Source organism: Cypionkella sp. (assembly GCF_036782355.1).
Taxonomy (GTDB): Bacteria; Pseudomonadota; Alphaproteobacteria; order Rhodobacterales; family Rhodobacteraceae; genus Cypionkella.
This window is the reverse complement of record NZ_DAIPZF010000007.1, coordinates 1-98,360: the sequence shown is the minus strand read 5'-3', so window position 1 is coordinate 98,360 and position 98,360 is coordinate 1. Positions and strand designations below refer to the sequence as shown.

The following is a 98,360-nucleotide window of genomic DNA, read 5'->3' as shown; positions in this document are numbered from 1 at the left end:
AGGCACATCGCGAAGTCGCCCTTGCCTCGGGTGAAACCGCGGCGCTGGGCGGCTATCCGCCCTCGGTGCAGCAAGCGATCATGTCACTGGCCGAACGTGCAGGGCCAGGACCAGAGGGGGAGGGCGATATTACCGCGGTGTTTTCGGTGCTGGTCGCTGGCTCGGATATGGAGGAAACCATCGCAGATATCTTGCGTGGGGTGCTGGACGGTCATGTTGTGCTGGATCGCAAGATCGCAGAACGCGGCCGCTATCCTGCAATTGATTTGTTGCGCTCTGTCTCTCGTAGCCTGCCCGAGGCAGCAACTGCGGTGGAAAATGACCTGATCGCTGAGGCGCGGCAGATCCTGGGCGCATGGGATCGGGCCGAGATGATGATCCAAGCGGGGCTTTATGCCAAAGGTTCTGACCCAATGGTTGATCGCGCAATTAAGATCTGGCCCGCTTTGGACGCCTTTTTGGCAAAATCCGCACCCGAAACCGGCGTGGAGGGCAGCTTTGCGCAGCTGTCAGCCCTGTTATTGCAACGCTAACATCATCTGTTGCGCACCCAACCGTTGCTGACAATCTGCTGCATCAGCTGCAAGGCAGAGTTATTGCCGGTTGAGGCAGACAGATTGGCAACCTCTGCCCGTAGCAAATAGCGTTTGGTCAATTTATCCAGCGCCGCAGGATCGCTGAATTGACTGATGCTGCTACTGCCCAATTGAGTCGCCGCTTTTTCTTGAAAGGCATTAAGTTGCTGATCAAGATCCAGTGTTCCAATGCTTTTGGGCAGGCCAAGGGCAGTTTCGAAAACCGTACGAAGGGCGGTATTGCCCAAAATCGTCAACCATTTGGTGGTCTCACTGCTCGACTTTGCGGCCAAAGCTGGCAATTCCCGCTGCAAGTTAAGGCTAAGCCGCAGATCACTATCCTGATTGCCAACGGCCACTTCGAATCCGCGGGCCTTATAGGCTTCAATGATCTTATCTGGGAAAGTAGAAATCTTGGTGCTTGGAACCGAGAAATCCCCAAAACCAAAGGCTGCTGAAAGTTTTAGATACTGCTTGTCTGACAATTTGTTCGCCAGCGCGCTGCTGCTCAACGTGCCATCTTGCAACACTTTCTTGATGAAGAACTTATTGTTGATGTCATCGGAAAGCCCATAGGCGCCCAAGGCGACCTTCAGCAAACGCCGATCGGCCACCAGCTCGTCTGCGGTCGAGACTTTGCCAATATTGGCGCGAAAATAAGCCTCGTCATTCTTGATCTCGGTGGTCGCCGCAAAGGCGGCCTGCTGTGTTGGCAGCGTACGCTTCAAAAAGGCCCAGCCAGCATAGCCAGACAGCGGGATGGCTGGGGTAAAGCTCATGCAAGTTTCGCGGCAAACAACCGCTCCTCTCGGGGTAATAAGGTGCGAAGTGTTTTAAGTACCTGATAATGCTGATCTTCAAGCACATAGTCGGTGGCCTGTGAGAGCAGGTTGCGACTGTCATGATCGGTCAAAACCTGACTCAGCTGCTCGATACCGCGCAGCAGTTGCAGCTTTGCATCCCCCGCCTGCGCATCACCCGAAAGAACCAATTGCGCGATATAGCAAACCCGACGCACCGGCGTATTCACCTCTTCGGGATGGATCGCATCGCGCAGCCGCAAAATATTTGCGTTCGGCGTCATAATCGCCAGCCGAGATCGCTTATCCCCATTTTCAATGACAGCACCATTGATCAGCACCCTTTCATGCGGGCCAAGTTTCAACACCAAACCTGTCATTGGGTGCCACCTTCACCACGCAAGCCGCGCATGACCGCTGTGTTAATTTCAATAAGCACCTCGACCGAGGCTTTGTTATCGCGAACTGCACGACTGTGCAGGGCGGTAAACTCGTAAAGATAGAAAAGCTGTGCGCGCAGTTTAGCCGGCAAACCATTTTCTGACGAAGCAACATCGCTGGCCAAAGTTGACCAGATGCGCTGATTTTCATCCAAGGCCGCCGCTAGCAGATGAAAACGCTCTGTCCGCGTGGCCCAAGCTGCGGCAAGCCTTTGGGTGACGCGTGCCAAGAGATCATATTCGATTGAACGAGGGGTTTTTTGCGGAGCTTCGGGCCGTGCGTAGACGGACCGTGCCGCGGTGAAATGAGCGGTCACAGGGGTTCCTTCCTGGAATTCTGAAGAGGGTAAAGGTGGCCGAAGGGGTTAATCCCCTTCGGCCGTGACCGTTAACGGAACAGCGACAAGATGTTCTGTGGCTGCTGGTTCGCCATCGAAAGCGATTGGGTCGCAAGCTGTTGCTGCACTTGCAGCGCTTGCAGCCGCGCAGAGGTCTCTTCCATGTCAGCGTCAACCATGGCGCCGATGCCCGACTTCAGAGCATCAGACAGTTTGCCGACAAAAGACGCCTGCGTGTCGATCCGGCTTTGCGCCGAACCAAAGTTTGCAGCGGCTGTGATCGACGTCGAAAGCAAGCTTTCGATATTACCAAGGGCGGTCTGCGCGCCGCCCAAGGTCGAGACGTCAATCGCATTCAGCGCGCCCAGGCCACCAGCGCTTGCGTTGGTGAACTGGCCAGTGATGGTCAGGTCGTTCGAGGCGCTTGCGGTACCGGCGCCCGTTGTAAACGCAAGGCTCCCAGGAGCTTGAGGATCATAGCTGACCGTCAAACCGGTTACACCCAGGGCATCAATCGCATTTTTCATGCCGATTGCGACCAGATCCGCCGTGACGTTGGTGCCCGAAAGATCAGCGTCGGTAACGGTGTAGCTTGCCGTTTGCTTGCCGATCGTCATGCTGATCTTATCGCCAGCCGCCCAAGCGGTTGCGCCATCTTGGATCAAGATTTCGTCAGTGCCGCTGGCCGCATCCAAGGTCATGACAAAAGTATCACCATCGCCCGAAACAAGGCTGGCCGTGCCGGCCGCGAAAACATCATTCGCAGCATAAGCACCGGTCGACAGATTCTGCCCCGCCACGGTGATATTCGACGCCGCAACACCGGTTGCACTGCGATCCAACGACGACAGAATGTCGATGTTGCTGGCGTTGTTCACAAGGTTCAGGCCGTTGAACTGTGCTGCCCCCACAACCGAATCGATTTGGTTTTTAAGAGCAGCAACGTCGGTTTGGATTTTACCACGGTCGACGTTCGATTCTTGTGCCGCAACGATCTTGCCTTTGATTTGGGTCAGCAGATCAGTGACGGTTTCCGAGGCTTGGCGTGCGACAGAAATCGTCGAAGAACCCAAGTTAAGGCTATCTGAGATGGCTTTGAAACCCTGAACATCAGATTCCATAGACTTCGAAATGGCCCAGACCGCGGCATTGTCTTTCGCAGTTGCAACAGATTTCCCTGTCGAAATCTGCGACTGTGTGGCGTTCATGCTTTTGTTGATGGTTTTCATGGTTTGCAGCGCAACCATGGCACTGTTGTTGGTCAAAATAGACGACATCGTTTACTTCCTTCGTATTCCGCTGACGCTTTGCGCCAAGCTTTGACACCGCCACGATGGACGGCAGATAAGGCTTTCTATCCGCTGCGATCAGACCGTCTCTGAAGGCGCCACCCCGTCGTGGGATGCAGAGGCAAATTGGGGGTGAAAATCCTAACGAAGTCTTAATTCTGCCAAGCGAGATGCGCAGGATTTGAGGCAAACCTTCAGAGCCTGCGCGACAACTCGCCGCCACCAGCAGGCTGCGGCCGTTTGCCATTTTCATCGTAAGTTACTAATCCCATTGCATTTTCACGAACCTCTTCCAAACGCTGGATCGCGGCACGCACCCCCTTGCCGGCCGCCAGAGCTGCCGCTGCATTGCGCTCAGACTTTGCCTGCAAACGCGTCAAAGTTTTCCGATCTTCCTCTTGGCCAAGGCCCAAAATGGCAGCCTCCAGATCAGGGGCCAGCTGTTGCAACTGCTCAAAGTTCGCCGACAAAAGTGCGGCATGCATTGCGTCCATCAATCCTTCAATATTAGCATCAATCTGCATTATTTTGTCCTTTCGACATTGCGTGAAAAAGCTGCTCTGCCAACCCAATTCCCCCATGCGCAACCATCTGTTTGGCCTGCGCATCCCGTAAAAACGAAGCAAACTGCTCCTCGCCGATGCCGCCACTAAAGCTGCCCTCGCTGGCCCCAAGCCCGGCGTGGCCCAGCATTTCAGACAGAAAACTCGCCTCTAACTCTTTGGCTTTTTGCATCAAAGGGCTGTCAGGCTTGGGCACGGGCGGTTTGAAATTGGCGCCAATCAGCGGGGTCTGCATCTGGGTCTCCTTTTGAGTCGGATTTTCTTGAATATCTTTGATGCCGGTAAACAGGTGGTAACCAATCGCGCAAATACTGCAGACATTCGCGGCAGAAGTCGGTGTCACATGATTCAACAAACCTCTCTCCTCTTTGCTGGCCCCGCGCTGGCAGCACCGCTCGCAGGGGCGGCTCAACCGGATGGCAAGGATGCCGATACGGATTTCCGCGGCTGGATGGATTTGGCGGATGTAACCACCGATCCGCCGGTGGATGACGCGCTGTTGCTAATGGCGCAGATCGCGGGTCTGGTTGTACCCCCTCCCTCGGCTCAGCCCATGCAAGCCCTGCCAGAGGCGACAGAAGATGTCGCAATCGCCCTACCAGAGGTCGAACAAGCCTTGGCAAGGGTCGAGCAGGCATCGCAACCTCCCTTTGCAGGGGTATTGCCAGAGGCAGGAAACAGCCTTGCCGAAGTCGCCCTCACCGCCGCCGTGCAAAAGACAAAGGCCGAGTCCGCCGCGCAAACCTTATCGGTCGAGCCAAGCAACCAACTGCAAACGATTGTTTTAGAACCAAAATCTTCTTCCGCAGCACCAGAGGCGGAGGCAGCCCTTCAGCAAGATCAGGCAAAACCGCTGCCCGTGGCAGCAGATATTGATGCCCCACCCCCACTGGCAGAGGCGCTTGCAGCCTCGGATCCCCGCGCGAAGGCCAAAGCAAAGACGGAGTCTCAGCCAACGGCCACCGGTGTTGCAACCGCACAGGCTGTTTCAACTGAGGTGGTCGCGCTGGCAGCCTCCCAAGGCCTTGTCGTGCAAATTCCGCAAAGCGCAAGCGCCAGATCATCGGCGCCAACCCCACATTGGTCGCGCTTAGAGGCCGCACCAGCGGTTACAGCGTCAAAATCTGACACCCCAGCAGGTTTTTTGCCGCAAGCAGCGGTGCCAGACCCGCAGATTGCAGCCGAGCAGCCTCAAAACCCAGAGATTGGGCCGCTGTCGCAAAATCAATTCAGCACATCGCAGCCCGAAACCACCAGCCGCTTGCCCGTAGCCCCCCCCGCTGCACCGTTGCACAGCCAGCTTTTGACCCATGCGCCAAGCGCATTACAAAAACAGGTTGAGGTTTTGCTTTCCCCCGAAGAACTGGGACATGTGCGCTTTCAGATTCGGCATTCTGGCGATTCCGTCTCAATTTTTCTAAGCGCTGAACGCCCCGAAACCATGGATATGCTGCGCCGCAATGGCGACGACTTGCTGCGCGAATTTCGCCAAGCAGGATTTTCAGGCGCATCGCTGGATTTCGGCCAATGGGGCCAACAGCCCCAACCGCAACAACACCCTCCTGCGGCCTTTTCGCAGCCTGACGATTTCAGCGTGGCGCCACAAATTGCACGTCCAGCCCCGCCAGCACCGTCGTTAGGCCAAGCGCAAGGCCTTAACCTCCGGCTTTGAAAGGAAAATACATGGTCACGACTGCTGTTTCCCCTGTGTCTACATCCCCAGCGTCAACCAGCGTTTCGGCGCAAGACGCGGCCAAGATTTCTACCGATTACACCACCTTTCTCAAGATGATGACGACGCAACTGCAAAACCAAGACCCAATGAATCCCACCGATTCTTCGGCCTTTGCGGTGCAGCTGGCAACCTTTTCGGGCGTCGAACAACAGGTCAAGACCAACGAATTGCTTGCCAGTCTTGGCAGCCAGTTCGGGGTTTTGGGCATGGCGCAGCTTGCAGGTTGGGTCGGGCAAGAGGCGCGCTCGGCGGCACCCGTCTATATGAACGCCAAGCCGGTAACGATCAGCTATGCCGCAGATCCGCTCGCCGATCGAGCGGTTCTGGTTGCAACCGATGCCAATGGCAATACCGTTGGACGCGAAGATGTTCCATTAAAGGATACTTCTTATCAATGGCTTGGCGCAGGTATCGCGGGCAATCCTTTGCCAACAGGCACCTATAGGCTTCACCTTGAAAGCTACCGCGAGGGGCAGATCATCAAGGCTGACGGTCAGGTAGAATCCTACGCGCCAATTCTGGAAGCTCGCGGCGGCAGTGGCGGCAAGACCACCTTGATTCTGCAAGGCGGGGTCGAGGTTGCCTCTACGGATGTGACAGCGTTAAGGGTGCCGTGATTACAGCAGCTTGCCCAACCAAATCCCCAGCGCGAAGACCAGCACTACCGCCGCGACACCGCGCGCGCCAAACAAGCGCGGCTGGGTATCAACGGTCAAAGGTGGGGCCGCCTGCGCGATCAACAGCGATTCCATCATTCGTGGCAGTCGCGGGCCAAAACGGCCCAAGACGCGCGCCGTCTGCGCCAAATCACGGATCAGGGCCAAGGGTCCAACATTGCGGCTGACATAGGATTCGACAACCGGCTTGGCGACTTGCCAGATGTTGATATGCGGATCCAAGCCGCGCGCCACGCCTTCGACGACAACCATCGTGCGCTGCAACAAAATCAGCTCGGTGCGGGTTTCCATGCCGAATCTCTCTGTGACTTCAAACAGATAGGACAGCAGCCGCGCCATCGAGACCTGCGTTGCATCCAGCCCGAAAATCGGTTCACCCACCGCCCGCAAGGCGCGGGCAAATTCGTCAATGTCACGATCGGGGGGCACATAGCCCGCCTCGAAATGCACCTCGGCGACACGGCGGTAATCCTTGCCGATAAAGCCCATCAGAATCTCGGCATAGACCCGGCGGGTGTATTCGTCGATTCGCCCCATGATGCCGAAATCATAGGCAATCAAATCGCCATTTGCCGCGACCTTCAGGTTGCCTTGGTGCATATCGCCGTGAAAAAACCCATCGCGCAGCGCATGGCTGAGGAACAGTTGCAACACCCGCGCGGCCAAGGCCTGACGATCGACCCCCGCCGCATCCAAGGCGGCGTTATCGGCAAGGTTGATCCCCTCGGCCCAATCCAGCGTCATCACAGATCGCCCAGACAGCGTCCAAATCACCCGCGGCACCTGAAAGCCCGCGTCGGATTTGGTATTATCGGCAAATTCCGACGCCGCAGAGCTTTCAAGCCGCAGATCCAACTCGCCTTTCACCACGCCGTCGAAATGCGTGATCACATCCATTGGCCGCAGGCGGCGCGAGGCGGGCGACAGAAATTCAATCGCGCGGGCGGCGAAATAAAACGCGTCGACATCCTTGCGAAAGGCCCGCTCGATGCCCGGACGCAGCACCTTCACCGCAACATCGCGGCCATTTTCAGCCAAAGTCGCGCGATGCACCTGCGCAATCGACGCGGCGGCAACCGGTTCGGAAAAGCTGGAAAACGCCGCATCCACCGGCAGGCGCAATTCTTCGGCCACCATGGCTTTTGCCACAGCCGTCGAAAATGGCGGCAGCTGGTCTTGCAGGTATTTCAGCTGCTGCGCCAATTCCGCGCCAACGATATCTGGGCGTGTCGAAAGCACTTGGCCAAATTTGATATAGGCCGGGCCAAGGGCGGTCAGCGCGCGCGTCACCGGCGGCAAAGCAGGGTCACCGCGCAGGCCCAACCACTTAAAAGGCCAGCCCAAAAGCCGTGCGGCAAAGCGCAGGCGCGGCGGCACTTCCATCGCCTCTAGCGCAAGCGCCATCGCACCCGTGCGCTCGAATGTGGCGCCGGTGCGGATCAGCCGCCAAATATTATGGGGGCCCCTCACAGTTTCCAGCCCGAATGCAGCGCGGCGATCCCCATTGTCAGATTGCGATATTTCACCAGATCAAAGCCCGCCATGCGGATCATGCTGGCAAAGGTCTCTTGGTCTGGAAACTTGCGGATCGATTCGACCAGATACTGATAGGACTCGCGGTCCCCCGCCACGACCTGCCCCATCGCCGGAATGACGTTAAAGCTGTATTTGTCATAGACCCATTGCGCCAAGTCGTTGGGAATGCGCGAAAACTCCAGCACCATCAGCCGTCCGCCGGGGCGCAGCACGCGGTAGGCTTCGCGCAGCGCGTCTTGCACCCGTGTCACATTCCGGATGCCAAAGGAAATGGTGTAGACGTCAAAGCTGTTGTCGGCAAAGGGCAGCGCCATCGCATCGCCAACCACCCAGTCCAACCGCTCGGCCATCTGGCCCGCTTCGGCACGTTGGCGGCCCGAGATCAGCATCGATTCCGTCATATCCAGCACGACCGCTTGCGACTCGGCCGCGCGGGTCAAAAAGCGAAAGGCCACATCGCCGGTGCCCCCCGCCACATCCAGAAGACGCTGACCGGCGCGGGGTGCCAGCCAATCCATCATCGCGTCTTTCCAAAGCCTATGCATGCCGCCCGACATCAGATCGTTCATAATGTCGTATTTGCTGGCCACATTGGTAAAGACCCCATGCACCATGCCGGCCTTATCGGCCTCTGGCACGGTCTGAAATCCGAAATGGGTGGTATTTTCTTCGGTCATCGGGCTTGTCGTCCTGTCTTTGCGCCCCTCTATATAGTCTGCTATCGGTTCCGCCTCAATGCGCCGATCTGTCCAAGGGGCCATATGCCTGAATTACCCGAAGTTGAAACCGTCCGCCGTGGTCTTTTGCCTGCAATGGAAGGGCGTTTGATTGAACGCGCCGAGGTCAATCGGCCTGATCTGCGCTGGCCTTTGCCAGAGCGGATGGCCGAACGGCTGACCGGCGCGCGGGTGATCACGCTGCGGCGGCGGTCGAAATATATTCTTGCCGACCTTTCAACCGGCGAGACCTTGCTTATTCATTTAGGCATGTCGGGGCGGATGCTGGTTTCGGGCATCCGCTTGGGCGATTTCGTTTTTGAACATGCGGCGCCTGAAAAGCACGATCATGTGGTGCTGCATCTGGAAGGCGGTGCGCGGGTGACCTTTAACGATGCGCGGCGTTTTGGCGCGATGGATCTTTTGCCCACCGCGACGGCCGAGGCACATCCGCTGTTGGCGCAGATCGGGCCCGAGCCTTTGGGCAATGCTTTCAACGAAGGCTATCTGGCCGCGCGGCTGGCGGGGCGCAACACGCCGATCAAATCGGCGCTGCTTGATCAGCATCTGGTCGCGGGTCTGGGCAATATCTACGTCTGCGAGGTGCTGTTTCGCGCTGGCCTCGCACCAACCCGCCGCGCCGGTGATATCAAAGATGCCGCAGCCCTTGTGCCGATCATCCGCGAGGTTTTGACCGAGGCGATCGAGGCTGGCGGATCATCTTTGCGCGATTATCGCCAGACCGACGGCGCCTTGGGCTATTTTCAAAAGGCCTTTGCCGTCTATGGTCGCGAAGGCGCGCCCTGCGTCACCTGTGCCACCCCGATTGCCCGCATCACCCAATCGGGAAGGTCGTCGTTTTACTGCCCCCGCTGCCAAACCTAACCCTGTCCTGCAAAGGAAACCGCATGTACGCAACAATTTTGGTCGAGATCAAAGACCACGTCGCCCTTATTCGCCTGAACCGCCCCGAGGCGCTGAACGCGCTGAATGCGCAGATGATGCAGGATCTGGCCGCGGCGCTGCGGGCGGCTGATGCCGATCCTGCCGTGCGCTGCATTGTGCTGACAGGGTCGGAAAAGGCCTTTGCGGCGGGTGCCGATATTAAGGAAATGGCAACCCAAAGCTTTGCCGATATGTTCAGCCGCAACACCTTTGCCGCCGAAGTCGCGGTGATCGAAGCCATTCGCAAACCCATGGTCGCCGCCGTTGCAGGCTTTGCTTTGGGCGGGGGATGCGAGCTTGCGATGATGTGCGATTTCATCCTTGCCGCCGATACCGCGAAATTTGGCCAGCCCGAGATTAACCTTGGCATCATCGCCGGTCTGGGCGGCACGCAGCGGCTGACGCGGCTGGTGGGGGCTGCAAAGTCGATGGAGATGCATCTGACCGGCCGGATGATGGATGCCACCGAGGCCGAACGCGCGGGGCTTGTCAGTCGGGTGATCCCTGCTGCCGATCTGATCGACGAGGCGCTTAAAACCGCAGCCAAAATCGCTGCGAAATCGCAAATCGCGGTGATGGCGGCGAAAGAATCGGTCAACCGCGCCGCCGAGACCACACTGCGCGAAGGCCTGATCTTTGAGCGCCGCCTGTTCCACGCGCTGTTTGCAACCCAAGATCAGGCCGAAGGCATGGCGGCTTTTATCGAAAAGCGGCCGCCAAACTTTCAAGATTGCTAGGAAATCTGTTTCCTTCTGCGAAAACTTGCCTTAAGGGGTGCCCTTACATGCGTGTGGGCCCGCTTTGGCAAGAATCATCCCTTCATCTTTGAGGGGGCCTTGGGGCTTTTGCGCGACAAAATTAAACCGACCCTAAGGATACACAACCATGGCAAATACTGCCCAGTCCAAAAAGCGCGTTCGCCAGACCGAAGCGCGCACCGATGTGAACAAAGCCCGCCGTTCGCGCATCCGCACCTTCCTGCGTAAAGTCGAAGAAGCATTGGCTTCCGGCAACCAAGACGCTGCCGTCTTGGCTTTGAAGAACGCACAGCCAGAACTGGCACGCGGCGTCACCAAAGGCGTTATGCACAAGAACACCGTGTCGCGCAAAATCTCGCGCTTGGCATCGCGCGTCAAAGCGCTGGGCACCCCTGCTGCCTAAGCCGTTAACCGAATCATAAATCATAAGGGCGCAGCTGACCGGCTGCGCCCTTATGCATTTCCAGCCTCAGTTCGGGCCAGAATCGGTCTGGCGCTGCATCAAAGCGTTATGCTTAACAAGTCAGCATACCCTTTTGAGAGTGCGGTTTCGGCGGTATTTTTGCAGAGCAAGTGGCCGATTTACACAGGGCAAAAGATTCTCTGAAACAAACCTCTGTCAAGCAACAAGATCGGTTGCGGCGCGGTAGATCCGCTTGCTAATTTGACCAAGCGATTCAATTTGCCCGTGTGGCAGAGTCGCTGTTTTTGATCATAATGACAGCCCGAAACTGCCAAACAGGCTGAATTTATGTGAAAAATAAGGATGTTAGGCTGTTTTCACTGAAGACTGCTGTTGGGGTAAATGGTGCTGGGCTTCGATCTGCGAGGTCTGGAAAGTCTGTTGTGTGTGACAGTCGCGAAATGGTGCTTGAACATGCAAGGGTGCTGCGCCCTTGTGCTGTGGCCCAAAGTAGTTGCGAAACTTGGACGTAGAAAATTAGAGGTGCCAACAGGGTCAAACCTGAAAAGGCGCTTGGGGACGTTAAGAATGACAAACGAGGCCTGGTGCAGGGTACGCGAGACGCTTGCGACGCGGATCGGTAAAAACAATTACACCAGCTGGATCGAGCCGCTGCACCTGACAGCGCTTGAAGATGGCATTGCGCACTTTGATGTGCCGACAACTTTCTTTGGAGATTGGGTGTCGCGCAATTTCTCGGACCATATCCTTGCCCTGCTGAATGCCGAGGGGCATCCGGTTGGCCGCGCCGAGTTTAGCGTTCCGGCACAGGCCACCGTGCAGATTGCGCCAAAGCCCGTGACGTCAAAGCCCGCACGCGTGACCGCCCGCCGCAACGACGAAGATCTGCCGGGCGCCTCGCTTGATAGCCGCTTTACCTTTGACAGCTTTGTGGTCGGCAAGCCAAACGAGCTGGCCCATGCCGCTGCGCGCCGCGTTGCCGAAGGCGGGCCCGTTACCTTCAACCCGCTGTTTCTTTATGGCGGCGTTGGCTTGGGCAAGACCCACCTGATGCATGCGATTGCGCATGAAATTCAAATCCGTCAGCCGCATCTGCGTGTGCTGTATCTTTCGGCCGAGCAGTTCATGTACCGTTTTGTGCAAGCTTTGCGCGAACGTCAGATCATGGACTTCAAAGAGATTTTCCGCTCGGTTGACGTTCTGATGGTTGATGATGTGCAATTCATCGCAGGCAAGGATTCCACGCAAGAAGAATTCTTTCACACCTTCAACGCGCTGGTGGATCAGAACAAACAGATCGTTATCTCGGCCGACCGCGCTCCGGGTGAGATCAAGGATCTGGAAGATCGGATCAAATCGCGGATGCAATGCGGCTTGGTGGTTGACCTGCATCCGACCGATTATGAACTGCGCTTGGGGATTTTGCAGCAAAAGGCCGAAATCTATATGGCCCAATACAAGGGCCTGCATATTTCTGCCGGGGTGCTAGAGTTTCTGGCGCATCGCATCACCACCAACGTGCGGGTGCTGGAAGGTGCTTTGACCCGCCTGTTTGCCTTTGCGTCTCTGGTTGGTCGGGAAATCACCCTTGATCTGGCGCAAGATTGTCTGGCCGATATTCTGCGCGCTTCGGATCGCAAGCTGACCATCGAAGAGATTCAGCGCAAAGTGGCCGAGCATTACAACATCCGCCTGTCGGATATGATCGGGCCGAAACGTCTGCGCAATATCGCGCGGCCGCGTCAGGTGGCGATGTATTTGGCCAAGCAATTGACGCCGCGCTCGCTTCCCGAAATCGGGCGGCGCTTTGGTGGGCGCGACCATACCACGATCATTCACGGTGTGCGCAAAATCGAAGAGCTGATGACATCTGATTCGCAGCTTAACGACGATTTACAGCTGCTGCGGCGTCTGCTGCAATCGTAAGGTGGTATGGCGGGCTTGACGGGCCGCCTATTCGCCACCAAAGTCCCGAAAAGACTTGTGAACCGGTGGAAATCGGGTAGTTTCGACCTCCCTGTTATGGGGTCGGCAAGGGGAATGAAAATGAAGATCAGCATCGAACGCAGCACCCTTCTTAAGGCGCTGGCACAGGCCCAGTCGGTGGTCGAGCGCCGCAACACCATTCCAATTCTAGCCAATGTGCTGATCGAGGCCGAGGGCGATACCGTATCGTTCCGCGCCACCGATCTCGATATCGAAGTGGTTGATCGCGCCTCTGCCATGGTCGAGCGCGCTGGGGCCACCACGGTTTCGGCGGTGATGCTGCACGAGATCGTACGCAAGCTGCCTGATGGCGCGCTTGTGGCGCTGACCGATGATCCGGCCTCGGGGCGCTTGACCATCGCCGCGGGGCGGTCGAACTTTAACCTTGCCACCTTGCCGAAAGAAGATTTTCCGGTGATGGCAACTTCGGAATATTCCTCGAACTTTTCAGCCCCTGCGCCCGTGCTGCGCCGGTTGTTTGACAAGGCGAAATTTGCGATCTCGACCGAAGAGACCCGCTATTACCTGAACGGCGTTTATATGCATGTCTCGACCGGCGATGTCGGGGCGGTTCTGCGCTGCGTGGCGACCGATGGCCACCGCTTGGCGCGTATTGACGCGCCGCTGCCCGAGGGGGCACAGGGCATGCCAGGCGTGATCGTGCCGCGCAAAACGGTGAACGAGCTGAAAAAGCTGCTGGACGATGACAGCGCCGAGATCGCGGTTTCGGTATCGGAGACGAAAGTGCGCTTTGCCACGCCACAGATCACCCTGACCTCGAAGGTGATCGACGGCACCTTCCCCGATTACACCCGGGTTATTCCGACCGGCAACACCCGCCGCTTGGAAGTGGATGCGACCGAATTTGCCAAGGCGGTTGACCGCGTGGCGACGGTGTCTTCGGAACGCTCGCGCGCGGTGAAACTGAGCTTGGACGAAGACCGGCTGGTGCTGTCGGTCAATGCGCCAGATTCAGGGGCGGCCGAGGAAACGCTTGCGGTGGCCTATTCGGACGAACATCTGGAGATCGGCTTTAACGCGAAATATTTGCTGGAAATTGCCAGCCAGGTTGATCGCGAGAATGCGGTGTTTTTGTTTAACTCTTCGGCCGATCCGACCTTGATGCGCGAAGGCAATGACACCTCGGCGGTCTATGTTGTGATGCCGATGCGCGTCTAAGCCCACGCCGGGGGGCTCGCCCCCCGGACCCCCGAGGATATTTACGCCAAGATGAAAGGGGAAAGCGTGGGCGGCTTGGCCATCACATCGCTGAACCTATCGCATTTTCGCAGCCATCAGGCGGCGAGGATCGAATTTGACGGCCGGCCTGTGGCGATTGTCGGGGCGAATGGGGCTGGCAAGACCAATATTTTGGAAGCGGTTTCGCTGTTGTCACCGGGGCGTGGCATGCGGCGGGCGGCGACGGATGAGATTGCACGGCGGCCGGAAAACATCGGCTGGAAGATTTCTGCAGGCATCCATGGCTTTGGCGCCGCGCATAGCATCGAGACTTGGGCCGAGGCGGGGGAAAGCCGTGCCTTGCGGATTGACGATAAGGCAGCACCTCAATCTGCGTTGGGGCGGATCACAAGGGTGTTGTGGCTGGTGCCCGCGATGGATCGTTTGTGGATTGAGGCGGCCGAGGGGCGGCGGCGGTTTTTGGACCGCATGACGCTGTCTTTTGCGCCTGACCATGCAGAGGCGGTTTTGGCTTATGAAAAAGCCATGCGCGACCGTAACCGATTGTTGAAAGATCAGGTGAGCGATCCGCATTGGTATGCAGCGCTTGAGGCGCAGATGGTGCAGGCGGGGACACAGATTGAGGCCAACCGCCAGCTGGCTTTGGCGCGACTGGCGGCGGCGCAAGAGGGGGCGGAGACGTTGTTTCCGCGGGCGGATCTGGCTTTGACCGGGCCGGAGGGCGAGGCCGCCATGGAGGATCTGGCGCAGGCTCTGGCACAGAACCGGCGCCGCGATATGGCGGCGGGGCGCACCTTGGTGGGGCCGCACCGCGCTGATCTGACGGCGGTCTATGTGGCCAAGGGCGCGCGGGCGGATCAATGTTCGACCGGCGAGCAGAAGGCTTTGTTGATCAGCCTGATCTTGGCCAATGCCCGCGCGCTGGCCGCGGATCTGGGGGCGGCGCCGGTTTTGTTGTTGGATGAGGTGGCAGCCCATCTTGACCCGGCGCGGCGCGCGGCGCTTTATGACGAGCTTTGTGCCTTGGGGGCGCAGGCGCTGATGACGGGCACTGAGGCCTCGCTTTTTGAGCATCTTGGCAAGCGCGCGCAAACCCTTACAGTCGCCGAAAACCACGGCAGTTCGAGGATCACCGCATGACCATCACGCTTCATGAGATTCTGCTTTATGCGGGTGGGTCGGTTTTGTTGTGGATGGTGCCGGGGCCGGTTTGGGTGGCGCTGACGGCGCGGGCCTTGTCGGGCGGTTTTGCAAGCGCTTGGCCCTTGGCGATTGGGGTTGCCTTGGGCGATCTGCTGTGGCCGCTGACTGCGATCTTTGGGCTGACCTGGATCCTGTCGGTCTATGGCGATTTTCTGCATCTGCTGCGGCTTTTGGCGGCGGTGATTTTTGTGGTCATGGGGGTGCTGTTGATCCGCAAACCGGCGGCGGCCCCCAGTGCAGACAGCCGTATGACCAAGCCTGGGATGTGGGCGGGATTTATGGTGGGCGTGGCGGCAGTGATTGGCAACCCAAAGGCGATCTTGTTCTATATGGGTGTTTTGCCAGGGTTTTTCGATCTTAGCCGCGTGCAGGGCTGGGATATTGTTGCGATTTTATTGGTCTCTGCCATCGTGCCGATGCTGGGAAACCTGTGCCTTGCGCTGTTTCTGGATCGGGCGCGACAATTGCTGTCTTCGCCCCGCAGCATCCGCCGGCTTAATCTGGTTTCGGGCACACTGCTGATCGGGGTTGGAGCGGTGATTTCCCTGACTTAACCGCTAAATCTTGTGTCGAAGGCGTGACAATCCCCCTTTGAAACGTTATAAATTCATAGCAATTCAAGGGGTGCAGAGCACATGGCCAATGAGCCCAATAAGCCAGAATCTTATGGCGCCGATTCTATCAAAGTTCTCAGAGGCTTAGAGGCTGTTCGCAAGCGTCCTGGCATGTATATCGGCGATACCGATGATGGCTCGGGTCTGCACCATATGGTTTACGAAGTTGTCGATAACGGCATCGACGAGGCGCTGGCGGGCCATGCAACGGCAGTAAATGTGAAAATTCACGCCGACAGCTCGGTTTCGGTGCGTGACAACGGTCGCGGCATCCCTGTCGACATCCACAAGGAAGAGGGCGTCTCGGCGGCAGAAGTCATCATGACCCAGCTGCATGCCGGCGGTAAGTTCAACAACACCGATGATTCCGGCAATGCCTATAAGGTTTCGGGCGGTTTGCACGGCGTGGGTGTTTCGGTTGTGAACGCCTTGTCGGAATGGCTGGAGCTGACGGTTTGGCGCAACGACATCGAATATAACGCGCGTTTTGAGCATGGCGAATGCGTCACCCATGTGCATGAGGTTGGCCCTGCCCCGGGCCAGCGCGGTACCCAAGTGCGCTTTCTTGCCTCGGCTAAGACCAACCATGCTGAAGGCACCTTCTCGAACCTAGAGTTCAGCTTTAAGACGCTGGAAAACCGCCTGCGCGAATTGGCGTTTTTGAACTCGGGTGTGCGGATCATCGTGGAAGACGAACGCCCCGCTGAGCCCCTGCGGACCGAGCTGTTCTACGAGGGCGGCGTGCGCGAATATGTGAAATATATCGACCGCTCGAAAACCTCGATCATGGCAGAGCCGATCTATATGATCGGCGAGCGCAACGGCATCACCGTTGAAGTCGCGATGTGGTGGAACGACAGCTACAATGAAATGGTGCTGCCCTTTACCAACAATATCCCGCAGCGCGACGGCGGCACCCACCTTGCGGGCATGCGCGGTGCGCTGACCCGCACGATCAACGCCTATGCGCAGTCTTCGGGCATTGCGAAGAAAGAAAAGGTCGATTTCACCGGCGACGATGCACGCGAAGGTCTGACCTGCGTGTTGTCGGTCAAAGTGCCGGACCCGAAATTCTCGTCCCAGACCAAAGACAAGCTGGTGTCTTCCGAAGTGCGCCCGGCGGTTGAAAATCTGGTGAACGAAAAGCTGTCGGAATGGTTTGAAGAAAACCCCGCCAATGCCAAGATCATCGTCGGCAAGATCGTTGAGGCCGCCTTGGCCCGCGAAGCCGCACGTAAGGCGCGCGAATTGACGCGGCGCAAATCGGCGCTGGATGTGTCGAACCTGCCCGGAAAGCTGGCTGATTGTCAGGAAAAAGATGCCTCCAAGGCCGAGCTTTTCCTGGTCGAGGGCGATTCGGCTGGTGGATCGGCGAAACAGGGGCGCTCGCGGTCAAACCAAGCGGTGCTGCCGCTGCGGGGTAAGATCCTGAACGTCGAGCGCGCGCGCTTTGACCGGATGCTGGCCAGCCAAGAGATCGGCACGCTGATCACGGCAATGGGCACCGGCATTGGTCGCGACGAGTTCAATCTGGCCAAGCTGCGCTATCACAAGATCATCATCATGACCGATGCTGACGTTGACGGCGCGCATATTCGCACCCTGCTGTTGACCTTTTTCTTCCGGCAAATGCCGCAGCTGATCGAGGCGGGCTTTCTTTATATCGCGCAGCCGCCGCTTTATAAGGTCGCGCGTGGCAAGTCCGAGGTTTACCTGAAAGACCAAGCTGCCTTGGAAGATTACCTGATCGAGATGGGCGTAGACGGCGCCGTTCTGCGTCTGCCGACGGGTGAGGAAATCGCCGGCGCCGATCTGGCGCGGGTGGTGGAAGGCGCGCGGCAGTTCCGCCGCATTCTGGATGCTTTCCCAACGCATTATCCACGCGGCATTCTGGAACAGGCAGCCCTTGCCGGTGCCTTTGACGCCGAAAGTCTGGGTGGGGATTTGCAGGGCGTTGCCGATACCGTGGCCAAGCGTCTGAACCTGATCGCTGCCGAATACGAAAAAGGCTGGACAGGCCGCATCACCCAAGATCACGGCATCCGCCTGTCGCGGGTGCTGCGCGGTGTCGAGGAATTGCGCACGCTGGACGGTGCTGTGCTACGCTCGGGCGAGGCGCGGCGTTTGGCAGCCGTGTCCAAGGACACCCGCGGCCATTACCGCGACCCTGCCCGCCTGATCCGCAAAGACCGCGAACAGATGGTACATGGCCCGATCGAGTTGTTGAAATCGGTGCTGGCCGAGGGCGAAAAAGGCCTGTCGCTGCAACGCTATAAAGGTTTGGGCGAGATGAACCCCGAACAGCTGTGGGAAACCACGCTTGACCCCGAGGCGCGCACCCTGCTTCAGGTGAAAATCGACGATCTGGCCGAGGCCGACGACATCTTCACCAAACTGATGGGCGATGTGGTGGAACCCCGCCGCGAGTTCATTCAAGCCAATGCGCTTTCAGTGGAACATCTGGACGCCTAAGATCTGCATCGACGATTTGCACACTTTGGGCGCATCGCACAGACAGCTGCGATGCGCCCAAAGCGTTGCTTTCTTGGGCAAGACATTCGCCAAGATTCTGCTCTATACAGCAAGCCGTTGACAGGGACGCGCGGGCAGTGGAGAGCTTGCGCGTCGCAGACAGGAGCCCATATGCGCGCGTTGATGAGAACCCATGCGGCGCTGCTCTGTGTCGGCGTTTTAACCTTTATTTTGATGGGCGCGGGGCAGTCGCTCTATGGGCCTGCCTTGCCGGTCTATGCCCGCGCTTATGACATCGGTTTGGGCACGGCGGGGCTCTTGGTTTCGGCACATTGGATCGGCTGCGCCTTTGGCGTTGGCGCGATGTTTGTCTGGGGGCGTTTTGTGACGCCGCGTGTGGTCGTGGTGCTGATGGCGCTGGGGGCAGCGCTTTTGGCCACTGGCGCGGGTTGGAGCGTGGCGCTGCTGGGCGGGCTGGTGTTTGGCGCAGGTTACGGTGCTGCAACGGTGGTGTTTAATCCGCGGATGCTGCGGGCCTTTGGGCCGCGTGGGCCTGCGATGGTTAGCCTGTTGAATGCAACCTTTGGCATTGGCGCGATTGGCGCGCCCTTGGTGTTTGTGGCGCTGGGCAATGATCCGGTGCTGGCCTTTGCGGTTTGTGCCGCACTTGCCGCCGCTTTGGCCTTGGCGGCTGGGGCTGCGGGCGGGGCAGAGGCGGTCAGCGCAAGCCAAGGCGCAACCGCTTTCAAACCACATTGGCCGATGCTGGGTTTTGCGCTGATCGCGATTGGCATCGAGGCCAGCGTGATCGGGCTTGGCCCTGCTGCGCTGATCAAGGCGGGCGAGAGCGAAACCCATGCAGCGCAATGGCTTTCAGCGTTTTTTCTGGCCTTTCTGGCGGCGCGGGTCAGTTTAAGTTTTGTGGCGCATGTGTTGCCGTCTTTCACCCTGTTCACGCTGGCAATGGCGGGGGCAAGCCTGTCTTGCCTTGGCGCGGCGGCATTGGCTGCGGGGCCTTGTTTTGTGGCGCTGGGCTTTTTTGCGGGGATGTTTTTCCCAACCGGATATGTCACCGCCAGCCATAAGATGGGCGATCACCCTTGGGTGGCGCCTGCGATCATCTCGGCGGGTTTGGCGGGGGGTATTGCGCTGCCGCTTCTGGTCGCGCCCTTTCTGGTGGCCTTGGGTGCGCATGGTTTTTTTTGGCTGGGGAGCGCTGTGACAGCGGCGCTGACGCTGCTGGCGCTGGCCAATCTGCGGGCGATGAACCGCTAGGCCTGCGGAAGCAGGGGGTGGCGCTGGCCGTCTTTGAGATGAAACACCTGCCGGCCTTCCAGCACCACCACCGAAAGCGGGCCGCCGTAGGCCGCACTCGAGTCGATGTTCAGCCGATTGCCATAATGGGTGGGCGCATCGATGGCGGTGTGGCCATGCACGATCAAGGCGCCGTGATCGCGGGTATCATCCAGAAAGTCGTGACGAATCCAGGTCAGATCGTCTTCGGTCTGATCGGCAAAGGCGACGCCGGGGCGGATGCCTGCGTGGCAAAACAACACCTCGCCGCGCTGAAAGCTGGTGGGCAGAGCGTGCAGAAAATCGCGATGCGCTTGCGGTACGGCAGCGATGGCGTCGCGGTGGACCGGGGCAATCGGACGGTCAGAGGCGTTTTGCACCCCATATGAGGCCAGCGTCGCGCCGCCGCCAATGCGCGGATGCAGATAGCTGAGATCACTGCGCAGGCGCGGGTCTTGCGCCGCTGGGTCGGTGAGAAACAGGCTGAACAGCCGGTCGTGGTTGCCTTTGAGCACCACCCAATCTTGGCCCGCGGCAATGCCCTGTGACAGATAGTCGATCACGCCGCGGCTGTTGGCACCGCGATCGACCAGATCGCCGATATGCACCACGGGGGCGGGGCCGTGTTGGGCGATATCAGCCGCGATCCAAGCGTGGACCTGCTGCAAGAGATCAAGATGGCCGTGGATATCACCGATGGCATAGGTTCTCATGGCTTTGGCCTTTATGCAAAGCGCGGGGGGCTTCACGCCCCCCGCACCCCCCGTGGGATATTTACGCCAAGATGAAAGTGCAAGTGACGTTTAGGCGACGTCGAATTGCAGCGCCTTGACCGATTGGAACATGCCGGTGGATTCCAGCGTGTCGATGACTTTGGTGTCAAGCGCTTGATCAAGGTAGAGGATGGCGATGGCGTCTTGGCCGACGCCCGAGCGGCCGAGGGTAAAGTTGGCGATGTTGACGCCGTTTTTGCCCATGGTCATGCCCAAGAGGCCGATGATGCCGGGGACGTCTTCGTTGGTGGTATAGAGCATATGTTCGCCGATTTCGGCGTCGATATTGATGCCCTTGATCTGGATGAAGCGGGGTTTTTCATCCGAGAAACAGGTGCCGGCGACCGAGCGCTCGCGTTGATCGGTGACCATGGTGACTTTGATATAGGCGTCGAAGGTGCCGGTTTTATCTTGGCGGGTGGTCGAGATTTGGATGCCTTTGTCTTTGGCCACGATCGGGGCTGAGACCAGATTTACATCTGGGTTTTGGGTTTTCAGCACGCCCGCGATCACCGCAGAGTTGAGGGCTGCAAGGTTCATCTCGGCGACCGAGCCATCGTAGAGGATGTTGATGGCCTTGATCGGCTCTTCGGTCATTTGGCCGATGAAGGCGCCCAGATGGCTGGCGAGTTTGATCCAAGGCCCCATCACGGCGGCTTCTTCGGCGGTGACATTGGGCATGTTCAGCGCGTTTTGCACAGCGCCCGTCAGCAGATAATCGGACATTTGTTCGGCCACTTGCAGGGCGACGTTTTCCTGCGCTTCGGTGGTGGCAGCGCCAAGGTGTGGGGTGCAGACCACATTGGGCAGGTTGAACAGCGGGTTTTCGGTGGCGGGTTCGACTTCGAACACATCCAGAGCGGCGGCTGCGACATGGCCCGAGGTCAGGGCGGCGGCCAAGGCTTTTTCGTCGATCAGACCGCCACGGGCGCAGTTGATGATGCGCACGCCCTTTTTGGTTTTGGCGATGTTTTCGGCCGAAAGGATATTGCGGGTCTTATCGGTCAGCGGCACATGCAGGGTGATGAAATCGGCGCGCGCCAGCAGCTCGTCAAGCTCGACCTTGGTGACGCCAAGGGTTTTTGCCCGCTCTTCCGACAAGAAGGGGTCATAGGCCACGACCTTCATATGCAGACCGATGGCACGATCACAGACGATGCCGCCGATATTGCCAGCGCCGATCACGCCGAGGGTTTTGTTGTAAAGCTCAACCCCCATGAATTTCGACTTTTCCCATTTGCCGGCATGGGTGGAGGCATTGGCTTCGGGCAGTTGGCGGGCGGCGGCGAACATCATGGCGATGGCATGTTCGGCGGTGGTGATCGAGTTGCCGAACGGCGTGTTCATCACGATCACGCCTTTTTTCGAGGCCGCTGGAATGTCGACGTTATCGACGCCGATACCAGCGCGGCCGATCACTTTCAGGCGGGTCGCGGCGGCCAGCAGTTTTTCGGTGGCTTTGGTGGCCGAACGGATGGCAAGACCGTCATATTGGTCGATGATCGCGGCCAGCGCGTCTTTGTCTTTGCCAAGCTTGGGCATGTAATCGACCTCGACGCCCCGGTCGCGGAAGATTTGAACGGCGGTTTCAGAAAGTTCGTCGGAAACAAGAACGCGAGGAGCCATGAGACTATCCTTTGAAATGGGGGAGAGGTGGCGGGGATGGCCCGCCTGATGGGTTGGAAGGATCGGGGGCTGCCCCCGACCGATCATTTAAGCTTGGGCTGCGATCTCAGCCTGAAACGCATGCGCGAGCCAAGGCATCAGCGCCGCCACATCGGCGGTTTCCACCGTCGAGCCGCACCAGATCCGCAGGCCCGCAGGCGCGTCGCGATAGGCGCCGATGTCATAGGCGACCTCGGCCTTTTCCAGCCGCTTGGCGACGGCCTTGGCAAAAGCTGCGCCGTCTTTGATGCGGGGATCGTTGAACTTAAGGCAAACGCTGGTGGTCGAGGCGATTTCAGCCGTCTCGGCCAGATTTTGCAGCCATGGGTTCTGCGCGCAGAAATCCCAGACCACTTGCGCATTGGCGGTGGCGCGGTCGACCAGACCCTGAAGCCCGCCCACCGATTTCGCCCATTTCAGCGAGACCAGATAATCTTCAACCGCCAGCATCGACGGCGTGTTGATGGTTTCGCCAACAAAAATCCCCTCGATCAGCTTGCCCTTCGAGGTCATGCGGAAAATCTTTGGCAGCGGCCAAGCGGGGGTATAGGTTTCCAGCCGCTCGACAGCGCGCGGCGACAGGATGATCATGCCATGCGCCCCTTCACCGCCCAGCACTTTTTGCCAAGAGAAAGTGGTGACATCCAGCTTCGACCAATCAAGCTGCATCGCGAAGGCCGCCGAGGTGGCGTCGCAGATGGTCAGGCCTTGGCGATCGGCGGGGATCAGGTCGGCGTTCGGCAGGCGGCAGCCCGAGGTGGTGCCGTTCCAGGTGAACACAACGTCAGAATTGAAATCTACGGTCGCAAGATCGACGATCTGACCATAGGGGGCGATTTTCACTTTCGCGTCCAGCTTCAGCTGTTTGACGACATCGGTGACCCAGCCTTCGCCAAAGCTTTCCCAAGCCAGCATCTCGACCGGACGCGCGCCCAAAAGCGACCACATCGCCATTTCGACAGCGCCGGTGTCCGAACCCGGCACGATGCCGATGCGGTAATCATCGGGCAGGCCCAGAATTTCGCGGGTCAGGTCAATGGCTTCGCGCAGCTTGGCCTTGCCAACGGTTGCGCGGTGCGAGCGGCCCAAGGGCGCATCGCCAAGCATATCAAGGGTGTAATGGGGGATTTTGGCGCAGGGGCCGGACGAAAAACGTGGATTCGCCGGGCGCGTTGCCGGAGCGGATAGATCAGCCATAGTATCCTCACAGATATTTGCCCTTCGTTGGGGAAGGGTGTCCCACTGCGGGGGTTACGCTTGGATCGCGGCTGGCACAAGCCGGAAAAGCGCGGTATTGCGGCGCATCGCGTGCGATTTGCGACGCATGCCTCCACTATCGGAAACTTGCCCATGTTTATTGCCACATTACTGACCAACCCCGCCCGCCCTGTGCTTGACCGTGTCACAGTGGAAAGCCTGCGCAATGCTTGGGGCGGCGGCGATGCGCTGTGGCTCGACCCCGGCGTGGCAGCAGAATTTCCGCTGCAGGCGATGCCTGCGAATCGTTGGGATGTCTGGCAGGGTCTGCAGGGCATCGGCGTGGATCTGGCGATCCAAGCCGCAGCGGGGCGGCGCAAACAGTTGCTGATCGCCGATATGGACAGCACGATGATCCAACAGGAATGCATCGACGAGCTGGCCGATGAAGCAGGCGTTGGCGCGCGTGTAGCAGGGATCACTGCGCGGGCGATGAACGGCGAGCTGGATTTCGAGGAGGCGCTGCGCGAACGGGTCGGCCTGCTGAAAGGCCTGCCCGAGGCGGTGATAGCAACCGTCATTCGCGACCGCATCACGCTGATGCCGGGGGGCAAGACCTTGGTCGCGACGATGAAGGCCAATGGCGGCACCGCAGCGCTGGTTTCGGGCGGCTTTACCGCCTTTACCGCGGCGATTGCGGCGGTCTTGGGCTTTGACGAAAACCGCGCCAATACTTTGCAGATTGAGGCAGGCGTTCTGACCGGCACCGTGGCCACGCCGATCTTGGGGCGGGCGGCCAAGGTGCAGGCCTTGCAAGAGATCTCGGCCCGCTTGGGGATCACCCCGGATCAGGCGATTGCGGTGGGCGATGGTGCCAATGATCTGGGCATGTTGGGGCTGGCAGGTGCGGGGGTGGCGCTGCATGCCAAGCCCAGCGTGCAGGCCGAATGCGATCTGCGAATCAACCACGGCGATCTGACAGCGCTTTTATATCTGCAAGGCTATGCGCGCGAAGCCTTCGTCGCCTAATGCGCTGGTTTATCTTGGCGAAATAGGCTTTGTGATCTTGGCGTCTGCTGCGCGACAGATCAGACCGCCTGCCCCTTTCTTTGGAGAGCTGCAATGTTCGAAATTGCCACCCATCTTGTTGTGCTTTTGGTCTGTGCGGCGTTTTTGGCGGGCTTTGTCGATGCCATTGCGGGTGGTGGTGGCCTGATCACGGTTCCGGTGCTGCTGCTGGCGGGGGCCTCGCCGATCGAGGCTTTGGCGACCAATAAACTGCAAGGCAGTTTTGGCGCGGCGACAGCCGTGGTCAGCTATGCCCGCGCGGGCCATGTGAAACCCTTGCAACAATTGGGCATGGCGGCGGTGGCGGGGCTGGCGGGGGCGGGGGGCGCGATGGTGGCGCATCTGATGCCCGCCGATACCTTGCGCATCATCATGCCGGTGGTGCTGGTGGCGGTGGCGCTGTTCTTCGCCCTGAAACCCGGATTGACCGATGCCGACCGCATTCAGCGGATCAAACCGGCGGTTTTCACCTTTACCGCCGTGCCGATGGTTGCGGCCTATGACGGCTTTTTCGGCCCCGGTGCTGGCAGCTTTTATATGCTGGGCTTTGTCATGCTGGCGGGCTTTGGCGTGTTGAAAGCCACCGCCCATACCAAGATGCTGAACTTTGCCTCGAACTTTGGCAGCCTTTTGGTCTTTGCCGCAGGCGGCGGTATTTGGTGGGGCGTTGGCCTTGCGATGGCAGCCGCGCAGATCGCAGGTGCGTCCTTGGGCGCGAAACTTGCGATGCGGATCGGGGCGCGGCTGATCAAACCGCTGCTGGTGGTCACCTCGACCGCGCTGGCGCTGCGATTGCTGTGGCAGGTCTGGGGCTAGGCCTCTTCGCCCCAATCCGCGCCCTGCATCTCGCGCAGACGCGAAGCGGTGCGTTCGAATTCAAAGCTGCCGGTGCCTTCAGAGTAAAGCCGTTCCGGCTCGTCAGCGGCCGAGATGATCAGCCGGGTTTTCGCCTCGTATAAGGCGTCGATCAGCGTCACAAAGCGCTTGGCCTCGTTGTAATTGCTGGCAGAAAGCTGCGGCACATCTTCCAAGATCAGCACCCGCACCGCTGCCGCAATCGCCAGAAAATCGGCAGGGCCAAGCGGTTTGGCGCAAAGATCCCAAAAGCTGGCGCGGCCGATGCCATTGGCAAAGCGCGGCAGTTCCGTGCTGCGGTTGTTGACGGTCAGGCGCAACGGCGTGCCGGCGGCATTGCCGGTCAGGTCAGACCAGATCGCGCTGATCGCCGCGCGCGCCGTGCCTGCGGGGTGAAAATAGGTTTGCGCGCCGGTCAGACGGTGCTGGCGATAATCTTCGCGGCTCTCAATCTCGACCACATTCAGCCGATCATTCAGCACCGCAATAAACGGCAGGAACAGCGCCCGGTTCAGGCCGTTCTTGTACAAATCTTCCGGTGGCCGGTTTGAGGTGACAACAATCACAACCCCCGCCGCCAATAGCTTTTCAAACAGCCGCCCAACGATCATCGCATCGGTGATATCGGTGATCTGCATCTCGTCAAAGGCCAGCAGCCGCAGATCGCGGGTCAGGGCCGCAGCCACAGGCGCAAGCGCATCGTCCACACCGGTTTGGCGCGCCACATGCAGGGCGTGGTGCAGTTCTTGCATAAAGGCATGGAAATGCACGCGGCGTTTCTGAGTGATCTCGGTCTGCTGAAAGAACAGATCCATCAGCATCGACTTGCCCCGCCCGACCCCGCCCCAAAGGTAAAGCCCCTTTGGCGGCACAACCGGCTTGGCAAACAGGCCCGCAAACAGACCAACCTTGCGCGCCGCGTTTTGTTCAAGCCAAAGCCGCAAACCTTCCAGCGCAGGCAAAAGCGCGCGCTGGCCTGCGTCGGGGCGCAGGGCTCCGGCAGCGGTTTGGGCGTCGTAATGCTCGGTCAATGTCATTCGCATACTGTTGTATACCGCGCGGCAAGGCTTGGGGAAAGGGCTCTGACGGGTTAAACACAATAGACTTGGCCAGCAGGCAAGCGCATAATTGCGCCATGCCCGCGCTGTGCCGAGAGTGTCTGACCCAATTTGATGCCGGAACGCGCTGCCCCAAGTGCCGCTCGCCGCGGGTGATGTCGCATCCCGAGCTTTGGGATCTCAGCATCGCGCATATGGATTGCGACGCCTTCTATGCCAGCGTGGAAAAGCGCGACAATCCTGATCTGCGCGACAAGGCGGTGATCGTTGGCGGTGGCACGCGGGGCGTGGTCTCGACCTGTTGTTATTTGGCGCGCATTCATGGCGTGCGCTCGGCGATGCCGATGTTTCAGGCGCTGCGGCTTTGCCCGCAAGCGGTGGTCGTGAAACCAAGGATGAGCGTTTATGTCGAGGTCAGCCGTGCCATTCGCGCGCTGATGGAGGTGCTGACCCCCGCGATTGAACCCTTGTCGCTGGACGAGGCGTTTTTGGATCTGACCGGCACCGCCCGCCTGCACGGCGCGCCGCCTGCGGTGATGTTGGCGCGGTTGGTGCGGGATATGGAGACCGATCTGGGCGTGTCAGGTTCGGTCGGGCTGTCGCATAATAAGTTTCTGGCCAAAATCGCCTCGGACCTCGACAAGCCACGCGGGTTTTCGGTGATTGGTCGCGCCGAGACCGAGGCGTTTTTGCGCCCAAAACCGGTGCGGATCATTTGGGGCGTCGGCACGGCGGCGCAAGCAAGCCTAGAGGCTGCGGGCATTCGCACCATCGCAGACCTGCTGCGCTGGGATCGTGTTGATCTGACCGCGCGCTTTGGCAGCATGGGCGACAGGCTTTGGCATCTGGCGCGGGGCCTGGACACGCGGCGGGTGATGCGGGATGAAAAGCTGAAGTCGATCAGCAAGGAAACCACGTTTTTCGAAGACACCTCGGACGCCGAGCTTTTGGACGGCCATCTGTGGCGCTTGGCCGAACAGGTTGCCGACCGCGCCAAGGCCAAGGGGCTGGCGGGGCGAACGGTCACGCTGAAGCTTAAGCGCTCGGATTTCCAACTGATCAGCCGTCGCCATAGCCTGACCGACCCGACGCAGCTGACCGACCGCATCTATCGCGCCGCCAAGGCGATGTTCGATCAAGCCAAGGTCAAAGCGCCGTTTCGGCTGATCGGGGTCGGCATCTCGGATCTGGCGGGCGAAGATCAGGCCGATCTGGACCGCGATCTGCTGGACCCACAGGCCGGCCAACGCGCAGCGGCAGAGCGGGCAACCGATGCGATTCGCGCAAGGTTCGGCAAGGATGCGATCCTGAAAGGCCGCGCGCTGCGCTGATTATTCGGCGGCCAGTTGCAGCGCCTGCCCTGTCACCCCGGCCATCACCCCGTTGATCAGCGCGCGAAACGCCTGAAAATCGGCGCGCGGGGTCAGGCTGGCTTCGTGCATATAAAGGCTGCGATCAATCTCGACCTGAATGGCGTGACGGCCCGCACTGGGGCGGCCATAGCTTTGGGTGACAAAGGCCCCGGCAAAGGGGGTGTTGCGCGCCACCCGCAGACCGGCTGCTACAAAAGCGGCCTCGACCCTGTCCATCACCTCCCGATTGGCAGAGGCACCGAATCGGTCGCCCAAAACGACCTCGGGACAGGCTTTACCCAAACGCGCGTGGCCCTCGATCGCCTCATGTGGCATCGAATGGCAATCAATCAGCGTCGCTTCACCAAAGCGGGCATGGGTATCATCCATCAGCTGACGCAAGGCGCGGTGATAGGGATGCCAAAACCGCGCAATCCGCGCCTCTGCCTCGGCCAGCGACAGCTTGCCACGATAAATCTGCCGACCGCCCGCCACAACGCGGGGAATCACCCCCAGCCCCGAAGAAACCCGCGGATTATGCGCCATGCGCGCCACCCCCGTGATCAGCGCAGGGTCCAATTCATCTGGCGCACGGTTTAAATCCAGATAGGCGCGCGGCACATCAGCCAAAAGCAACGGCGCGCCGAACAGGGGCGCATCGGCAAAAAGCTGATCGACAAAAGCGTCTTCCGAGGTGCGGATCAGATCGGCACTTAGCACCGACTGCTCAAGAAACGCAGGCGTATAGGCCCGCCCCGAATGCGGCGAGGCGAAAACAAAGGCGCTGCTTTGCCGCATGGGCGAAAGGATACGAAATACGTCAGACACGCCACACTCCTGTTCCTTTTCAATATAACGACAAAAAATCACTTACCGAAACCCCTTGAACAGCCCAGCGACTCTGTTTATAGCCCAGCCATCCGACGCGGTTCCGCCCGCGTCCTTTTCTTTAGGGCGCGCGGAATGGCAAGGTTTGTGGGCGGTTAGCTCAGCGGTAGAGCACTACGTTGACATCGTAGTGGCCACTGGTTCGATCCCAGTACCGCCCACCATTCATCGTCTTCGCAAGAAGACACAGATTTTAACTGGCGCGAAGACGCGCCGCGACAAGGGAGACAGCCATGAAGGTTGCAAACTCGCTCCGCTCGCTGAAGTCGCGTCACCGCGATTGCCAGGTCGTGCGCCGTAAAGGCCGCGTCTATGTAATCAACAAGACGCAAAAACGCTATAAGGCCCGTCAGGGTTGATTAGCTGTCAGCACGCGAAAGAATAGGCCGCCAAGAGCAATCTTCGGCGGCTTTTTCATGTCTTAGAGGATTCAATGCACCCCAACCCAGCCTTTCGCAGCGAAGATGAGGCCGCAAACCTGAAGTTTGCCGCCGAGCGTGGCTTTGGCATGCTGACCGCAGGCGGGGCCGAGGGGCCCTTGGCTGCGCATGTGCCGTTTTTGCTGGAAACCGGCCACGCCGATCTGCATCTGGCGCGGTCCAACGCCTTGGGACGGGCGGTGATGGCGGCGGGGCGCTTGCCCGCGATCATCGCGGTGTCGGGGCCAGATTGCTATATCTCGCCCGATTGGTACGGCACCCCAGATCAGGTGCCGACCTGGAACTATGTCGCAGTGCATCTGCGCGGTGTGCTGGAACCTTTGCCCGAGACCGCATTGCAGCGGATCGTGGACGCGGTCTCGGCGCATCACGAGGCGCGGCTTTTGCCCAAGACACCTTGGGTCTCGACCAAGATGAGCGCTGGCGTAATGGAACGGATGCTGCGGATGATTCTGCCGTTTCGGCTGCATCTGACCGGGGTTGAGGGCACGTGGAAGCTTAACCAGAACAAACCCGCCGAGGTGCGTGCAGCCGCCGCAACCGTGCTGTCTGCGCGCAGCGATGCAGGCTCTCAAGCCATTGCGGCGCTGATGGCGGCACCGGCAAAGCCCTGAATAGGCGGTTGCAGTGGCGATGATTTCGGGCATTGATGCGGCAAAGTTTTGCAAAGGACACGCCATGAAGCTCTATTCGTCGCCCACCACCCCCTTTGGTCGGAAAATCTCGGTTCAAATCATCGAAGCCGGCCTGTCCGCGCAGGTGGAAACCGCAGCCGTCGCCGGATCGCCGCTGGATGTCGGCACGATGCCGGTGGACCGCAACCCTTTGGGCAAGATCCCCGCCTTGGAAACTCCCGATGGGGTGATCTATGACAGCCGCGTCATCAGCCGTTATCTGGACGATCTGTCGGGCAAGGGGTTTTATCCTGCCGCACCGCTGCTGTGGCGCAGCCTGACGCTAGAGGCCACCGCCGACGGCATTTTGGACGCCGCCGTGACCATGGCCTACGAGCTGCGCTTGCGGCCCGAGGCCATCCGCTTTGAGCAGTGGCTCGAGGGGCAATGGGCCAAAATCAGCCGTGCGCTGGATGCGATTGAGGCCGATTGGCTGGATCATCTGGCAGGCCCTGTGAGCATGGCGCAGATCGGCTTGGCGGTGGCGCTGGAATATCTGGATTTCCGCCATGACGCGCGCAACTGGCGTCAGGGTCGGCCAGAATTGGCGGCTTGGGCGGCTGAATTCTCTAAACGGCCAGCAATGATTGCGACAAAACCGCCCACAGCCTAAGGTTTTTTGCCGATTTACCGGATCTTAGTCACCCAAGTTTAGTCTAAATCCCGCCCAACTGGGCATAAATGTCGCCAGTTCAAGGCCGCAGCCGCATAATTCTAAGATTATGCGCCCCCTGCGCGCCTTTGACCGCTGGACGGGCGGGCCTTCCTTGGCTAAAACCCGCCGCATAAGGCTTTGGGCAACCGGAGTCTCATCTAATTATGGGTCGTCAGGTCTTGCGACCCCTGAAGGGAGAAGTTCTCGTGTCCCACGCAGACGATCAGACAGGAACCCGTCGGGATTTCCTGTATTATGCAACCGCCGGCGCTGGCGCTGTTGCGGCAGGCGCAGCGGTTTGGCCGCTGGTCAATCAGATGAACCCCTCGGCCGACACCCGCGCCTTGGCTTCGATCATGGTCGATGTCTCGGGCGTCGAAGTCGGCACGCAGATCACGGTGAAATGGCGCGGCAAGCCGGTTTTCGTGCGTCGTCGCAATCAGGCCGACATTGATCTGGCCCGTTCGGTGGCGCTGACCGATCTGGTCGACACCAATGCCGAAAACGCCAATATCGATGCTTCTGCTCAGGCCGAAGACAAGAACCGCACGCTGGACGAAGCCGGCGAGTGGTTGGTGATGATGGGCGTTTGCACCCACTTGGGCTGCGTGCCTTTGGGCGACGCTGGCGACTTTGGCGGCTGGTTCTGCCCCTGCCACGGCTCGCACTACGATTCGGCGGGCCGTATCCGCAAGGGCCCCGCACCGCGCAACCTTCCGGTTCCGGTCGCAAAGTTCGAAAACGAAACCACGATCAAGCTCGGATAAGGACAGAAAATTATGGCCGGAATTCCGCACGACCACTACGAGCCAAAGCCGGGTTTCCAAACCTGGCTGCACAAGCGTTTGCCGATCGTCAGCATTGCTTACGACACGCTGATGCTGCCAACACCAAAGAACCTGAACTGGATGTGGATCTGGGGCATCGTTCTTGCCTTCTGTCTGGGGCTTCAGATCATAACCGGCATCGTGCTGGTAATGCACTACACCCCGCATGTTGATCTGGCCTTCAGCTCGGTCGAACACATCATGCGCGACGTGAACGGCGGCTATATGCTGCGGTATTTGCACGCAAACGGCGCATCGCTGTTCTTCCTTGCCGTCTATCTGCACATCTTCCGCGGGCTTTACTACGGATCGTATAAAGCCCCGCGCGAAGTGACATGGATCATCGGCATGCTGATCTATCTGGCGATGATGGCGACCGGCTTTATGGGCTATGTTTTGCCTTGGGGTCAGATGTCGTTCTGGGGCGCTACCGTGATCACCGGCCTGTTTGGCGCGATCCCGGGCGTTGGTCCAAGCATTCAGGAATGGCTTTTGGGCGGCCCTGCCGTGGATAATGCCACGCTGAACCGCTTTTTCAGCTTGCACTACCTGCTGCCTTTCGTGATTGCAGCGCTGGTTGCACTGCACATCTGGGCCTTCCACACCACCGGCAACAACAACCCAACCGGTGTTGAAGTGCGCCGTGGCTCGAAAGAAGAAGCTGCGAAAGACACCCTGCCCTTCTGGCCTTACTTTGTGATCAAAGACCTGTTTGCTTTGGCTGTGGTTGTCACGATCTTCTTTGCGGTCGTGGGCTTTATGCCAAACTTCCTGGGTCACCCAGACAACTATATCGAAGCGAACGCGCTCTCGACTCCGGCGCATATCGTGCCTGAATGGTACTTCCTGCCGTTCTACGCGATTCTGCGGGCCTTCACCGCAGACGTCTGGATCGTGCAGCTGGTGCATTTCGTGACCTTTGGCATCGTTGACGCCAAGTTCTTTGGTGTGCTGGCGATGTTTGGTGCGATTGCGGTTATGGCTTTGGTGCCATGGCTGGATACATCTTCGGTGCGTTCGGGTCGCTTCCGTCCAAAATTCAAGGCTTGGTTCTATCTGCTCTGCATCGACTTTGTCGTGCTGATGTGGGTCGGTGCGATGCCAACCGACGGGATCTACCCCTATATCTCGCTGATCGCGTCGACCTATTGGTTCGCCTATTTCCTCGTGATCCTGCCGCTGCTGGGTGTGCTTGAAAAGCCCCTGCCGCAACCGGCTACGATCGAAGAAGACTTCAAATCGCACTACGCCGATCCGGCTGAGTGAGAGAAAGGAACTGACTGAGATGTTTCGCAAGATCGCAATCAGCGCAGTCTCTGCACTGAGCTTGATGACAGGCGCTGCCACCGCAGCCGAGGGTGTTGTTCATATCGAGGACATTCCCTTCAGCTTTGAAGGGCCCTTCGGCACCTATGACGAGCACCAGCTTCAGCGCGGGCTTCAGGTTTTCACTGAAGTCTGCTCGGCCTGCCATGGCCTGAAGTTCGTGCCAATCCGCTCGCTTGCGGACGAAGGCGGGCCTCACCTGCCGGCGGACCAAGTGCGCGCTTATGCCAAGCAATTCACCATTGTTGACAAAGACACCGGTGAAGACCGTGAAGGCCTGCCGACCGACAACTTCCCAATGAACAACGGCGCCGGCGCCCCCGATCTTTCGCTAATGGCGAAGGCACGGGCAGGCTTCCACGGCCCCTATGGCTTGGGGATCAACCAGTTGCTGCATGGCATTGGTGGACCAGAGTATATCGTCAACCTGCTGCACGGCTACACTGGCGAAGAAAAAGAAGAGGCTGGCAATACCTTCTACGAGAACCCTGTGTTCTCGACCGGATGGATCAAGATGCCAGCACCTTTGTCGGATGGTTTGGTTGAATACGCCGACGGCGCGCCGAATGACGTAAAGCATATGGCCGAAGACGTCTCGGCTTTCCTGATGTGGACCGCCGAGCCAAAGCTGATGGCACGCAAGGACACTGGCTTTAAGGCCGTGCTGTTCCTGATCTTGCTGTCGTCCTTGCTGTATCTGACCAACAAGCGTTTGTGGTCTGCCGTCAAAGGCCCGAAAAAGCACTAAGCTTTTTATACAAACTGAGTTGAAAAGCCCCGCCTTGTGCGGGGTTTTTTATGTGCCCAGATAGGCGGCAAGCGCCGGCGGTGGATTGGCAAAAAGCGCTGCCGTCTCGCAAGGTGGCTGGGCCACGCCCTCTGCCACCAGAACGGTTTGGCCCGCAAAGCGCTGCGCATCGGCGGGGTCATGCGTGACCATCAGCACCGCAGCCCCGGTGGCACTGGCGACCTCGTCCAGCAGATCCAGCATCTCGGATTTCAGCGCCGGGCCAAGCGCGGCAAAGGGCTCATCCAGCACCAGCAGGGGGCGCGCGCGCAGCAAGGCGCGGGCCAAGGCGGCTCTGCCCTGTTGGCCGCCCGACAGCTGTGCGGGCTTGCGCGCACCCATCCCGGCAAGGCCCACGCGCTGCAACGCAGCTTCAACCGCATCGCGTTGCGCTGGCGTAAGCCGCAGCTGGGGCGACAGCCCAAGCCCCAGATTCTGCGCAATGGTCAGATGTGGAAACAGATTTTGGTCCTGAAACAGCACGCTCATCGGCCGATCGCCCACCGCCAATGCGGCCAGATCACGCCCCTGCCACAGAATGCGCCCCCTGGCAGGCGGCAAGAACCCCGCAATCGCCATAAGCAGTGTCGATTTCCCCGCGCCCGATGGCCCAATAACCGCCACCCGAGCGCCCGCCTGCACTGACCAATCGGCGCGCAGATCAAAGCTGCCTTGGCTTAGGTGCAGCGCCTCAAGTGTCAGCATAATGATGTCCTATCCGGTCAAAGACCCAAAACAGCGCATAGCTGATGCCAACAAGCACAAGCGCCGCCGCCGCCGCTTGATCCATTCGGTAAGCCCCCATCAGCTGTTGCACAAACAGCGGCAGGGTTGCGCCGCTGTTGCCCGCAAACAGCGCGATCACCCCCAGATCACCCATCGACAGCGCCGCCGCCAGCCCCGCGCCATAGCCCAATGGCCGCGCCAGCCGTGGCAGGGTCAGATAGCGCAGCCGGGCCATGCCGCGCAGACCAAGACTGCTGGCCAGCCGATCATAGTCGCTGTGCAGCGCGCGGGCCTCGGGCAGCAGCAGACGATACAGATAAGGCAAGGTTAGGGTCGCATTGACCAGCATCGTCACCGGCAGCGCCAGCGCTTGCGGCGCCACGAATGGCCGCAGCATCAAAAACAACCCCGTGCCCAGCACAAGGCTAGAGGCCGCAAGCGGCAGCATCGCCGCCAGCTCCAGCCAGCCAGAGGCTCTGCGCGCCTGCGCCAAAGCCAAGACCAAAGCCGCCAGCACCACCAGCAAGGCCGAGGCCAGGGCCACCGAAACCGAGCGCAGCGCCGCCGGCCAAACCCCCAAGGGCAGCGCCAGCAAACCCGGCAGGCCCTTTGCTGCCACCGCAAGCAGCGGCAGCGCCAAAAACAGCACCACCATCAGGATCAGCAGCGCATCCCCGCGCCGCCGCCATCCGTGCGGTGCCGGCAGATCAAGACTGCGCCCCAGACCCGCGCCAAAGCTTGGCGGCAGAGTCAAGCGGCTGGCCAGCAGCGTGCCCACAGCACAGATCAGCAGCTGCACCAAAGCCAAAAGCGCCGCGCGGCCAAGGTCAAACTCGAACCGCAGCGCTTGATAGATCGCCAGTTCAATCGTGCTGGCGCGCGGGCCACCGCCCAGCGTCAGGGCGATGGCAAAACTGGCAAGACAGATCAGAAAAATCACCAAGGCAATCGCAGGCGCCTGCGCCCGCAGCATCGGCAGCTCTAGGTGCCGCAACTGCGCGCTTGGCGGCATCCCCAGCGAGGCGGCAAGCCGAAACCGCTCGACAGGGATAGCCTGCCAGCCGTGCAACAGCATCCGCGTCGCCAAAGGCAGGTTGAAAAACACATTCGCCAGAACCACGCCTTGCAGGCCAAATATCGACACGGCAGGCAGGTGAAACGTCTCTAACACAGCGTTAATTGGCCCTGCGCGGCCAAAAATCGTAACGATCCCCAAGACCGCCACCACCACCGGCAAAACAAAGGGCGCGGCCAGCAGCCGGATCAGCGCACCCCGCCCAACAAAGCGCCGCCGAAACAGCGCGCGCGCCAGCGGCACCGCCAAGCCCAAGGACAGCACCGCCGACAGCGCGGCTTGCAGCAGGGTAAACCGCACCGCCGCCCAATCTGCGGGCCGCAGTGCCCAACTCTCGGCGCGCAGCCCCAGCATCGCCGCCGATCCAAGGATCAACGCGGCGATGCCAAGGCCAAGCGCCTTGGGCAGCATCACTTGGAGAGCGCGGTCTGCCATTCCTCGATCGCGGCGGCGCGGATCTCTTGCGCCTCGGTTGCGGTGAACAGCAGCGATTTTGCGGGCTGAATAAGCGTCTCGAACCCCTGTGGCAGGCCCTCGGCTGGGGTCTTGGCCGGATACATCCAATTGGTGGTGATCAGCGCCGATTGGGCGGCATCAGAGCCTAAATAGGCCAGGAAAGCATCGGCCAGTTCGGGCTGTTTGCTGGTCAGAGTTTTGCCTGCAACCTCGATCTGCATGTAATGACCTTCGCTGAAGGCCGCCGCCGATTTGCTGGCATCGGATTCCGCAATCAGGTGATAGGCGGGCGAGGTGGTATAGGACAAAACCATATCCGCCTCACCGCCCAAGAACATGCCATAGGCTTCAGACCAGCCCGGCGTGACAGTGACGATGTTATCGGCCAGATCGCTCCACAGCTTGGCAGCGCCGTCGCCATAGGCGGCCTTGACCCAAAGCAGCAGGCCCAGACCGGGGGTCGATGACCGAGGGTCTTCGATGATGATTTTCAGGTTCGACGCGGCCAGATCTGCGATCGAGGTCGGCGGCGTCGTCAGCTTGGTGTTGTCATAAACAAAAGCGAAATAGCCCCAATCAAAGGGCACGAATTTGGGGTCGGCAAAGGGCACTGGCAGCGTGTTGGGCTGGGGGGCGACATCGGCAAACAGTGGTGCCGCCGCCGCTGTCAGATTGGTATCAAGCCCAACCACAACATCGGCGTCAGATTTATCGCCATCCAGTTTCAGCCGCGCCAGAACCGCCGCGCCATCGCCTGCGGTGGTGAACTGCACCTCGCAGCCGCAGGTGGCCTCGAAACCGGCCTTGAGAATCGGGCCGGGACCCCATTCGGCGGTAAAGCTGTCATAGGTCAAAACGTGCAAAACAGGCGTATCGGCCAGTGCCGTGGTGGCAAAAGTCGCAAGGCCCGCAGCAAGGAGTGTGGTTTTCATAGGTCTTCTCCATGGTGCGACGGGTGGTCGGGATGGAGTTCTCCATGCACCTTCCCTCCGCCGGTATGATCCGGTTCAGGTTCGACGGGTTCGCTTGCGCATCTCAGCCGGTGAAGGCTCCCCGAGGTAGCTCCAAGGATAAGGCAAAGTGCAGCGGACGCAAGGGGGGGCTTTCACCACGGCCCAGCTTGGCTTATGCATCCTGAAAGCAAGGAGCCCGCCATGAGCCTGAACACCTTCGGTCATCTTTTCCGTGTCACCACTTGGGGCGAAAGCCATGGGCCTGCGATTGGCTGCACCGTGGATGGCTGTCCGCCGAATGTGATCCTTAGCGAGGCCGATTTGCAACCATGGCTCGATCTGCGCAAACCCGGCACCTCGAAGTTCACCACCCAGCGCAAAGAGGCGGACGAGGTGCGGATTCTGTCGGGCGTGTTCAACGGGCGCACCACCGGCACGCCGATTCAGCTGATGATTGAAAACACCGATCAGCGCAGCAAAGATTACGGCGATATCGCGCAGGCTTTTCGGCCCGGCCATGCCGACATCACCTATCATCAGAAATATGGCAACCGAGACTATCGCGGCGGCGGGCGGTCTTCGGCGCGCGAAACCGCAGCGCGGGTGGCCGCAGGCGGCGTGGCGCGGGCGGTCTTGGCGCAGATGCTGCCAGATCTGCGGATCTCGGGCTATATGGTGCAGATGGGACCGCGCGGCATTGATCGCGCGCGCTTTGATGCCGATGTCATCGCCAGCAATCCGTTCTTTTGCCCTGACCCAAAAGCTGCCGAAGACTGGGCCGCCTATCTGGATGAATTGCGGCTGTCGCATAATTCCGTTGGCGCGGTGATCGAGGTGACGGCGCAGGGCGTGCCCGCGGGCTTGGGCGCACCGCTTTATGCCAAGTTAGACTCTGATTTGGCCGCAGCGATGATGTCGATCAATGCTGTCAAGGGCGTAGAAATCGGCGATGGCATGGCAGCGGCGGCCCTGACAGGTGTGGAAAATGCCGATGAGATCCGGATGGGCGCGCTTGGCCCCGAGTTTTTGTCCAACCATGCCGGCGGCATTCTGGGCGGTATTTCCAGCGGTCAGCCGGTTGTGGTGCGCTTTGCGGTCAAGCCGACCTCAAGCATCCTGACCCCTCGCGCCACGATCAACGCCGATGGTGCCGAGATCGACCTGATCACCAAAGGCCGCCACGACCCTTGCGTTGGCATTCGCGCGGTGCCTGTGGGCGAGGCGATGATGGCCTGCGTGCTGCTGGATCATCTGCTGCTCGATCGCGGCCAGACCGGCGGGCAGCGTGGCGCAATCGGTGGGCTTTAAGCGTTCAGCCGAAAACCGCATAAAGCAAAAGGCCCCAAGACAGCGCACCAAAGACAACGGCGGGAAGCAACCACCAACCCGAAGGCAGGCGCTTTGACCGACGAGGTCCAGCGGCAGCTTTGCCGGACGTCTCCTCTGTCTTGGCCGACATGGCGCTGCTCCCCAGCCTTAGTCCCCGCAGCCGTTCTAGACGGAAGACTGCCGGTCTGTCAGATCGCAAAGGGCTAAACACCCTATGCCTTTGAGTCGTGATAGCACAGCTAGAGCGTTCTAACCAAGCGCAGCGCGTCATAAATTGCGGCGTGAATGTTGCGCGCCTCGATGGCATCGCCGATGCGGAACAGCTGAAAACCCTCTGGTCCGCCTGCCTTGGTTTGCGGCGTCGAGGCGATCATCGCATCGTAATCCACTGCCCCCAGATTGACCGAGCGCGGTTTAAGATCGAAATACAAATCCGCCAAAGGCTGGGTGCCGTGGTTGACCACGACCTGATCGTAATGCGCGGTCTTGCCCAGCACCTTATAATCGCTGTCGATCGTAGCCTTGATCAGATTGCCATCTTTTTCCACCGAGGTGAGGCGGTACGTCACGGTAAAGGTTACATCTTTGTCCTGCAAAGCGCGCATATAGGGCACAAGGTTCATCGCCATCACCTCGGGCGCAAAGCTGCGGTCTGGCGTCATAATCTCGACCTGCGCGCCGGCCTCTGCCAGCACCTGCGCGGCCTGCAAGGCGGTGTGATCGCCTGCGTCGTCATAAAGCAGAACCGTGCTGCCCGGCTTTACATCGCCCGACAGAATATCCCAGGCCGAAACCGTCAGCTCGTTGCCAGAGGCAAGAATATCTTTCTGCGCCATACCGCCTGTGGCCACGATCACCACATCGGGGGCGCAGGCCAGCACATCTTCGGCCTCGGCCCAGGTGTTAAAGCGAAACTCCACGCCATGGGCCGCGCATTGCGCCATGCGCCAATCGGAAATGCCGATCAACTCGGCGCGGCGTTTGGTCTGGGTCAGCAAGCGGATCTGCCCGCCGGGCTGGGCTGCAGCCTCGAACACCGTCACATGGTGGCCGCGCAGGGCGGCGACGCGGGCGGCCTCCAGCCCAGCCGGACCAGCCCCCACCACGACCACACGGCGCGGCGTGGCGGCAGCGGCGATCTGATGCGGCTGCTCGCCCTCGCGCCCGGTCGAGGGGTTGTGGATGCACAAAGCCATGCCGCCTTGATAGATCCGGTCCAGACAATAGGTCGCGCCAACGCAGGGGCGAATGTCATGCTCGCGGCCTTCGATGATCTTTTGCACCACATGCGGATCGGCCATATGCGCGCGGGTCATCCCCACCATATCCAGCTGGCCGGTGGCGATGGCATGGCGCGCGGTTGCCACATCGGGAATCCGCGCGGCGTGGAAGGTCGGCATGCCCACCTCGGCCCGCATCCGCCCGGCAAAATCCAAGTGCGGCGAGGATTTCATGCCGTGAATCGGAATCATATCTGTCATCGCGGCATCGGTATGGATGCGGCCGCGGTTGATGTTCAGATAATCCACCTGCCCGGTGGCCTTTAACATATGGCCGATCTCGATGCCCATATCGGGGGTAATGCCGCCGGTCTGCGCCTCGTCTGGGGCATAGCGGACACCGACGATGAAATCATCCCCAACCCGCGCCCGCACCGCACGGATGATATCCAGCGTCAGCTGCATGCGGGTGGCAAGGTTTTGCGCGCCATAAGCACCCTCCAGATGGTTCGTCAGCGGCGAGATGAACTGATCCAGCAAATGCCCATGCGTCATGACTTCGACGCCATCCAGACCGGCAAGCTTCATCCGCTCGGCTGCATCGGCGAAATCGCCGATAATGCGGGCAATGTCCCAATCTTCCATCGGCTTTGGAAAGGCGCGATGCGACGGCTCGCGGTCCGAGGTGGAAGACACCACCGGCAGCCAATCGCCCTTGTCCCAACGGGTGCGGCGGCCAAGGTGGGTCAGCTGGATCATCACCGCCGCACCGGCCTCGTGGCAATCATCGGCCAAGCGGCGCATCCATGGCACCACCTCGTCTTTATAGGCCAGAATATTGTTGAACACCGGCGGGCTGTCTTTCGACACCGCAGCCGATCCCGCCGTCATGGTTAGCGCCACACCAGCCCGCGCACGTTCCAGATGATAAAGCCGATAGCGGTCTTTCGGCATGCCATCTTCGGGATAGGCCGGCTCGTGGCTGGTGGTCATGATCCGGTTGCGCAGGGTCAGATGTTTCAGCTGATAGGGCTGCAAAAGCGGATCGGTAGACATGGCGCACCTCGGGCTGTTGTTTTCATCAGCCTAAGCCCGACGCGCAATAAGGGCAGGAGAAAATGCGACATCTGGAGGTCTGATCGCACCATCGCTGCGGCTAAAGATTTGCCTCTAACCGCAGCTCTGCAACAAAGTCATAGATATCCGAGTGATAAAGCCCGCGCGTGAACTCGATCGGCCGCCCAGAGCCCAAAAAGCCGGTGCGATCAATCCGCAAAACTGCTGCACCTTCGGGCAAGTTCAGCAAGCCCGCCTCGGTTGCAGGCAGGCTTACCGCCTTAATCCGCTGAACCGCACGCGCGGGCGCCGTGCCATTGGCCCGCAGCAGATCGTAAAGCGAGGCACCAACGCTTGCAGGGTCAGGCAGAATATCTTGCGGCAGCGAGGACCATTCCACCGCCATCGCAATGCCATCAGCGGCGCGCAACCTCTCGATCCGCGCGACACGGTCGGCAGCCGAAAGACCCAGCGCCAGTTGCTCGTCTGGTGTCGGGTAAAAGATGCCCTGATTGATCACCGAACTGGTCGGGGTTTTCCCGCGATGCCGCATATATTCGGTAAAGGACAACAGCTTGGACAAATAAGGTTCGGTGCGGCTGCGGACGGGACGCACAAAGGTGCCAGCCCCCCGACGCTGATCCAGCACGCCATCAGCCACCAGCTGTGCCACCGCCTTGCGCACCGTCACGCGCGAGACCTGCGCAAGCTCGGCCAGATCGCGTTCGGGCGGCAATTGTGTCGCCTGCGCCAGATCACCCGCGGCAATCGCTTTGGACAGATGCCGATACAGCTGCTCATAGCGCGGCCCATGGCCTGCGATGAACCACTGATCGGGATGAAACTGCTGCGGCTGCATGGGCGTCCTGATTGGTATTATTCAGGTATCATACTGCGGCACGAAGGCCGGCTCAAGCCCCATGATGCTTTGCGCTGCGATGGCCTAGATGACATCATCCAAAAGCTTGGCCGCAGCTTTGACCAACAACCCGACATCGCCTCCGATGCCCAGAAAATGCACCCCCATCGCGGCATAGCGCTTGGCCGCCGTGGCATCAAAGGTCAGGATCCCCGCCGCCTTGCCCGAAGCAACAATCGCGCGCAAGGCCATGTCGATCGCCGCCTGCACCTCGGGTGCAGAGGCATCACCGCCAAAGCCCATATCGGCAGCAAGATCGGCGGGGCCGATAAACACACCATCAACCCCCGCCAGCTGCAAAATCGCCGGCAAAGCTGCCAGACCGGCGCGGCTTTCGACCTGCAACACCAAGCAGACCTGCGCGTTGGCCGTGGCAGCATAGTCTCTGTTCCGGCCAAAATCGCCAGACCGTGCCACCGCAGAGCCCATACCGCGGATGCCTTCGGGCGGGTAGCGCATCGCCTTGACCATCTGCTCGGCATGCGCCGCACTTTCGACCATCGGCACCAAAATCGTCTGCACGCCCAGATCAAGGATCTGCTTGATCATCCAAGCCTCGCCCACCGGAGGCCGCACCACCACCTGCGTGCGGCTGCCAATCGCTTGCGCCTGCGCCAGCATCTGTGGGATCAGGTTCGGCCCGTGTTCGCCGTCAATCAGCAGCCAGTCAAACCCCGCCCCCGCCAAAACCTCGGCCGAGGTGGCGCTGGCAAGGTTCAGCCAGATGCCATATTGCGGCTTCCCTGCGACAAGGGCGGCTTTCAGGTGGTTGATCGGCGCGGGCATGGCTTCCCCTTAGGCTTTGCGTTTCTTCCAGAACCAACGCCGCCCGTCGCGCAGCGATTGATTGCTGCGGCTGACCAACATCAACAGTGACGGCGTCACGATCAGGGTCAGAATGGTGGCAAAGGCCAATCCGTAAACGATAGCCGAGGAAAGCGAGATCCACCACTGCGTTGATGGCGCGCCATAGGTTGTCTCGTGGCTTAGAAGTTCAAGGTTCAGGCCAAAGGCAATCGGCAAAACCCCAAAGATCGCGGTCAGCGCGGTCAGCACCACCGGCCGCGCCCGCTCGCGGCAGGTTTCCAAGATCGCGTCGATCTTATCCATGCCGCTGTCGCGCAACTCGTCATAAGTGGCGATCAGCACGATGTTGTTGTTCACCACCACCCCGGCAAGCGCGATCACACCAATGCCGGTCATCACCACGCCAAAGGGCTGCCCCATGATCATCAGACCCAAAAGCACACCAATGGTCGACATGATCACCGCCGACAGCACAAGGCCAACCGAGATGAACTTGTTGAACTGCGCCAGCAGCACCACAAAGATCAGGAAGATTGCGGCACCAAAGGCCTTGCCAAGGAAAGCCCCCGCGTCGGCCTGCTCTTGGTCGGCCCCCGCCATCACCCAGCGAAAGCCCTTTTGCGTCAGGCTTTGCTCGGCAAAGACGCCGTCGACCATGGCTTGCACTTTCTTGCGCACCTCGTCCTCTTGCACGCCGGCTGTGATACCGGCCTGAATGGTGATGGTGCGCGCGCCGTTGATGCGGATCAGATTGCCAACCGTCGGCGCCGCCGTGCGAGTGACAAAGTTCGAAATCGGCACCGGACCGTTCGGCGTTTCAATCCGCAGCTGGTCCAACTCGGCAATGGTGCGCTGTTCGGGCGGCAAGCGCAGCACGATATCGACAGCATCATCCGACCCCGCAGGGCGATAATCCGACAGCTTCAACCCCGAGGTGACCATCTGCACCACAGCCCCAACCGCAGCCGGCGATGCGCCGTAACGCGCCGCTTCGCCACGATTGACCAGCAGTTGCCAATCAATCCCCGGCAAGGGCAGGCCATTGGCGATGTCGATCACATCCGGCACATCGGCCAGTTTGGTTGCAATCGTCTTGGCGATCTCGTTCATGCCCGCAGGGTCATCCGCCGAGAGCTGAATCTGAATGGCCTTGCCCGTAGGCGGACCTGCGGCAGGAACCGAGACTTCAATATCAACGCCGGGAATGCCCTGCATGCCCTTGCGCAGATCATCAAGGATCGCATTCGCCCCTTTGCGTTCGCGCCAATCGACAAATTCATATTGAATGGTGCCGATCACATCAGCAGGCGCTTCGTTGCCCGCACCACCGCTGGACCCGACACGGGTGTAGATCGTCTCGATCCCCGGCCAGCCTAAAATCCGCGCTTCGGCCTGACGCACCAGCGCGTCTTTTTCCGAGATCGACAGATTGCCACGCGCCTTGACGTAAAGCAGGCCGTAATCCGGCTCTACATTGGGGAAAAACTCGACTCCATTGCCGAATTTACCATAGGCATAGGGCACCGCAACCAGCGAGCCCAGCGCCAGAAACAGCACCAGAAACGGATGCCGAATGGCGCGACCCACCAGCCACATATAGCCGCCGTCTTTGTGAACCGGCGCGGCCTTGAACGGCTTGGCGATCAGCGACCCCAACGTTGGCACAAAGATCAGCGCATAAAGCATCGAGGCCGACAGCGTCGCGATCAGCGTGATCGGCATGTATTTCATGAACTGCCCAACCACGCCTGGCCAGAACAGCAGCGGCGAAAACGCCGCGATCCGCGTCAGCGTCGAGGCAATCACCGGACCGGCCATTTTGTGGCTGGCTTCGGCAAAGGCTTTGCGCTTGTCCATGCCCTCGCCCATCCGGCGTTCGGCGTATTCGGTGACGATAATCGCATCATCCACCAACATGCCCACGGCCAGAATAAGGCTGAACAGAACCACAAGGTTCACCGTCAGCCCTGCCATTTGCAGCCCCAAGATCCCCATCAGGAACGAGGCCGGAATCGCCAGACCGATCAGAATAGAAGACCGCACTGACAGCGCGTAAAGGATGATGATAAAGACCAGCACCACGGCCGTCAGAACCGAGTTTTGCAGATCTGACAGCATTTGCCGGATATTGGTCGACTTATCCTGACTAAAGGTCACTTCTATGCCAGCGGGCAGCTGAGCTTGCAGCGCGGCGGTCACGACTTTGACCTTATCGACGGTGTCGATCAGGTTGGCACCCGTGCGCTTTGACACCTCGACCGCCACGGCCGCCTTGCCGTTCAGCCGCGTCACGGTGGTCGGGTCTTTCAGGGTCGGGCGAATTTCGGCCAGATCGCTAACGCGCACAATGGCGTTGTTGCTGGCCACCACCGGCAGATTGGCCAGATCCTTGACGGTTTCCAGCAAGGACGGCACCTTGATCGCGTATTTGCCCTCGGCGCCTTCCAATGATCCTGCGGTGATCAGCCGGTTGTTGGCGTTAAAGCCCGCAATCAGCAGATCGGGGCGCAGGCCATAAGACGACAGCTTGGCCGGATCGATGACAATCTCGACCAGATCATCGCGCACGCCTTGCAAGGCCGCATCCAGCACGCCCGGCACCTCTTTGATCCGGTCGCGCAAGGACCGCGCCGCCGTGTTCAACACCCGTTCGGGCACATTGCCCGAAAGCGTGACAACCAGCACCGGAAACTCGCTGATATTGACCTCATTCACCGTTGGCGCGTCAATCTCGGAGGGCAGATTGCGCTTGGCGTCATCGACCTTGTCTTTGACATCGGTTTTCGCCTTGGCCAAATCGGCACCGGCCTGAAACTCCATCAAGACGTTGCCGCCGCCCTGATAGGCGGTCGCGGTCATCTTCTTGACGCCCTGAATAGATTTCAGCGCAGTTTCCATCGGCCGCAGCAGCAGTCTTTCGCTGTCTTCGGGCGAGATGCCGTCCAGATGCATGCTGACATAGATGATCGGAATCTGAATGTCTGGCTCGGCCTCTTTCGGAATCGAGTTATAGGCCAGCGCGCCAGTCACCAGCAAAAACACCAGCACCGAAAGCGTCAGGCGCGCATTGTTAATCGCGGTTTCAACGATCTTCATTTCAGCGCCTTTGCAGCTTCGGCAACGGTCATTTCCTTGACCTCAACCAGATCGCCGTTGCTGACCAGATCTTGTCCGGCCACGATCACCAGCTTGTCTTTTGGCACGCCAGTCACCACCAGCCCCTGTTCGCCATCGTCCAGAATAGAGACCTTGGCGAAATCTGCGATGTTATCGCCGCCCACGACCCGCAGCCCCAGATCGCCGGTGTCCGAAATCGTGATGATCGACCGCGGCACGAAGACCGCCTCTTGCTTATCAGCATAAAGCCGCACCTCGGCTGTCATGCCCGAGGGGATTTTGCGGTCGGCATTGGGCAGCGCCACCTCAACCGCAAAGGTGCGGGTGACGGGCGAGGCCTGCATCGCGACATGGCGAATGATCCCCTCCATCTCGACACCATTCACCAGCCGCACCATGGCGCGCGATCCGGTCGAGACAAAGCCGACATCTCTTTCGCTGACCTCGGCCTTGATCACAATCGGGTCCAGCGCCAGCAGCGTCGCAATCGGCGCGCCCGATTGCACCGATTCGCCGATCTCAACCGCAACCGAATCAACGGTGCCGGCAAAGGGCGCCTTCAGCTGCAACCGATCCAGCGCCGCCTCTGCCTGCGCAAGCGCGCCCTCGGCCGCCGAAGCCGCCGCCCGCCGCGAGGTCAGTTCAAATTCGGCCAGCGAGCCTTTTTTGAACAGGGTCTCGCCGATCGACAGCTTTTCCTTGGCCTGCGCCAGCGCGGCTTTGGCAGTTTCAACGCCCGCGATCACCTCATCGCCTTCCAGCTGCAAGATCAGCGTGTCAGAGCTGACATCTTGCCCCTGCTGCGCCCCCAGCTTGGCCACAATCCCCGAAGACCGCGCCGCCAGCACCGCCTGCTTATCCGCCTCGGTCACGCCCGACAGCCGGATTTCGCGGGCGTATTGGGTATAGATCGGCGCAACCGCCGCCACCGTCCGCCGCACCACCGCCGGAGCCTCTGCCGCAGCGGGCGCCTCATCTTGCGCGGCGGCTTCGCTGCCAACAGATGAAAACTTGCCCGTAAGCACCCAAGCGGCGGCGACAATCAGAACGACAATGGCCGTCATGCGGTGGGTGGTGAAATATTTCATTGGGAAACCTTAGGTTTTGCAGGGGGCAACTTTGTTTCGGGATAGATGAAGGATTTTCGCGAAAGGTCAATGAATCTTGGTGGTTTTGACGAAAGAAAGTGAACGATCCTGTTCGTTTTTTGCATCCCTGCCCGATATTTTCGCCTTTCGCCTTGAAAGCCCGCCTGCGGCTGGTCACAACTATGCGCAGAGCGCGGCGGGGGGTTCACATGCAGATCGACCTGAATTCTGATCTGGGCGAAGGCTTTGGTCCTTGGGCCATGGGCGATGATGCTGCCATTCTGGGCAGTGTCACCTCGGCCAATATTGCCTGTGGCGGCCATGCCTCGGACCCCGACACAATGGTGGCGACGCTGCTTTTGGCGCAGGCCAAGGGCGTGCGGGTTGGTGCGCATCCGGGCTATGCCGACCCTTTGGGTTTTGGCAGGCGGGTGATCCCGATGAGCGAAGCCCAGATCGAGCGGATGGTTGCGGTGCAAATCGGCGCTTTGATGGGGGCTGCGGCCGTGGCAGGGGTGCAGATCGCCTATGTCAAAGCCCATGGCGCGCTGGCCAATCTGGCCGCTGCCAACCGTGGCGTGGCCGATGCCATTGCCCGCGCCACCCGCGCCCTGTCGCGTGATCTTGCGCTTTTGGCGATTTCCGGCACCGAACTGGAAGCCGCAGCCGAGACCGCGGGTCTGACCAGTTTTTCCGAGGTTTTTGCCGACCGCGCCTATCAAGCCAATGGCCAGCTTGTGCCGCGCGATCAGCCCGGCGCGATGATCACGGATGCAAATGCGGCCACGCAGCGGCTGTTGCACCTGCTGGAGACCGGCAAAATGCCGGTGCTGGGCGGTGGCCATGTTAAGCTGCGGGCGCAATCAATCTGCGTGCATGGCGATAGCCCACATGCGGTTGCGATGGCGCAAAGCATCCGGCAGGGGCTGACGACGGCGGGCGTGAAACTGGCGGCCTTTGTGTGAGCCCCTATCCGATTTTTCGCGCCGTGGCCGAACAGGCCGTCTTGGTCGAATTTGGCGATGCGATCACGGCGCAAGCGCATCGCGCCGTGTTGCATCTGGATGCCATGTTGGCCGATCACCCCTGCCTTGGCTTTCGCGAGGCCACGCCGGCCTTCGTCAATCTGCTGGTGCGGTTTGACCCCATCTTGACCGATCATGCAGCAATAGAGACGGATTTGCGCCGTCTGATCGCCCGGCCAGCCTTGCAAACCCGCGCGCAGACCCAGCGCGAGGTGCAGGTTTGCTATGATGCCGAGTTTGCTCCCGATCTGGCCGAAGTGGCGCGCCGCAGCGGTCTTTCGCCCGAAGCGGTGATCGCGGCGCATCTGGCGGGCGATTATACCGTGTTCCTTTATGGTTTCGCCCCCGGCTATGCCTATTTGGGCGGTGTTAGAGCCGAATTACAGCTGCCGCGCAAAGACACCGCCCTGCGCGATGTGCCGGCAGGATCGGTGATTATTGCAGGCGCGCAATGCATCGTCACCACGCTGATGATGCCCACGGGCTGGTGGATCATCGGCCGATCCCCCACCGCGATTTTACAAGACGACCCCGCCCGCCCTTTCTTGTTTGACGTCGGCGACGCGGTGCAGTTTCGCCGCATCAGCCGCGCCGAATTCGAGGCCACCAGATGAGCGCGCAGCTGCGTGTCACCGCCGCTGGCCCCTTGGTTTCGGTGCAAGATGCCGGCCGCTTTGGCTATGCCCGCTTTGGCGTCACTGCTTCGGGGCCGATGGACAGGCTGGCCTACCGTGCTGCAAATGCGGCTTTGGGCAACCGTTTGGACGCAGCGGCGATCGAGGTTTCGTTAGGGGGGCTGCGGCTTGACTGTCTGGCGGGGCCGATCAGCCTTGCCGTTGCGGGCGGTGGGTTTATCGTCGAGACAGATCAGGCCTTTGGTTCGTGGCAGGTGCTGACGCTGGCGGCGGGGCAAAGCCTGACGCTGCGGCGGGGGCCTTGGGGCAGTTGGTGCTATCTGGCCGTTGCGGGCGAGCTTCAGGCGCCGCTGTGGCTGGGCAGCCATGCCACTCATGGCAGCAGCGGCAAGGGCGGCGGGCTGGTGACGGCGGGGATGGATCTGCGGATCGAGTCCCCCCGCGTTGTCGGGCCAGATCGCGCCCTGCCTTGCCCGGTTTTCGCGCGGCCGCGTCACCGCCTGCATGTCACGCTTGGGCCGCAAGATCGCTGCTTTGCGCCGGAAACGCTGCAAGCCTTTCTCTCCTCGCCCTTCAGCCTGACGGCGGCGGGCAACCGCATGGGCGTGCGGCTTGCGGGGCCTGATATTGCGCCGAATGTGGCTCTAACCATGCCATCAGAGCCTATTGCACGCGGATCAGTGCAGGTGGCGGGCGATGGTGTGGCAACCTTGCTTTTGGCCGATCACCAGACCACGGGCGGCTATCCCAAGATCGCCACCGTGCTGGATTGTGATCTGGATGCGGCGGCCCAGTTGCGCCCACATGATGCGATTGGCTTTACAGCCCTGACCCCTGCCGAGGCGGTGGCGCGTGCCCGGCTTTACGCCGCCAGCACCGCAAGCTATCTAGCCGCGCTGGCCGCCGCTGTTACACCGCTGTCACCCTAGCGGCTTACTTGCATGCGCAAGGGGATCGGCCTATACCGCCCCCCTCTTGGATTTAGGGGGACGCCATGATTCCGACGCCTTACTACCTGATCGACAAGACCGCACTTGCCCGCAATATGGCGGTGATGGACCAGCTGCGCGCAGCTTCTGGCGCCAAGGTCTTGCTGGCGCTGAAGTGCTTTGCGACCTGGCCCGCCTTCCCCGAGATGCAGCCGCATATGGATGGCACGACCTCTTCCAGCCTTTATGAGTTGCGCCTTGGCGCGCAGAAATTTGGCGGCGAGACCCATGCCTATTCGGTGGCTTGGGCCGCAGATGAGGTGGCCGAGGCGGTGGGCTATGCCGATAAGATCATCTTCAACTCGATTTCCCAGCTGAACCGCTTTGACGCCGAAACCCAAAGCATCGCGCGCGGGCTGCGGCTGAACCCGCGCTTTTCGACCTCGGGGTTTGACCTTGCCGATCCGGCGCGCCCGTTCAGCCGTTTGGGCGAATGGGATCTGACAAAGCTGATGGCGGTGGCCGACAAGATTTCTGGCGTGATGATCCATTACAACTGCGAGAACGACGACTTTGATCTGTTCGATCAGCAATTGACCCGGATTGAGGCCGAGTTTGGCGATTTTCTGATGCGGCTGGATTGGGTCAGCCTTGGCGGCGGCATTCATTTCACCGGCGAGGGCTATCCGCTGGAGCGTCTGGCCGCGCGGCTAAAGGCGTTTCAGGCGCGGTTTGGCGTGCAGGTGTTTCTGGAGCCCGGCGAAGCGGCGATCACTGGCGCGGCAAGCCTTGAAGTCACAGTGTTGGATATTCTGAACAACGGCAAAGACTTGGCTATCATTGACAGTTCGGTCGAGGCGCATATGCTGGATCTGTTGATCTATCGCCAATCGGCGCGGATGCAGACCTCTGGCCCGCACCCCTATATGATCTGTGGCAAGTCTTGTCTTGCTGGCGATATCTTTGGCGAATTCAGCTTTCCGCAGCCGCTTGCCGTTGGTGACCGTTTGTCGATTGCCGATGCCGCTGGCTATACCATGGTGAAAAAGAATTGGTTCAATGGTGTGCGGATGCCCGCGATTGTGCTGAAAGAACGCGATGGGAGCCTCACCGTCGCCCGCAGTTTCGGCTATGCCGATTTTGAGAGCAGCCTCGGCTGACCCCCTTCCCTCTGTCCTTAAAGGAGACGGTTCGAAGTGAAACGTAATGTTTTGATCATTGGCGCAGGTGGCGTCGCACAGGTTGTGGCGCATAAATGCGCGCAACATAACGATGTTTTGGGCGATCTGCATATTGCAAGCCGAACGCTTGGCAAATGCGAAGCCATCATCGCCTCGGTGCAGGAAAAAGCCGCGATGAAGGTCGCGGGTCGGTTTGACGCCCATGCGGTGGATGCGACCCAGACCGCCGAGGTGGTGGCCCTGATCCGTCAGACCGGCTGTCAGATCGTGATCAACGTCGGCTCGCCCTTTGTGAATATGTCGGTGCTGCAAGCCTGTATCGAAACCGGTGTCGCCTATATGGACACCGCGATCCACGAAGACCCCGCCAAGATTTGCGAGGCCCCGCCGTGGTATGGCAATTATGAATGGCAGCGCCGTGCGGCCTGCAAAGCCGCCGGTGTCACCGCGATTTTGGGCGTTGGCTTTGATCCGGGCGTGGTCAATGCCTATGCGCGGCTGGCGGCGGATGACTATCTAGACAGCGTTGAAAGCATTGATATCGTTGATATTAACGCAGGCTCGCATGGGCGGTGGTTCTCGACCAACTTTGACCCCGAGATCAACTTCCGCGAATTCACCGGCACGGTCTATTCCTGGCAAAAAGGCGCTTGGCAACAAAACAGCATGTTCGAGGTCGGCCAAGAATTTGATCTGCCTGTCGTCGGCAAGCAAAAGGCCTATATGACCGGCCACGACGAGGTGCATTCGCTGGCACATCGCTATCCGGCTGCCGATGTGCGGTTCTGGATGGGCTTTGGCGATCACTATATCAACGTCTTTACCGTGCTGAAAAACCTTGGGCTTTTGTCGGAACAACCGGTGAAAACCGCCGAAGGGCTAGAGGTGATCCCGCTGAAACTGGTCAAGGCGGTGCTACCAGACCCGTCGAGCCTTGCGCCGGATTATGTCGGTAAGACCTGCATCGGGGATGTGGTGCGCGGTCAGAAAGACGGCAAAGCCACCGAGGTGTTTATCTATAACGTCGCCGACCACAAAGACGCCTTTAACGAGGTCGGATCACAGGGCATTTCCTATACCGCTGGCGTGCCTCCGGTTGCGGCGGCGCTGCTGATTGCCAATGGCACCTGGGATCTGGGCGAGATGGCCAATGTCGAAGACCTTGACCCCAAGCCGTTTCTGCATCTTTTGAACCAGATGGGCCTGCCCAGCCGGATCAAAGATGCACAGGGCGACCGCGCGCTGACGTTTTAACGCGCGCGCCACTTGGCTTGGATATAGGCGGCGGTCATCAGATCCAGATGAGCGCCGCCACCGTTTTTGGCGATGGTGATCTCATCCTCTGATTGGCGGGCATAGCTGCCTTGGGCGATGTCATAAAAATCGCCCTGAATATCGGCTTCGCGCAGCGCGCCAGATTTCAGCGGCTCGATCAGCTCGCCGATATGGTGCAGCGTGGTTGCCCGGCTGTCGACAAACACCCGCGCGCGCGCCATCGCGGCATCGTCAACTTCGCGCATGCGGGGGTTATAGGCGCCGATCAGATCCAGATGCTGTCCCGCGCGCAGCCAGTCGCCCTTGATCAGCGGCTCCGAAGCCATGGTGGCGGTGCAGATCACATCTGCGGCCTGCACGGCGCTTTGCAGATCATCGGCCACGGGCAGACCCATCGCCTCTGCGGTGGCGCGGCTCCGGCTCCAGACCATGAACTGCGCGTCGGGCCAAAGCGCTGAATAGGCCTGCTGCATCGAACGCGCGACAGTGCCTGCGCCGACCAAAAGAAACCTCTTGGCATCTTTGCGCGCCAATTTGCTCGCCGACAGCAGGCTATCGCCCGCGGTTTTCCATTTGGTGACAAGATGAAAATCAACCAAAGCCTCGAGCAGGCCCGTCTGATCGTTGAACAGATTGACCACGCCATTCACATTCGGCAAACCGCGCGCCTTATTGCCCGGCACCACGGTCGCAACCTTGACCAGCGCGCCCAAGCCCTCGATCCAAGCGGCGCGATCCAGCAAGACATCGGGCCCACGATACAAAAACAGATCGTTGATCTCGGCGCGCGGCAGGCTGTGGCCTGCCTCAAGCGCCGCAATCAGCCCTGGCCAATCCAGCAGCGCTTCGGCCTCTGGTCCGATCATTTCAACAGTCATAATCCCTCATATATCTCCGCTGGGGGCCGCGACATCGACCTGCTTTTTGTGCACCGTCTCGCGCCACAGCGTATAAAGCCCCGCACCGCAGATCAGCGCGATGCCCACCCAAGCATGATGATCCGGCCAAGTGCCAAACACAACCACGCCCCAGAAAATTGCCATCGGCATGCCGATATATTCAAAGGGCGCGACCAAAGCGGCTTCGGTGGTGCGGTAGGCTTGGCTCATCATCAGCCCGCCAACCCCCACCGCCCCACCCGTGGCGGCAAAGGCCCACCAATCATGCAGCGGCGGCACAACCCAAGGCCGGAACAAAAACACCAAGACCCCATCGCTTTGCGCCAAATGGCCATCGCCGACCCAAAGCCCCATCGCAGAGCTGACCACAATGAACCCGACCTGCACATAAAAGCTGAGCGTTGCAGCCGATTCGGTGTCGCGCATCTGTCGCGTCATCAGATTGCTGCTGGCATAGCAAAACGCCGAAATCAGCACCAAAATCGCCGCAGGCTGAATAACCCCCGACCCAGGCCGCACCATGACCAGCACGCCCAACATTCCCACCGCCACCGCAGCCCAGCGCCGTGGCCCGACATATTCGCGCAACACCAGCGCCGACATCATGGTGATCAGCAAGGGCGAGATAAAGGCCGTCGCCACCGCATCCGCCAAGGGCAGCGCCGAAAGCCCCAGAAAATAGGTCACATTCGACACCATAACGATGCCCACCCGCAGCAAATGCTCGCGCCAGCGTCCGGTGCGGATCTGCGCAAAGCCGCGCCGCGAATAGGCCATCAGCGACAGCACAATCGCCATGCCAACAAAGGCGCGGATCAAGATCACCTGATGCAACGCATAGTCTCCCGACAACGCCTTGATCGCCAGATCATTGACCGACAGGATCACCCCACCGCCCAAAGCAAACAGAATTCCGGCAGCAGGCGGCGTCGGCGGCGACAGCGAGGGGGGGATGTGGATCTGAACCATGGCGTCAGAAAGCCCCGATCGCCGCCACAGGTCTAGCCTGCTTGCGACATCAGCGCAGCGCTTGACGCACCAAACGATCCAACCCTTCGGAAAACCGCGAGCGGTCGGTCTTGCTGAACGGCTTGCCACCACCTTGACGAAACGGATCCGCCGAGCGCAGATCGGCCATCAAGTCTCGGGTCGCCAGCACATTGCCGATATTGCGGTCGTTCAGCTCTTCGCCATTGTGCTTGATCACCCGCGCCCCCGCGGCCACGCATTTCGCCGCCAAGGGAATATCGCCGGTCACCACCACATCGCCCGGACCGCAAGCCTCGGCGATCCATTTGTCGGCCTCATCCGGCCCCGCCGCGACATAGACGCTTTCCACCAGCGGATTTTCCGAAGGCCTGATGCCACCGTTCGACACCAAGATCATCCGCACCGAAAGCCGCGTCGCCACCCGCTCGGCCTCAAGCTTGACCGGGCAGGCATCGGCATCAATGAAAATCCGCGTGCTTGCACCCGCCTCAGCCATGCAGCGCGCCGACGTGAAAGGCGACATGCTCTTCGATAAAGGTCGAGACGAAGAAATAGCTGTGGTCATAGCCCTTTTGCATCCGAAACGCCCCGCTTTGCCGCGTCTCAGCCATCGCCTGCGCCAAGGCTTCGGGCTTTAGCAGATCAAGGAACTGATCGCTGCTGCCCTGATCAATCAACATCGGCCCATCAAAGCCGCGCTTTCTCATCAAAAGCGTCGCGTCATGGCTGGCCCAAGCCGCCTCATCCGCGCCCAGATAGGCGGTGAACTGCTTGCGCCCCCATGTGCTGGCGCTGGGATGGCAGATCGGCGCAAAGGCCGAAACCGAGCGGAACCGCCCCGGAAAGCTCATCGCGATGGTCAAGGCACCATGGCCGCCCATCGAATGGCCGGTGATGGCCTGCGCCGCCTCGGCCAAAGGAAAGGCGCTGAACAACAGCCGCGGCAACTCCTCGGTGACATAATCCCACATCCGAAAATGCGGCGCCCAAGGCGTTTGCGTGGCATTGACATAAAACCCCGCCCCCTGCCCCAAATCATAGGCCGCATCGTCAAACACGCCGTCGCCGCGCGGGCTGGTGTCAGGGAAAACCACCGCAATCCCCGCCTCGGCCGCCCAGCGCTGCACACCTGATTTCACCATCGCATTTTCATGCGTGCAGGTCAGTCCCGACAGATACCACAGCACCGGCACCGGCCCGTCTTCGGCCTCGGCTGGCAGAAACAAACCAAAGGTCATCTCGGTGCCTGTCGCCGCAGAAGCATGGCTGTAAACCCCCTGCACGCCGCCAAAGGCCCGATTTTCACTTACAGTCTTCATTCTACCCCCTTAATGCGTGACCAAAGCGATCACCGCCGTCACCGTCAGCACCGAAAGCGCCGTCGAAATCAAAATCGCGGTCGAAACCCGCTGCGGCGCCACGCCGTAGTGCTGCGCCAGGATAAACACATTCCCCGCCACCGGCAGCGAGGCCGCCGCCACCATCACCCCCGCAGCATAGCGCTCGACCGGAAACACCACAAAGGCGGCAAAAGCCACCGCCGCCGGATGCAAAAACAGCTTCGAGACCGACAACCAGCCCGCCACCGGCCAACGCTCTGCCGACCGCCCCGCCAGCGATCCGCCAATCGCAAACAGCGCACAAGGCGTCGCCGCCGCCCCCAAAAGCGTCATGAACTCATTCACCGGCACCGGCAGCTTCCATCCGGTCGCCCCCCAAGCCAGACCAAGGCTCACCGAAACGATCATCGGGTTCTTCAGCAATCCAACCGCCAGAATGCGAAAAATGCCCAAGCTCATCCGACCCTCACGCACGCCCGTGATCACAATGGTCAGCACCGAGGAAAACACGATCAAATCCACCGCCAGCACCAAAAGCACCGGCCCCACCGCCGCCTTGCCCAGCAAAAGCGTCAACATCGGAATGCCCAAAAACCCGACATTGCCGATCACCCCGGTATGGGCTTCAAACACCGCCTCCTCTGGCCCGGCGCCGCGCAACAAGGCCACCGCCGCCACCAAGGCCCAAACCAGGCTCGAGGCCAGAAAATACGCCCAAACAAAAGCCCAGGAAAACACCGCCGACAGATCAAGGTTCGCCGCAAAACCAAACAGCATCGCCGACAGCGCGAAATAAAACACAAATTTGGTCAGATAAACCGTCGCCTCAGCCGTAAAAAACCGCATCCGCCCAGCCGCAAAGCCAAGACCAATGACAGCAAAGAAGGGAAGCGTTTTCAGGAATATCGCAAGCATAACGGCAAACTCTCATGCCCCCAAATCAAGCGCAACCCCGCGCCCTTCATCTGTCTGAAAATATCCCGGGGGACGCGCGCAGCGCGCGGGGGCTGGCCCCCGCCTTGGCCTTATTCAAAAACCGACATCACCTGATCTGCGGGCTTTTTGCGCTTGGCCACCGCAGGCACGGTCGCCGCCGCATCCGGATAGCCCACTGGCAAGATCATCACCGGCTTTTCCTGCGCGGGCCGGCCACAAAGCTCGGCCAGAAACTTCATCGGATTGGGCGTATGCTCCAAACAGACCAAGCCCGCCTGATGCAGCGCGGTGATCAGCATGCCGGTGGCGATGCCCACGCTTTCTGGCACATAGTAATTCTTATAGCGCGTGCCATCCTCGGTCAGCCCATAGCGCTGCGCAAAGACCACAATCAGCCAAGGCGCTTGGGTCAAATGCGGCTTCTCAACGCCGGTGCCAATCGGCTCTAAAGCCGCCAACCACTCATCGCCCGCCCCGCCCGAATAAAACGCCCGCTCTTCCTCTTCGGCTGCAGCGCGGATCTGCGCTTTCATCGCTGGGTTGCTGATGGCGACAAAATGCCAAGGCTGATGGTTCGCGCCCGAAGGCGCTGTGCAGGCGGCCTCGATACAGGCGGTGATCACCGCTTGCGGCACCGCGCGGTTGGAATATTGCCGCACCGAATGGCGTTTTCGCATGTAATCGCGAAAGCCTTCAGCGGCGCGCAAGGCCTGATCGTCGGGCAATTGCACCCGATCCGGCAGCGCCAGCGCCTCGTATTTCACCTCGCCTTTGCGATACATTCAACCGCCTCCGATCAGAACCCCTGCGGCAAAGACCAAAACACCGCCGAGCACAACCTGCAAGGCCGCACGTAAAAACGGCGTCTCCATATAGCGGTTCTGAATCCAGGCAATCGCCCAAAGTTCGACAAAAACCACCACCATGGCGATCGTCGTCGCGGTCCAGAAATCGGGGATTAGATAGGGCAGCGCATGGCCCAAACCGCCCAGCATGGTCATGATGCCCGAAGCAAAGCCGCGCTTGATCGGGCTGCCACGGCCCGACAGCACGCCGTCATCATGCGCCGCTTCGGTAAAGCCCATCGAGATGCCAGCACCCACGCTGGCCGCAAGCCCAACCAAAAACGTCGTCCAGGTGTTCTGCGTGGCAAAAGCCGTCGCAAAGATCGGCGCAAGCGTGGAAACAGAGCCATCCATCAGCCCCGCAAGACCGGGCTGCACCCATGTCAGAATAAACTGGCGATGCGCGGCCTTGTCTTCATCATCGCGGGCATCATCGCCCAGATGCTGGGCTTCAAGGCCGATGGCGTGTTGCTCGTGGCCCTGTTCTGCGGCCGCCAGATCGCCCAGCAGCTTGCGGGTCGCGGCATCCGAGGTATTGGCCGCCGCGCGCAGATAGAAATCTGCCGCCTGATGCTCCATCGCGCGGGCCTCTTCGCGAATCCGCTCGAGCTTTAGGTTTTCGGTCAGCCACACTGGCCGGCGCGCATAAAACCCTGCCACATGCTCGCGCCGGATCAGCGGGATTACATCGCCAAAGCGCGCGACATGCAGATCAATCAAGCGCTTGCGGTGGCTGTCTTCTTCGACCGCCATGCCGTCAAACACTGCCGCCGAGGCCGGAAAATCACCGCGCAGGCTTTGGGCATAGCTGCGGTAAATCCGGGCGTCGTCTTCCTCAGAGGAAATCGCAAGCGCAAGGATTTCCTGCTCACTCAGATCAGAAAAACGACGACGGTTTGAAAATCCGGGGATCATGGCGGCCTCTTTTTGGAATGATTCTAAATAAGCTGATTTGGCAGCCAAGGGAAAGTAAAAAATCGCCCCCACCGCTGGAAAACTCTGCCGTGGCATCCGCTTTCCTTGCCCAGCGCTTTGCGCTACCACTTGCAGCGAAACCAAAGGGGACGACAGATGAGCTTTATGGCCCGCGCGACCGCACTTGTTGGCGCAACGATGGTGCTGCTGCGCAGCTTTAACGCACCGAAAATCCAAGCAGTGGGCACGGCCCCTGCCATTCCTTTGGCGAAAAAGCAGGGCATTATGACCTTGAAAATGCCAACAGCGCGCGGTTGGGCCGAAGGCGAGCTGCCGATTGCCGCCGCAGGTCTGAAGGTGAACGCCTTTGCCAGCAACCTGCTGCACCCACGCTGGATCGAAGTTTTGCCAAATGGCGATGTGCTGGTGGCCGAGGCGTTGCAACAGGCCGATCCGCCAAAAACCCTGATGGACCGCGCCGTGCAGGCCACGATGCGCCGCGCTCATGCCTTGGGTGTCAGCGCCAACCGCATCACTCTGTGGCGCGACGCCGATGGCGACGGCGTCGCCGAACAGCGCGAGGTGTTTTTGGAACATCAGAACCAACCCTTTGGCATGGCCTTGGTCAATGGCACCTTTTACGTCGGCAATACCGACGGCATTTCGGCCTTTCCCTATCAAGACGGCGCGCTTGCTTTGCAGGGCGCGGGCACCAAGCTGTGTGATTTCAAACCCGGTGGCCATTGGACGCGCAGCCTGATCGCCTCGGTTGATGGCGGCAAGATTTATGCAGGCGTAGGCTCGCTTTCCAACATTGGCGACAATGGGATGCAGGCCGAAGAAGGCCGCGCCTGCATCTGGGAATATGACATTGCCAGCGGTCAGGCGCGGATCTTTGCCAGCGGCTTGCGCAATGCGGTCGGCACCGCTTGGGAGCCGGTCACCGGCGCTTTGTGGACGGTGGTCAACGAGCGTGACGGTCTGGGCGACGAGACCCCGCCCGATTACCTGACCTCGGTTCAAGACGGCGGCTTTTATGGCTGGCCCTATTGCTATTGGGGCAAAACCGTTGACGACCGCGTGCCGCAAGACCCAGCTTTGGTCGCCCGTGCGATCACGCCTGATTATGCGTTGGGCGGGCACACCGCGTCTTTGGGCCTGTGCTGGATGCCTGATGGCACCCTGCCCGGCTTTGGCGAAGGGATGGTGATTGGTCAGCACGGATCGTGGAACCGCTCGACCCTTAGCGGCTATAAGCTGATCTTTGTGCCGTTCAAAGACGGCAAGCCTGCCGGAAAGCCGCGCGATATTCTGTCGGGCTTTTTGTCCGAAGATGAAAAATTCTCGCGCGGGCGTCCGGTTGGGGTCAAAGTTGGGCCAGATAAGCGGTCTTTGCTGATGGCTGATGACGTTGGCAACGTAATCTGGCGGGTTTCTGCGGCCTAAACCGGCGAAAAACTGACGAAAACCGCGGATATTCGCGGTTTTCGCTGGCATTTTTCCGTCTCAAGCTGCATTTGTCGCATAATCTACCTGGCAAGAGGCCAAAAATGCCATCTGGGCAGCTGAAAGACCAAAGAGACCCGCAGATCTCTGCGACCGATGTCACTGGTCTGGTTACCGGTGCCGTTGATGCTGCAAATTTCTTAAAGGCTTTGGGCAACGAAGGCCGTCTCACTATTCTGTGCTATCTGACCTCGGGGCCAAAAAGCGTGACTGCGCTGGAAAAGCTGCTCGACTCGCGGCAAGCCGCTGTCAGCCAGCATCTGGCGCGGCTGCGGCTGGAAGGGCTGGTCGAGGCGCGGCGCGAAGGCCAAGCGATTTTCTATTCAATCCGCGACCCCAAGGTCACCGCCGCAATCAAATGTCTGGCGGCCCTTTACGGCGTGGCGGAAACCAGCGCAGACTGAAACGGCTGATCCACGGGAGGGGAGCATGGCAGATCTACCATTTGGCTTGCTTGCGGCGCTTGTTGGGCTGATCGGCGGTCTGGCCTTGGGGCTTGCCGCGCGGTTGGGGCAGTTTTGCACGCTGGGCGCGATTGAAACCGCGGTTTACGGCGACGATCAGCGGCGGCTGCGGCTCTGGGGCATTGTTGTCGGCGTGGCGATTTTTGGCACGCAACTGGCGGCAAGGCAGGGGCTGATCGACCTGCCGCAGACGATGTATCATCAGTTTGCCTGGAACCCGCTGTCCAGCATCTTTGGCGGGCTGCTGTTTGGCTATGGCATGGCGATGGCGGGGAACTGCGGCTTCGGCGCGCTGGTGCGCTTTGGCGGCGGAGATTTGCGGTCTTTGGTCGTGGTGGTGGTGATGGGGCTTTTCGGCTTTATTGCCCTGTCAGGCCCCTTGGCCGAGCTGCGGATCGCGCTGTTTCCGCAGCGCTTGGCCGCCGGACCCCAGGGGATCACCGAAACCGCGCAGCGCCTGATTGGCCTGTCGCCGATGCTGACGGCAAGCCTGATCGGTTTGGCGGCGGTGATCTGGGCGCTGGCCTATGCACCCTTGCGCCAGTCACCCCGCATGCTGTTTTGGGGCGCTGTGGCGGGGCTGTCGGTGGTCTGGGCCTTTGTTGGCACCACTTGGCTGAACATCAACAGTTTTGGCGAGGTTGGTGTCGAAGGCCCCTCCTTTACCGCACCGATTGGCCGGACGCTGATCTATCTGATGACCTCGACCGCCGGCGGGCTGACGTTTTCGGTCGGCTCGGTGGCGGGGGTGCTGCTGGGTGCGCTGGCAGGATCAACCCTGCGCGGGCTGTTTCGCTGGGAGGCCTGTGAAGACCCGCGCGAATTGGGCCGCCAAGTTGGCGGCGCCGCGCTGATGGGCATTGGCGGCGTGATCGCCATGGGATGCTCGGTTGGCCAAGGCGTAACGGCGATGGCGGCGCTGGCCTGGTCTGGGCCTGTGACGCTTGCCGCAATCGGGGTCGGCGCGGTGATTGGCCTGCGGCGGCTGATCGCCGGATTTCAGCCCGAATAGCACAAGGACGTTTATGACCGATTTCGCTGACGCCGCCCGACAATCGACCAAACGCCTGCGCGAGTTGTTTCCGCGCACGCCTTTGCAGCGCAACGATTATCTGTCGCGCCGGTATGGCGCCGAAATCTGGTTGAAACGCGAAGATCTGTCACCGGTGCGCAGCTATAAACTGCGCGGTGCCTTTACCGCCATGCGCAAAGTGCGCGCGGCCAAGCCCGAGCAGACCGAATTTGTCTGCGCCAGCGCGGGCAATCATGCGCAGGGCGTTGCCTTTGCCTGCAAACATTTTGGTGTTACCGGCACGATTTTTATGCCGGTGACAACGCCGCAGCAAAAGATCGACAAAACCCGTGCCTTTGGCGGAGATTGGGTGCGGATTGTGCTGACGGGTGATTATTTCGACAAGACTCTTGGCGCAGCACAGGCGTTTTGTACCGAAAAAGGCGCGCATTTTTTGTCACCCTTTGACGACGAGGATGTGATCGAAGGCCAAGCCTCGGTCGCGGTGGAAATGCTAGATCAGCTTGGCCAAGCGCCCGATTTGGTGATCTTGCCCGTGGGCGGCGGCGGGCTTGCCTCTGGCGTAACCCGATATCTGCGCAGCGAGGCGCCGCAAACAGAGTTTCGCTTTGTCGAACCCTTGGGCGGTGCCAGCCTGACCGCAGCGCTTGCGGGGCATGGCCCCGTAACGCTGAAAAAGGTAAACAGCTTTGTCGATGGCGCCGCCGTGGCCCGCCTGGGTGCGCGCACCTTCGAAGCACTGAAGATAGTGCGTGCGGATGAGGTCTTGCTGGCCCCCGAAGACCGCATCTGCGTCACCATGCTGGAAATGCTGAACATCGAAGGCATCGTGCTGGAACCTGCGGGTGCGCTGTCGATTGATGTCTTGCCAGAGCTTGCCGATCTGATTGCCGGCAAAACCGTGATCTGCGTTACATCGGGCGGGAATTTCGATTTTGAACGGCTGCCCGAAGTGAAAGAACGCGCCCAGCGCTATTCGGGGGTGAAAAAATACTTCATCTTGCGGATGCCACAGCGCCCCGGCGCCCTGCGCGAGTTTCTGTCAATGCTGGGCCCCGATGACGATATTGCCCGCTTTGAATATCTGAAGAAATCGGCGCGCAACTTTGGCTCGGTCTTGATCGGAATTGAGACCAGCCGGGCAGAGAACTTTAAACTTTTGTTCGATCAATTGGACGAAGCGGCCTTCAGCTATCGCGACATCACCAATGACGATATTTTGTCCGAGTTTCTGATCTAGCCCCCCTCTTCTGGCGCGACACCCTTTAGCAGGATCGATTTCGACTGCTGATAACAGTCGATCACCGTCGCAAGCTCGATATCGCAACTGCCTGTCGCCGCACGTTTTTCCCCCTCCTGACAGAGGGCAGCGAAACGGCGAAATCCCAAATTCAGGGCAGCTCCTTTTAAGAAATGCAGATCCGCTTCCAGCGCTGTGGCACCCGCGCTGACAGAAATGCGGGCAATCACCTCATCTGCTTCCAACAAGAAAAGCTCGACCACTTCGGCAAAATCATCATCCCCGATTTCTGAACGCAATTCGTTCAGCCGATCCCAATCAATCATCGCGCGGTCTGCCTTTCGATGTTTCTCTGACAATTCTGGCGGTCGAGGCTTAAGAAATCGTAACGGAGAAAACCCAGAAAACGCGCAGTTTTAGGCTTCATCTTGCGTTAATCTTCCGAGGTCAAAACAGCGGCAGACAAAGGAGACTGCCGTGACGATCAGCACCCCCCCCGCCACCTTCAAGGATACGCGCAGCGGCTTGCCACCGCGTCCGGTGCTGGTTGTCGACGACAGCAAAGCCCAGCGCCGCATCTTGCAAATGCAGTTAACGCGCTGGGGCTATGATGTCACCGAAGCTGGCTCTGGCGAAGAGGCTTTGGCGCTGTGTCAGACCAAACATTTTGATATCATCCTGTCAGATTGGATGATGACAGGCATGTCAGGGCTGGAATTTTGCAAGGCCTTTCGCGCACTTCCGCGTGAAGCCTATGGGTATTTCGTGCTGCTGACCTCGAAATCTGAAAAGGCGGAAATCGCCGATGGGCTGGAACATGGCGCCGATGATTTTGTCTCGAAACCGGTTAACGCAGACGAGTTGCGCGCCCGCCTGCGCTCGGGCACGCGCATTCTCGGCATGCAGGATGAACTGGTCGAAAAGAACCGGCTGATCAGCAGCACCTTGGGGAAACTGCAAGCGATGTATGATTCGCTTGACCGCGATCTGATCGAGGCGCGCAAGTTGCAACAAACCTTGGTGCGCGAGCGGTTTCGTGATTTTGGCGCGGGAACGGCGGCGCTGATGCTGCGCCCCTCGGGTCATGTCGGCGGAGATCTGGTGGGCAGCTTTGTGATCGATGACGACAGGGTTGTGATTTATGCGGTGGATGTCTCGGGCCATGGCGTGGCTTCGGCGATGATGACGGCACGGTTGGCAGGTTTGCTTTCTGGCGGCTCGGCCGATCAGAATATCGCGCTCCGAACCGGTCCGGATGGCCGCAAAGACGCTTGGCGGCCGGCCGAGGTGGCGGAACGGCTGAACCGAATGATGCTGGAAGACATTCAGGTGGATCAGTATTTTACCCTCGCCTATGCCGAGATCAACCTGCGAACTGGCGCGACCTGCCTTGTTCAGGCTGGCCATCCACATCCGATTTTATTGCATAAAAATGGCCGGATCGAAGAATTGGGCAACGGCGGCATGCCGATTGGCTTGATCACCGATGCGACCTTTCAACAGACCGAATTTACGCTGCGGCCAGGGGATCGGTTGTTTCTGGTCTCAGACGGCGTGACCGAATGCCCTAGCCCCGCAGGGGATGAATTGGGCGCGCAGGGCATGATCAGCCTGCTGCGGCAAAACTTGCCACTGAACAGCCCGCAATTGCTCGAGGCGCTGCTGTGGGATCTAAACAGCTTTGCCGGTGGGCAAGACTTTCCCGATGATGTTTCGGGCCTGATCTTTGACTATCGTGGCGATCCCTGACGCAAAGCCCGCGCCAACATGGCACGGTCGCCCTCATTGCCCAAAAGCTGCAAGGCGTCTTTCGGGTCAAGCCAAACCGCCTGATGTCCGGCCTCGGTCGGGGCGCTGATTCGCAGCGTTGGCCGCGCAAGGTAAACCGTGCACAGCTTTTCCGCCCAAAGCTCGTATTCCGGCATAAAGGTAAAGCGGCGAAACGCCCCCAAACGCCGCAGTCCCGCGATATGCCAGCCGGTTTCTTCCATCACCTCGCGGTGCAGGGCGGCAATGGGATGCTCGCCGGGGTCTATCCCCCCACCGGGCAACTGAAATTCGGGCGTCGGCGCCGCCTGATGCGTAACCAAAAGCCCGTCCCTATCCAGCAAAACCGCATAGACCCCCGGCCGTCGGGTATAGCGGCGGCCCATCTGCGGCGCGTTTCCATAGCGTTTGATCATGCCGACCCCTTGGCCCTGCGGTTGCTCTGACTATATAGGCGCTGTATGCCAAGTCTGGCACGTTTAGGAAACCCCATGACCCTTGGAACGCAAATCGCTTGGGATGACACTGTCCTCCCCTTTCAACTTGATCTTTCGGACATCCGCGGCCGCGTTGCGCGGCTGGACGGGGTGCTGGACAATGTCTTGCGCCAACACAGCTATCCCCCCGTGATCGAAGCCTTGGTTGCCGAGGCTGCGGTGCTGACCGCGCTGATCGGGCAATCGGTGAAACTGCGCTGGAAGCTAAGCTTGCAGATCCGGGGCAATGGGCCGGCGCGTCTGATTGCAACCGACTATTACGGCCCCAGCGAAGACGGCGAACCCGCGCGCATCCGCGCTTGGGCCAGCTATGACGCAGATCGGCTGGATCATGCGGCAACGCCCTTTAGCCAGATCGGCGAAGGCTATTTCGCGATCATGATTGATCAGGGCCAAGATATGCAGCCCTATCAGGGGCTTACGCCAATCTCTGGCAATTCCTTGGCCGATTGCGCCCAGACCTATTTCGCGCAATCCGAGCAGATTCCGACGCGGTTTTCCCTGACCTATGGCAAAAGCCAGCGTCCGGGCGAGGCCGCGCATTGGCGGGCCGGCGGCGTTATGCTGCAGCATATGCCAAGCATGGGCGGGGTTGCGGCGGGCGAAGGGTCGGGCGAGGGCGGCTTGCTTGATCACACCGACATTCTGGCGGGGGCCGAGGCTGAAAACTGGAACCGCGCCAATATGCTGCTGGACACGGTCGAAGAGCTCGAGATGATCGGCCCCACCGTTGCGCCGACCGATCTTTTGGTGCGCCTGTTCCACGAAGAAGGCCCGCGCGTCTATGACGCCACGCCGGTCAAATTCGGCTGTTCGTGCAGCGAAGACAAAGTGCGGCAAGCGATGTCGATCTATTCGGCAAAAGACATCAAAACGATGACCACCGACGAAGGCCTTGTCACAGCCGACTGCCAGTTCTGCGGCGCGCATTATGAAATGGACCCCACCACCTTGGGGATCGAGGCAGAAAAGGCAAAGGGCAATGCAGGCTGAGGTAGATCGCCTGATCGCGGCGCTGGGTCGCGCGGCGGGCGCTTCGTCTGATTTTGATCTGAACCCAAACGCCGCCCCCTCTGCGGGCGGCGTTTTGCGTCCGGCGGCTGTCTTGGTGCCGATCTGGCTGCATCAGGGCCAAGCGCGGCTGATCCTGACCAAACGCGCCTCGCATCTGAAACATCACCCGGGGCAGATCGCCTTTCCGGGCGGCAAGATCGATGACAGTGACGAAAGCCCCGAAGCCGCCGCCCTGCGCGAGGCTTGGGAAGAGATCGGTCTGCCACCGGATCGGGTGCAGATCTTGGGGCGGCTGGGCACGCATGAAACCGTCACCAGCTATAGCATCATCCCGATTTTAAGCCTTGTTCGAGACGCTTTTACCCCCACGCCCGAGCGCGGCGAGGTCGAGGAAGTCTTCTCGGTGCCGCTGGCGCATGTGCTGGATCGGGCGCGCTATATCGTCGAAGGGCGGATCTGGAAGGGGCAGCCAAGGCAGTATTATGCTGTGCCCTATGGCCCCTATTACATCTGGGGTGCCACGGCGCGGATTTTGCGCGGTTTGGCGGAAAGGGCGGCACAGTGAAGATCAGCGGCGATTGGATCAGCCATGCCGGCACGCAGGCGCTTTGCGCGGCGCTAACGGCGGCGGGCTATCGCGCGCTGTTTGTTGGCGGCTGCGTGCGCAATGCGCTGATGGCGCGGGCTGTGGCTGATATTGATATCGCCACCGATGCTTTGCCCGAAATCGTCACCAATATAGCGGAAACCGCAGGGTTTCGGGTTGTTCCGACCGGGATCGAACATGGCACTGTCACGGTGATCGCCCAAGGCGTGGCGCATGAGGTCACAACCTTTCGCCGCGACATCGCCACCGATGGCCGCCACGCCACTGTGGCTTTTGCCACCGATATCGCCCAAGACGCCGCGCGGCGCGATTTCACCATGAACGCGCTTTATGCACAGGCTGATGGCAGCGTCATCGACCCGCTGGGCGGCTTGGCCGATCTGCAAGCGCGGCATCTGCGCTTTGTCGGCGAGGCTTCGGCCCGCATCCGCGAGGATTATCTGCGCATTCTGCGCTTTTTCCGCTTTTACGCGATTTATGGCGACCCAAGTCAGGGCATCGACGCCGAAGGTCTGGCGGCCTGCGCGGAAAATCTTGAAGGGCTGGCGGATTTATCGCGTGAAAGAGTGGGTGCAGAAATGCGCAAGCTTTTGGCCGCCGCAGACCCCGCCCCCGCCATCGCCAGCATGGCGCAGGCCGGCGTTCTGGCGCAGATCTTACCGGGCGCCAGCCCCCGCGCGCTTGCGCCACTTGTGCATCTAGAGGCAGGTCTGCCGCCTGACTGGCAAGCGCGGCTGGCGGTGATCGGTGGCGAGACTCTGACAGAGGCGCTGCGGCTGTCAAAGGCAGAAACAGTCACTATTATGCGGATTAGAGACGAAATCGGCAGCACCGCGACCCCCGCCGCCCTTGGCTGGAAGTTTGGCGCGCAGGTGGCGCAGGCGGTGGTTTTGGCCCGTGCTGCGGTGCTTGAAGCGCCACTGCCCATCGGCTGGCAAAGCGAGATCGCGCGCGGGGCAGGTGCGGCCCTGCCAGTGACCGCAGCCGACCTGATGCCCGCCCTGCAAGGCCCCGACTTGGGCAAGCGTCTGCGCGAAATCGAAGCGCGCTGGCTTGCCTCTGACCTCTATCTCGGCAAAGCTGCACTGCTGGCCTAGATCTTCTGGGCCCCGAGCTTTGGCTCTGGTTTTGCAAGAGATACCCATGTTCAAGTTCTTTGAAGGTCTGGTCGACCCCTACGCCCCCTATGCCGAAACCGATACGCCGCCGCGCAAGCTGTGGCCGTTTTTGCGCGACTATATCCGCCCATTTCGCAAGGTCTTTGCGATCACGGCTGTGGTCTCGACGCTGAACTCGGTGTTTGACGTTGGGCTGATTTGGTATCTGGGGCGGATGGTCGATCTGCTGGCCAATGGCGAACCCGCACAGGTTTGGGCCAGCCATGGCACCGAGATCATTCTGGTGGCGCTTGCTGTGCTGATCCTGCGGCCCTTGGTGGGCGGCACCGGGGTGGCGCTGCTGCACAACACCATTTTGCCGAACTTTGGCACGATGATGCGCTGGCGCGCGCATCGGCATGTGCTGCGCCAACCCGTCGGCTGGTTTGAAAGCGATTTCGCGGGGCGGATTGCCAATCGCATCATGCAGGCGCCTCCGGCGGCGGGCGAGGCGGTGTTTCAAACCTTTGACGCGGTTGCTTTTGCCTCGACCACCTTGGTGGGGGCGGCAATCATGCTGGCGGGGGCGGATCCGCGGCTGCTGTTGCCGCTGGTGATCTGGTTTGCGGGCTATATCGCGCTGATGCGCTGGACGGTGCGGCGCGCGGGGCCTGCGGCCACGGCCAGCTCGGAGGCGCGTTCGGCGGTGACGGGGCGGGTGGTGGATGCCTATTCCAACATCCATTCGGTCAAGCTTTTCGCGCATCACGATCTAGAGCTGACCTACGGGCGTGAGGCCATCGACAAAGCGCGCACCACCTTTATGACCGAGATGCGGGTGGTGACCAAGATGGACATCATTCTGACGGTGCTGAACGGGCTTTTGATCACCTCGGTCACCGCTTGGGCGCTGTGGATGTGGTATCACGGCACGGCTTCGGTCGGCACGGTGGCGGCGGCGGTGACGCTGGTGCTGCGGCTGAACAACATGACCTATTGGATCATGTGGGCGACGACGAATCTGGTGCAGAACCTTGGCACCGTGCAAGAGGGGATGGAAACCATCACCCAGCCGATTTCGCTGACCGATCACCCGCAGGCGAAACCGCTTAACTTTACCGCAGGCGCGATCCGGCTTGAGGGGGTTTCGCATCACTATGGCCGCGGTTCGGGTGGGTTGCAAGCGATCAGCCTAGCGGTAAAACCGGGCGAGCGGATCGGGGTGATTGGCCGCTCGGGGGCTGGAAAATCGACGCTGGTGAAGCTGCTGTTGCGGTTCTATGACGCCGAAGAGGGTCGCATTTTGATCGACGGGCAGGATATTGCCACGGTGACGCAAGACAGTCTGCGGCTGCGCATTGGCATGGTGCAACAAGACAGCAGCCTGCTGCACCGATCTGTCCGCGAGAATATCCTCTATGGACGTCCAGATGCAGGCGAGGCCGCGATGATCACAGCGGCCAAGCAGGCCGATGCGCATGATTTCATTCAAACCCTGCAAGACCCCGAAGGCCGGCGCGGCTATGACGCCCATGTCGGCGAACGCGGCGTCAAGCTGTCGGGCGGGCAGCGGCAGCGGGTGGCGCTGGCGCGGGTTATCCTGAAAGACGCGCCGGTGCTTATTCTGGATGAGGCGACAAGCGCGCTGGACAGCGAGGCCGAGGCCGCGATTCAAGACGCGCTGTTTGGGGTGATGCAGGGCAAAACCGTGATTGCGATTGCCCATAGGCTGTCGACGATTGCCGCGATGGACCGGATTATCGTGCTGGAAGACGGCAAAATCGCCGAAGAGGGCAGCCATGCTGCGCTTTTGGCGGCAAACGGGCTATATGCTCGGTTCTGGGCGCGTCAATCTGGCGGCTTTATCGGTTTGGAGGAAGACGCATGAAATTTGGCCCAAGGATAGAGCCGTTTCGCGCCGCCACAGACGTGCCGCCGCGCAGCACTTGGGCGTTTTTCCGTTGGGCCTTGGAGGGCGCTTGGCCCGGCTTGCTTTGGGCCGGGTTTTGGTCAGCGCTTGGTGGCTCGCTAGAGGCGATTTCGGCGACTATTCTGGGCGATGTGATTGATGCCGCAAACACGGCCAACCCGGCGACGGTTTGGGTCGATCATTTCGCCCTGTTTGCATTTTTTGTCGGCTTTTATCTGATCGTGCGGCCCTTGGTGTTTGGCATCAGCACTGCGGCAAGCGCGATTGTGGTGGAACCGAACCTGTTTCCGCTGATCTTGTCACGCATGCACCGCTGGACCTTGGGTCAGGCAGTGACGTTTTTTGACAATGATTTTGCCGGACGAATCGCGCAAAAACAAATGCAGGTGGCGCGGGCGGCGACTGATGTTGCAACCGGCACGATTGAAACCGTGGCCTTTGCCTTGGCCAGCGTGCTGGGGTCTTTCACCCTGCTGGCCACGATTGACGCGCGGATTTCGGTGCTGCTGCTGTTCTGGATTGCAGCCTATATCCTGTTCATCAAGGGCTTTTTAAAGCAGGTGCGCGGGGCCTCTGGCGCCCGGGCGGCGGCGCGCGCGATGGTGACAGGGCAGATCGTCGACACCGTGACCAATATGAAAACCGTCAAGCTGTTCGCGCATTCCAAGCATGAGGATTCGGTTGCGCTTGAGGCGATGGGCGCGTTTCGCAGCAAGGCGATTGAATATGGCGTGATCTCAAGCTGGTTCCGGCTTAGTCTGATGGGGGTGGCGGGCGTGCTGCCGGTCCTATTGGTGGGTGCGACGGTCTGGCTTTGGTCGCATGGCGCGGCCACCTCGGGCGATATTGCGGCGGCGGGGGCGATTTCGTTTCGACTGGCGCAGATGACGGGCTGGGTGTCCTTCAGTCTGATGGGGATCTTTGGCAATCTGGGCGAGGTGGAAGACGGTGTTAAAACCCTGACACCGCCCTATACTTTGAAAGATTCCGACACCGCGATCGAGATGCCGCGCGCAAAGGGCGAGGTGGTGATGCGCGGAGTGTCCTTTGCCTATGGCCGCAAAAAGGGCGGGCTCGACACAGTTGATCTGATCATCAAACCCGGCGAAAAGATCGGGCTTGTCGGAGCTTCGGGGGCGGGGAAAACCACCTTGGTGTCTTTGCTTTTGCGGCTCTATGATGCCGAAAAAGGCGCTGTTTTGGTCGATGGCCATGATGTGCGCGATGTCACGCAGGAATCTTTGCGCCGTCAGATCGGCATGGTCACGCAGGAAACCGCGATGTTCAACCGCACCGCGCGCGAGAATATTCTGTATGGCAACCCGGATGCGAGTGACGAGCAGGTCTTTGCCGCCGCCCGCCAAGCCGAAGCGCATGAGTTCATTCTGGGGCTGAAGGATTTTGCCGGCCGCACCGGCTATGACGCCTTTCTGGGCGAGCGCGGGGTCAAGCTTTCGGGCGGGCAGCGCCAGCGGATCGCCTTGGCGCGGGCGTTTTTGAAAGACGCGCCGATTCTGGTGCTGGATGAGGCGACAAGCGCGCTGGATTCCGAGGTCGAGGCCAGCATCCAAGACGCGCTTGCCAAGGTGATGCAGGGCAAAACCGTGCTGGCGATTGCGCACCGGCTGTCCACGATTGCGGAGATGGACCGCATTGTCGTGCTTGACGCGGGCCAGATTGTAGAACAGGGCAGCCATGCGGAACTTTTGGCCGCGAATGGGCTTTATGCCCGCTATTGGAACCGCCAGTCGGGCGGCTTCATCGGCACCGAAGAAAAGGAAGCGGCAGAGTGAAAGTTACCATCGATCGGCTTGGGCATTTGGGCGACGGCGTGGCGCAGGGGCCAAACGGGACGATCTTTGTGCCCGGCATGCTGCCCGGCGAAGAGGTCGAAGGCGATCTGCAGGGCGACCAGCTTGCCGATTTTCGCATTCTGACGCCTTCGGTCAATCGGGTCAAACCGCCCTGTTCGCATGCCAAGACCTGTGGCGGCTGTCTGATGCAGCATGCCTCGGATGCTTTTGTCGCCGATTGGAAGCTGGGCATCGTCAAGGGCGCGCTGGCGGGTCAGGGCCTAGAGGCCGAGTTTCGACCGATCCTGACCTCGCCGCCAAAATCGCGGCGGCGTGCCACCATCGCGGCACGGCGCACCAAGAACGGCGCGCTGATGGGCTTTCACGCGCGGGCCTCTGACATGGTCGTCAATGTGCCAAATTGCCAATTGCTGCACCCTGATCTGATCGCCACCTTTCCGGGGCTTGAAGCGCTGGTCAAGCTGGGCGGCTCGCGCTCGGGCGAGGTGTCTTTGACGGTCACACGCTCGCTTGCGGGGGCAGATGTCATGGTGGTTGGCGGCAAAGAGTTGGATTCGGGCCTGCTGCTGGAATTGGCGCGGGTGACGGAAAGCTTTGGCTTTGCGCGGCTGACCTGGAACGGCGAAACGGTGGCGCTGCGCACGGCGCCGATGCAACGCTTTGGCAAGGCGCTGGTCTCGCCGCCACCCGGTGCCTTTTTGCAGGCCACAGCCGAGGGCGAGCAGGCGCTGCTGCGCTCGGTCGCCTTGGCGATTGGGCCTGCGCGCAAGATCGTTGATCTTTTCGCAGGCGTCGGCACCTTTGCCCTGCCCTTGGCCGAACGCGCCGAGGTGCATGCCGTGGAAGGCGATGCGCCGATGATGGCAGCGCTGGAAAAGGGCGCCAACAACGCCCAAGGCCTAAAGCGCGTCACGGTGGAAACCCGCGATCTGTTCCGCCGCCCGCTGGAACCTGACGAGTTCAAAGGCGTCGAGGCCGTGGTGATCGACCCACCGCGCGCCGGTGCAGAGGCGCAGATGGCGACCTTGGCGCGCTCTGGTGTGCCGGTGATTGCCTCGGTGTCATGCAACCCGATCAGCTTTGCCCGAGATGCGAAAACTTTGATCGCGGGTGGCTATCATCTGGACTGGGTGCAGGTTGTCGATCAGTTCCGCTGGTCGGCGCATGTGGAATTGGTGGCACGGTTTTCGCGCAGCTAGGGCTTGGATCGCAGGGGTTTGCGCCGAAAGACGGCCTCTAGGCAGGCTGTCTGCTTTGCGTTAAAACGCCCCAAACACAAAAAACGCGGGCAGATCATGCATATTTTTCGTATCCTCTTGGTTGTGCTTGCTGGGCTGGTGCTGACCGCCTGCGACTCCAAGTTCCAAACCTATAACGGCCCCACCGTAAATATGATCGAGGTGCATAAATCCGAACGCAAGATGTATATGCTGCACGACGGTCAGGTGGTGAAAACCTATGACATCAATCTGGGAGGCAACCCGATTGGGCATAAACAATTTGAAGGCGATATGAAGACACCAGAAGGCGTCTATTACATCAGCACCAAGAATCCAAAATCCAGCTTTCATTTGTCTTTGCAGATCAGCTATCCAAATGCGGCCGATCGCGCCTATGCTGCGGCTCAGGGCAAGCAACCGGGAGGCGATATCTTTATCCACGGCGGCCCGCGAACCAAAACACCGCAGCCCAAGCGGCGATTCTGGCAGACTGCCAAGGAAAAACCCTCGGATTGGACCGCCGGTTGCATTGCTGTGACAGATCGTGAGATCGAAGAGATCTATGCCATGATCAGCACCCGCACCCCGATCCGCATTCTGCCCTGAAAAAGGGGCCACTGCGGCCCCCTTTCTGATCATAAGGCCGCAAGGTTTCAGCCGCCTGTAAGCAGCGTCCACCAGATCTTGCCCGAGGTTTCTTGATACCAGGCAAAGCCAAGCTCGCGCGCACGCGGATCAAGAATGATGGCGCGGGTGTCGGGGTCTTTCATCCAAGCCGAAAGCGTCTCCAGTTCGGTCTGGAAGGTCTCGGAAATCACTTCACCAAGGAAGGTGCCGGTGTAATTCACCCGCTGCACCCGCAACAGCGGCGAAGAACCGTCAGAACCGAAATGCCACGGCCGGTTTTGCACCGCCATATCGCGCGAATGGGTCAGGCAGGCCGCATTCAGAGCCGCATTAAAGCTGACCGGCTGCACGCCGCGCGCCGCGCGCAGGCTGTTCACCGCATCCAGCAAGCGAAACGGAATCTCAGAGGCCGTCGCAGCATTGATCCGATAGACCTGCGGCAACGCATTGCCGCTCGAATCGACCGCAGGCGCAGAGGTTACGCAGCCTGCCAAAAGAAGTGTCGCGCCACCTGCGATTAAGGCCGTTCGTCTGTTCATATTTATACCCTAGCAAGCCATTTTGGCTTTTTGATTGCCCGTACTTATCGAAATTACGCGCCATATTCAAACTCTAGTCGGCAAAAACACCGCAAGGCCAGCGTCTCCTTGCCGAATGACGTTCCTTTGATTTGCGGCTTTGGACGCGAAAGCGTAAACAGCCAAAAAGAGCAGCTATAAAAGGGAGATCTGCGGATGACCGCCGAAACTCGCGAAACAGTGAATCGTCGTATGTTCATGGGGGGCGCCGCAACCGCGCTGACCGCCGCCGCAGTACCGGCATTTTCCCAAACTATCGGCAGCACCGAGGCCGATACGCCCCTGCTTGGCCCTGTACGCAACAATCTTTCCGGGTTTCGGATGCTGAATTGGCAGGATTATTTCGACAACACCCGCAATGGTGTGATCCTTGCCGATCTGACCTCGCGCGCGGTGCATTTCTGGTCGGAAGATCAAACGATTTACAAGCTTTACCCTTCGTCGGTGCCGATCAGCGAAGAATTGACCCGCCGTGGCATGACCGAGGTGATCAAAAAAGTGGTCAATCCGACTTGGACACCGACGACAGATCAGCGTCGGCGGCATCCAGATTGGCCGGACCAAGTTCCTGGCGGCTCGCCCGATAACCCATTGGGCGTGCGCGCACTTTATCTTGGCTGGCCCGCCTATCGCATCCACGGCACCCATGACACCCGCAAAATCGGGCGTCGGTCTTCGGGCGGCTGCGTCGGGCTATATAATGAACATATCATCGAACTTTTTGGGCTGGCCAAAGTTGGCACCCAAGTTCGGCTGCTCTGAAAAACATCTGTACAAACGGATAAGCTGCGCGAAAGAAGCCCTATTCTTTTGCAGTGTGCCTTGCTCTTCACAGGGGTAGGCCAGCACTTTTTCACACCCAAGCGGTAAATGGCGGAAAAGTGTTGCTAAATTGACGAAATCACGGCGTCCTGTTGCGCGTTCGATTTTGTCGGAGTTGCTTTTCCCCAATATGACAAGGTAGATGTGCGTTACGAGGAATATTCTTGGGTGCAGGCCGTCGCCTCTGCGAATTCGGCGGTTTGCTAAAACTGGAGAACACAAATGAAAAAGATCGCTCTTGCTGCCGCTCTGACGGTTGCTGCTTCCACCGCTTTCGCTGGCGGCATGGTTGAACCTACTATGGAACCAGAAGTTGTTGCACAGGCAACCTCCTCTTCGGCAAGCGGCATTGTTGTGCCTTTGCTGCTGTTGGTTGTTCTGGCAGCTGCAGTTTCGTCCAACTAATCGTTGGTCAGAACTTGGAAAGGGCGGCAGGGCAACCTGCCGTCCTTTTCTTTTGCGCATCCCTCTTTTGCGCCGCCGGCCAGCTGGGTTAAATCCAGCCCGCCAGATTCTCTTCGATCACCTGTGTCAGGGCTGCAATATGCGCGGCCTCGTCGTTCAGGCAGGGAATATAGGTAAAGACCTCACCGCCCGCATGTTCAAAGGATTCGCGGATCTCGCCGTTGATTTCCTCTAGCGTTTCAATGCAATCGGCGGAAAACGCCGGCGCCATCACTGCGATGCGCTTTTTGCCCTGCTTGGCCAATTCGGCGACATGGTTCACCGTATAGGGCTTCAGCCATTCTTCGCGACCAAAGACCGACTGAAAGGTGACGTCAATCGCGCCCTTGTCCCAGCCCAGCCGTTCGCGCAGCAGTCGCGAGGTTTTTGCGCATTGGCAATGATAGGGGTCGCCCTCCATCAAATAGCGGATCGGCATGCCGTGATACGAGGTCACAAGCACATCGGGGCGATGATCAAGCCCGGCATAGGCGCGCTCGACCGATTGCGCCAAAGCCTCGATATAGGCGGGATGGTCAAAGTATTCTTTCACCGTGCGCGCCGCGGGCTGGCGCTTTTCACGCATCAACGCCGCGAAGAAAGCGTCATTGGCGGTGGCCGAAGTCGCCCCCGCGTAATGCGGATAAAGTGGGAAGAACAAGATCTTTTCGCAGCCAGCCGCCACCATGGCCTGCACCTTGGACTGCGTCGACGGATTGCCGTAACGCATTGCAAAGTCTACCATAATCTCGTCACCATGCTTGGCCTTGATCGCGGCGGCAATGGCTGCGGTTTGGTCTTTGGTGATGGTCAGCAGCGGGCTTTCGTTTTTCTCGTGGTTCCAGATTAGCTTATAATTCGCGCCCGAGGTGAAGGGGCGCTTGGTCAAGATGATCAGCTGCAACAGCGGCTGCCAGATCCAATCCGAGATATCGACGACGCGCTTGTCCGACAGAAATTCGTTCAGATAGCGCCGCATCGACCAATAGTCATAGCCGTCTGGCGTGCCAAGATTGGCCAGCAGAACGCCGATCTTCGGCGCTTTCACCGTTGGGTGATCAGCGGGGGCATGGGCAAGGCGGCCCGTGCCTGCGGGAATATCGGTCATAGCAACTCCTCTTGTTCCCCCCCAGATAACGCAGCTTTGGCTTGGGTCAACTGGGTTTCGTTGCGACCTTTAGCGCATCTTCCAGCCGCGAGATCGCAGATCCCGGTCGCAGCGGCTTTTGCTGGGTCTCATGCGGGGCCCAGCCGGTCAGGGTGATGATCTCGAATGTCGCGGGGATCAGGCCTTCGGCGGTGGCGAAACTTTGCGCATAGATCTGGGCGGCGCGGTCAAAGACGGCGCGGCTTGTCGGGCGGCGCAGACGCGCGTGCAGCGCATTGCCTTCGCCCATCGCGCGCAGATCGCGCATCAGATGCGCGGCATCGCGGTAAAGCACGGTCTTGGCAAAGCTATCGGCCACCGGCAGCGCAAAGCCTGCGCGTTGCAGCAAACCACCCAGATCGCGGATCTCGGCCATGGGCAGCACGCGAGGCGACAGCCCGCCGGTGACCTCGGCTTCGGCCTGCGCAAGGGCGGCGCGCAGCTCGTGCAGGGTTTGGCCGCCAAACAGCAGCCCCAGGAACAGCCCATCCGGCCGCAGCGCGCGGCGACATTGCACCAATTGCCCCACGGGGTCATTGGCCCAATGCAAGGCCATCGCATGCACCACCAGATCAAGCGATTCGGGCTGTAGATCCAAGGTCTCGGCATCGGGAATTGTCTGGTATGGCTGCCAAACCTGCGGAAATCCGGTGACGATCCGCGCATCCGTAAAGGTTTTGTTAACCTCACTCAGGCGATCCTGCACTTCGAACACCGCCTCTTCTTGCAAAAACAGCGCCGTCGCGCGGGCGCGGTGCAGGGTCAAGGCGGTGCGGTCGGTCAAAAGTGGCGTCATGGCGCGGACCATAGGAGTGTGGCATGGGAATGCAAGATCTGCTGCATCTGATCTATCCGCCGCAGTGCCTGACCTGCGATGCGCGGGTGACCACCGATTTCGGGCTTTGCGGTCCCTGCTGGGCGCAAACGCCGTTTATCGCCGGATTGGTTTGCGACCAATGCGGCACGCCATTGCAGGGCGACACCGAAGAGCAGCAGGCGCTTTGCGATGATTGTCTGACCATCGCGCGGCCTTGGTCGCAGGGGCGGGCGGCCTTGCTTTACAAAGACAATGCGCGGCGGATGGTTCTGGCGTTCAAGCATGGCGACAGGCTTGATCTGGCGCGACCTGCGGCGGCTTGGTTGCTGCGCGCGGCACAGCCCTTGTTGCAGCCCAATATGCTGGTGGCGCCGATTCCGCTGCATTGGACGCGGCTGTTGAAGCGCCGCTATAACCAAGCCGCGATGCTGTCGCGGGGTTTGGCGCGGGCGGCAGGCTTGGAACATTGTCCCGATCTGCTGATTCGTCGCCGCAACACCCAGAGCCAAGAGGGGCGCGGCCGCGACGACCGCTTTGCCAATATGGCCGAGGCTTTGGCCGCCCATCCGCAGCGCGCAAAGCGGATCGAGGGGCGGCATATCTTGCTGATTGACGATGTGATGACCTCTGGCGCCACCTTTGCCGCAGCGGCAGAGGCCTGCATTGCACAGGGCGCAATTGGGATATCTGTTCTTGCACTGGCGCGCGTTGCTAAGGATGCCTAAATCCCTATAGTCACCTCTGACCATAAGGATGCTGCGATGAAAGCTGTCGAGATTTACACCACCCGCACCTGCCCCTATTGCGTCGCGGCCAAAGGCTTGCTGACCAAAAAGGGCGTGGCCTTTACCGATATTGACGTCGGCGGCGACCCCGCCTTGCGCGCCAAGATGACCCAACGCGCCGGCCGCACCTCGGTGCCGCAGATTTTCATCGCGGGCAGCCATATCGGCGGCTGTGATGATCTGCATGCGCTAGAGCGGTCGGGCAAGCTTGATGCGATGTTGGCCTGATGCGCGTCGGCTTGGTGCAATTGACGGTTAGCGATGATCCTGCCGCCAACCTGACCCAAACCCTGCAGCACCTGCGTGCGGCAGCGGCGGGGGGTGCGGGCTTTGTGCTTACGCCCGAATGCACCAATATGCTGTCGTCAGACCGCGCGCATCAGGGCAGCCATCTGCGGCACGAGGCCGAAGATGAAACCCTGGCCACCCTGCGGGCCGAGGCGCAGGCTTTGGGGGTTTGGCTGTTGATCGGCTCGCTTGGGCTTTTGACCCAGGATGCCGATGGGCGCTTTGCCAATCGGTCGTTCCTGATCGCGCCTTCGGGCGAGATTGCGGCACGCTATGACAAGATTCATATGTTTGACGTCGATGTCTCAGAAACCGAGGTTTACCGAGAATCGGCGGGTTACAGGCCCGGTTCTGCGGCGGTTTTGGCCGAGACGCCCTTTGCCAAAATCGGGCTTTCGGTCTGCTATGATCTGCGCTTTGCGCAGCTGTTTCGCAGGTTGGCGCAGGCGGGGGCACAGATTTTGACCGTGCCCGCCGCCTTTAACCACATCACGGGGGCGGCGCATTGGCATGTCTTGCTGCGCGCGCGGGCGATTGAAACCGGCTGCTTTGTGCTGGCACCGGCGCAGACCGGCTTTCACCCCGAAACCCATGGCAAGGGCCGCAACACCTATGGCCATTCGCTTGTGGTTGCACCTTGGGGCGAGGTTTTGGCCGATGGCGGCACCGAAACGGGCGTGACCTTTGCCGATCTTGACCTGACGCAGGTTGCCAAAGCGCGGGGCCGTGTGCCCAGCCTGCGCCATGACCGCGAGTTCACCGGGCCATGACAGATAAGACCGACGATCTGGCGATCACTTTGTTTGGCGAGCTGTTCATGGCCGATCAGCTGGCGCGCAACCGAATCTCGAAGGCGCTGCCAAAGGGCATGGAGCTGTCGCATTTCTCGGTCCTGAACCACCTTGCGCGGTTGAATGATGAACGCACGCCAGCCCAGCTTGCCCGCGCCTTTCATGTCACCCGTGGCGCGATGACCAATACGCTTGCGAAGCTGGAATGGGCGGGCCATGTGCATGTGCGCCCCGATTGGGATGATGCGCGGCAAAAGTTTGTCGCGCTGTCGCCCTCGGGCCGCCAAGCGCGCGATGCCGCCGTCGCCTCGGTTGCGCCGCTGATTGGCGAGGTGGTCAAGGCCTTAGGCCAAGAGCGCGTGCGCGCGGTGCTGCCGGTGCTGCGCGAAATGCGGCTGCGGCTGGAACGGGACGACAGCTAGGGATGTGGCAGCTGCTTCCCCTGCGCCTGCGCCACGCCTTACTGGGCTACTACCGCCGGATCGAGCAGGCCGAGATCGACCTGATCGCCGCGGGCGTGGCGTTTTACGCCTTTCTGGCGATTTTCCCTGCCGCAGCTGCGATCATCGCCATCTGGGGGTTCGTCTCAGATCCTGCGGTTATTCAACAAGAAGTCGCGCTGTTGAAAGGGTTTTTGCCGCCCGAGGCCTTTAGCCTGATTTCCGATCAGATCACCGCTTTGCTTGCGGTGAACAGCGGCAATCTGGGGCTGACGACGCTGGCCTCGACCGCGCTGGCGCTGTGGTCGGCGCGCGCAGGGGTGGCGGCGCTGATGCGCGGGCTGAATGCCATTCACCATTTGCCGAACCGTTCGGGGCATTTGCACCAGCTGCGCGCCTTGGTACTGACCTTTGTTTTGGTGGGCATGGTGCTGTCAGCGATGACGATTGCGGTGATTTTGCCGCTGATCGTGGCCTATCTGCCCGATATTGCCCAGCGCTTTGCCTTGGCAGAAACCAATCTGGTCTTGGGCATTGTCGCGGGGGTGCTGGCGGTGGGTCTGGCCTATCGGCTGGGGCCAAATTACACCACCAGCCGCACGCCGCTGTTGTCTTGGGGGCTCTTGGTGGCGGTGGTGTTGTGGTTTTTCGCCACCCGCAGCTTTATGCTCTATCTGGCGAATTTCCCGTCTTATAACCGCGTTTATGGCTCTATCGGGGCGGTGGTGGTGCTGCTGATCTGGCTTTATGTCAGCGCCTATGCCGTGCTTTTGGGCGCGGCAGTCGATGCCGAGTTGAACGGCGAGCCGGATCAGTAATCTTTTTGCAACAGCACCCCAAGCCCGGTGCTTCCTGTCGATCCCGCCTTGGCCTGTAGCTTGATGGATTTGCTGATATCAAGGTTCAGGTTGATCTGGCTTTGGCCCTGCTGATCGACGGAGACTTCGGAATAGACCTTTTCGCTGATGTATTTGCCCGCCGTCACTTGGGTCGACCCATCGGCACCGGTTTTCACATCCAGATTGTCCAGCCCCACGCCTTTGCGCAGCTTTGCGATCACGCCATCGCCGCCGCGCCCCGCCAAAGTGGCCACGGCGCTGGCAAGTTGCAGTGCTTGAAACGGTGACAGCGTTTGCAAGCCACGGCCAAACAGCAGTTGCGCCACCACTTCCTCTTCGGGCAGCTCTGGCACCGAGGTAAAACTAACCACGGGGTCAGAGGCCGGACCGATGATGCTAACGCCCGAGGTGATGCCATCGTTTTGCGTCGTCGCGGCGATCTGGACATAGGGCGTCAGCGTGCCCTGCATCTGCAAAAGCGCCTCGGTCAGCTCCAGCCGCTTGCCCAAAATATCCAGACGGCCGCGAATAAGGCTAAAGGCACCAATCGGCACCACGGCATTGGTGCTGCCGGTCAGACGCAGCTCGCCGCCCACTTCGGCATCAAGCCCGCGCCCGCGCACAAACAGCCGGCTTGGGGCCGAAAGCACCACATCCAGCCCAAAACCCGCGCCGCCGCCGCTGCTGGGTTTCGCCTGCGCAATCAGCCCTGCCCGCGCACGGGTGGCATAAACCGCGGCAGGCTCGTTGATATGGCGCAGATCAGCCAAGCCCGAGGCGCCGCTTACGCCGGTTGAAGGCACGCGCAACTCGGTCTCATTCAGCGCAATGCGGCCGGCAATCTGCGCGCCGCCCGTCAGCGGGCCGGTCACGCGGAGCTGACCGTTCAGCCGCGCCTCGTAAAGATCAGGGTCGCGCAGGATGACGCTTTGCAGATCAACCGTCAGATCGCCCGCATAGGGCGCGCGCAGTTCGGCGGTGCCCTGAACCGCAATCCGCCCCCCCGAGGAAACATCCAAGCTAGAGACCACAACCGCCCGCCCCGCCTGCAAGCCAAGCTGCGCCGAGATATTGCGCAGCGAGAATTTCAGCGCCGGATCAGCAAGCTGGCCTTGACTAAGCGTCACCGGCCCCGACAGCGAGGTCAGCTGCAACGGCCCCAGCAGCCGCAGATCAAAGCCAAGCTGGCCCGACACACTGCGCGGCGCGATAAAGGCATTGGCCAAAGCCGCCCGCGCTTGGCCTTTGATCGTCAGATCTGCGGTGTCAAAGCCCTTGGCAAGGCTGCCCTTAACGCTTGCGTCAATCTGGCCCGGCCCCTTTGCGGTCAGATCCAAGGTGGTGCCCTTGGCATCTTGCGCCGCGGTGCCTGTCACCGTCAGCGGCCCCGGAAATTCGGGCAGCAACAGCGCCAGATTGGCGAGCCTTGCATCCAGCTTCACGCGCTGCAGGCTGCCATCCAGCGCGCCGCTGGCTGTCACGCGCAGCTGCGGATTGCTAAGATCGGCGCGGTTAATCTGCACCTGACCCGCGTTCAGCGCCAGCTCAAGTGCCAGCTGCGACGGCCCTGCAAGCAGGCTGTCAATCTGCGCCTGCCCCAGCTGCAGAGATTGGCCGGTGGCCGTCAGCGTCATCTGCGCCTGTGCCTGCGTGCCGGTCAGATGCGCCTTGCCCGACAGGCTGCCGCGATAGCCCGCGCCAAGGCTTTGCAGATCGGTAAAGTTCAGCGTCGCCATCACATCGCTGCCCGCCGAGGCAAGCTGCCCCTGCGCGCTTGCGGTCAGGCTTTGCGCCTGCAACGTCAACTCGCGCAAAGCAACGCCCGTGGTGTCGCGCAAAACCGAGGCGCGCAGCAGCGCAGAGCCGCGCAGCACCGAATCAAGCGGCGCAATCCCAGCGCGCATGTCCTGCCCCTTGGCGGTGGCTTGCAGATCAAAAGCCCCGGTGATCGGGCTGCCGCTGCCTGTCAGGCTGACATCCGCCGCCCCGCCCAAACCGCGCCCCGCCAGACCCGAAAGCCGCGACAGGTCTTGCATTTCGGCGCTGGCTTGGCCGCTGATGGCAAAAGCGCCCGCAAGTCCCGTGATCTGACCCGAGGCTTGGGCGGCATAATCCTCGCCCTGCACGGTCATGCGCCCCAGCGTCAGATTGCCCGCACCTTCGCGCCAAAAGCCCAGCGCATCGCCCCAGATCACCGACCCCAAGGCCCGCGCCAAGGCCTGATCGCGCGGATCAAGCCCTTCGGCGCTGTAGCGGAAACTGCCGCCAACCTGCCGCTTGCCAGCCACCCGCGCAATCCGGCCCGAGCCATCAAGCGACAGGGTGCTTGCACGGAAATCGTCTCTGACAAGGCCAGAAATGGCGATCCTGCCCGCCCAGCCTTCGCCCTGCGCCGCATTATATGAAAGCTTCAAATCGGCACTGCCCACCCGAACCTGCTGCGCTGTGGTCAGCGGCAACAGCACCGCACCCCCCGCAGGATCGGCAATGCGGCCCGTCAGCGCAAAGCTTTGCGGCAGCCCATCAGATTTGACCAAAAGCGCGCCATCCAACCGTAGGGCCTTCGCGCTCAGATGAAACTGCGGCAGGTTCAGCCCACCATCCGCCGTCCGCGTGCCCGCAAGCCTTAGGGCAACTTGATTGCCGAAAAACGCGGCATAGTCGGGCAGAAACAGCGGCGCCATATCGCCCGACAGATCGGCCGCAAAGCCCTGCCCGCCGCCTTCCGCGCCGGTCAGCACCACCTTGCCGCGCAGGCGATCGGTCTGATCGGTTTGCAGGCCGATATCGGCGGTAAAATCCGTCAAAGGCCCGTCGCCCTTGATGCTTAACGACAGCGAGGGCGCCTCGGGCAGACCCAGTTTCACCGCCGCAAGCCCGCCTGCACCCTCTTCGGCCAGCAGATCAACCTTTAGCCGCTGATCCCGATTGGCATAGCTGACCGTCAGCGCAATCTTGCCCTGCGGCCCCGCGCCCGATCGTTGCAGCAACAGGCTGGCCGCCCCCTCGCCGCCGCCAAGTTGCATCGAGGCTTGCAGCTGCGCCTCGACCGCTTGGCCCAGCACCGTCGGCCCAAGGCTGATGTGGTCGGCCATGATCTTACCGATGCTGATCGAGACCGGCAGGTCTGGCAGGGAAAACTGGCCCGCCTCGGGCTTGGCCGCAGCCGAGGGGGTTGGCAGGCGCGCAAGCTCGATGTCCTTGGCGGTCAGCGCCGTCACCACCACGGCGCCGCGCAGCAAAGACGACCGGCTCCAATCCAGATTAACGCCGCGCAGCGTCAGCCAAACGCCCTGATCATCGGCAATCGTCAGGCTCTCAAGACTGGCGGTAGACGACAGCGCGCCCTGAAATCCGGTGACCGTTACCTTGCGCCCCGCCCCGGACAGCGACTCCTCTAGAAAAGCGGTCAGATAATCGCGGCCATCAGTTTGGGCTGTCGCAAAAAGCGGCACTAAGATGGCAAAAATGGCAATTATAATCCGCTTCAAAACGCTTGCCCCAAACCAACATAGACCTGCGCCCCGGCCCCCGTGCTGCCGCCCACCGGCAGCGCCACATCCAGCCGGATCGGCCCGACAGGCGTGGCATAGCGCAGGCCCAGCCCCGCGCCTGAATGCCAATCGCCCGCCTTAAAGAACTGGCGCGCATCCACCCGCCCGATGTCGAAAAACCCTACAAGGCCCAAAGACTCTGTCACTTTTGCCCGCGCCTCGAACGCCCCGCCCACAAAGGCCTGACCCCCCGTGGTAAATGTTGCACCCGCGCTGTTGCGCAACACATCGACACCCAAGGACTGATAGGGCTGGCCCCGCACCGTGCCCGGCCCGCCCGAATAAAACAGATAATCGCGCGGCGTTCCGGCAAGGCTCGCGCCAAAAACCGCCCCCGCTTGCAGCCTTGCGGCCAGCACAAAGCGACGGCCGGCATCAAGGTTCTTATATCCGCGCAGATCCAAGCTGGCCCGCGCACCACTGTCGGTAACGCCGTAGCCCAGAAACGGTTTCAGCTCTGCCGCGGCGTAAATATTGCCGGTCGGATCGGTCTTGCTGTCGCGCAGATCCCAAACCAAACCCAGCGGCAATGACAAAGCGCGATACAGGGTCTTGCCGCCACTATCGGTCACACGGGAATAATCAAAGGCCAACGCCGCTGTGCCGGTCAGCTTGGGCGAAAAGATATGCTCCAGTCCAAGGCTGGCGGTGAGGTAATTGGAATCGTAATCCACCTCTTGCAGCCGGCCAAAGCCTGCGCCCACGGTCAGCGTCGTATCGGCGTCAAAGGTGGCAGGGCGCGCAAGGCTGCTGCCAAAGCTATAGTCGACGCCGCCGCTTTTGGTGCCGATATTCTTGATTGCGCCATCAAAGGTCAGCCGCTCTGCACCACCAAACAGATTGCGGTGCAGCCATTGCCCGGTCAGCGACAGGCCCTCAGCGCTGGCAATCTCGGCGCCAAAGCTATAGCGCCGCCGCTTTTCCTCGACCAATTTGGCGGTAATGCCCAGCAGATCCGGCGCGGTGATGGCGTCATCTTCAACCAGCGTCACCGATTTGAACACACCCGTGCGCCGCAAGCGCTGCGCCGCGGTGTCCAAATCACGCGGGCGAAACAGCTGCCCCTCTGGCAGACCGGCAATCGCGCGCAGACGGGCCGGCTTCATCCGCTCGGCGCCCTCGATCTGCAAAGCGCCAAACCGCAGCTTTGGCCCCGGGTTGAGGGTGATATGTGCCGCCAAGCTGCTGCCCTGATGATCGGCAATCAGGCTCTGTTTCGCCACTTTCGCCTTGGCATAGCCCAGCGTCCGCCAAGCCGTCACACCCGCCGTCACCGCCTGTATCACGACGCCGCTTTCAGCCGGCTGGCCCAATGCAAAGCCTTCCGGCAAAACCGTTGCCGCAGCCAAAGGCGCCAGGTCAGCGCTTGAAAAGCCAAAGACCGGCCCGGCTTCCACCGCGACCCTAACCACCGAAATCGACTTCGGCGCGTTTAAAGGCGCAATCGAGGCCGCCTCGATGCCATCAAGATAAACGTGGATCACCGCCGAATAATGCCCACCCGCATAAAGCCGGTTCAGCAAACTGCCATATTCCGCCCGCGCATCAGCAAAAATCTCTTGTGCCGAGACCTTCCCCGCCTTTTGCGAGGCCAGCAAAACCGAGGCCGCTCGCAATTCGCTTTCAAGCGCCGAGGGCGCAGCCGTCACCGCAAAGTCCAAACGCTCCAGCGCCGAAGCCGCCCCCGAAGCCAAAAGCCCCGCAACCGCCCATCCCGCCGCGATTGCCCTGCCCCTGACACGCCTCATGGTCTCTCCATCTTGGTTGCGCGCAGTATGACCTCTTGCCCCACAAAGCACAACGCAAGCAAAGATCACAACTGATTGCACGACTTGCTCTGGCGCATTTCCGCTATAGGTTCAAACAATAACGCGACGCGCCCCAGCTTGCCAAAACAGTCTTGGGACAACAGCCAAAGGATCCGCCTATGTATACCGCCGCCGAAACCCGCTACGACCGCATGATCTACCGCCACTGCGGCGCTTCAGGGCTGAAACTGCCCGCCATCTCGCTTGGGCTCTGGCACAACTTTGGTGAAGACACCCCCCATGCCACCAAGCGCGCAATCTGCCAAACCGCCTTTGATCACGGCATCACCCATTTCGATCTGGCCAATAACTACGGCCCACCCCCCGGCTCTGCCGAAACCGCCTTTGGCGAGATTTTGCGCAAGGATTTCCGCAGTCATCGTGACGAGCTGATCATCTCCTCCAAAGCCGGCTACGATATGTGGAGCGGGCCTTACGGCGCATGGGGCAGCCGCAAATCCCTGCTGGCCTCTTGCGATCAATCGCTGAAACGCATGGGCCTCGACTATGTCGATATCTTCTACTCGCACCGCTTCGATCCCAACACGCCGCTTGAAGAAACCATGGGCGCGCTGGATCAAATCGTGCGTTCGGGCCGCGCGCTTTATGCCGGTATCTCCAGCTATAACGCCCAGCGCACCCGCGAAGCCTATGCCATCCTCAAACGCCTCGGCACGCCCTTTGTGATCCATCAGCCCAGCTATAATATCCTCAACCGCTGGATCGAAACCGATGGGCTCAAAGACACCTTGGCCGAACTGGGGCTCGGCTCCATCGCCTTCGTGCCGCTGGCCCAGGGCATCCTGACCGATAAATACCTCAACGGCATCCCCGCAGGCAGCCGCGCCACCCAAGACAAATCGCTCGATCCCGCGGTGGTGACCAAAGCCTTGGCCTCGGTGCGCAAACTCAACGACCTCGCGCAAAGCCGCGGCCAAACCTTGGCGCAAATGTCCATCGCTTGGGTGCTGCGCGGCGGCGGCATCACCTCCGCGCTGATCGGTGCCTCCAAAGCCGAACAGGTCATCGATTGCGCCAAAGCCATCGACAACCTCGACTTCACCGCCGAGGAACTCGCCCAGATCCAAGCCATAGCCGAGGAAAAAGACATCAACCTCTGGGCCCAATCCTCAAACGCCTAGGGCTTTCATCTTGGCCTAAATATCCCCGCCGGAGGCTTCAACAGCTCCGGCGGAGCTCCCCCGACAAGCCCGCTCAGGCCCGCTTCACACTCGCCGTGACATAATTCACCGACAGATCGCGCGCCGAAACGCTCCATTTCCAGCTGATCGGATTAAACACCATGCCCTTGCGATCCACCGGCTCCAGCCCTGCGCCCGTGATCAGCGCATAAAGCTCGTCTGGCGTGATGAACTTGGCCCAGTCATGTGTGCCCTTGGGCAGCCAGCGCATCACCCATTCCGCGCCAATAATCGCCATGGCAAAGCTTTTGGCATTTCGGTTCAGGGTCGAGCAGATCATCAGCCCGCCCGGCCGCAAAAGTTGCTGGCAGGCGGTCAAATAGCCCAAGGGGTCGGCCACATGCTCGACCACTTCCATATTCAGCACCACATCAAACTGTTCGCCCGCCTCGGCCATCGCTTCGGCGGTGGTGTGGCGATAGTCGATGCTGAGCCCCGATTGGGCAGCGTGGATCTGCGCCACCGGTATGTTGCGCGGAGCGGCATCGGCGCCCACAACCTCGGCCCCCAGCCGCGCCATCGGTTCTGACAGCAAACCACCGCCACAGCCAATATCCAAGATCCGCAAGCCGGCAAAGGGCAGGGCTTGGGTCAAATCTCGATCAAATTCGGCAGCGATCTGGCTGGTGATGTAATCCAAACGACAGGGATTCATCAGGTGCAGCGGCTTGAATTTGCCTTCGGTATCCCACCATTCGGCGGCCATTGCTTCGAACTTTGCCACCTCGGCGGGGTCGATTGTATTGGTTTTTTGCATCGGAACTCCTTGCGCACCGGCTTTTGGCGGCGCAGTCTATGACCAACATATAGGACGATTATGGACCATAGATCAGGTCAAAAGCGCGCAGTTGAATATCTTTACCCGCCGGTTGATCCTTTCGACCAGCGGGTGATGGATATGGGCGATGGCCACCGCATCTATGTCGAGCAATGTGGCAACCCGCAGGGCATTCCGGTCTTGGTCTTGCACGGCGGCCCGGGCGGTGGGTGCAGCCCACCGATGCGGCGCTATTTTGATCCTGCAATTTACCGCGTTGTGCTGTTTGATCAACGCGGTTGCGGCCGCTCGCGGCCCTTGGCCACGGTCGAGAACAACACAACATGGCATTTGGTCCGCGATATCGAATCGATCCGGCAAGCCTTGCAGATCGAGCAATTCGTGGTCTTTGGCGGCAGCTGGGGTGCGACCTTGGCACTGATCTACGCCATCAGCCACCCCGCGCGGGTGCGCCATATCGTATTGCGTGGCGTCTTTTTGGCAACCCAAGCCGAGCTTGACTGGTTCTATGGCGGCGGTGCTGCCGCCTTTTACCCCGAGCTTTGGGCCCGCTTTGTTGCGCCGATCCCGCCAGACGAACGCGGCGATCTTATTGCCGCTTATCACCGCCGCCTGTTCAGCGATATCGCGATGGAAGAGCAAAAAGCCGCCCGCACTTGGGCCGCTTGGGAAAATGCTCTGGCCTCGGTGCAAAGCTTTGGCTTTGTCAGCGATGGCCCATCTGACTATGCCCGCGCCTTTGCTCGACTTGAGAATCACTACTTTATCAACGCGGCGTTTTTGGAAGAAGATGGCTGGATCTTGAAAAACCGCGGCCGCATCGCGCATATCCCCGCCAATATCATCCAAGGTCAGTTCGACATGATCTGCCCACCGGTCTCGGCGCATAAGCTGGCCAGTGGCTGGGACAAGGCAAAGCTGCAAATCATTCCGATGGCCGGACATGCGCTGTCAGAGCCGGGCATAAGCGAGGCTTTGGTGGCGGCGATGGATGCTTTGCGCTAACCCTTGCATCTGCTGTGGTTCCAGCCTATACGGCTTTTAACAGCTGCTTCAGGGTCCAAACCTGAAGCTACCGCAAGTCACATACGGGCCTGTCGGCCCGTTTTTTGTTTTTAGGACACCATGTCTGATCTGATCGCCAAAACCGCTATGGATCGTCGCCTTGCCGATATCGTCACGCCTGTGATCGAAGGCCTGGGCTTTGAACTTGTGCGCATTCGCCTGATGGGCGGAGCCACCCGTACGTTGCAAATCATGGCCGACCGCCCCGATGGCGGCATCGTTGTCGATGACTGCGGCGAAATCTCGCTTGCTGTTTCGGCGGTGCTGGATGTCGAAGACCCGATCGAGGAAAACTTCGTGCTTGAGGTTTCTTCGCCCGGGATCGACCGTCCACTGACCCGTCTGAAAGACTTCGAGATGTGGAAAGGCTGGGAAGCCCGCATTGAAACCACCGAGCTGATCGACGGCCGCCGCCGCTTTAAAGGCATGTTGGCGGGGGTCGAGGGCGAAGAAGTGCTGATCGAACTGGATGATGGCGCAGAACCTGTGACGATCGGCCTGCAATTCGATTGGCTCTCCGATGCCAAACTGATCCTGACCGATGATCTGATCACAGAAATGCTGCGTCAGAAAAAGGTCAGCGGTGCCTTTGACGAATCAGAGTTTGACGAAATCCAAGAAACCGAGGGCGACGACAGTGATGACGCGCCCGAAGCAACCAAACACTAGGACCGGAGACTTCCGATGGCGATTACTTCTGCAAACCAGCTTGAACTTCTCCAGACCGCCGAGGCTGTCGCCCGCGAGAAGATGATTGATCCCGAACTGGTGATCCAAGCGATGGAGGACAGCCTCGCGCGGGCCGCCAAGTCGCGCTACGGCGCCGATATGGATATTCGCGTCAACATCGACCGCAAGACCGGCCGCGCCACCTTTGCGCGCATCCGCACCGTTGTGGGCGATGACGAGGTTGAAAACCACCACGCGCAACTGACCGTCAAGCAGGCCAAAGACCACCTGAAAGACCCAAGCATCGGCGATGAGATCATCGACGAAGTGCCGCCAGTTGATCTGGGCCGAATCGCTGCGCAATCGGCCAAGCAGGTGATCTTGCAAAAGGTCCGCGAAGCCGAGCGTGATCGTCAGTATGAAGAATTCAAAGACCGCAAGGGCACGATCATCAACGGTCAGGTCAAGCGCGAAGAATATGGCAATATCATCGTCGATATTGGCCGTGGCGAAGCGATTCTGCGCCGCAACGAAAAGATCGGCCGCGAAAGCTATCGCCCGAACGACCGTATTCGCTGCTATATCAAAGATGTGCGCCGCGAAGCCCGTGGCCCGCAGGTGTTCTTGTCGCGCACCGACCCGCAGTTCATGGCTGAATTGTTCAAGATGGAAGTGCCCGAAATCTATGATGGCATCATCGAGATCAAGGCCGTGGCGCGTGACCCAGGCTCGCGCGCGAAAATCGCTGTGATTTCTTTCGACAATTCGATTGATCCGGTTGGCGCTTGCGTTGGTATGCGCGGCAGCCGTGTGCAGGCTGTTGTGAACGAATTGCAGGGCGAGAAAATCGACATCATTCCGTGGAACGCCGATCAGGCGACCTTCCTTGTGAACGCGCTGCAACCTGCCGAAGTGTCGAAAGTTGTGATCGACGAAGAAGCTGGCAAGATCGAAGTCGTGGTTCCAGACGAACAGCTGTCGCTGGCGATTGGCCGCCGTGGTCAGAACGTGCGTCTGGCCTCGCAACTGACCGGCCTTGATATTGATATCGTGACCGAAACCGACGAATCAGCCCGCCGTCAGGCAGAATTTGCCGAACGCACCAAGCTGTTCATCGACGCGCTGGACATCGACGAGATGATGGCGCAGCTGCTGGTGGCCGAGGGCTTTACCAATCTGGAAGAAGTCGCCTATGTCGAAATCGACGAGCTTTTGTCGATCGACGGCTTTGACGAAGGCACCGCAGGCGAGCTGCAAACCCGTGCCCGCGAACATCTGGAAGCCGCCAATACCAAGGCGATGGAAGCTGCGCGTGCAATGGGCGTTGAAGATAGTCTTGTGGAATTTGAAGGCCTTACCCCCCAAATGCTGGAAGCGCTTGCGCTGGATGGCATCAAGACGCTGGAAGATTTCGCGACCTGCGCCGATTGGGAACTGGCTGGCGGTTGGACCACAGAAAACGGTCAGCGGAAAAAGGACGAAGGCGTTCTTGAGAAGTTTGACGTTTCCTTGGAAGAAGCGCAAAATCTGGTCATGACAGCTCGGGTTATGCTGGGCTGGGTCGATCCAACCGAATTGGCCTCTGCCGAAGTGGAAGAGATCGACGAAGAGGAGGCCGAGGCCTGATAGAAGGGCTCGGGGAATACCTTGACACGCGGTGGCCGTGAAAAACTACTCGACGATCCCGAACGCAAATGTATTGCGACCGGGGAAGTTCAGCCAAAAGCGGGTCTGATCCGCTTTTGTCTGGGGCCGGATGACTTGGTGGTGCCCGATATTTTGGGGCGCCTTCCGGGACGAGGATTCTATGTCACGGCAGAGCGTGCAGCGATTGATAAGGCGGCGAAAAAGGGCCTGTTTGCCCGCGCCGCCCGTCAGCCAGTGAAAGTGCCAGACGATCTGGCCGATCTGGTAGAAGCGCTGATGCTGCGCCGTGTGATTGACCTGATCTCTTTGGCTCGCAAGGCCTCGGGGGCCGTGATGGGCTATGAAAAGGTCAAGGACTGGCTGCAAAAGGACAAAGTTCGGGTGCTGATACAGGCATCGAACGGGTCTGAACGCGGCAAAACGAAACTGCGCGCGCCCGACGGCGACAATAGCTTTATTGGCTTTCTGTCTGCCGAGGAAATGGGTTTGGCTTTCGGGCGCGAACGTGCGATACACGCCGCGCTTGCGGCTGGTGGACTCACGACGCGTGTTGTAGAGGAAGCGGCAAGGCTTTCTGGTTTGCGTTTGCAAATCGAAGAGCAGGATGGCGGCGAGACCGCCTTGAAGGATACGTAGGACGCATGAGCGATACAGACGGCAAAAAACCCCTCGGCCTGGGTGGCGCACCTCGTTCCGGTCAGGTGAAGCAAAGCTTCTCCCACGGCCGCACGAAGAGCGTTGTTGTAGAGACCAAGCGTAAACGCGTGGTCGTGCCGGTGGCAAAGCCGGGCACGCCTGGCGCCCCAGCGGCTGCCGGAACGGCATCCCATCTGGGTGACCCTTCCAAGCGGCCCGCAGGCATCACCGATGCCGAGATGGAACGCCGTCTGGCGGCGCTTCGTGTGGCCAAGGCCCGCGAAGCCGAAGACGCAGCCCGCCGCGCAGAAGATGATCGCGAGCGTGAAGAAGAGCGCGCCCGCAAGCGCGACGAAGCCGAAACCAAAGAGCGCGAAGAGCGTGAACGTGTTGAGGCTGCGCGCGTCAAAGCCGCAGAAGAAGAACGTCTGCGCGTCGAAGCTGCCGCCGAGGCCGCTGCCAAAGCGGTTCAGCGCAAAGCTGACGTCTTGGGCACCAGCCGTCGTCAGCCCGTGCAACCCGCAGCGGCTGAAAAGCCCACCGCCGATGGCCGCCCTGCACGCAACGCAGCCCCTGCCGCACCTGCGGTCGATGATGCGATTGCCCGCGCACCGATGGGTGCCAAGCCCGGCCTTGCACCAGCACGCAACAAAACTGACCGCGAGCGCGAAGAGCGCGAGCGCAATGCCAAAGCCAAGGCCGGTGACGAAGGTCGCCGCTCGGGCAAGCTGACCCTGAACGACGCACTTGCAGGCGAGGGTGGTCGTACCCGCTCGATGGCTGCGATGAAGCGCAAGCAGGAAAAAGCCCGCCAAAAGGCGATGGGCTTCGGCAACAAGCCTGAAAAGCAGTTCCGCGACGTGCAACTGCCCGAATCGATCACCGTCTCTGAACTTGCAAACCGCATGTCGGAACGGGCTGCGGATGTGGTCAAAAGCCTGATGAAAATGGGCATGATGGTCACGATGAACCAAGCGATCGACGCGGATACCGCCGAACTTGTGATCGAAGAATTCGGCCACAAAGTCGTGCGCGTGTCGGATGCAGACGTTGAACAAGCCATCGAACAGACCAAAGACGCTGTCGATGATCTGGAAACGCGTCCGCCTGTGATTACCATCATGGGCCACGTTGACCACGGCAAAACCTCGCTTTTGGACGCTTTGCGCAAGGCAAATGTGGTTCAGGGCGAAGCCGGCGGCATCACCCAGCATATCGGCGCCTATCAGGTTGTGACCGATAAGGGTCAAAAGCTGACCTTCCTTGACACTCCCGGCCACGCTGCCTTTACCTCGATGCGCTCGCGCGGGGCTCAGGTGACGGATATTGTGGTGCTGGTGGTTGCAGCAGATGACGCGGTTATGCCGCAAACCATCGAAGCGATTGCCCATGCCAAGGCTGCCAAAGTGCCGATGATTGTGGCCATCAATAAGATGGACAAGCACGGTGCCGATGCAACCAAAGTGCGCACCGATCTGTTGCAGCATGAAATCGTTGTCGAAGCGATGTCTGGCGACGTGCAAGACGTTGAAGTTTCGGCAAAAACTGGCATGGGTCTGGACAATCTGCTGGAAGCCATCGCGCTTCAGGCCGAAATTCTGGAACTGCGCGCCAACCCGAACCGCAATGCCTCGGGCGCTGTGATCGAAGCCAAGCTTGACGTTGGTCGCGGCCCGATTGCGACCGTTCTGGTGCAAAACGGCACGCTGAACAAAGGCGATATCTTTGTCGTCGGCGAACAGTGGGGCAAGGTGCGGGCTTTGATTAACGATAAGGGCGAACGCGTTGACCATGCAGGCCCCTCGGTTCCAGTTGAAGTGCTTGGCCTTTCGGGCACGCCTTCGGCAGGTGACACGCTGAACGTGGTGGAAACCGAAGCGCAGGCGCGTGAAATCGCCGATTACCGCGCCAAATCCGCCAAAGACAAGCGCGCCGCGATTGGCGCTGCAACGACGCTGGAACAGCTGATGGCGAAAGCCAAAGCCGACCAAGACGTTGCCGAACTGCCGATCATCGTCAAAGCCGACGTTCAGGGCTCTGCCGAAGCGATCGTGCAAGCCTTGGAAAAGGTTGGCAACGACGAGGTGCGCGTGCGTGTGCTGTCTTATGGCGTGGGCGCGATCACCGATACCGACGTATCTCTGGCCGAAGCCAGCAAATGCCCGATCATCGGCTTTAACGTGCGGGCAAATGCTTCGGCACGGAACTCGGCGCATCAGAAGGGGGTCGAGATTCGTTACTATTCGATCATCTATGATCTGGTTGACGACATCAAAGCCGCTGCCTCTGGCCTGTTGAAAGCCGAGATCCGCGAAACCTTCATCGGTTATGCGCAGATCAAGGAAGTGTTCAAGGTTACCGGCATTGGTCAAGTTGCAGGCTGCTTGGTCACAGAAGGCGTTGCACGCCGCTCGGCTGGGGTGCGTCTGCTGCGCGACAACGTCGTGATCCACGAAGGCACGCTGAAGACGCTGAAGCGCTTCAAGGACGAGGTCAAAGAAGTGATCTCGGGTCAAGAATGCGGTATGGCGTTTGAACGTTACGAAGACATCCGCGCAGGCGATGTCATCGAGATCTTTGAGCGCGAAGAAGTTCAGCGCACACTGGCCTAAGCAAAAGCTGTCAGAAATACAGAAAGGCCGGAACGTGTTCCGGCCTTTTTCTATGGCGTCAGGGCGTTAAACCAGTTTGGTTTTGGTCACCGGATAGCCGACGAAGGTTCTCTCATCGACCTTGACCATGATCTTGCCATCGGCCATCTGGCCCACCAGCAGCCCCTGGATCGAGACACAACTTCCAACAGTAATCGTCCGCAGCATATTGCCCCCAAAGCGATGTTTACGGCTTTAGGCTAAGAGCGATTCCTTAAAAATCACACAATATTTAAGGCGAATTTAAGGCGCAAAAGGATAAATTGCGCGGGTTACAGCCAGTCGCGCAGGATCGGAATCAGCGGCAGATCAGCGGCGGGCATCGGATAATCGCGCAGGTTTTGCGGCCGCACCCAAGCCAGATTTTGGCCCTCTTGCGGGGCGGGAATACCCTCCCAGCGGCGGCAGGCAAACAGCGGCATCAGCAGGTGAAAATCGTCATAGCTGTGGCTGGCAAAGGTCAGCGGTGCGAGACAAGACTGCCATGTATCAATGCCAAGCTCTTCGCGCAGCTCACGAATCAGCGCGGCCTCGGGGGTTTCGCCCAGCTCGACTTTGCCACCAGGAAACTCCCACAGACCGGCCAAGGATTTGCCTTCGGGGCGCTGCGCCAAAAGCACCCGCCCCTCGGCATCAATCAGGGCAACGGCAACAACCAGAACCGTCTTCACGAGCGGTAATCGGCGTTGATTTCGATATAGCGATTGGTCAGATCACAGGTGAAGACCGAGCGTTTGGCGCTGCCAAGCCCCATATCAACCGCAATCACCAGCTCGGGCTGCTGCATATAGGCCGCACCCTCTTCTTCCTTGTAGTCAGGATTGCGCCAGCCGTCCTTGGCGACCAGAATATCGCCGAATTTGATCGACAGCTTATCACGATCTGCCGCCGCACCCGCCTTGCCAATGGCGGCAACGATGCGCCCCCAATTCGGATCTTGCCCCGCCACCGCGGTTTTCACCAAGGGCGAATTGGCAATCGCAAAGGCCAGCTTTTGTGCGTCAGCGTCGCTGGCCGCCCCTGTGACCCGTACTTCGACGAATTTGGTGGCCCCTTCGCCATCGCGGATCACCTGATGCGACAGATCGCGCATCACGCCGTGCAACGCGACCTCAAAGGCCTTAAGCGCAGCCCCCTTCAGCTCTGCCGCAGCCGATTGGCCGGTGGCCGCCAGCAGCAGCGTGTCAGAGGTCGAGGTGTCACTATCCACCGTAATCGAGTTGAAGGTCGTATCAACGTTGCGCGACAACAGCTTTTGCAGATTGGCGGGCGAGATTTTGGCATCGGTAAAGATATAGACCAGCATCGTCGCCATATCCGGCGCAATCATGCCCGAGCCTTTGGCGATACCGGCAATCTTGATCTCTCCCCCCTCGCCCTGCACCGTGGCGGCGGCACCCTTGGGGAAGGTATCGGTGGTCATCATCGCATGAGCGGCCATCTCGATGGCATCTTCGCGCAGGCCGGCCACCAGATCGGGGATCTTGGCGGTGATGGTCTCATAGGGCAAAGGTTCGCCGATCACGCCGGTCGAAGAGGAAAACACCCGCGAGGCGGGCAGGCCAAGGGCTGCGGCCACAGCCCCCGTCACCTCGGCTACAGCGATGTCGCCGATCTTGCCGGTAAAAGCATTGGAATTGCCAGAGTTGACCACAATAGCCGCCCCTGCGCCCGCCGGAACCTTCATCGCCAGCTTGTCCTGACAATCGCGCACACAGCCCGAGCGCGTGGTCGAGCGGGTGAACACGCCTGCTAAGGCAGTCCCCGCAGCCAAGCGCACCAGCATCACATCCTTGCGGCTATGATAGCGCACCCCGGCCTCGACAGCGGCAAATTCAACGCCGGCAATCTGCGGCAGCACAGGAAAACTTGCGGGGGCCAAAGGAGAAATCGGCTTGGCTTTTTTCACCACAACCGTCGCAGCCGGCTGATAAGACATCAGCGCCTTAAGATCTTTTTGCAAAGCCTTGGCTTTCGACTTCCAGTCTTTCTTTCCCATTATAGCCCCCGCATTTCGTGGTTATTTGTCCAGCAACTTAGCGTCGAGAATCAGCTTGGGGTCCAGCCCCTCGCCGGGTTTTTCGATTTTAGCAGCATCGGTCAGCGCCTTTAGGTGATCTTCTACCGCAGTTTGCTCGATCTGCGAGGCCAATTCGGCGCGCAGATCATCCAGAGTTGGCTGCGAGGCGACGCGGGTTTCCGAGACCAAAATCAAATGCCAGCCAAAATCAGATTTGATCGGGCCTTCAACCTCGCCAATCTTTGCTGCGACAACGGCATCTTCGAAGGGCTTGACCATCGCGCCCAGACCAAACCAGCCCAGATCACCGCCATTGGCCCCCGACCCTGTATCTGTCGAATTCGCCTTGGCAACCGCCGCAAATTCGGCACCGCCGGCAAGCTCGGCCTTCAGCGCATTGGCCTTTTCTTCGCTATCAACCAAAATATGCGCCGCGTGATATTCGGTAGAGGCCTTTTGGTCCTTAAAGCGCTCGTCATAAAGCGCCTGAAGCTTTTCATCGGTCACAGCGCTGGTGACAATCGGGGTCAGGGCAGCATTGGCCAGATAGCTGCGCCGGTCATTTTGCAACTGCAGGGTGTCTTTCTTGCTCAGGGTCTCGCCAACCGATTGTTCCAGCAGGGTTTGCTGCACCAATTGATCCAAAATGCCTTTGAACAGCGCCTCGGCAGGCAGGGTTTTATACTGCTCGGGCAGGCTGTCATGCGCGACGATCATATTGCCAAGGGTGATCGTGGTGCCGTTCACCGTCGCGATAACCGTATCTGCTGAAGGCTCCTCGGCCAGAACCGGACCTGCAAGACAGGCAGCAAGCGCTGCTCCTGCCAAAAACCGCATCGCTTTTGCCATGTCACACTCTCCTGATCGTGCCGCGCACCCGCGCGACGTTGACTATGTTGGGCCTAGCCCTTACATCGCACGGGTCGCGTGTGATGCAGGCAGCCTACCCTGACGCCCTTCTAAGGAAGCCGCGCCGAGCGAGCAAGCCAGAGCCTCACACGATATTGTAATATCGGCCAGGCGGAGAAAACATGCTGGGTCTTGGAACTGTTGCGCGCAAAATTTTTGGAACGCCGAATGATCGTATGGTCAAATCGGTGCGGCCTTTGGTGGCAAAGATAAATGCACTCGAGCCCGAATTCGCGGCTTTGAGCGATGAGGGGCTTATTGAAAAGACCGCCGCCTTCCGGCAGCGGGTGCAAGAGGGCGGCGAAAGCCTAGAGGCGCTTTTGCCCGAGGCCTTTGCCAACTGCCGCGAGGCCGCGCGCCGCGCTTTGGGGCTGCGCGCCTTTGATGTGCAGCTGATGGGCGGGATTTTCCTGCACCAAGGCAATATCGCCGAAATGCGCACCGGCGAGGGCAAGACCCTTGTTGCAACCTTTCCGGCCTATCTGAACGCGCTGACGGGCAAGGGCGTGCATGTTGTCACCGTGAACGACTATCTTGCCAAGCGCGATGCCGAATGGATGAGCAAAGTCTACGGCGCCTTGGGCATGACCACCGGCGTGGTCTATCCCTATCAAGACGCTGCCGAGAAAAAGACCGCCTATCAGGCCGATATCACCTATGCCACCAACAACGAGTTGGGCTTTGACTATCTGCGCGACAATATGAAGGCCACTTTGGAAGAGATGTCGCAGCGCGGCCATAACTTTGCGATTGTGGACGAGGTCGACTCGATCCTGATCGACGAAGCGCGCACGCCGCTGATCATTTCCGGCCCCAGCCAAGACCGCAGCGATCTTTATGTGCAGGTTGATCGGCTGATTCCGCTGTTGACCGAAGAGCATTTCAAGCTGGATGAGAAGACTCGCAACGTCACCTATTCGGAAGACGGCAACGAGTTTATTGAACAACAGCTGCACGCAGCAGGGATTTTGCCCTCGGATCAATCACTGTACGAGCCTGAAAGCACGACAATTGTTCACCATGTCACGCAGGCCTTGCGCGCGCACAAGCTGTTCCAAAAAGATCAGCAGTATATCGTGCGCGACGACGAGATCTTGCTGATCGACGAATTCACCGGCCGCATGATGAAAGGCCGTCGTTTGTCAGACGGGCTGCATCAGGCGATTGAAGCCAAAGAAGGCGTGACGATTCAGCCAGAAAACGTGACCCTGGCCAGCGTGACCTTTCAAAACTATTTCCGCCTTTACAACAAATTGGGCGGCATGACCGGAACGGCCTCGACCGAAGCCGACGAATTCATGGAAATCTACAAACTTGGCGTGGTCGAAGTGCCAACCAACCGCCCGGTGCAGCGCAAAGACGAAGATGACGCGGTTTACCGCACATCGCGAGAGAAATTCGAAGGCGTGGTCAAGACCATCCAAGAGGCCCATGCCAGCGGTCAGCCGATTCTTGTTGGCACCACCTCGATTGAAAAGTCGGAATATCTGTCAGAGCTGCTGAAAGCTGCGGGCATTGAACACAACGTCTTGAACGCGCGTCAGCACGAACAGGAAGCCCAGATTGTGGCCGATGCCGGCAAGCTGAACGCCGTGACCATCGCCACCAATATGGCAGGCCGTGGCACCGACATCAAACTTGGCGGCAATGTCGAATTCAAGGTAATGGAAGCTATCACCGCCGACCCGCATTTGCACCCAGACGAGGTGCGCGCGCGGGTAGAGGCCGAACATGCCGCCGATGAAGAGGCCGTAAAGGCCGCAGGCGGTCTGTTTGTCTTGGCAACCGAACGCCACGAAAGCCGCCGCATCGACAACCAGCTGCGCGGCCGCTCGGGACGTCAGGGCGATCCGGGTCGGTCGTCGTTCTTCCTGTCGTTGGAAGACGATCTGATGCGGATCTTTGGCTCGGAACGGCTGGACAGCGTGCTGTCGAAACTGGGGATGAAAGAGGGCGAAGCCATCATTCACCCTTGGGTCAACAAATCGCTGGAACGCGCGCAGGCCAAGGTAGAAGGTCGCAACTTTGACATCCGCAAACAGCTTTTGAAGTTTGACGATGTGATGAACGACCAGCGCAAGGCGATCTTTGGGCAGCGTATGGAAGTCATGCAAGCTCCTGATATCGAAGAGATTGTGCAAGACATGCGCCATCAGGTCGCCGAAGACCTGACCACCAACTACATGCCGCCCAAGGCCTATGCCGCGAAGTGGGATGTTGCGGGCATGCACGAGGCGGTGTTGGAAAAGATGGGCATGGATCTGCCGATCGCCGATTGGGCCGCCGAAGAGGGTACCGATCAGGAAACCATTCTGGAACGGCTGATTGCGGCCTCGGATCAGATGATGGCGGAAAAGGCCGAGGGCTTTGGCCACGAGTCGATGCGCACCATCGAAAAGCAACTGCTGCTGCAAACCATCGACACCAAATGGCGCGAGCATTTGCTGACCCTGGAACACCTGCGGTCGGTCATCGGCTTTCGCGGCTATGCGCAGCGCGATCCGCTGAACGAATACAAGACCGAAAGCTTTGCGCTGTTTGAATCGATGCTGAACTCTTTGCGCCAAGATGTGACGCAAAAGCTGTCGCAGATCCGCCCGATCACCGCCGAAGAGCAACAGCAGTTGATGCAGCAATACCTCGCCCAGCAACAGGCCGCGGCAGGCCCAAGCGTTGCCGCCGCAGCCGCGCCCCCCGTTGTCGCAGCCGCGGCAGCGCTGGCTGGATTTGACGCAGCCGACCCCACCACTTGGGGCAATCCCGCGCGCAACGATGAATGCCCCTGCGGATCGGGCGAAAAGTTCAAGCA

Annotated in this window: 92 protein-coding genes, 1 tRNA gene, 1 pseudogene and 1 riboswitch; of the genes and pseudogenes, 54 read left to right on the top strand and 40 right to left on the bottom strand. The window is 60.0% G+C overall.

Going from position 1 to position 98,360, the window contains the following annotated elements; genetic code table 11:
* Nucleotides 1-533: pseudogene (fliI, locus tag V7Q10_RS04435) on the top strand (flagellum-specific ATP synthase FliI); the annotation flags it as partial.
* A 2-nt stretch (nucleotides 534-535) separates the two neighbouring features.
* Here the strand turns inward: fliI and V7Q10_RS04430 are convergent.
* The 6 genes from V7Q10_RS04430 to V7Q10_RS04405 form a co-directional block, all read right to left on the bottom strand.
* Entirely contained in the window at nucleotides 536-1,189 is a 654-nt protein-coding gene (locus V7Q10_RS04430; RefSeq protein WP_333867841.1) for a DUF1217 domain-containing protein, read from the bottom strand.
* A 161-nt stretch (nucleotides 1,190-1,350) separates the two neighbouring features.
* A complete protein-coding gene (gene flbT / locus V7Q10_RS04425; RefSeq protein ID WP_333867840.1) occupies nucleotides 1,351-1,755 on the bottom strand; it encodes a flagellar biosynthesis repressor FlbT in 405 nt (134 codons plus the stop codon).
* Complete coding sequence (gene flaF, locus V7Q10_RS04420; RefSeq protein WP_333867839.1) at nucleotides 1,752-2,132, bottom strand: flagellar biosynthesis regulator FlaF; 381 nt, start codon at nucleotides 2,130-2,132, stop codon at nucleotides 1,752-1,754. Before flaF ends, flbT begins: the two co-directional genes overlap by 4 nt.
* 71 nt (nucleotides 2,133-2,203) lie before the next feature.
* On the bottom strand, nucleotides 2,204-3,430 hold the full coding sequence (locus tag V7Q10_RS04415) for a flagellin (RefSeq protein ID WP_333867838.1): 1,227 nt from the start codon (nucleotides 3,428-3,430) through the stop codon (nucleotides 2,204-2,206).
* Nucleotides 3,431-3,636: 206 nt separating this feature from the next.
* The gene (locus tag V7Q10_RS04410; RefSeq protein WP_333867837.1) at nucleotides 3,637-3,966 is read right to left on the bottom strand and encodes a hypothetical protein; all 330 of its coding nucleotides are present in this window, start codon (nucleotides 3,964-3,966) and stop codon (nucleotides 3,637-3,639) included.
* Nucleotides 3,956-4,240: a rod-binding protein gene (locus V7Q10_RS04405; RefSeq protein ID WP_333867844.1), complete on the bottom strand. Its 285-nt coding sequence runs from the start codon at nucleotides 4,238-4,240 to the stop codon at nucleotides 3,956-3,958. Before V7Q10_RS04405 ends, V7Q10_RS04410 begins: the two co-directional genes overlap by 11 nt.
* Before the next feature lie 108 nt (nucleotides 4,241-4,348).
* Here V7Q10_RS04405 and V7Q10_RS04400 point away from each other — a divergent pair, with 108 nt between their 5' ends.
* Together V7Q10_RS04400 and V7Q10_RS04395 are read left to right on the top strand one after the other, a co-directional pair.
* On the top strand, nucleotides 4,349-5,677 hold the full coding sequence (locus V7Q10_RS04400) for a flagellar hook-length control protein FliK (protein WP_333867836.1): 1,329 nt from the start codon (nucleotides 4,349-4,351) through the stop codon (nucleotides 5,675-5,677).
* Nucleotides 5,678-5,688: 11 nt separating this feature from the next.
* Nucleotides 5,689-6,357, top strand: a complete 669-nt coding sequence (locus V7Q10_RS04395; RefSeq protein ID WP_333867835.1) for a flagellar hook capping FlgD N-terminal domain-containing protein — start codon at nucleotides 5,689-5,691, stop codon at nucleotides 6,355-6,357.
* Here V7Q10_RS04395 and ubiB read toward each other — a convergent pair whose 3' ends face one another.
* Together ubiB and ubiE are read right to left on the bottom strand one after the other, a co-directional pair.
* The gene (gene ubiB, locus V7Q10_RS04390; RefSeq protein WP_333867834.1) at nucleotides 6,358-7,887 is read right to left on the bottom strand and encodes a 2-polyprenylphenol 6-hydroxylase; all 1,530 of its coding nucleotides are present in this window, start codon (nucleotides 7,885-7,887) and stop codon (nucleotides 6,358-6,360) included.
* Nucleotides 7,884-8,630 (bottom strand): bifunctional demethylmenaquinone methyltransferase/2-methoxy-6-polyprenyl-1,4-benzoquinol methylase UbiE, encoded by a 747-nt coding sequence (ubiE, locus tag V7Q10_RS04385; protein WP_333867833.1) that lies wholly within the window; start codon nucleotides 8,628-8,630, stop codon nucleotides 7,884-7,886. Before ubiE ends, ubiB begins: the two co-directional genes overlap by 4 nt.
* 84 nt (nucleotides 8,631-8,714) lie before the next feature.
* Between ubiE and mutM the strand changes: the two genes are divergently transcribed.
* The 9 genes from mutM (at nucleotide 8,715) to V7Q10_RS04340 (ending at nucleotide 19,546) form a co-directional block, all read left to right on the top strand.
* Entirely contained in the window at nucleotides 8,715-9,554 is an 840-nt protein-coding gene (gene mutM / locus V7Q10_RS04380; RefSeq protein WP_333867832.1) for a bifunctional DNA-formamidopyrimidine glycosylase/DNA-(apurinic or apyrimidinic site) lyase, read from the top strand.
* A 23-nt stretch (nucleotides 9,555-9,577) separates the two neighbouring features.
* Complete coding sequence (locus V7Q10_RS04375; protein WP_333867831.1) at nucleotides 9,578-10,351, top strand: enoyl-CoA hydratase; 774 nt, start codon at nucleotides 9,578-9,580, stop codon at nucleotides 10,349-10,351.
* A 148-nt stretch (nucleotides 10,352-10,499) separates the two neighbouring features.
* Nucleotides 10,500-10,775: a 30S ribosomal protein S20 gene (gene rpsT / locus V7Q10_RS04370; RefSeq protein WP_333867830.1), complete on the top strand. Its 276-nt coding sequence runs from the start codon at nucleotides 10,500-10,502 to the stop codon at nucleotides 10,773-10,775.
* 588 nt (nucleotides 10,776-11,363) lie between these two features.
* Entirely contained in the window at nucleotides 11,364-12,722 is a 1,359-nt protein-coding gene (dnaA, locus tag V7Q10_RS04365) for a chromosomal replication initiator protein DnaA (protein ID WP_333867829.1), read from the top strand.
* A 120-nt stretch (nucleotides 12,723-12,842) separates the two neighbouring features.
* Nucleotides 12,843-13,961: a DNA polymerase III subunit beta gene (gene dnaN / locus V7Q10_RS04360; protein WP_333867828.1), complete on the top strand. Its 1,119-nt coding sequence runs from the start codon at nucleotides 12,843-12,845 to the stop codon at nucleotides 13,959-13,961.
* A gap of 66 nt (nucleotides 13,962-14,027) precedes the next feature.
* A complete protein-coding gene (gene recF / locus V7Q10_RS04355) occupies nucleotides 14,028-15,122 on the top strand; it encodes a DNA replication/repair protein RecF (protein WP_333867843.1) in 1,095 nt (364 codons plus the stop codon).
* Nucleotides 15,119-15,739, top strand: coding sequence for a LysE family translocator (locus V7Q10_RS04350; protein WP_333867827.1), 621 nt, complete (start codon nucleotides 15,119-15,121; stop codon nucleotides 15,737-15,739). The genes recF and V7Q10_RS04350 overlap by 4 nt, the downstream gene beginning before the upstream one ends.
* A gap of 81 nt (nucleotides 15,740-15,820) precedes the next feature.
* Complete coding sequence (gyrB, locus tag V7Q10_RS04345; RefSeq protein WP_333867826.1) at nucleotides 15,821-18,271, top strand: DNA topoisomerase (ATP-hydrolyzing) subunit B; 2,451 nt, start codon at nucleotides 15,821-15,823, stop codon at nucleotides 18,269-18,271.
* A 171-nt stretch (nucleotides 18,272-18,442) separates the two neighbouring features.
* Nucleotides 18,443-19,546 (top strand): MFS transporter, encoded by a 1,104-nt coding sequence (locus tag V7Q10_RS04340; protein WP_333867825.1) that lies wholly within the window; start codon nucleotides 18,443-18,445, stop codon nucleotides 19,544-19,546.
* On the opposite strand, the gene V7Q10_RS04335 is transcribed toward V7Q10_RS04340, so the two are convergent.
* From V7Q10_RS04335 to V7Q10_RS04325, 3 genes are all read right to left on the bottom strand, one after another.
* Complete coding sequence (locus tag V7Q10_RS04335; protein ID WP_333867824.1) at nucleotides 19,543-20,277, bottom strand: metallophosphoesterase; 735 nt, start codon at nucleotides 20,275-20,277, stop codon at nucleotides 19,543-19,545. The two genes, V7Q10_RS04340 and V7Q10_RS04335, sit on opposite strands and share 4 nt — an antisense overlap.
* 90 nt (nucleotides 20,278-20,367) lie before the next feature.
* A complete protein-coding gene (serA, locus tag V7Q10_RS04330; RefSeq protein WP_333867823.1) occupies nucleotides 20,368-21,963 on the bottom strand; it encodes a phosphoglycerate dehydrogenase in 1,596 nt (531 codons plus the stop codon).
* An 87-nt stretch (nucleotides 21,964-22,050) separates the two neighbouring features.
* The gene (locus V7Q10_RS04325) at nucleotides 22,051-23,199 is read right to left on the bottom strand and encodes a phosphoserine transaminase (RefSeq protein WP_333867822.1); all 1,149 of its coding nucleotides are present in this window, start codon (nucleotides 23,197-23,199) and stop codon (nucleotides 22,051-22,053) included.
* A gap of 153 nt (nucleotides 23,200-23,352) precedes the next feature.
* Between V7Q10_RS04325 and serB the strand changes: the two genes are divergently transcribed.
* Both serB and V7Q10_RS04315 read left to right on the top strand, forming a co-directional pair.
* A complete protein-coding gene (gene serB / locus V7Q10_RS04320; RefSeq protein ID WP_333867821.1) occupies nucleotides 23,353-24,228 on the top strand; it encodes a phosphoserine phosphatase SerB in 876 nt (291 codons plus the stop codon).
* Nucleotides 24,229-24,321: 93 nt separating this feature from the next.
* A complete protein-coding gene (locus V7Q10_RS04315) occupies nucleotides 24,322-25,083 on the top strand; it encodes a TSUP family transporter (RefSeq protein WP_333867820.1) in 762 nt (253 codons plus the stop codon).
* On the opposite strand, the gene zapE is transcribed toward V7Q10_RS04315, so the two are convergent.
* Entirely contained in the window at nucleotides 25,080-26,165 is a 1,086-nt protein-coding gene (gene zapE / locus V7Q10_RS04310) for a cell division protein ZapE (protein ID WP_333867819.1), read from the bottom strand. The two genes, V7Q10_RS04315 and zapE, sit on opposite strands and share 4 nt — an antisense overlap.
* Nucleotides 26,166-26,257: 92 nt before the next feature.
* Here zapE and V7Q10_RS04305 point away from each other — a divergent pair, with 92 nt between their 5' ends.
* Nucleotides 26,258-27,511 carry a DNA polymerase IV gene (locus V7Q10_RS04305; RefSeq protein ID WP_333867818.1) on the top strand — a complete coding sequence of 418 codons (1,254 nt, stop codon included), beginning with the start codon at nucleotides 26,258-26,260 and terminating at the stop codon, nucleotides 27,509-27,511.
* Here the strand turns inward: V7Q10_RS04305 and V7Q10_RS04300 are convergent, their stop codons facing one another.
* Entirely contained in the window at nucleotides 27,512-28,330 is an 819-nt protein-coding gene (locus tag V7Q10_RS04300) for an N-formylglutamate amidohydrolase (protein ID WP_333867842.1), read from the bottom strand.
* A 179-nt stretch (nucleotides 28,331-28,509) separates the two neighbouring features.
* On the opposite strand from V7Q10_RS04300, the gene V7Q10_RS04295 reads away from it, so the two are divergent.
* The 7 genes from V7Q10_RS04295 to V7Q10_RS04265 all read left to right on the top strand — a co-directional run bounded on the left by V7Q10_RS04295 (nucleotide 28,510) and on the right by V7Q10_RS04265 (nucleotide 33,090).
* Nucleotides 28,510-28,584, top strand: a tRNA-Val gene (locus V7Q10_RS04295).
* 69 nt (nucleotides 28,585-28,653) lie between these two features.
* A complete protein-coding gene (ykgO, locus tag V7Q10_RS04290) occupies nucleotides 28,654-28,779 on the top strand; it encodes a type B 50S ribosomal protein L36 (protein WP_333867817.1) in 126 nt (41 codons plus the stop codon).
* Between the two features lie 74 nt (nucleotides 28,780-28,853).
* The gene (locus tag V7Q10_RS04285) at nucleotides 28,854-29,474 is read left to right on the top strand and encodes an FMN-binding negative transcriptional regulator (protein WP_333867816.1); all 621 of its coding nucleotides are present in this window, start codon (nucleotides 28,854-28,856) and stop codon (nucleotides 29,472-29,474) included.
* A gap of 64 nt (nucleotides 29,475-29,538) precedes the next feature.
* On the top strand, nucleotides 29,539-30,147 hold the full coding sequence (locus V7Q10_RS04280; RefSeq protein ID WP_333867815.1) for a glutathione S-transferase family protein: 609 nt from the start codon (nucleotides 29,539-29,541) through the stop codon (nucleotides 30,145-30,147).
* A gap of 248 nt (nucleotides 30,148-30,395) precedes the next feature.
* On the top strand, nucleotides 30,396-30,956 hold the full coding sequence (gene petA, locus V7Q10_RS04275; RefSeq protein WP_333867814.1) for a ubiquinol-cytochrome c reductase iron-sulfur subunit: 561 nt from the start codon (nucleotides 30,396-30,398) through the stop codon (nucleotides 30,954-30,956).
* A gap of 12 nt (nucleotides 30,957-30,968) precedes the next feature.
* Nucleotides 30,969-32,282, top strand: a complete 1,314-nt coding sequence (gene petB / locus V7Q10_RS04270; RefSeq protein WP_333867813.1) for a cytochrome b — start codon at nucleotides 30,969-30,971, stop codon at nucleotides 32,280-32,282.
* Between the two features lie 19 nt (nucleotides 32,283-32,301).
* On the top strand, nucleotides 32,302-33,090 hold the full coding sequence (locus V7Q10_RS04265; RefSeq protein ID WP_333867812.1) for a cytochrome c1: 789 nt from the start codon (nucleotides 32,302-32,304) through the stop codon (nucleotides 33,088-33,090).
* A gap of 48 nt (nucleotides 33,091-33,138) precedes the next feature.
* Here V7Q10_RS04265 and V7Q10_RS04260 read toward each other — a convergent pair whose 3' ends face one another.
* The 3 genes from V7Q10_RS04260 to thiB are packed head-to-tail and all read right to left on the bottom strand — an operon-like array spanning nucleotide 33,139 to nucleotide 36,318.
* The gene (locus V7Q10_RS04260; protein ID WP_333867811.1) at nucleotides 33,139-33,834 is read right to left on the bottom strand and encodes a thiamine ABC transporter ATP-binding protein; all 696 of its coding nucleotides are present in this window, start codon (nucleotides 33,832-33,834) and stop codon (nucleotides 33,139-33,141) included.
* Complete coding sequence (locus V7Q10_RS04255; protein ID WP_333867810.1) at nucleotides 33,821-35,365, bottom strand: ABC transporter permease subunit; 1,545 nt, start codon at nucleotides 35,363-35,365, stop codon at nucleotides 33,821-33,823. The genes V7Q10_RS04260 and V7Q10_RS04255 overlap by 14 nt, the downstream gene beginning before the upstream one ends.
* A complete protein-coding gene (gene thiB / locus V7Q10_RS04250; protein ID WP_333867809.1) occupies nucleotides 35,341-36,318 on the bottom strand; it encodes a thiamine ABC transporter substrate binding subunit in 978 nt (325 codons plus the stop codon). Before thiB ends, V7Q10_RS04255 begins: the two co-directional genes overlap by 25 nt.
* 35 nt (nucleotides 36,319-36,353) lie before the next feature.
* Nucleotides 36,354-36,452: riboswitch (TPP riboswitch) on the bottom strand.
* A gap of 88 nt (nucleotides 36,453-36,540) precedes the next feature.
* Here thiB and aroC point away from each other — a divergent pair.
* On the top strand, nucleotides 36,541-37,647 hold the full coding sequence (aroC, locus tag V7Q10_RS04245; RefSeq protein ID WP_333867808.1) for a chorismate synthase: 1,107 nt from the start codon (nucleotides 36,541-36,543) through the stop codon (nucleotides 37,645-37,647).
* A gap of 260 nt (nucleotides 37,648-37,907) precedes the next feature.
* Here the strand turns inward: aroC and V7Q10_RS04240 are convergent, their stop codons facing one another.
* From V7Q10_RS04240 to V7Q10_RS04220, 5 genes are all read right to left on the bottom strand, one after another.
* Nucleotides 37,908-39,944 (bottom strand): NADH:flavin oxidoreductase, encoded by a 2,037-nt coding sequence (locus V7Q10_RS04240; RefSeq protein ID WP_333867807.1) that lies wholly within the window; start codon nucleotides 39,942-39,944, stop codon nucleotides 37,908-37,910.
* Nucleotides 39,945-40,044: 100 nt separating this feature from the next.
* Nucleotides 40,045-40,803 carry a GntR family transcriptional regulator gene (locus V7Q10_RS04235; RefSeq protein WP_333867806.1) on the bottom strand — a complete coding sequence of 253 codons (759 nt, stop codon included), beginning with the start codon at nucleotides 40,801-40,803 and terminating at the stop codon, nucleotides 40,045-40,047.
* Between the two features lie 84 nt (nucleotides 40,804-40,887).
* Nucleotides 40,888-41,649 (bottom strand): HpcH/HpaI aldolase/citrate lyase family protein, encoded by a 762-nt coding sequence (locus tag V7Q10_RS04230; RefSeq protein ID WP_333867805.1) that lies wholly within the window; start codon nucleotides 41,647-41,649, stop codon nucleotides 40,888-40,890.
* 9 nt (nucleotides 41,650-41,658) lie between these two features.
* Nucleotides 41,659-44,766, bottom strand: coding sequence for an efflux RND transporter permease subunit (locus tag V7Q10_RS04225; protein WP_333867804.1), 3,108 nt, complete (start codon nucleotides 44,764-44,766; stop codon nucleotides 41,659-41,661).
* Nucleotides 44,763-45,875 (bottom strand): efflux RND transporter periplasmic adaptor subunit, encoded by a 1,113-nt coding sequence (locus tag V7Q10_RS04220; protein ID WP_333867803.1) that lies wholly within the window; start codon nucleotides 45,873-45,875, stop codon nucleotides 44,763-44,765. Before V7Q10_RS04220 ends, V7Q10_RS04225 begins: the two co-directional genes overlap by 4 nt.
* Nucleotides 45,876-46,084: 209 nt before the next feature.
* On the opposite strand from V7Q10_RS04220, the gene V7Q10_RS04215 reads away from it, so the two are divergent.
* The 5 genes from V7Q10_RS04215 (at nucleotide 46,085) to V7Q10_RS04195 (ending at nucleotide 50,899) form a co-directional block, all read left to right on the top strand.
* Entirely contained in the window at nucleotides 46,085-46,840 is a 756-nt protein-coding gene (locus tag V7Q10_RS04215) for a LamB/YcsF family protein (protein ID WP_333867802.1), read from the top strand.
* A complete protein-coding gene (locus tag V7Q10_RS04210; RefSeq protein WP_333867801.1) occupies nucleotides 46,837-47,514 on the top strand; it encodes a 5-oxoprolinase subunit B family protein in 678 nt (225 codons plus the stop codon). The genes V7Q10_RS04215 and V7Q10_RS04210 overlap by 4 nt, the downstream gene beginning before the upstream one ends.
* Nucleotides 47,511-48,464, top strand: a complete 954-nt coding sequence (locus tag V7Q10_RS04205) for a biotin-dependent carboxyltransferase family protein (protein ID WP_333867800.1) — start codon at nucleotides 47,511-47,513, stop codon at nucleotides 48,462-48,464. The genes V7Q10_RS04210 and V7Q10_RS04205 overlap by 4 nt, the downstream gene beginning before the upstream one ends.
* 65 nt (nucleotides 48,465-48,529) lie before the next feature.
* Complete coding sequence (locus V7Q10_RS04200) at nucleotides 48,530-49,624, top strand: carboxynorspermidine decarboxylase (protein ID WP_333867799.1); 1,095 nt, start codon at nucleotides 48,530-48,532, stop codon at nucleotides 49,622-49,624.
* A gap of 36 nt (nucleotides 49,625-49,660) precedes the next feature.
* A complete protein-coding gene (locus V7Q10_RS04195; protein ID WP_333867798.1) occupies nucleotides 49,661-50,899 on the top strand; it encodes a saccharopine dehydrogenase family protein in 1,239 nt (412 codons plus the stop codon).
* On the opposite strand, the gene V7Q10_RS04190 is transcribed toward V7Q10_RS04195, so the two are convergent.
* The 7 genes from V7Q10_RS04190 to mbfA form a co-directional block, all read right to left on the bottom strand.
* The gene (locus tag V7Q10_RS04190) at nucleotides 50,896-51,798 is read right to left on the bottom strand and encodes an ornithine cyclodeaminase family protein (RefSeq protein ID WP_333867797.1); all 903 of its coding nucleotides are present in this window, start codon (nucleotides 51,796-51,798) and stop codon (nucleotides 50,896-50,898) included. The two genes, V7Q10_RS04195 and V7Q10_RS04190, sit on opposite strands and share 4 nt — an antisense overlap.
* A 6-nt stretch (nucleotides 51,799-51,804) precedes the next feature.
* Entirely contained in the window at nucleotides 51,805-52,788 is a 984-nt protein-coding gene (locus V7Q10_RS04185) for a DMT family transporter (RefSeq protein ID WP_333867796.1), read from the bottom strand.
* A 49-nt stretch (nucleotides 52,789-52,837) separates the two neighbouring features.
* Nucleotides 52,838-53,305, bottom strand: coding sequence for a YaiI/YqxD family protein (locus V7Q10_RS04180; RefSeq protein WP_333867795.1), 468 nt, complete (start codon nucleotides 53,303-53,305; stop codon nucleotides 52,838-52,840).
* Nucleotides 53,298-54,128, bottom strand: coding sequence for an S-formylglutathione hydrolase (gene fghA / locus V7Q10_RS04175; protein ID WP_333867794.1), 831 nt, complete (start codon nucleotides 54,126-54,128; stop codon nucleotides 53,298-53,300). Before fghA ends, V7Q10_RS04180 begins: the two co-directional genes overlap by 8 nt.
* A 9-nt stretch (nucleotides 54,129-54,137) precedes the next feature.
* A complete protein-coding gene (locus V7Q10_RS04170; RefSeq protein WP_333867793.1) occupies nucleotides 54,138-55,064 on the bottom strand; it encodes an AEC family transporter in 927 nt (308 codons plus the stop codon).
* A 110-nt stretch (nucleotides 55,065-55,174) separates the two neighbouring features.
* The gene (locus V7Q10_RS04165) at nucleotides 55,175-55,867 is read right to left on the bottom strand and encodes a nitroreductase family protein (protein ID WP_333867792.1); all 693 of its coding nucleotides are present in this window, start codon (nucleotides 55,865-55,867) and stop codon (nucleotides 55,175-55,177) included.
* Nucleotides 55,868-56,845 (bottom strand): iron exporter MbfA, encoded by a 978-nt coding sequence (gene mbfA / locus V7Q10_RS04160; RefSeq protein ID WP_333867791.1) that lies wholly within the window; start codon nucleotides 56,843-56,845, stop codon nucleotides 55,868-55,870.
* Nucleotides 56,846-57,001: 156 nt separating this feature from the next.
* On the opposite strand from mbfA, the gene V7Q10_RS04155 reads away from it, so the two are divergent.
* The 4 genes from V7Q10_RS04155 to ilvA all read left to right on the top strand — a co-directional run bounded on the left by V7Q10_RS04155 (nucleotide 57,002) and on the right by ilvA (nucleotide 61,088).
* A complete protein-coding gene (locus V7Q10_RS04155) occupies nucleotides 57,002-58,291 on the top strand; it encodes a PQQ-dependent sugar dehydrogenase (protein WP_333867790.1) in 1,290 nt (429 codons plus the stop codon).
* 104 nt (nucleotides 58,292-58,395) lie between these two features.
* Entirely contained in the window at nucleotides 58,396-58,755 is a 360-nt protein-coding gene (locus tag V7Q10_RS04150) for an ArsR/SmtB family transcription factor (RefSeq protein ID WP_333867789.1), read from the top strand.
* A gap of 25 nt (nucleotides 58,756-58,780) precedes the next feature.
* Complete coding sequence (locus V7Q10_RS04145) at nucleotides 58,781-59,827, top strand: YeeE/YedE family protein (protein ID WP_333867788.1); 1,047 nt, start codon at nucleotides 58,781-58,783, stop codon at nucleotides 59,825-59,827.
* 13 nt (nucleotides 59,828-59,840) lie between these two features.
* Nucleotides 59,841-61,088: a threonine ammonia-lyase IlvA gene (ilvA, locus tag V7Q10_RS04140; RefSeq protein WP_333867787.1), complete on the top strand. Its 1,248-nt coding sequence runs from the start codon at nucleotides 59,841-59,843 to the stop codon at nucleotides 61,086-61,088.
* Here ilvA and V7Q10_RS04135 read toward each other — a convergent pair.
* Nucleotides 61,085-61,414, bottom strand: coding sequence for an Hpt domain-containing protein (locus tag V7Q10_RS04135; RefSeq protein ID WP_333867786.1), 330 nt, complete (start codon nucleotides 61,412-61,414; stop codon nucleotides 61,085-61,087). The genes ilvA and V7Q10_RS04135 overlap by 4 nt on opposite strands.
* 157 nt (nucleotides 61,415-61,571) lie before the next feature.
* Between V7Q10_RS04135 and V7Q10_RS04130 the strand changes: the two genes are divergently transcribed.
* Complete coding sequence (locus V7Q10_RS04130; protein WP_442885817.1) at nucleotides 61,572-62,837, top strand: SpoIIE family protein phosphatase; 1,266 nt, start codon at nucleotides 61,572-61,574, stop codon at nucleotides 62,835-62,837.
* Here V7Q10_RS04130 and V7Q10_RS04125 read toward each other — a convergent pair.
* Entirely contained in the window at nucleotides 62,819-63,271 is a 453-nt protein-coding gene (locus V7Q10_RS04125; protein ID WP_333867784.1) for an NUDIX hydrolase, read from the bottom strand. The genes V7Q10_RS04130 and V7Q10_RS04125 overlap by 19 nt on opposite strands.
* Nucleotides 63,272-63,346: 75 nt before the next feature.
* Here V7Q10_RS04125 and hslO point away from each other — a divergent pair, with 75 nt between their 5' ends.
* The 7 genes from hslO (at nucleotide 63,347) to V7Q10_RS04090 (ending at nucleotide 71,640) form a co-directional block, all read left to right on the top strand.
* Nucleotides 63,347-64,345 (top strand): Hsp33 family molecular chaperone HslO, encoded by a 999-nt coding sequence (gene hslO, locus V7Q10_RS04120; protein WP_333867783.1) that lies wholly within the window; start codon nucleotides 63,347-63,349, stop codon nucleotides 64,343-64,345.
* Nucleotides 64,335-64,931 (top strand): CoA pyrophosphatase, encoded by a 597-nt coding sequence (locus V7Q10_RS04115; RefSeq protein WP_333867782.1) that lies wholly within the window; start codon nucleotides 64,335-64,337, stop codon nucleotides 64,929-64,931. The genes hslO and V7Q10_RS04115 overlap by 11 nt, the downstream gene beginning before the upstream one ends.
* Complete coding sequence (locus tag V7Q10_RS04110) at nucleotides 64,928-66,070, top strand: CCA tRNA nucleotidyltransferase (protein WP_333867781.1); 1,143 nt, start codon at nucleotides 64,928-64,930, stop codon at nucleotides 66,068-66,070. Before V7Q10_RS04115 ends, V7Q10_RS04110 begins: the two co-directional genes overlap by 4 nt.
* A gap of 46 nt (nucleotides 66,071-66,116) precedes the next feature.
* Nucleotides 66,117-67,958 (top strand): ABC transporter ATP-binding protein, encoded by a 1,842-nt coding sequence (locus V7Q10_RS04105; RefSeq protein ID WP_333867780.1) that lies wholly within the window; start codon nucleotides 66,117-66,119, stop codon nucleotides 67,956-67,958.
* Nucleotides 67,955-69,793, top strand: coding sequence for an ABC transporter ATP-binding protein (locus tag V7Q10_RS04100; RefSeq protein ID WP_333867779.1), 1,839 nt, complete (start codon nucleotides 67,955-67,957; stop codon nucleotides 69,791-69,793). Before V7Q10_RS04105 ends, V7Q10_RS04100 begins: the two co-directional genes overlap by 4 nt.
* Nucleotides 69,790-71,013: a class I SAM-dependent RNA methyltransferase gene (locus V7Q10_RS04095; protein ID WP_333867778.1), complete on the top strand. Its 1,224-nt coding sequence runs from the start codon at nucleotides 69,790-69,792 to the stop codon at nucleotides 71,011-71,013. The genes V7Q10_RS04100 and V7Q10_RS04095 overlap by 4 nt, the downstream gene beginning before the upstream one ends.
* Nucleotides 71,014-71,109: 96 nt before the next feature.
* Entirely contained in the window at nucleotides 71,110-71,640 is a 531-nt protein-coding gene (locus tag V7Q10_RS04090) for a L,D-transpeptidase family protein (protein WP_333867777.1), read from the top strand.
* Nucleotides 71,641-71,687: 47 nt separating this feature from the next.
* Here V7Q10_RS04090 and V7Q10_RS04085 read toward each other — a convergent pair whose 3' ends face one another.
* Entirely contained in the window at nucleotides 71,688-72,200 is a 513-nt protein-coding gene (locus tag V7Q10_RS04085) for a CAP domain-containing protein (RefSeq protein WP_333867776.1), read from the bottom strand.
* A gap of 195 nt (nucleotides 72,201-72,395) precedes the next feature.
* Between V7Q10_RS04085 and V7Q10_RS04080 the strand changes: the two genes are divergently transcribed.
* Nucleotides 72,396-73,001, top strand: a complete 606-nt coding sequence (locus V7Q10_RS04080; RefSeq protein ID WP_333867775.1) for a L,D-transpeptidase — start codon at nucleotides 72,396-72,398, stop codon at nucleotides 72,999-73,001.
* A gap of 282 nt (nucleotides 73,002-73,283) precedes the next feature.
* The gene (locus tag V7Q10_RS04075; protein ID WP_333867774.1) at nucleotides 73,284-73,466 is read left to right on the top strand and encodes a hypothetical protein; all 183 of its coding nucleotides are present in this window, start codon (nucleotides 73,284-73,286) and stop codon (nucleotides 73,464-73,466) included.
* An 88-nt stretch (nucleotides 73,467-73,554) separates the two neighbouring features.
* On the opposite strand, the gene hemH is transcribed toward V7Q10_RS04075, so the two are convergent.
* Both hemH and V7Q10_RS04065 read right to left on the bottom strand, forming a co-directional pair.
* Nucleotides 73,555-74,613 (bottom strand): ferrochelatase, encoded by a 1,059-nt coding sequence (gene hemH, locus V7Q10_RS04070; RefSeq protein ID WP_333867773.1) that lies wholly within the window; start codon nucleotides 74,611-74,613, stop codon nucleotides 73,555-73,557.
* Between the two features lie 46 nt (nucleotides 74,614-74,659).
* On the bottom strand, nucleotides 74,660-75,448 hold the full coding sequence (locus tag V7Q10_RS04065) for a methyltransferase domain-containing protein (RefSeq protein ID WP_333867772.1): 789 nt from the start codon (nucleotides 75,446-75,448) through the stop codon (nucleotides 74,660-74,662).
* Nucleotides 75,449-75,471: 23 nt separating this feature from the next.
* Between V7Q10_RS04065 and V7Q10_RS04060 the strand changes: the two genes are divergently transcribed.
* The 5 genes from V7Q10_RS04060 to V7Q10_RS04040 are packed head-to-tail and all read left to right on the top strand — an operon-like array spanning nucleotide 75,472 to nucleotide 78,591.
* Entirely contained in the window at nucleotides 75,472-76,194 is a 723-nt protein-coding gene (locus tag V7Q10_RS04060) for a double zinc ribbon domain-containing protein (RefSeq protein WP_333867771.1), read from the top strand.
* 36 nt (nucleotides 76,195-76,230) lie between these two features.
* Complete coding sequence (gene grxC, locus V7Q10_RS04055; protein WP_333867770.1) at nucleotides 76,231-76,482, top strand: glutaredoxin 3; 252 nt, start codon at nucleotides 76,231-76,233, stop codon at nucleotides 76,480-76,482.
* Entirely contained in the window at nucleotides 76,482-77,312 is an 831-nt protein-coding gene (locus V7Q10_RS04050) for a carbon-nitrogen hydrolase family protein (protein WP_333867769.1), read from the top strand. The genes grxC and V7Q10_RS04050 overlap by 1 nt, the downstream gene beginning before the upstream one ends.
* Complete coding sequence (locus V7Q10_RS04045) at nucleotides 77,309-77,755, top strand: MarR family winged helix-turn-helix transcriptional regulator (RefSeq protein WP_333867768.1); 447 nt, start codon at nucleotides 77,309-77,311, stop codon at nucleotides 77,753-77,755. Before V7Q10_RS04050 ends, V7Q10_RS04045 begins: the two co-directional genes overlap by 4 nt.
* A 2-nt stretch (nucleotides 77,756-77,757) precedes the next feature.
* Entirely contained in the window at nucleotides 77,758-78,591 is an 834-nt protein-coding gene (locus V7Q10_RS04040; RefSeq protein ID WP_333867767.1) for a YihY/virulence factor BrkB family protein, read from the top strand.
* Here the strand turns inward: V7Q10_RS04040 and V7Q10_RS04035 are convergent.
* Nucleotides 78,585-82,103: a translocation/assembly module TamB domain-containing protein gene (locus tag V7Q10_RS04035; protein ID WP_333867766.1), complete on the bottom strand. Its 3,519-nt coding sequence runs from the start codon at nucleotides 82,101-82,103 to the stop codon at nucleotides 78,585-78,587. The genes V7Q10_RS04040 and V7Q10_RS04035 overlap by 7 nt on opposite strands.
* Nucleotides 82,100-83,914: an autotransporter assembly complex protein TamA gene (locus V7Q10_RS04030; protein WP_333867765.1), complete on the bottom strand. Its 1,815-nt coding sequence runs from the start codon at nucleotides 83,912-83,914 to the stop codon at nucleotides 82,100-82,102. Before V7Q10_RS04030 ends, V7Q10_RS04035 begins: the two co-directional genes overlap by 4 nt.
* A 179-nt stretch (nucleotides 83,915-84,093) precedes the next feature.
* Between V7Q10_RS04030 and mgrA the strand changes: the two genes are divergently transcribed.
* On the top strand, nucleotides 84,094-85,116 hold the full coding sequence (gene mgrA / locus V7Q10_RS04025) for an L-glyceraldehyde 3-phosphate reductase (RefSeq protein WP_333867764.1): 1,023 nt from the start codon (nucleotides 84,094-84,096) through the stop codon (nucleotides 85,114-85,116).
* Between the two features lie 73 nt (nucleotides 85,117-85,189).
* Here mgrA and ubiG read toward each other — a convergent pair whose 3' ends face one another.
* The gene (gene ubiG, locus V7Q10_RS04020; RefSeq protein WP_333867762.1) at nucleotides 85,190-85,933 is read right to left on the bottom strand and encodes a bifunctional 2-polyprenyl-6-hydroxyphenol methylase/3-demethylubiquinol 3-O-methyltransferase UbiG; all 744 of its coding nucleotides are present in this window, start codon (nucleotides 85,931-85,933) and stop codon (nucleotides 85,190-85,192) included.
* A 60-nt stretch (nucleotides 85,934-85,993) separates the two neighbouring features.
* On the opposite strand from ubiG, the gene pip reads away from it, so the two are divergent.
* The 5 genes from pip to infB all read left to right on the top strand — a co-directional run bounded on the left by pip (nucleotide 85,994) and on the right by infB (nucleotide 92,583).
* The gene (pip, locus tag V7Q10_RS04015; protein ID WP_333867761.1) at nucleotides 85,994-86,959 is read left to right on the top strand and encodes a prolyl aminopeptidase; all 966 of its coding nucleotides are present in this window, start codon (nucleotides 85,994-85,996) and stop codon (nucleotides 86,957-86,959) included.
* A 120-nt stretch (nucleotides 86,960-87,079) separates the two neighbouring features.
* Entirely contained in the window at nucleotides 87,080-87,688 is a 609-nt protein-coding gene (rimP, locus tag V7Q10_RS04010; protein WP_333867760.1) for a ribosome maturation factor RimP, read from the top strand.
* A gap of 15 nt (nucleotides 87,689-87,703) precedes the next feature.
* The gene (gene nusA, locus V7Q10_RS04005; protein WP_333867759.1) at nucleotides 87,704-89,314 is read left to right on the top strand and encodes a transcription termination factor NusA; all 1,611 of its coding nucleotides are present in this window, start codon (nucleotides 87,704-87,706) and stop codon (nucleotides 89,312-89,314) included.
* A gap of 21 nt (nucleotides 89,315-89,335) precedes the next feature.
* Nucleotides 89,336-89,971 (top strand): RNA-binding protein, encoded by a 636-nt coding sequence (locus V7Q10_RS04000; protein WP_333867758.1) that lies wholly within the window; start codon nucleotides 89,336-89,338, stop codon nucleotides 89,969-89,971.
* Between the two features lie 5 nt (nucleotides 89,972-89,976).
* Nucleotides 89,977-92,583: a translation initiation factor IF-2 gene (gene infB / locus V7Q10_RS03995; RefSeq protein WP_333867757.1), complete on the top strand. Its 2,607-nt coding sequence runs from the start codon at nucleotides 89,977-89,979 to the stop codon at nucleotides 92,581-92,583.
* Nucleotides 92,584-92,649: 66 nt separating this feature from the next.
* On the opposite strand, the gene V7Q10_RS03990 is transcribed toward infB, so the two are convergent.
* The 4 genes from V7Q10_RS03990 to V7Q10_RS03975 all read right to left on the bottom strand — a co-directional run bounded on the left by V7Q10_RS03990 (nucleotide 92,650) and on the right by V7Q10_RS03975 (nucleotide 95,491).
* A complete protein-coding gene (locus V7Q10_RS03990; RefSeq protein WP_333867756.1) occupies nucleotides 92,650-92,790 on the bottom strand; it encodes a hypothetical protein in 141 nt (46 codons plus the stop codon).
* Nucleotides 92,791-92,894: 104 nt separating this feature from the next.
* A complete protein-coding gene (locus V7Q10_RS03985; protein ID WP_333867755.1) occupies nucleotides 92,895-93,293 on the bottom strand; it encodes a (deoxy)nucleoside triphosphate pyrophosphohydrolase in 399 nt (132 codons plus the stop codon).
* Nucleotides 93,290-94,621, bottom strand: a complete 1,332-nt coding sequence (gene argJ / locus V7Q10_RS03980; RefSeq protein WP_333867754.1) for a bifunctional glutamate N-acetyltransferase/amino-acid acetyltransferase ArgJ — start codon at nucleotides 94,619-94,621, stop codon at nucleotides 93,290-93,292. The genes V7Q10_RS03985 and argJ overlap by 4 nt, the downstream gene beginning before the upstream one ends.
* 21 nt (nucleotides 94,622-94,642) lie before the next feature.
* Complete coding sequence (locus V7Q10_RS03975; protein WP_333867753.1) at nucleotides 94,643-95,491, bottom strand: peptidylprolyl isomerase; 849 nt, start codon at nucleotides 95,489-95,491, stop codon at nucleotides 94,643-94,645.
* A gap of 182 nt (nucleotides 95,492-95,673) precedes the next feature.
* On the opposite strand from V7Q10_RS03975, the gene secA reads away from it, so the two are divergent.
* Nucleotides 95,674-98,360: preprotein translocase subunit SecA (secA, locus tag V7Q10_RS03970; RefSeq protein ID WP_333867752.1), on the top strand; the 2,687-nt coding region annotated here is incomplete at its 3' end.

Excerpts from the sequence above, each read along its gene's own strand:
- flbT (WP_333867840.1), bottom strand. The coding sequence starts at position 1,755 with ATGACAGGTTTGGTGTTGAAACTTGGCCCGCATGAAAGGGTGCTGATC.
- V7Q10_RS04415 (WP_333867838.1), bottom strand. The coding sequence starts at position 3,430 with ATGTCGTCTATTTTGACCAACAACAGTGCCATGGTTGCGCTGCAAACC.
- V7Q10_RS04410 (WP_333867837.1), bottom strand. The coding sequence starts at position 3,966 with ATGCAGATTGATGCTAATATTGAAGGATTGATGGACGCAATGCATGCC.
- V7Q10_RS04405 (WP_333867844.1), bottom strand. The coding sequence starts at position 4,240 with ATGCAGACCCCGCTGATTGGCGCCAATTTCAAACCGCCCGTGCCCAAG.
- V7Q10_RS04400 (WP_333867836.1), top strand. The coding sequence starts at position 4,349 with ATGATTCAACAAACCTCTCTCCTCTTTGCTGGCCCCGCGCTGGCAGCA.
- V7Q10_RS04395 (WP_333867835.1), top strand. The coding sequence starts at position 5,689 with ATGGTCACGACTGCTGTTTCCCCTGTGTCTACATCCCCAGCGTCAACC.
- ubiE (WP_333867833.1), bottom strand. The coding sequence starts at position 8,630 with ATGACCGAAGAAAATACCACCCATTTCGGATTTCAGACCGTGCCAGAG.
- mutM (WP_333867832.1), top strand. The coding sequence starts at position 8,715 with ATGCCTGAATTACCCGAAGTTGAAACCGTCCGCCGTGGTCTTTTGCCT.
- V7Q10_RS04375 (WP_333867831.1), top strand. The coding sequence starts at position 9,578 with ATGTACGCAACAATTTTGGTCGAGATCAAAGACCACGTCGCCCTTATT.
- rpsT (WP_333867830.1), top strand. The coding sequence starts at position 10,500 with ATGGCAAATACTGCCCAGTCCAAAAAGCGCGTTCGCCAGACCGAAGCG.
- dnaA (WP_333867829.1), top strand. The coding sequence starts at position 11,364 with ATGACAAACGAGGCCTGGTGCAGGGTACGCGAGACGCTTGCGACGCGG.
- dnaN (WP_333867828.1), top strand. The coding sequence starts at position 12,843 with ATGAAGATCAGCATCGAACGCAGCACCCTTCTTAAGGCGCTGGCACAG.
- V7Q10_RS04350 (WP_333867827.1), top strand. The coding sequence starts at position 15,119 with ATGACCATCACGCTTCATGAGATTCTGCTTTATGCGGGTGGGTCGGTT.
- gyrB (WP_333867826.1), top strand. The coding sequence starts at position 15,821 with ATGGCCAATGAGCCCAATAAGCCAGAATCTTATGGCGCCGATTCTATC.
- V7Q10_RS04340 (WP_333867825.1), top strand. The coding sequence starts at position 18,443 with ATGCGCGCGTTGATGAGAACCCATGCGGCGCTGCTCTGTGTCGGCGTT.
- V7Q10_RS04335 (WP_333867824.1), bottom strand. The coding sequence starts at position 20,277 with ATGAGAACCTATGCCATCGGTGATATCCACGGCCATCTTGATCTCTTG.
- serA (WP_333867823.1), bottom strand. The coding sequence starts at position 21,963 with ATGGCTCCTCGCGTTCTTGTTTCCGACGAACTTTCTGAAACCGCCGTT.
- V7Q10_RS04325 (WP_333867822.1), bottom strand. The coding sequence starts at position 23,199 with ATGGCTGATCTATCCGCTCCGGCAACGCGCCCGGCGAATCCACGTTTT.
- serB (WP_333867821.1), top strand. The coding sequence starts at position 23,353 with ATGTTTATTGCCACATTACTGACCAACCCCGCCCGCCCTGTGCTTGAC.
- V7Q10_RS04315 (WP_333867820.1), top strand. The coding sequence starts at position 24,322 with ATGTTCGAAATTGCCACCCATCTTGTTGTGCTTTTGGTCTGTGCGGCG.
- zapE (WP_333867819.1), bottom strand. The coding sequence starts at position 26,165 with ATGCGAATGACATTGACCGAGCATTACGACGCCCAAACCGCTGCCGGA.
- V7Q10_RS04305 (WP_333867818.1), top strand. The coding sequence starts at position 26,258 with ATGCCCGCGCTGTGCCGAGAGTGTCTGACCCAATTTGATGCCGGAACG.
- V7Q10_RS04300 (WP_333867842.1), bottom strand. The coding sequence starts at position 28,330 with ATGCGGCAAAGCAGCGCCTTTGTTTTCGCCTCGCCGCATTCGGGGCGG.
- ykgO (WP_333867817.1), top strand. The coding sequence starts at position 28,654 with ATGAAGGTTGCAAACTCGCTCCGCTCGCTGAAGTCGCGTCACCGCGAT.
- V7Q10_RS04285 (WP_333867816.1), top strand. The coding sequence starts at position 28,854 with ATGCACCCCAACCCAGCCTTTCGCAGCGAAGATGAGGCCGCAAACCTG.
- V7Q10_RS04280 (WP_333867815.1), top strand. The coding sequence starts at position 29,539 with ATGAAGCTCTATTCGTCGCCCACCACCCCCTTTGGTCGGAAAATCTCG.
- petB (WP_333867813.1), top strand. The coding sequence starts at position 30,969 with ATGGCCGGAATTCCGCACGACCACTACGAGCCAAAGCCGGGTTTCCAA.
- V7Q10_RS04265 (WP_333867812.1), top strand. The coding sequence starts at position 32,302 with ATGTTTCGCAAGATCGCAATCAGCGCAGTCTCTGCACTGAGCTTGATG.
- V7Q10_RS04260 (WP_333867811.1), bottom strand. The coding sequence starts at position 33,834 with ATGCTGACACTTGAGGCGCTGCACCTAAGCCAAGGCAGCTTTGATCTG.
- V7Q10_RS04255 (WP_333867810.1), bottom strand. The coding sequence starts at position 35,365 with ATGGCAGACCGCGCTCTCCAAGTGATGCTGCCCAAGGCGCTTGGCCTT.
- thiB (WP_333867809.1), bottom strand. The coding sequence starts at position 36,318 with ATGAAAACCACACTCCTTGCTGCGGGCCTTGCGACTTTTGCCACCACG.
- aroC (WP_333867808.1), top strand. The coding sequence starts at position 36,541 with ATGAGCCTGAACACCTTCGGTCATCTTTTCCGTGTCACCACTTGGGGC.
- V7Q10_RS04240 (WP_333867807.1), bottom strand. The coding sequence starts at position 39,944 with ATGTCTACCGATCCGCTTTTGCAGCCCTATCAGCTGAAACATCTGACC.
- V7Q10_RS04235 (WP_333867806.1), bottom strand. The coding sequence starts at position 40,803 with ATGCAGCCGCAGCAGTTTCATCCCGATCAGTGGTTCATCGCAGGCCAT.
- V7Q10_RS04230 (WP_333867805.1), bottom strand. The coding sequence starts at position 41,649 with ATGCCCGCGCCGATCAACCACCTGAAAGCCGCCCTTGTCGCAGGGAAG.
- V7Q10_RS04225 (WP_333867804.1), bottom strand. The coding sequence starts at position 44,766 with ATGAAGATCGTTGAAACCGCGATTAACAATGCGCGCCTGACGCTTTCG.
- V7Q10_RS04220 (WP_333867803.1), bottom strand. The coding sequence starts at position 45,875 with ATGAAATATTTCACCACCCACCGCATGACGGCCATTGTCGTTCTGATT.
- V7Q10_RS04215 (WP_333867802.1), top strand. The coding sequence starts at position 46,085 with ATGCAGATCGACCTGAATTCTGATCTGGGCGAAGGCTTTGGTCCTTGG.
- V7Q10_RS04205 (WP_333867800.1), top strand. The coding sequence starts at position 47,511 with ATGAGCGCGCAGCTGCGTGTCACCGCCGCTGGCCCCTTGGTTTCGGTG.
- V7Q10_RS04200 (WP_333867799.1), top strand. The coding sequence starts at position 48,530 with ATGATTCCGACGCCTTACTACCTGATCGACAAGACCGCACTTGCCCGC.
- V7Q10_RS04190 (WP_333867797.1), bottom strand. The coding sequence starts at position 51,798 with ATGACTGTTGAAATGATCGGACCAGAGGCCGAAGCGCTGCTGGATTGG.
- V7Q10_RS04185 (WP_333867796.1), bottom strand. The coding sequence starts at position 52,788 with ATGGTTCAGATCCACATCCCCCCCTCGCTGTCGCCGCCGACGCCGCCT.
- V7Q10_RS04180 (WP_333867795.1), bottom strand. The coding sequence starts at position 53,305 with ATGGCTGAGGCGGGTGCAAGCACGCGGATTTTCATTGATGCCGATGCC.
- fghA (WP_333867794.1), bottom strand. The coding sequence starts at position 54,128 with ATGAAGACTGTAAGTGAAAATCGGGCCTTTGGCGGCGTGCAGGGGGTT.
- V7Q10_RS04170 (WP_333867793.1), bottom strand. The coding sequence starts at position 55,064 with ATGCTTGCGATATTCCTGAAAACGCTTCCCTTCTTTGCTGTCATTGGT.
- V7Q10_RS04165 (WP_333867792.1), bottom strand. The coding sequence starts at position 55,867 with ATGTATCGCAAAGGCGAGGTGAAATACGAGGCGCTGGCGCTGCCGGAT.
- mbfA (WP_333867791.1), bottom strand. The coding sequence starts at position 56,845 with ATGATCCCCGGATTTTCAAACCGTCGTCGTTTTTCTGATCTGAGTGAG.
- V7Q10_RS04155 (WP_333867790.1), top strand. The coding sequence starts at position 57,002 with ATGAGCTTTATGGCCCGCGCGACCGCACTTGTTGGCGCAACGATGGTG.
- V7Q10_RS04150 (WP_333867789.1), top strand. The coding sequence starts at position 58,396 with ATGCCATCTGGGCAGCTGAAAGACCAAAGAGACCCGCAGATCTCTGCG.
- V7Q10_RS04145 (WP_333867788.1), top strand. The coding sequence starts at position 58,781 with ATGGCAGATCTACCATTTGGCTTGCTTGCGGCGCTTGTTGGGCTGATC.
- ilvA (WP_333867787.1), top strand. The coding sequence starts at position 59,841 with ATGACCGATTTCGCTGACGCCGCCCGACAATCGACCAAACGCCTGCGC.
- V7Q10_RS04135 (WP_333867786.1), bottom strand. The coding sequence starts at position 61,414 with ATGATTGATTGGGATCGGCTGAACGAATTGCGTTCAGAAATCGGGGAT.
- V7Q10_RS04125 (WP_333867784.1), bottom strand. The coding sequence starts at position 63,271 with ATGATCAAACGCTATGGAAACGCGCCGCAGATGGGCCGCCGCTATACC.
- hslO (WP_333867783.1), top strand. The coding sequence starts at position 63,347 with ATGACCCTTGGAACGCAAATCGCTTGGGATGACACTGTCCTCCCCTTT.
- V7Q10_RS04115 (WP_333867782.1), top strand. The coding sequence starts at position 64,335 with ATGCAGGCTGAGGTAGATCGCCTGATCGCGGCGCTGGGTCGCGCGGCG.
- V7Q10_RS04105 (WP_333867780.1), top strand. The coding sequence starts at position 66,117 with ATGTTCAAGTTCTTTGAAGGTCTGGTCGACCCCTACGCCCCCTATGCC.
- V7Q10_RS04100 (WP_333867779.1), top strand. The coding sequence starts at position 67,955 with ATGAAATTTGGCCCAAGGATAGAGCCGTTTCGCGCCGCCACAGACGTG.
- V7Q10_RS04090 (WP_333867777.1), top strand. The coding sequence starts at position 71,110 with ATGCATATTTTTCGTATCCTCTTGGTTGTGCTTGCTGGGCTGGTGCTG.
- V7Q10_RS04085 (WP_333867776.1), bottom strand. The coding sequence starts at position 72,200 with ATGAACAGACGAACGGCCTTAATCGCAGGTGGCGCGACACTTCTTTTG.
- V7Q10_RS04080 (WP_333867775.1), top strand. The coding sequence starts at position 72,396 with ATGACCGCCGAAACTCGCGAAACAGTGAATCGTCGTATGTTCATGGGG.
- V7Q10_RS04075 (WP_333867774.1), top strand. The coding sequence starts at position 73,284 with ATGAAAAAGATCGCTCTTGCTGCCGCTCTGACGGTTGCTGCTTCCACC.
- hemH (WP_333867773.1), bottom strand. The coding sequence starts at position 74,613 with ATGACCGATATTCCCGCAGGCACGGGCCGCCTTGCCCATGCCCCCGCT.
- V7Q10_RS04065 (WP_333867772.1), bottom strand. The coding sequence starts at position 75,448 with ATGACGCCACTTTTGACCGACCGCACCGCCTTGACCCTGCACCGCGCC.
- V7Q10_RS04060 (WP_333867771.1), top strand. The coding sequence starts at position 75,472 with ATGGGAATGCAAGATCTGCTGCATCTGATCTATCCGCCGCAGTGCCTG.
- grxC (WP_333867770.1), top strand. The coding sequence starts at position 76,231 with ATGAAAGCTGTCGAGATTTACACCACCCGCACCTGCCCCTATTGCGTC.
- V7Q10_RS04050 (WP_333867769.1), top strand. The coding sequence starts at position 76,482 with ATGCGCGTCGGCTTGGTGCAATTGACGGTTAGCGATGATCCTGCCGCC.
- V7Q10_RS04045 (WP_333867768.1), top strand. The coding sequence starts at position 77,309 with ATGACAGATAAGACCGACGATCTGGCGATCACTTTGTTTGGCGAGCTG.
- V7Q10_RS04040 (WP_333867767.1), top strand. The coding sequence starts at position 77,758 with ATGTGGCAGCTGCTTCCCCTGCGCCTGCGCCACGCCTTACTGGGCTAC.
- V7Q10_RS04030 (WP_333867765.1), bottom strand. The coding sequence starts at position 83,914 with ATGAGGCGTGTCAGGGGCAGGGCAATCGCGGCGGGATGGGCGGTTGCG.
- mgrA (WP_333867764.1), top strand. The coding sequence starts at position 84,094 with ATGTATACCGCCGCCGAAACCCGCTACGACCGCATGATCTACCGCCAC.
- ubiG (WP_333867762.1), bottom strand. The coding sequence starts at position 85,933 with ATGCAAAAAACCAATACAATCGACCCCGCCGAGGTGGCAAAGTTCGAA.
- pip (WP_333867761.1), top strand. The coding sequence starts at position 85,994 with ATGGACCATAGATCAGGTCAAAAGCGCGCAGTTGAATATCTTTACCCG.
- rimP (WP_333867760.1), top strand. The coding sequence starts at position 87,080 with ATGTCTGATCTGATCGCCAAAACCGCTATGGATCGTCGCCTTGCCGAT.
- nusA (WP_333867759.1), top strand. The coding sequence starts at position 87,704 with ATGGCGATTACTTCTGCAAACCAGCTTGAACTTCTCCAGACCGCCGAG.
- infB (WP_333867757.1), top strand. The coding sequence starts at position 89,977 with ATGAGCGATACAGACGGCAAAAAACCCCTCGGCCTGGGTGGCGCACCT.
- V7Q10_RS03990 (WP_333867756.1), bottom strand. The coding sequence starts at position 92,790 with ATGCTGCGGACGATTACTGTTGGAAGTTGTGTCTCGATCCAGGGGCTG.
- argJ (WP_333867754.1), bottom strand. The coding sequence starts at position 94,621 with ATGGGAAAGAAAGACTGGAAGTCGAAAGCCAAGGCTTTGCAAAAAGAT.
- V7Q10_RS03975 (WP_333867753.1), bottom strand. The coding sequence starts at position 95,491 with ATGGCAAAAGCGATGCGGTTTTTGGCAGGAGCAGCGCTTGCTGCCTGT.